Genomic DNA, 113,076 nt, shown 5'->3' with positions numbered 1-113,076 from the left:
CGGTGACGACGGTCGCAGAGGCCTACGGCGCCGACGACACGGACTTCGTCGTGCTCCCGACGATCATCATCGTCGAGACGGGTGACGACGAGGATTCTCGCGTCGCGATCCGCTCGGCGACCAACGCGTCGTTCCGGTTCGACCAGATCGCCGCTCTGTACGAGCTCTTAGCGCAGGCGCGCACGGCGTCGGTGTCGCCCCTCGACGGCATCCGCCGCCTGAACGAGATCGGAGCCATGCGACCTCGCCTTGGTTGGGTCACCCGCACGTTCGGGCACGCCGTTCTCACGACCGGCCTCGCCCTGCTGCTCGCTCCGACCTGGCAGGGAGCGATCGTCGCGTTCGCCCTGGGGGCGGGCATCGGTCTGCTCAAGCTCGTGCGCTCTCCCACTCTGCAGCTGATCATGCCGATCGCGGCGGCGTTCGTCTGCGCGGCCGCGGTGTTCCTGCTCGCCGAGATCATCGAGATCGGCGATCCGATCCGTCTGCTCATCGCACCGTTGGTCACGTTCCTTCCCGGGGGCGTGCTCACCACGGCGACCGTGGAGCTCGCGTCGGGGCAGATGATCTCCGGCGCCTCCCGCCTGGTCTACGGCTTCGTGCAGCTGGCGCTGCTCGCCTTCGGCATCCTCGCGGCCGGCACCGTCGTGGGTGTCGAGTCCCGCACATACGAGCCGCTGGAAGTGGCGTCCTCGCTGCCGTGGTGGGTCGCGTTGATCGGCATCCTGGTCTTCGCGCTCGGCAACTACCTGCATTTCTCCGCGCCCGCCTCGACGTTCGGCTGGGTGCTGCTCGCGCTCATCGTCGCCTATGCCGGACAGTGGGTGGGGGCGGCGTTGCTGGGCCCCCTCGTGGGCGGCTTCGTCGGCGCCGTCGCGATGGCTGTCGTGGTGTTCTGGATCGGTTCACTGCGGCACGGCACACCGGTGCAGATCACCTTCCTGCCGGCGTTCTGGCTGCTGGTTCCGGGGGCTGCGGGGCTGGTCGGGCTCACCGAGGCCGTCGCCACCGACGGCGGACTCGCCGACTTCATGGAGGCGCTCGTCTCGGTCATGTCGATCGCGCTCGGCGTTCTGATCGGCACCGCGCTCTACCGCGTCGTGCACCATGGCGCGGAGGAGATCGTGCAGTTCGCGGTCGCGGTGCCGACGGCGGTGACGGATGCCGTGCAGCCGCGCCTGTGGGAGCGACTCCTGCCGTGGCGACGGAGAAGGGCCAACTCTCCCTAGCGACGCACCCGCCGGGCAACCCGCGGCACGATCGCCGCCGCGGCGAGCGCGAGTGCCACGCCGACGAGTGTCATTCCGACGCGTTCCACGAACCAGTGGGCCGGTGTGCCGCTGTCTTCGAGCAGCAGCAACGACAGCACGATGAATGTCGAGAACAGCGGGAAGACGTACCACCGACTGCCTGCCGTGCCGGTGCCGAGTGTCAGGATCACGACGAGGAGTATCGCCGAGACCGCGGGGAGCGGATGCAGGGCCGCGACGGCGATCGCGAGCAGAGCTCCGACGACGACCGCCACGGGCCTGCCCCATCCGCGTGTGATCAGCATCGCGTGATTCGGCCGACTCACTATGAGCGCCGCGGTGCACGCCCATCCGGGGTGGTCGACGCCCAGCGCGAAGCCGATCGCGGCGCCGATCGCCCCCGCGAGACCGATCTGGATGCCGTAGACGAGCATGGCCGAGCGCGTCGTCGGGGGTGGCGAGGGGCGCGGGCCGGATGACGAGTCAGGCCAGACCAGCGACACGAGGAACGCGTACAGCGACCCCGCGAGGATGAGCCCCGCACCGGCGAGCCCGGTCGCAACCGACGAGAACGAGAGCCCGACGCCGAGCAGCGGCACCCCGAGCACGAGCACCGGTGTCGCGAGGTGCCGTGAACGATCGGCGGCCAGCACGGCGACGACCACGCACAGCGCGAACACCACGAGCACCGCCAGCGCGGGGGTGCGCGTCACCGCCGACCCGAGCAGAACCGAGATCGCCGCGATGCCGCCGACGACGAGACTCATCGCCCGCTGCCTGCGAGTGCTCGACACCCCGAGCCCCGCCGCGGGGAGCGCGCCGACCGCGAGCGCCAGCCCGGTCTGCGGGTCGCTTAGCGTCGCGATGCCCGCTGGCAGACCGATCACCGCCCCATGCAGGGCGTTCCTCCACGACCAGGCCAGTGCCGCCATGTGCTCACTCTGGAGTCTCCCGCCCCGGAAGTACAGAACCACGCGCGGCGTGATGCGCACGCGACCACCGGGACCCACACGAGAAAGATCAGTATTCGGTGTTGCTAAGTACCGGTACTCAGTGTTACTTTGTACTGGTACCCAGCAACACTGAGTACCGACCAACGAGAGGAGGCCTTCATGGGCAAGCAGATGACCGAGATGCTCAAGGGCACCTTGGAGGGCATCGTTCTGGCCCTCCTCGCCGAGCAGCCGGCATACGGATACGAGATCACCACCCGCGTGCGTGACCACGGATTCACAGACATCGCCGAGGGCACGATCTACGCCCTGCTCGTGCGCGTCGAGCAGAAGAAGCTCGTCGACGTCGAGAAGGTGCCGAGCGAGAAGGGGCCGCCCCGCAAGGTGTACTCCCTCAACACGGCGGGCACGCAGGAACTCGAGGAGTTCTGGAAGACCTGGAGCTTCCTCACACAGCGCATCGACAGCCTGCGCACCGCAGTTGCGAACACCGAAGACACACACACCGACACGAACACCGACACGACCAACAAGGAGAACTGACATGGCCGCGAAATGGATCGAAGCGCTCACCGGATCGCTCGAGCAGAAGAAGCAGTACCGCGATGCGAAGAAGCGCATCGACGCCCTCCCCGAGCCCTACCGCACGGTCGCCAACGCCCAGCACCGCTACACGATGTACTACGGCGGCATCACCGACGGCGACATCCTCGTGCAGATCTTCCTCGACCTCGCCGACCTGTGGGAGCGCGCCGCCATCGACGGCACCCCGATCGACGACATCGTCGGAGACGACCCCGTCGCCTTCGCCGAGACCTACGCCGAGGCGTACGGCGGAACCCAGTGGGTCGACAAGGAACGCGCCCGCCTGACCAAGGCGGTCGATGACGCGAAGAAGAAGGAGACACGATCATGACCAGCCCCGCCATCGCCATTCGCGGCCTCGAGAAGTCCTACAAGGACCTCCACGTGCTGCGCGGCGTCGACTTCGAGGTCGAGAAGGGATCGATCTTCGCCCTGCTCGGCTCGAACGGCGCAGGCAAGACGACCGTGGTGCGCATCCTCTCGACGCTGCTGAAGTCGGATGCCGGCACGGCCGTCGTTCAGGGAGTCGACGTCGCCGCCGACCCGCTCGCGGTGCGGCAGAAGATCAGCCTCACCGGTCAGTTCGCCGCGGTCGACGAGATCCTGACCGGACGCGAGAATCTCATGCTCGTCGCGAAGCTGCGGCACCTGCCCGACGCCGCGAAGGTGGCAGACGATCTGCTCACGACGTTCCGCCTGACGGATGCCGGAGCTCGCAAGGTCGGCACCTACTCGGGCGGCATGCGCCGTCGCCTCGACATCGCCATGAGCCTGGTCGGCCACCCCGAGGTCATCTACCTCGATGAGCCGACGACCGGGCTCGACCCCGAGTCCCGCATCGAGGTGTGGGACGTCATCACAGAGCTCGCGAACACCGGCACCACGGTGCTGCTCACGACTCAGTACCTCGACGAGGCCGAGCATCTGGCCGACCGCATCGCGATCCTCCACGAGGGTCGGATCATCGCCAACGGCACCCTGGCAGACCTGAAGCGCCTGCTGCCGGCGGCCACGGTCGAGTACGTCGAGAAGCAGCCCACCCTCGAGGAGATCTTCCTCACCCTCGTCGGCCCGAAGTCGGGCTCCGCAACCGGAAAGGAGAACGCAGCATGAGCACGCACTTCGTCGCAGACACCGCGACGCTCACCGGCCGCTCGATGCGGCACATCTTCCGCAGTCCAGACACCATCATCACCACGGCGGTCACGCCGATCGCGCTGATGCTGCTGTTCGTGTACGTCTTCGGAGGCGCGCTCCGCGAGAGCACCGGCGCCGAGAACTACGTGAACTACCTGCTCCCCGGCATCCTGCTCATCGCCATCGCGTCCGGCATCGCCTACACGGCCTTCCGGCTCTTCAACGATCTGCAGAGCGGCATCTTCGAGCGGTTCCACTCCATGCCGATCGCGCGATCGAGCGTGCTCTGGGCGCACGTCCTCACCTCGCTCACCGCCAACGGCATCACGCTGGCGATCATCTTCGGCGTCGGATTCCTGATGGGGTTCCGCACCGGAGCCGGTCCGCTCGCGTGGCTCGCCGTCATCGGCATCCTGTTCCTCTTCACCCTCGCCCTCACCTGGCTGGCCATCATCGCCGGCCTGAGCGCCAAGACGGTCGACGGGGCGAGCGCCTTCTCGTATCCGCTGATCTTCCTGCCGTTCATCAGCTCTGCGTTCGTGCCGACCGAGACCATGCCCGGTCCGGTGCAGTGGTTCGCCGAGAATCAGCCGGTCACCTCGATCGTCGACACCATCCAGGCGCTGTTCGCCGAGAAGCCGGTCGGCACCGACATCTGGGTCGCCCTCGCCTGGTGCGTCGGCATCCTGATCGTCGCCTACGTGTTCGCGATCATCGCGTACCGCAAGAAGGTCAGTTGAACGTCTGCAGTGAGACGGAACGCTCCGTCCGGGCCCCGCGCCCGGCCGGGGCGTTTCGCCGCGCTCGGCGTCGGAGTTCGTGGCGCTCGCCGTGGCCATGTGACGCCCTTCGGGGAGGAGATCTGCCCTTCGGGAGGACGGATCAGCGCGAAACCTCCTCCCGAAGAGCAGTCCTCCTCCCGAAGAGGTGAGGGCGAGGGGGAGGTGGAGGCGGGGGAGGGGTGAGGGTGAGGGTGAGGGTGAGGGAGGGGCGAGGGAGGGGCGAGGGCAGGCACGGATGCCGAACAGAGGAGAGGCTGCCACCCGCCCTACCGCAACCCGAGGGGGCCGAGCACGATCCGCTGGCGCGTGCGCACCCAGACCACACCGTCGGCGCGCCGTTCGGCTCGGGTGGCGAAGCGGTAGCGATACGACACCGCTCGCACCCACCGAGGCTGCTCGCCGTCGAACGGGTCGGAGCGCAGCAGCGCGAGGGTCGGAGCATCCGCTTCGAGGAGTCGCAGCAGGAACACCGTGAACCAGTCGTCGAGTGAGCGCCCGAGCGGCAGGAACCACATCAACCAGTCGAGCCGCAGGTGGTACGGCGCGAACTGCCGAGGGATGCGACGCACGTCGCCCGGCTTGCCTTTGAACTCGTATTCGCGCCACAGCAGTCCATCGTCATCGACCGACCCCTCGACGACGATCTCGATGCGCTCCTTTGTCACGGTGCCGAAGGCGCCGTAGGCGTTGCCGATCTGCCACCTGTTGAAGCTCGCGTTCATCAGCTGGCGACGCGCGAACAGGTTGCGCAGGGCCGGCCAGCTCAGGGCCACGACGAGGACCCCGGCGGCCGTGGTGATCACGAACCAGTACAGGGGGATGCCGGGCCACAGCGACTCGTCCGAGTCCGATCGCTCGGCGACCGGAGCACCCACCCCCGGCATCCCGATCGCCGAGAACGCGATCACGATCGTCACCCAGTTCAGCCAGGCGAAGTTGCCCGTCGCGACGAGCCACACCTGCGTCGCGATCACGGTCACGGCGGCCACGGCCCCGACGATCTGCGGCACCGGCCCGGGAACCCACACCGACAGCAGCGGCGCGAACACGAAGAAGGGCACCACGAGCTGCGCGAAGTGGTTGCCGACGACCTCACCGCGATGGAACCACCGGGGCAGCAGGTGCGCCTGACGGCTGAGCGGCCCCGGCATCGGCTGCGTCTCGTGGTGATAGGTCAGCGCGGTGAGGTCTCGCCACTCCTGCCCACCGCGGATCTTGATCATGCCGGCGCCGAACTCGACCCGGAACAGCAGCCACCAGAACAGCACCATCACGACGGTCGGCGCCGGCTGGTCGTTCGACCCGAGGAACGCGGCCAGGAACCCCGCCTCGAGCAGCAGCATCTCCCAGCCGAACGAGTAGAAGGTCTGCCCGATGCTGACCACCGACATGTATCCGAGCCACAGCCCGAGGAAGCACAGCATCGGCACCCACGGCGGACCCCACTGCGGAACGCCGATGACGAGCAGCGCCGACACGACGACCCCTGCCCCGCACAGCAGTGCGAGTCGTCGATCGGAGTACCGGATGCGGACGAAGAGGGTCGGATGCAGCATCCGCCGCCGCTCTCGCTTCTCGCCGATCCAGTCGAGCAGCACCGGCGCAGGCAGCAGTCCGTTGTCGCCGAGGAGCGCCCGGAACTGGTTCAGAGTCGAGACGAACGCGACGAGGTACAGCGCCGCGATGCCCCGCTGAAGGACTTCACGGGCGAAACCGAAGTCGACCGCCGCGAACCCGTCCACGGCCACAGGCTACGCCCCGACCGCACAGCGCAGGAGGGGGTTGCGGACAGCCGGCACCGCCACCCGCTCCGGCGGTCGTCGAGCGAGCCCGGCGAAGCCGAGCGAGACGAAACGCGGTACCGATGCGCTATCGGCTCGCCACGTTTCGTCTCAGTCGACTCCGTCGTCTTCGCTCGACGACCGGCGGGATGTCGACGGTCGACAGGCGGGTCAGATCAGCTGACGACCCAGTCGAAGTCGTCGCCGTGCTCTTCGAGCCATGCGTCGACGGCATCCGCTTCCTTGCCCTCGCCGTACTCGTTGACGACGAGGTCTTCGAGCGAGCCGTACTGCGCGTCGTCGAGCTTGATCTGCTCGATCAGCTCAGCGGCCTCGGGGTACTCCTCGGCGAAGCCCTTCGTGCCGAGGAAGTGCAGGGCCTCGGCCTCGCCCATGGCACCCTTGGGGTCTTCGAGGTCCTTCACGGGGAAGGCGTCGTTGGCCCAGAACGGACGCCACAGCGTCACGACGATGTCCTCCTGCTTGTCGGTCGCAGACTTCAGCTCGGTGAGCATCGCCGCGGTCGACGAGGTGACGAGCTCGTACTCGCTGTCAAGACCGTACTCGGGCATCATCTTCTGGGTCTGCGCCGTGAGGCCGGCCCCAGGCTCGATGCCGAAGATCTTGCCGTCGAGCTCTGCGCCCTTGCCGGTGAGATCCTCGATCGAGTTCAGGTCGGAGTACTCGGGAACCGCGAGCGTCAGCTTGGCGTTCTCGTAGTACGCACCGAGATCCTCGATGTCATCGCCGTAGGTGTTCATGTACTCGGCGTGCGTAAGCTCGGGCCAGGCCGACGGGTAGATGTCGACGTCACCCTGCGCAAGACCCGTATACAGGGGACCGGCCTCGGTCAGCGTCTTCATCTCGACGGTGTAGCCGATCTTCTCGAGCTGGTCCTGCAGCAGATACGCGGTGCTCAGGCCGTCGGTCCACGAGGGCAGGAAGCCCAGGGTGATCGTGCCCTTGTCGCCCGAGCCGGACTCGCTGCCGCCGGTGTCGCCGCCGGTTCCGCCCATGCCGTCGCCGCTGCAGCCGGCGAGGGTGAGGGTCGCTGCGGCGCCGATGGCCGCGATCGTCAGGATCTTCTTCTTCATGTGTATCTCTCTCGTTCCGTATATATGTGCTGTGTTGCTGTGTACTGCGGTGTTGCGTGTTCTCTTGCGGGAGGGATGAGTCAGTGCACGCCGCCGCCGACGGGGGCGCGGCGCGGGGAGGCCTTCATGCGCTCGGCCTCGTCTTCGGCATCTTTCGCAGCGGCTGCCTCGGCCGATGCGGGGGCCGATGCTGTCGCCGGCACCTCGGCGGGTGCCGCGGCGAGGCGCTTCTGTGTGCGACGGCGAGCGAGCAGGCCGAGCAGCGACGAGCGGTTGCTGCCCAGGTCGCCGAGCGCTGCCGTGACGCGGTCGAGGAAGACGGCGATGAGCACCACGCCCAGTCCCGCCTCGACGCCCTTGGCGATGTTGATGGTCGAGATCGCCTCGACGACGATCTTTCCGAGGCCGTCAGCACCGGCCATGCCGGCGATGACCGCCATCGACAGCGCGAGCATGATGACCTGGTTGACGCCGGCGAGGATCGTCGGCATCGCGAGCGGAAGCTGGATGCCGCGAAGGATCTGACCCGGCTTGGCACCGAACGCCTGGCCGGCCTCGACGGTCTCGGAGTCGACTCCGCGGATGCCGAGCTCGGTCAGTCGCACACCGGGAGGCAGAGCGAAGATCACGGTGGCGACGAGTCCGGGGACGACGCCGATGCTGAAGAACACGATCGCCGGGATCAGGTAGACGAAAGCCGGCATGGTCTGCATGAAGTCGAGCACGGGCTTCAGCACCGCACGCACGGTGGCGTTGCGGGCAGACCAGATGCCCAGGGGCACCGCGATGAGCACCGCGATCACCGCCGCGACGAGAACCAGGGCGAGCGTCTGCATCGCCGGCACCCAGAGACCCATGGCCACGATCAGCCCGAAGGAGATGACCGTGCCGATCGCCAGCTGCCACGAGCGGACGAGCCACGCGATGAACGCGGCGATCACGATGATGACGACGAAATGCGGGCTCAGGAGCGCGCGGGTGAGTCCGTCGACCAGGAAGCTGACGACGAACGAGATGATGTCGAGCAGACCGTCGAGGTTCGTCTTGATCCAGTCGACTCCGGTCGCGACCCAGCTGCCGAGGGGAATGCGGAAACCATCCATCAGCGCACCTCCTCTGTCTTCACGGCGTCCGCCGGGTCGGCGGTCCACCCGTCATCGAGCACTGCATCGATCTCGGCCTGCGGCATCGGAAGAAGCGGCAGGGTGAGCTCGCCGGTCGCTCCGGGGCCGGGGCCCAGGGCGGCGAGCAGGGTGATGCGCGGAATCACGCCGGTCAGGCGTCCCGTGGCATCCACCACTGCCAGCGGCAGCGGCGACTCCACCGACGGGATGAAGAGGTTCATGAGGACCTCGTCTTCGCTGACGCTCTGTGGCACCGGCTTGATGATCGACGCGAGGGTCGACACGCCCTGGCGAACCAGCCTGACGGCGTCGCGGTCGGTGACGATGCCGAGCAGCTTGCGGTCGCGGCCCGTGACGTACGTGGCCGACATGAACGCGTCGCGCATCTGGCGCAGTGCCGTGCGGGGGCCGGCGGTCTCGGCGACGACCGGGCGCGGGCGCTCCATGACGTTCGCGGCCGTGAGCACACGAGCGCGGTCGACATCCTGCACGAACTGCTCGACGTAGTCGTTGGCGGGGTCCATGAGGATGTCTTCCGGCGTGCCGATCTGCACGATGCGGCCGTCGCGCATCACGGCGATGCGGTCGCCGAGGAACATGGCCTCGTTGAGGTCGTGGGTGATGAAGACGATCGTCTTCTGCAGCTTCTCCTGGAGTTCGAGCAGCTGCTCCTGCATCTCGCGACGGATCAGCGGGTCGAGGGCGCTGAACGCCTCGTCCATGAGCAGGATGTCGGAGTCGGCCGCGAGCGCACGGGCGATGCCCACGCGCTGCTGCATGCCTCCCGACAGCTCGGACGGCAGCTTGTCGGCCTGACCCTCGAGGCCGACCAGGGTGAGGATCTCCTCGGCCTTCTTCAGGCGCTCGTCCTTGCCGACGCCCTTCAGCTCGAGGGGGTAGGCGACGTTCGCGGCGACCGTGCGGTGCGGCAGCAGTGCGAAGTGCTGGAACACCATCGAGATGCGGTCGCGGCGGATCTCACGCAGACGCGACGACGGGATGCCGGTGATGGGGTCGCCGTTCACGACGACCGATCCGTCGGTCGCGTCGTGCAGCCCGTTGAGCATGCGAATGATGGTGGATTTGCCGGAACCCGAGAGGCCCATGATCACGAAGATCTCGCCGCGGTTCACGGTGAAACTGGCGTCGATGACGGCGGCGGTTCCTGCGTCGCCGACCTCGGATCTGCTCTCACCGGCCTTCAGTCGACGGACGGCACTGCTCGGATTCTTCCCGAACACCTTGTACAGATTGCGCGCTTCAAGAGCGATTTCGGACACGTTTCCCCTGCGGCTCGCCTTCGGGTGGCTGAGCCTGCTTCGGTTACGCCCGGGTGATCCTCCCGGCCGTTTCGACATGGTGCTGTGGCGGCGCGGACGGCGGATTTCGGATCCACCGCGATAGAGCATCGACCGTACGTCCACGCCTCTTCGCAGCACAGCACATTCGAAAGAAGGACGTGATCGCGGACTGGTCTTCGGGCCGTCAGGCCCACCAACCAACGTAACGAAATGGCCGGTCAGGGGCAAATCCGCCATTTCTATCGACGTTCAGTTTCGTCTGCTGACCGGGGGATTGCGCGGGTTTCGGACGCGCGTGCGAGGTCGGGCGTGGCGGGGGTGCGACACGGGTCAGCGGGCGCGCCGCGAGGCCGTGGCGTGCGCTTCCGACGTCCCTGTGCACCTGCGAAGTCCGGATGCCGGGAAGTCGGACTCGCGAGGCGCTTTCGGACTCGCGAGGCGCACGCGGTCAGCGACGGATGCTGCGCGTCACGGTGAACTTCGGAGTGCGATGCACCTGCTCGGTGGCGCCGACGAGGCGGGTGAGCTCGGCGCGGTAGCCGAGCGACGAGTTGTAGACCGTGAACAGCTCTCCGCCGGGCCGGAGGATGCGGGCCGCGGCCTCGAACAGACGGGTCGCTGCCCCGGTGTGCACGCTGCTGCCGAGATGGAAAGGCGGGTTGAGAAGCACGACATCGGCGCTGGCATCCGCGAGCTCGGAGCCCGCGTCGTCGTGCATGACGGTGACGCGGTCTGCGACGCCGTTCGCGGCGACCGTTGCGCGGGCGGAGGCCACTGCCGCTGCCGATCTGTCGGTCGCGATCACGTGGGATTCGGGGTGCGCGAGAGCGTACGAGACGGCGAGCGCGCCGGTTCCGCAGCCCAGGTCGACGACGACCGGGGACGGGCTCGGCTCTTCGGCGTTCACAACGCAGCATGAATCGGCCGCATCGGCCGGTTCCGGGGTGTTTTCAGTCCGTGCCGGCTCATCCGTGCTGAATTGTGAACCATCGAGGCCGAGCACCTCGAGCAGCACACGCGTGCCGATATCGAGGCGAGCCCCCGCGAAGGCACCGCCGTGCGCGACGAGGGTCAGGCCGCCGTGCCGCGCTGTCACGGGGAACGGCGGCTCTGACCGCACCGGTCGCGGCCCGGATGCGACGACCAGCCGTGACTTGCGCTCCGCCCGCTCGGCCTGCACATGCGCGAAGCTGCGCCCCAGCACCTCGTTCTGCGCGATGGTCATGTGCTTCACGCGGCCGCCGGCGACGAGCACGACGTCCGGGGCGGCCCAGCGAGCCACGGCATCCGCGATCTCTTCGAGCTCTGCCAGCGCCTTCGGCAGCTGCAGCAGCACGAGTCGGGCGCTGCTGAGCAGAGAGGTATCGAGCTCGTGCGACGAGAAGCCCGAGAGGCCCAGCTCGTCGGCGTTGCGAGCCAGCGCACGCCGACCGGTCGCGAGGTCCTGGTGCACGCGGATGCCGTCGAGACCGGCATCCGTCAGCGCGAGGGTGATCGCGCCGTATTCGTCGCCGATCACCGCGATCTCCGACCCGGCGACCCCGAGCGCGAGAGCCCGCTCGACCAGCAGCAGATCGGTCGCGTCGTGGGCCTGCAGGTTGTCGGCCTCGACGTCGGGCCAACGGCGCAGTCGATTGAAGGGGAAGTCCACCCCTTCAGCCTAGGAGCGCCCTCTCTTGACACCGACTGAACACGTGTTTAGTCTGCTGTACATGCGTTCAGTCTCCGACGACATCACGGCTCGCGCCCGCATCCGCGACACCGCCATCGCCGCTTTCGCCCGCGACGGCTACGACGCTGCGAGCCTGCGCGCGATCGCCAGGGAGGCCGGTGTCAGCCCGGCTCTGATCGTGCACCACTTCGGCGACAAGAACGCCCTCCGCAGCGAGTGCGACGACTACGTGGTCGGCGTCTTCATCGACGAGGAGCACGACCTCATCGTCGCGCCGACCCGCGACCGCATCCGCACCGCCCTCAACGACCTCGAGCGATACGGCCCCTACATCGACTACCTCGCGAGGATGCTCGTCGACGGTTCGGCTGCTTCCGATCGACTGTTCGACAGCTTCCTCTCCAACACCCGCGCCGTGCTCGCCGAACAGCGCGACGCCGGGATGCTCGAGCCGATGAGCGACCCCGAGATGACGACTCTGCTGCTGACCCTGATCGGCCTCGGACCCGTCGTGATGCGCGCCCAGATCGCCCGCACCCTCGGAATGGACCAGCTGAGTCCCGCTGGGCTCCTGCGCACCACGCTGCCGACGCTGGAGCTGCTCACCCACGGCATCTATTCGACGACCGCACTGCTCGACGGTGCGCGAGACGCACTCGCGGCTGAGGGGAACACCTCGGGAGGAGACGCATCATGACCGACACGATCGAGATCGACCGTCTGCAGAAGCGCTACGGCAGTCGCATCGCGCTGCACGAGCTCGACCTGCACGTGCGACCAGGCACCGTCTTCGGACTCGTCGGCCCCAACGGCGCCGGCAAGACGACGACGCTGCGCACACTCGTCGACGTCATCCGCCCGTCATCAGGCTCGGTGCGCGTGCTCGGTGAAGACCCCCGCCACGGCGGCGCCGCGCTGCGACGGCGCATCGGCTACGTTCCGGGCGAGCTGCACCTCGAAGGGCGATCGAGCGGACACCGGATGCTGTCGTTCTACGCCCAGGTATCCGGATCCCGCGATGCAACCGCGACTCTCCGCACCGGCCGCGAGCTGGCCGACCGACTCGGGGTCGACCTGTCGCGACCCGTGCGCACCCTGTCGAAGGGCAACAAGCAGAAGGTCGGGCTGATCCAGGCGTTCATGCACCGGCCCGAGCTGCTCATCCTCGACGAGCCCACCAGCGGCCTCGATCCACTGGTGCAGCGCGAGTTCCTGCAGATGGTCCTCGAGGCGAAGAGCGCCGGGCAGACCGTGCTGCTGAGTTCGCACGTGCTCAGCGAGATCCAGCAGACTGCAGACGAGGTCGCCGTGCTCGCGAACGGGCGGGTCGTCGCCGACGGCGATGTCGCCTCGCTGCGCCTGGGGTCGATCCGCCGCGTGCGAGCCGAGCTCTCGACGACGGATGCCGCGGCCGCCCGCGCCGACTTCGATCGCGTGCCCGGTCTCGGCGGAGTCGAGGTGCACGACTCCGACGGCATCCTGAGCATCTCCGGCACCGTGGACGGCGCGATCGATCCGTTCATCAAGGTGCTCGCCCGCTTCGAGGTGCGCGACCTGACCGTGGAGGAACCAGACCTCGAGGAGTCCGTGCTGCGGCTCTACGGCGCCTCTGCCGCGAACGCCGGCGCTGCCACGAGCGAGGCGGCCCCCACGAACGAGCCGCCGACGAGACGCGCCCGCCGCGGCAGGGAGGGCCGGCGATGAACGGCATCCTGCCGGTGTTCCGGCGCAACCTGCGCGAGTCGTGGCGCAGCCTCCTCGGGTGGACCATCGGCATCGCCGCCGTGCTGTTCCTCTATCTGCCGCTGTACTCGAGTCTCGGCGGCGACGGTCAGCTCGAGGCGATGATCTCGTCGCTGCCGAAGGAGCTCGTCGACACGCTCGGATATGACCAGATCTCGACGGGTGCCGGATACGCGCAGAGCACGTTCTTCGACCTGATCGGCTTTCTGCTGCTGACGATCGCGGCGGTGATCTGGGGATCCGCGGCCATCGCCGGCGCCGAAGAGAGCGGACGAGCAGAGCTCGATCTCGCGCACGGCATCGGCCGCGGTCAGTATGCACTCGAGTCCGCTCTGGCCGTGCTCGTCAGGCTGCTGTGGCTCGGCGCCTTCGCGGGCCTCGTCGTCGGGGCGCTGAACGGCCCCTCCGAACTCGGCATCGACGACCGCAACATCGTGGGAGCGAGCGCTGCGCTCACGGGTCTCGCGTTCCTCACGGCATCCGCCGCCCTGCTCGCCGGCGCCGCGACCGGTCGCCGCATCTGGGCGACCGGGGTCGGCGCGGGCATCGCCGTGCTGGGCTACATCCTGCAGGCGCTGGCGAAGCAGTCGAAGGACCTCGAGTGGCTGAACGCCCTCTCCCCCTACGCGTGGGTCTACCAGCGACCGCCGCTCTCCGAGGGCGTCGACCTCGGCGGGCTGGCTCTGACCTGGGGGTTGGCGCTCGCATTCGTCGTCGCCTCGATCTTCGCGTTGCGCGCTCGCGACCTCCGCGGCTGACCCCGTTCGCGTCTACTGCCCCGCGCGACCTCCCCGCCCCCACCCACTGCCCCTGGCGTGGTCAAAAACGCACCCGAATCGGCGACTTCGGGTGCTTTTCTGACCACGGGCGCGCCGCAGGTGGAAGAGACCGTTGACACGATTGAGGTTCAGTGGTTACCTAGTCGAGTAACTAACCAATTAACCACAGCGGAGGACTCGTGATCGAAGAAGGCAAGCCGCTCTTCCTCCAGATCGCCGAGCAGATCGAGGACTCGATCCTCGACGGCTCACTCTCGGAGGAATCGCAGGCGCCCTCGACCAACGAGCTCGCCGGCTTCTACCGGATCAACCCCGCGACAGCAGCCAAGGGAGTCGCCATGCTCACCGACAAGGGAGTGCTGTACAAGCGCCGCGGCATCGGCATGTTCGTCGCCGCCGGAGCGAAGGATCTGCTCCTCGGCGAGCGCCGCGCCGCATTCGCCGACCGCTACATCGACCCGCTCCTCGCCGAGGCCCGCACGCTGGGGCTCGGCGCCGAAGACCTCGCCGCCCTGCTCCGCGAGCGGGCAGCGCAGGCAGCCCAGACATCGCAGACACCCCAGACAGAAGGGAAGACCCCCGCATGACCGCCGTCATCGAGGTGGAGAACCTCACGAAGCGCTACAAGGAGAAGAACGCACTCGACAACGTGTCGCTCACCCTCGAGGGCGGCGCGATCTATGGACTGCTCGGCCGCAACGGGGCGGGCAAGACCACGCTCATGTCGATCCTGACCGCGCAGAACTTCGAGTCGTCGGGCACCGTGCGCGTCTTCGGCGAGCACCCCTACGAGAACACGCACGTCCTCAACCGCATCTGCTTCGTGCGCGAGAGCCAGAAGTACCCCGACGACGCATACCCGCGTCACGCGTTCAAGGCTGCGAGCCTGTTCTTCCGCAACTGGAGCCAGGAACTCGCCGACGAGCTCATCGAGCAGTTCCAGCTGCCGATGAAGCAGACGATCAAGAAGCTCTCGCGCGGCCAGCTCTCGGCCGTCGGGGTCATCATCGGTCTCGCCTCGCGCGCCGAGCTGACCTTCTTCGACGAGCCCTACCTGGGTCTCGACGCGGTCGCCAGACAGATCTTCTACGACCGTCTGCTCGAGGACTACGCCGAGCACCCACGAACCATCGTCCTCTCGTCGCACCTGATCGACGAGGTGTCGAACCTCATCGAGAAGGTCATCGTGATCGACAACGGGCAGATCCTGCTCGACGAAGACACGGATGCCGTGCGCGACCGCGCCGTCACCGTGGTCGGCGACGCCGCCAAGGTCGACGCCTGGGCATCCGGCCGCGAGGTTCTGCACCGGGAGGCCCTCGGCCGAGTCGCCTCCGTCACCGTGCTCGGGGCGCTGTCCGCCGCCGACCGCGCCGAGGTCACGGCATCCGGTCTCGATCTCGCTCCGGTGTCGCTGCAGCAGCTGATCGTGCGTCTCACCCAGAAGGCCGAGGCGGGCACTGCCACCAGAGCCTCAGCCGCGAAAGAGGAGGTCCGCTGATGCGACGCACACTCAACGTCATCCGCCTGCAGCTGATCAACCGCCAGACGTTCATCTGGGTGCCGCTGATCATCCTCGGCTCCGCGGTGGTCATCTCGATACTCATCTACGCGATGATCCCGACCGAGGGCCCGAAGTACGGCGGCGGCGGCCAGGCTCCGCTCTGGTACTTCTTCGCCATCGGCCTCTCGGCGATGACACTGACCTTCCCGTTCTCGCAGGCGATGAGCATCACCCGGCGCGACTTCTTCTTCGGGACCATGCTCACGGCGATCCTGGGCAGCGCGTTCCTGGGGATCGTGTTCCTGATCGGCGGGGGCGTCGAGACACTGACGAACGGATACGGCATCAACGGCTACGTGTTCTACCTGCCGTGGCTGTGGGAGGCGGGTCCGCTGGGGGCGTTCACCGTGTACTTCACCCTCGCCCTCTTCCTGTTCGTCGTCGGGTTCACCGGGGCGACGATCTACAAGAGCTGGGGCCCCACCGTTCTCACCATCGCGGGCGTCGGTCTGGGCCTCATCCTCGTGGGACTCGCCTTCCTCGCGACGAGACTCGAGCTGTGGGATGAGGTGTGGCGGGGGATCCTCGACGCCGGCGCGCTCGGACTCGCGCTGTGGGGCCTCGTCGCGACCGCGGTGCTCGCGGGCATATCGTTCCTCGCCTTCCGCAGGGCCATCCCCTGATCACCCGGTGATCACTCGACGCCGGTCGCTCCTCACGGGGCGGCCGGCGTCGTCGCGTTCCGACCGCTACCCGCCCTCACCGCCAGATGCAACCAGGTGCGAGGACGGATGCCGAACGGCTAGCGTCATCCGTTCGGGGAGGATGACGAGAGGATGCCGTGACGAACATCAGAACACGAGTGCGCGCGCGCCGCCCTGGCATCGTGCGCTCGCTGCGCGAGGCGGTCGACCCCGCCCGGCTGCTGCTCGTCGCCAAGACCGCACTGGCGGTCGGACTCGCGTGGCTGATCGCCCCTCACACGCCCGGAGTCACGGACGAGTACCCGTACTACGCGCCGCTCGGCGCGCTGGTCAGCATGTATCCGACGCTGATGGGATCGGTGCGATCGGGCCTGCAGACCCTGCTCGGACTCGCCACCGGCATCGGACTCGCCGCGATCGTCGTGTTGACCGTAGGGCCGACGTGGTGGTCGATCCCGGCCGTGGTCGGCGTCGGCGTGCTGGTCTCGGGCACCGGCTGGTTCGGCGTCGGCCGAGAGTACGTGCCGATGGCCGCGCTGTTCGTGCTGATCGTCGGCGGCCAGAACGCCGACGAGTACTCGCTCGGCTACCTCGTGCAGATGGGGGTCGGAGTGGTCGTCGGCCTCATCGTGAACCTGGTGATCGCCCCCGCGCCGCTCACTCTCGCCGCCGCGGCCAAGGTCGACGCCTTCCGCACGCAGCTGAGCGAGCACCTGCACGACATCGGATCGGCCGTCTCGGAATCCTGGCCCCCGGAGCACGAGAAGTGGGCCGACGATGCCTCATCGCTCGCCGACACGACGTCAGAGCTTCGCACCGCGCTGTCTGACGCCGACGACAGCCGGCGAGGCAACCCACGTGCGTTCGGGCGCCGCGGAGAGACGCAGCACATCCACGCCGAACTCGCGCGACTCGATCGCATCGCCCACCTGATCCGCGACATCTCCGACGAGGTCGCCGACACCATCTGGGATCGCCCTGGCGCGCTCGAACTGGATGCGGCGCTCCCCGAACCGCTCTCGGCCGCGTGCCACGCCGTCGCCGAGGTCATCGTGCAGCAGGATCCGCTCACGCCCGCAGATCACCGCGCTCGCGGAGAGGCTGCCCGTGCGATCAGGCTGCTGCTCGCGACCGTCGACGACCGCACGATCGATGTGCGGCGCTCGATGGGCCCCGGCGTGCTCGCGGCCATGCAGCTGCGCCGCATCCTCATCCTCAGCGGCCATCGGGAGCCGGAAGAGACAGCGGAGGACGAGGCCGCGACGGAGCCGGAGGGCGCGTAGCGGTCAGATCGTGTCGTCGGCGGCGACGAGATCGATCTGCCAGAAGCGGCCTTCAGGATCGTCATCGTCATGCGCCGCTTCAGCCTCGGCCACCGCCTTGTCGAAGATCTCCATGACCGCCGTGAACTCGGCCTCGGTGAGCCGGGTGGTCCGCTGCTGGAACACGGCATGGATGCCCGAGGCTCGACCTCCGTAGTACTCGGGCGACCACGCGATCACACGCTGGAGAAGGTCCTGGTGCTCGGCGGCCACGGCTCGCACGACGGCGTCGCCGAGCTCCTCGTCGGCCACCGGGTGGTCGGGGTCGCCCACGCTCATCGCACCCTTCACCGGCGCCCAGACGCGGTCTCGACGATCTCGCGCGTGCTCCGGAGCCTCGACGATGAGGCCCGCATCAGCGAGGGTGCGCAGGTGGAAGCTGACGCTGTTCGCGGCGACGTCGAGCTCGGCGGCGATGTCGGCGGCGCGCATGTGGTGGCGTCGGGCGAGCAGGCGAAGGATCTTTCGCCGCAGTGGGTGCGTGTAGGCCTTGAGCATGGCCGTCGTCATCCATACGGGATCTTCGCCGTGAATGCCGTCGCCCATGCTCAGATCCTACTCGCACGAGTCATTGCGCAAGAGTAGTTGCGCAAGTCTTCTTGCGGAACTACTCTCTAGAGCATGACGACGACCGTGACCGCACCACACCGGCTCTGGCGTAACGCCCGGTATCTGACCTGGCTCGTGAGCGACACGAGCAAGGGTCTCGCGGCGACGCTGTTCGCCTTCGCGATCCCCCTGCTCGCCCTGGTGGTCACCGATGACCCCGCTCAAGCGGGCATCATCGGCGGTGCGGGCATGGTCGCGCGCCTGATCCTCACGCTCGCCGGCGGCATCCTGGCCGATCGGCACCGGCGCATCGTCCTCATGCTCATCGGCTCGCTGATCGGCATCCTGCTGGCGGGGGCCTTCACGCTGCTGGCTCTCGCCGATGCTCTCACCTTCGGCACACTGCTCGCGGCGAACGTGCTGCTGGCCGCGCGCAGCGGCCTCTTCGACGTCGCCGGTGAGAGCGCGATCAAGGAGATCGTGCCCGACGACGCGATGGGCAGGGCTCAGGCGGCGAACCAGGGGCGGGATGCCGCGCTGCAGCTGGCCGGCGGCCCTCTGGGCGGACTGCTTCTCGGCGTGGGCGGCTGGCTGGTCGGCGCCGTCATGACTCTCTGCCACGCCGTCGCCGCGGTGACGGCATGGATGCTGCAGCGAGCGGCGCGCCGCGCCGGAATCACCGACACGGGGGCGGAGGCCGATGCAGATGCCGAGCCGCCGTCCGGAGAGCATCCGAACAGCAACGGGCGTATCGCCGCGGGGCTCGCCGTGGATCCGGCAGACGGCCTGGGCCTCCCCCCAGACACCGCATCGGATGCCGGTGCGCGAGGCAAGACCAGCGCATGGGCAGAGCTCCGCGAGGGCTTCGCCTGGTTGTTCTCCCGACCAGACCTGGGCGGCGTGCTCCTCATCATCACGATCATCAACCTCGGCTTCAACGCCGCGATCACGACTGTCATGTACGCACTCCAGCAGGCCGGCTACTCCGAGCTCCTGATCGGCTCGCTGGGCGCTGGCGTGGGTGCGGTCATGCTCGTCGGGGCGATCGTGGCCCCGATGCTCGTGCCGCGCATCCGCACGGGAGTCCTCGCCATCGCGGGTCTCTCCGGGGGCGCGATCGGCTCGATCCTGCTCTCGACGGTCACCGAACCGTGGGCGATCGTCGTCGTGCTCGGCGCCTCGGTGCTGCTGCTTCCCGCTCTCAACGCGGGGATGATGGGCTACTTCATGGTCGCGACGCCGACACAGCTGCTCGGACGGGCGAACAGTGCCGCGGGCGTTCTCGGCATGGGCGCGCTGCCGCTCGCGCCGCTGATCGCGGGCTTCGGCCTCACGTGGATCGGCCGCGAATGGACGATCCTCGTGTGCGCGGCGCTCTGCATCGTCGCCGTCGCCCTCGCGCTCGGCAACCGCGCGCTGCGCGCCCTGCCGGTCGAGGCGCGCTGGGCCGAGCACGCGAAGCAGTACGAGAACGCCTGAGTTGCTCCGGACGCCGGGCCAGCCGCGTGGGCGGCGGCCGTCGCGGTGTGTCACTTCGATCGAGTACTCGCGGCGAGTCTCGCGACACGGTAAGAGAGGAACAGCGACAGACTCCCGAGCAGAACCTGGGCGAGAATCACCGCGGCATCGATGCTGAAGAAGGTGAGGACGTCTTGGCTGAAGGTGAGCACGTACCAGAATCGGGCGATCAGCGCCGCCACGATGATCGCGGGAGCAAAGCGCCACAGGCCGGGCAGAGTTCCTCTCCATGCGATGACGATGACGGAGACGATCAGGAACGCGGGGCCCAGGACCGCCGCCACGATCAAGCCGTACGCAGGTGGCTCGGTGAGTTGGATCCCGAGAAGATCGAACCAACCGGCGTATGCCTGGCAGACGCCGAAGCCGATCAGGGCGATCCTGCCCACGATGCTCTCGCCCACCACGCTGCCGCCGCCTCGTACCCCCACCGCGAACACGATCAGAGCCGCAAGAAGAAGCGTCGGTATGAGCGCACCGGGAAGATAGGCGACTCGATACTGCCAGGTCATGGCGGGGCGAAACACCGAATAGGCTGCCTGACTCAGTGCCGCAACGAGCAGCGCCGCTGCTCCCCACAGCAGCGTCCGATTGGGCAACGCGCCGAGGCGCGCTCCAGATTCCGGTTGTTCCGCCCCGTTCGCACTCGTCGCACTTCGCATCGGCCCCCCAGGCTCCATCGCGGGGCCGACGCCCACGGCGTCCTCACTTTACGTTCACAGACCCTGATGCGCCAGGCCGGAGGTTCCTCCGCACTCCTCGAAACGGCGGTGGGCTGCTCCAGCTCCCGCGGAGTCACGCGCGGTGGATGACCGGGACGGTGACGGATGTCGGTGTCCGCGCGTAGGATCGGCGGCACGCACCCACGACTTGAGGAGACGATGATGTCAGCTCTGGAGATCACCGAAAAGCCCCTCCCGTTCGTCCGACTCGCGTCGCTGACCGAGACGGTGGCATCGCAACCCGAGGTCGCGGCCATCGTGGGCCCTCTGTTCGACCAGGTCGCCGACGCCCTGAGTGATGCGGGGGCGACGCCGGGGCTCCCGATCGCCGAGTACGACATGAACAAGCACGGCGTGCGCATCACGGTCGGTTTCGTCTACGACGGCCCCGCCGTCGACGGTCTCGTCATCATCGAGCTGCCGGCCGTCGAGTCCGCGTTCACCGCCACGCACCTCGGCACCATGGCGACCATCGACGACAGCTGGCATGCGCTGAACGAGGCGATCAGCAACGGCGGCGTCACCGCCGTCGGTGCGTGCCGAGAGGTCTATCTGCGGTCGGAATCCGAAGATCAGGCCGACTGGATCACCGAGCTCCAGCAGCCGGTCACCCGCTCCTGACCGCCTTCGGGCTGACCAGGGCGCTGACCCTCAGAGCGCTCCGGCGAGCCCCGCGATGCCGACGATCACCGAGATCAGTGCGAGCGTCAGGGCGATCGCGATCAGCACGGCATGCACCTTCAAGAACGTCGTCGCCTTGCCGTCGGCATCCCGAGCCCGGGGGTCCGTCGCGACGCGCTTGTAGAAACGGGGCCACACCAGCACGTTGAAGGCGGCGTTGAGGAACAGGACGACAGCGAGAGCGATCACCTCCCCACGCTAACGCCTCGGAAAAAATACCGAGTCCATGTATCAGCAGGCTCTTGCCGTGCTCCTGACTGGTGTGATCACAATGGGACTCATGATCGACGGGGCACCCGACGGCGCCGGCCCCGATCCTGCACCGGACGACGGTGCGGCTCGCTGGAGGCGAGCCGCCGAGTTCTTCGACGCTTGGCGAGACGGCGACAGCCGCGCGATGGACGACCTCGTGCGGCTGATGACTCCTGTGCTCTGGCATGTCGTGCGGGCCTACGGACTCGAGCGCACCCTCGCCGAAGACGTCATCCAGACGACGTGGCTGCAACTGGTTCGGGGTCACCGCGCCATCAGCGATCCGAAGGCGGTCTCAGCCTGGCTCACCACCACCGCACGCCGCGAGGCCTGGCGGGCCGGCAAAGCGCACAACAGGGTCGACACCACGGAGTCGGATGCTCTCGACGCGCTGCTTCCTGAGCAGCAGTCGGCCGAGCATCACGCCACCGTCGGAGAGGAGAATCGCCGGCTGTGGGCTGCGGTGCATCGCCTCGCCGACCGGTGCCAGCGCCTGCTGAGGGTGATCGCCTTCGAGGACCGACCCGACTACGCCCGCCTCGCCGCCGACCTCGCGATGCCGGTCGGCAGCATCGGCCCCACCCGCCAGCGTTGCCTTGCGAAGCTGCGCGACCTGCTCGATGCACCGACACCACGAACGGAGGGCGGCCCATGAGCGAGAACGATGGCGCCAACGGCGGCGACAACCACGAAGATGCCGAGCTGTTCGCGCAGCTGCGTTCACTCTGGCGCGACGTCGACCCGATGCCCGCCGCCCTGATCGATCGCATGATCGCGGCCGTCGCGGCCGAGGGCCTGTCGGAGGAGTACGCGCTGCTCACCCTCGTCGACGAACCGCTCGGTGCCGTGCGCGGCGACGCCGACGCTTTGACCCTGCAGTTCAGCGACGGCACCACCAGCATCCTGCTCCACGTCACCCGCACCGCGACCGGCGCACACCGCGTCGACGGCTGGGTCGACTCGACATCGGGTGGGATCGAACTCGCGCAGGGCGAGCGCATCCGCACGACGACGGCCAACGACACAGGTCGCTTCGTGTTCGACGATGTCCCGGACGGACTGACTCTCGTGCGTCTCAGCACCACGGTCGGCGATCAGGAACGAATCGTGTCGACCCCGCAGTTCGAGTTGTGATCCACCGCGGGGCGACCCGCGCACGATGCGGGGTGACCCGCGCAGACCACCGCTGGGCGACTCCCGCACCTCGCAGGATCCTCCTCACGGGACGCGGGGCATCCCGCACACACTGCGGGTGATCCCGCACACGACGCGGGTCCGCCCGCACAGGACGCGGGTCCGCCCGCGAGGAGAGGACCGACGATGGAGCAGCCCAAGGGGTGGAGCTGGCAGGACAGAGCTGAGGGGTCGATCAGGCGGGGCACGGCACTCGATCCGTCGGTCGAGCCCGTCGACGGCGTCAGGGCGTTTCCCACGGCCTACCTGCAGGAGCGTCTGCTGATCACGCAGGATCAGGAGAACGGCCAGGAGGAATACGACCAGGAGATCCACGAGCTGCGCGAGGCGGCCGGCTCGTTCGGCTGGAACCTCGAGATCGAATCGCCGGATGCTGTCCGCGCCGCCGGTCCGCTGGTTCCCGGGGTGCCCGGCTTCGTCCGCGCCCGCCTCACCACCCCCGACGAGCCGACCCGCGGCGAGTCTCCGGTGCCGCCCGACGCCTGGCGCGTCCTGCAGCGCGCCCGCCGCAGCTCCGGCACGCCGATGCCGAGGACCAGCCTCGAGCACGTGCTGTCGATCGACCCTGTCGGCCTCAATCCGTTCAGCCGCACGAATCCCTTCAGCCGCACCAACCCGTTCAGCCGCACCAACCCGGTGCGCGGCGCGGGCGGAGGCGCCGGCGGCAGCGACGACTACCTCGAGCCGGGGCGCGGCGCGCGCCAACCGGTGACCTGGCTCGGGCCGGCACCGCGACGCACCGCCACCCCGAAACGCGGCCGCCGCCCCGTGGTGGCGGTGCTCGACACCGGATGCGGAGTGCACGACTGGCTGCCGGACGACATCGTCACCCGGCACATCGAGATCGACGGCGTGCCGATCGGCCTCACCGACGATGCCGACCCCGAGCGCTATCCCGACCTCTACGGGCAGCTCGACGGCGAGATCGACGCGGTCGCCGGGCACGGCACGTTCATCGCGGGAATCATCCGCCAGACGGCACCGGATGCCGACATCCTCTCGATCCGCATGGCCGGCGCGCTCGGCGTGATCGACGAGAGCACCTTCCTGACCACGGTCGCCCAGGTCGTCGAACTGCTGCGGCGACACCGCGAGGACCCCTCGACGGGGCATCCGATCGACGTCCTCAACCTGTCTCTCGGGTATTACCACGAGACGCCGACGGATGCCCTCTTCAGCAGGACGCTGCACGCCCTGTTGACGAAGGCGCGGGAGCTCGGGTGCGTGGTGGTCTGCTCGGCGGGCAACGACGCCATCGACCGGCCGTCGTTCCCGGCATCCCTCTGGCCGTGGCCCGGAGCCGACAACGGCATCCGTCGCGATGATGACGCGCCCCATGTGTCGGTCGGAGCCCTCAACCCGTCGGGCAGGTCTGTCGCGCTGTTCTCGAACGTCGGCCCGTGGGTGCAGGTGTACGCGCCCGGGGCCGCTGTGGTCAGCACGTCACCCGCCTTCGTCGGTGGCGAGCAGGCGACCACCAGGGCGGATGTCGACGGCCTGCGCCGAGAGACGATCGACCCCGACGACTACCGCGGGGGCTTCTCGATCTGGAGCGGCACGTCGTTCGCGGCGCCGTACGTCGCAGGGCGCATCGCCGCTCAGCTGGGTTCGGTGCCCGCACAGGGCGTCACTGCGGATGCCGCGGCCAAGGCCGTAGCCGCGGTGCTGAAGACGCTGCCGTCGCCGGTGACGGGCGGGTAGCCGGGCCGTTCGGCTGAGGATCCCCCGGATGGCTGCCCGCACAGGGCCGGTTCGGCGGCCATCCGCCCAGGCCAGCCATCCGGACTCAGAAAGCCGGATGCGGCCGCAAGCCTTCCCTGAGACGCGACATACCGCCATTCTGGTGAAGTGCCACTGTCTGCTGCCGAGCTGCATCAGCGCGGCGTCGACGCAGCCAACTCCCGACGGTTCGCGCAGGCGCGGCGTGCGCTGACGACCGCGTCCGCGCGCACCGACGACGCCGATCTGCGCGCGCGCATCGACGGGACCATGGCCTACGTCCTCGCTCAGACGGGGCAGCCCGCGGAGGCCGAGCGCCTGTCGCGCGCAGCGCTGTCTCGACCGGGGCTGAGCGAAGAGACTGTCGCCCTCGCGAACGGGCAGTTGGGCACCCTGCTCATGCACGGCGGACGCCTCGATGAGGCCGACCTCTTTCTCACGAAGGCGATCGACGGCCTCGACGAGGGCTCGATCGAGAGCGCGAACTGCCTGATGAGCCGGTCGATCGTCAGCATGCAGCGGCACCGACTCGACGACTGCTCGGCCGACCTGCAGCGAGCCATCGCCGCCTATGAGGCCCACGGGGCAGACGCACCGCTCGCCGAAGCCCGCCACAACCTCGGCTACGCCGCGCTGCTCGGAGGCGACCTCGTCACAGCGCTCGGGCTGATGACCCGATCGCGGCCGATCCTCGCCGCCACGAGCGACCTCGCCGCAGCGATCAGCGACCTCGACCGCGCCGAGGTGCTGCGCGACGCCGGTCTCACCACAGAGGCCGAGGAACTGCTCGGCACGGTCGCGGTGCGGTTCGGAGCACAGCGGATGCGACAGGCCCGCGGCGAGGCAGAGTTCCACCTCGCCCGGTCGCTGCTGCGGCACGACGCCGCCTCTGCCGAGCGTGCCGCCGCGACCGCATCCCGCCGCTTCGCCGCGCTGGGAAGCGAGAGCTGGGCAGCGCGTGCCGAGGCGGTGCGACTGGAAGCCCGACTGCTCGCCCACCCGAAGGCCACGCCGAACGGCGAGGACTTCGCGCGCACCGCCGCAGCGCTCGCCCGCGGAGGATTCCGCACCGAGGCCACTGCCCTGTCTCTCACGGCACGCCTCGCTGACGGAGGGCGACTGCCACGGCTCACCCGCGATGCCCCGACTCCCCTGCGCCTGCGCGAGCACGAGGTCCGTGCGGTGCGCGCGGCGTCTGCAGGCAAGGATGCCGATGCCCGCCGTGCCGCCGCCGCCGGCCTCGATCTGCTCACCGCGTGGCAGCAGTCGTTCGGCGCGCTCGACCTGCAGGCGTCCGTCGCGATGCACGGCACCGAGCTGATGTTCACCGGACTCGCCGCTGCCGCACGATCACGCGACCCCGAGGTGCTGTTCGAGTGGTCGGAGCGCGCCAGGCATCTGAGCCAGCAGGTCGCTCCCGTTCGCCCACCGCACGACGAGGAGCTGTCGGCCGACCTGGCCGAACTGCGCATGCTGCGCGCCGATCTCGCGGGGTCGGACTGGACGACCGATGCCCGGGTGCGCGAGCTGCGGGATCGGGTTCGCGACCGGCAGTGGTCGTCGACCGGAGTCGGCGGAAGCCACGAACGCCTCGGGCTGCGCGAGACCAGGGCCCGGCTCGACGATGACACGGCGATCCTCGCGTACGTCTTCACGCGTGACGAACTGCTCTGCGTCGTGGTGACGGCATCCGCGTCGTCGATCGTCGAGCTGTCGCTGCCGCGCATCGAGGCTGCGCTCGACGGTCTCCGCGCCGACCTCGACGTCGCAGCGCTCACCCATGGCGGGCCGATGGCGCCGGTCGTTCAGCGGTCTCTCGACGAGAGGCTGCGCCGACTCGACGAGGCCCTCCTCGCGCCTGCCCGCGCGGCGGCGGGAGGGGCCGCCCGTCTCACGCTGACGGTTCCCGGCATCCTCGGCGGCATCCCCTGGGCGATGCTCCCCGGCATGCGCGGAACGCCGTTCACGATCGCGACCTCGGTGTCGCGCTGGCTCGGCGAGTCGCCTCGACGTCCCGATTCCACGTCGACATCTCGCCTGGCGGGCGCCTCGCAGATGGCGCCTTCACGCACGGACGGGTCCTCCACACCGGCCCCGACGGCAGGGTTCGCGACCGGCCCTCGGGTCGCGCGGGCCGAAGAAGAGGTGCGCCAGGCTGCCGAGGCGTGGCCCGACGCCCGGATGCTGACCGGTGAGCACGCGCGGGTGTCGGCCGTCACCGAGCTCGCCGAGCAGGTCGACGTGCTGCACATCGCCGCCCACGGTCGTCACGCGGTCGACAACCCGCTGTTCTCGGGGTTCGAGCTCCACGACGGCACACTGTTCGGCTACGACGTCGACCTGATCTCGCGGGCGCCGGCCACCGTGGTGCTCTCGGCCTGCGAGCTGGGCCGCTCGTCGGTGCGCTGGGGCGAGGAGGCATTGGGCATGACGAGGGTCTGGCTGCACGCCGGCACCGGCTGCGTCATCGCCGCACCGGTGGTGGTGGCAGACGACATCGCCTGCGAGCTGCTCGGCGCCGTGCACGTCGAGTTGGCGGCCGGTGCGCCCCCGGCCGTCGCGCTGGCGGCCGCAGCCGAATCCACCGGACTCCGTGCACCGTTCCAGTGCCACGGAAGCGGTCTCTGAATCTTTTCTCCACTCGATGTATCAGAACATCGGTGGCCCGCTCCTTATCTCCAGAAGGTGCCGGCGAAGGGCTTCGGAAACGAAGCGCGAGGGAGGCGCAGTCGAACTGGGGAAACCCTCGTGCACTGGGGAGTGTGAGGGAACGACAGGACACCATCTACTCCGGGGGTGCCGCGAGAGGGGTCGCGGCACCCCCACCAGGAGTCCGCACGGTTCTCGGCTTGTCAGGCTCGTGTCCGCGTGCCAACGTCGCGGGCAGTCGGCAGGTCAGGCCGTCACGACCTCGTAGCCCGCATCGCGGAACGCGGCGAGCGCCGCGGCATCCGCCCCGTCGTCGGTCAGGAGAACGGGGAACAGCTCCGAGCCGCCGACGGCCGCGAACGCCACCGTGCCGATCTTGCTGCTGTCGGTGACGACCACAGCGCGGCGGGCTCGCTCGGCCATCATGCGGTTCACCGCGGCTTCGCGTTCGTCCTGCGTGGTGGCTCCGGCCGCCGCATCCATGCCGTTGACTCCAATGAAGGCGATGTCGAGCCGCACCCCCCTCAGCAGCTGCTCGACGAACGGGCCCACCAGCTCATAGCTGCGCGAGTGGATCACCCCGCCGGTGACGACGACCTTGATGTCAGGCCGGGTCGCGAGCTGGGCGGCGATGTTCACGGCATTGGTGACGACCGTGATGCCCGGCCCTGCCGCGAGATCGTCGCGAGCGGCGAGCGCTGCGGCGATGGCCGTGGTCGTGGTTCCGCCCGACAGGCCGACGACCATGCCCGGTGCGACGAGCGCGGCGGCCGCCAGGGCGATGCTCTCCTTCTCGTGCGCGCGCTGGTGGCTCTTGTAGCGGATCGGCAGCTCGTAGGCGACCGAGTGCGCGACAGCCCCGCCGTGCGTGCGGGTGAGCAGACGCTGCTCGGCGAGCGAGTCGAGATCGCGGCGGGTGGTGGCGGCCGAGGCGCCGAAGCGCTCGACGAGCTCGTCGACGTTCACCTCGCCGTCCTCGGCCAGCAGGTCGAGGATCGCATTCAGGCGGGCGGCGCGCTTCATGTCACCATCCTGCCCGCATTCACGCTGGTCGCCCCGCAACTCCGGCGGACTCGAGCGCGAACAGCCGCAGCATCCGCGCGGCTTCGCCTGCGAGCGCCTCGCGCGCCGGCGAGAGGTACTTGCGCGAGTCGACGAGCTTCTCATCGGCGTCGAGCGTCGAGCGGATCGCCCGGGTGAAGAAGCCGTTCAGATGCGTCGAGACGTTGATCTTGGTCATGCCCGCGCGCACGGCGTCGGCGATCACGGCGTCCGCGACGCCCGAGGATCCGTGCAGCACGAGGGGCACGGCCTGCTCGTCACGACCGCTGCGCTCGAGCGCCTCGCGCAGTCGTCCGATCAGCTCGAGGTCGAGGGATGCCGTGCGATCGGTCATCGCATGCGACGAACCGACCGCCACGGCGAGCGCGTCGACGCCGGTCGCCGCCACGAATGCGCGGGCCTCATCGGGGTCGGTGCGCACACCGGGTGCGTGGGCTCCGTCCTTGCCGCCGACCTCGCCCAGCTCGCCCTCGATGTAGACGCCTGCCGCATGCGCCCGCTCGGCGACGGCCGCGGTGATGGCCACGTTGTCGTCGTAGGGCAGCGCTCCACCGTCGAACATGACCGAGCCGAATCCGAGGGCGATCGCCTCATCGACGAGCTCGGGGCGCTCGGCGTGATCGAGGTGCACCGCGACCGGCGTCTGCGCGCGTCTCGCCACCGCGAGAGTCGCCAGCGCGATCGGCTCGAGACCCCCGTGATAGTCGGCGCAGTTCTGCGAGATCTGCAGGATCACGGGCAGGCGCGCTGCCTCGGAGGCGCGCACGAGTCCCTCGGCCGTCTCGAGGTGGATCACATTGAACGCGCCGATGCCGGTGCCGCGTGCCGCGGCATCCGTCACCAGTTCGCGGGCGGAGACCAGGGTCACAGAGGGTCCTCTCGAACGATGGGGTCATAGGGGGCGACGACCAGGCGCTGCTCGAGCGCCGGCCAGTCGTCGGAGATCTCGCCGGCGAGCGGCATGAGCACGGCGGCAGCCGACCAGGCGGTCGCGCGACGCAGGATCGTCTCCGGATCACGGATGCCGTCGGCATAGAGCACCGCGCATGCGGCCACTCCGGCATCACCGGCGCCGGTGGGGTTGCCCGCGAGCGGAGCGTCGAGACGAGCGTGCAGCACCTCGGATGCCGTGACCGTGAGCATTCCGTCGGCGCCGAGCGACAGCAGCACGAGGTCGACACCGCGCTCGATCAGCGAGCGAGCCCCCTCGACCGGGTCGGTGATGCCGGTCGCCTCGATGAGCTCGGCGGCGTTGGGCTTGAGGACGGATGCTCCGGCATCCGCCGCGTGCAGAAGAGCCGGACCCGAGGTGTCGACGATCACCGACACACCGGCGTCTCGCGCCGTGCCGATGAGCAGCGGAAGGAGCGTCTCAGGTGCCCCGGGCGGAAGGCTGCCCGAGATGACCAGCACCTGTGCGCCGGGGAGGGCGTCGACGACCTCGCCGAGCAGCGCCGCCCACTCGGGATCGGACGGGTTCACGCCCCGTTCGTTGACGATCGTCGTGTCTCCGAGCGCCTCGTCGACCAGGGCGATGCTCTGCCGAGTCGGTCCCACCACAGGCACGAGCCGGTGGCGCACCCCACTCGCACCGAGCTCGGCGGCGAGCTCGACGCCGCTGCGACCTCCGGCCGTCGACACCGCGAGCACCGAGGCGCCCTGCGCGTGCGCGACCCTGGCGACGTTGAGGCCCTTGCCGCCGGCGCGCACGGCACCGGCATCGGCTCTGTGCGTCTCGCCGAGGGTCAGTCGGTCGACGTGCCAGGTGAGGTCGAGGGCCGGGTTCGGAGTGACGGTGAGGATCATGCGAGCTCCCTCGCGCGCAGTGCCGCGCCCAGGATGCCGGCGTTGCCCGACAGCTCGGCCGGAACGAGCTCGGGAAGTCGATGGAAGCTCAGGCGTTCGGCGAGCCGGGCACGCAGCTCGTCGAAGAGCGCCCCACCGGCGCGCGAGAGCCCGCCGCCGATCACGATGGCCTCGGGGGCGACGACGGCGGTGAGCTGGGCGAGCGACAGGGTGAGGGCGTCGAGCGCCGAGTTCCAGATCTCGGATGCGACGCGGTCGCCGGCCGCGGCACGGGCGATCACGTCCTTCGCGCCATCGGGGTTGATGCCGGTCGCATCGCGGTAGCGACGAGCGATGGCACCTGCCGACGCGACCGCCTCGAGGCAGCCCCTCGCACCGCACGCGCACACCGGACCGTCGGCGATCGGCGAGTGGCCGATCTCACCCGCATAGCCGCCCGCGGTGTAGGGCTCTCCGCCCACGAGCAGTGCACCCGCGATGCCGGTGCCGATCACGAGCACCACCGAGTTCGAGTACGCACGCGCTCCACCGAGACGATGCTCGGCCCAGCTCGCCGCCCGCACGTCGTGATCGAAGGCGACGGGCAGGCCGAGCTTCGCCGAGGCGAGATCGCGCAGCGGAGAATCGTGCCAGCCGAGGTTGCTCGCGAAGACGCCGAGCCCGGCCTCCGCGTCGACGATCCCCGGCACCACGAGCCCTGCGGCCTGCGGAACGACGTCAGGGCGGTCTGCCCGCAGCTCGGCGGCGAGCACCCCGAGCCGCTCGATCAGCACCTCGGTGCGGTCGCCGTCGGCCACAGGGGTCGGCGTGCGACGAAGGCCGAGCGCCGTGCCGTCTGCGTCGAACAGCGCCGATTTGATGTCGGTGCCGCCCACGTCGAAGGCCAGCACCGGAGCGCCGCTGCCCAGGGGACGCGCGGCGGCGAGCTTCTCGCCGGACGCGTCGCTCACGACGTCGGCGATGCTCGCGGCATCCTCAGGGCTGGTCATCGAACTCTCCGCGGGTGGATCGGGTCATGCATCCAGGATGACGGATCGCGTGAGGTTGCGAGGCTGATCGGGGTCGAGACCCTTGGCGACAGCGCGGTCGAGGGCGACGCGGTGCAGGCGCACGAGGTCGGCGAGCGGGTCGATCGGATGCTGCACGAAACGCGCCCCCGTGGCCTCGACCTGCGCGGCCAGACCCTCGGGCGCCTCGCCGAACTGCCAGGTCACGCGGCCGGGTGCGGCGATCGCGATCGGACCGTGGCGGTACTCCATCGACGGGTAGGACTCGGTCCACGACTGCGACGACTCGCGCATCTTCAGAGCGGCCTCGTGTGCGAGACCGACGGTCCACCCGCGGCCGAGGAACGAGTACTGCTCGGCATCGCGCAGCTCGTCGTCGTCCTCTGCCGCGAGCACGGCGGCGGCATCGTCGATCGCACCCGTGAGGTCTTCACCGAGCGAGGCGCGGAACAGCGCCAGAGCGGTGGTCGCGAAGCGCGTCTGCACGACCGACTTCTCGTCGGCGAACGGCAGCAGCACCGCATCGTCGACCAGCGATACGAGCGGCGAGGTCTCGTCGCCGATCACGCCGATCGTGGGCACTCGGCCCTTGATGCGCTCGACCAGTTCGAGTACCTCGGTAGTGGTGCCCGAGCGCGTCAGCGCGACGACGGCGTCGTAGCCGCGGTCGACGAACGACTCGGAGGCCGCGAACGCGTCGGTCTCGCCCTGCCCTGCGGTCTCGCGCAGGAACGCATATGACTGCGCCATGAACCACGACGTTCCGCAGCCGACGACCGCGATGCGGGCTCCGGATGCCGGCAGCAGCGCCTGCATGTCGCGGAGTTCGACCGCGCGGGCCCACGTCTCGGGCTGCGAGTTCAGTTCTTCGCGCATGTGTGCGCCGGGCAGAAGTTCGGTCATGTCGGGCCCTCCGGACCAGATGTTGCAAGTTTGTGATCGTTTAAGTGCTGATTCGATCATAGTATTTCGACACGAGGAAATCCTGCAAGGTTCCTCTTGATTTGTTTATTCTCCTGACAAATAATCGAACAAGTTCCACCGCCCCTCCGCAGATCCGGTCCACGGAGGGTTCCTCGAGCCGACCCGGCTTGAACCGATCGCCCAGCCACCGGCGAAGGCGATCACACGCACCGTCGCGTGAGTTGTGCTTGCGACTGTGCACCACCTACACAGTGAGGAATGCAATACACATGAAGAAGTCACTGCGATTCGGTGCCGTCGCCCTGGCGGCGACCGCCACGCTCACGCTCGCTTCGTGCGGGTTCGGCGGCTCGACAGGAGGCGGCGGAGACGCCGAGGGCGAGACGACGCTCAACCTTCTGGTGCCCAGCTACTCCGACGCCACCAAGGGTCTGTGGGAAGACGTGATCGACGGGTTCGAGAAGGAGAACCCCGACATCAAGGTCGACCTCGAGGTGCAGTCGTGGGACAACCTCGAGAAGGTCGTCTCCACCAAGATCCAGGCCGGCGAGGCGCCCGACATCTACAACGGCGGACCCTTCGCCGGATTCGTCGGCGACGAGCTGCTCTACCCGGTCGAGGACGTGGTCTCGGAGGAGACCTACTCCGACTTCCAGGACGCGTTCCTCGCGAACGCCGAGGTCGACGGCACCGCCTACGCCCTGCCGCTGATCGCATCGGCCCGCGCCCTGTTCGTCAACAACGCGCTGCTCGAGCAGGCGGGCGTCGAGGCTCCGACCACCTGGGACGAGCTGCTCGATGCCGCGACCAAGGTGTCGGCACTCGGCGGCGGCGTGGCCGGTTACGGCATGCCGCTCGGTTCCGAAGAGGCCCAGGCCGAAGCGGCCGTGTGGCTGTGGGGCGGCGGCGGATCGTTCGGCGACGCTTCTGAGATCACGATCGACACCCCCGAGAACCTCGCAGGTGCCGAGCAGATCAAGAAGATGATCGACGCGGGCGCCACTCAGGCAGACCCCGGTTCGACCCAGCGCTCGCCCCTGATGGACATCTTCATCCAGGGCAAGATCGGCATGCAGGTCGGCCTGCCGCCGACAGTGGGCCAGATCGAAGAGGGCAACCCCGAGCTCGACTACTCGATCGTCCCGATCCCGACCGAAGACGGCTCGCCGTTCACGCTCGGCGTCATGGACCAGCTGATGGCGTTCCAGAACGACGGCGACAAGCAGGAGGCGATCACCGCCTTCTTCGACTACTACTACTCGGCCGATGTCTACGTGCCGTGGGTGCAGGCCGAGGGCTTCCTGCCCGTCACCAAGTCGGGTGCCGAGCAGCTCGCCGGCGAGGAGGCGCTCAAGCCCTTCCTCGACGTGCTGCCCGACGCGCAGTTCTACCCGTCGACGAACCCGAAGTGGTCGGCGACCGACGGAGCCTTCAAGGCGCTGTTCGGCCAGCTGCAGTCGAAGCCGGCCCAGGACGTCCTGGCCGAGATCCAGGCGCAGGTCGACGCGGGCTGAGTCCCGCTGACCCTGCCCACATCAAGCGACGGAGAGGTTCGGGAATTCCCATGAGCCAGACGAAAGAATCCTCGAACCTCGCGGGGGCGGCCACCGGCCGCCCCCGCACCCCGGGACGCCGCACGGGCGCGACCCGCGGCCGGCCGGGCGGCAAGGACCTGCTCCAGGCGCTGCCGTGGATCGCCCCGGCCCTGCTGCTCATCTTCGGCGTGGTGCTGTTCCCCGCCGGGGTGATGTTCTTCAACTCCACCCGCGACATCTCGCTGTCGGGCCTCGACAAGGGCTCGGTCGGCTTCGACAACTTCGTGACGGTGTTCACGTTCGCCGAGTTCTGGCCGATCATCTTCCGCACCATCATCTGGGTCGTGGCGGTCGTGACCTTCACGGTGATGATCTCGCTCGGACTCGCCCAGATCCTCAACAAAGCCTTCCCGGGTCGGCAGATCGTGCGCATGGCCGTCATCGTGCCGTGGGCGGCATCCGTCGTGATGACGACGATGGTGTTCTACTACAGCCTCGAGCCGTACTTCGGGGTCTTCAACAAGTTCCTCTACGACATCGGGCTGTCTGACGACGCGGTCGGCTACGGCTGGACCAAGAACCCGGCCACCGCGTTCGCGTGGTCGATCGTGATCGCGATCTTCGTGTCCCTGCCGTTCACGACCTACACGATCCTCGCCGGACTCCAGACGGTTCCGGCCGACACCCTCGAGGCCGCGAAGATGGACGGCGCCGGTCCCACGCGCACCTACTGGACGGTCGTCGTCCCGCAGCTGCGCAGCGCCCTCGCGGTCGCGATCCTCATCAACATCATCAACGTCTTCAACTCGCTGCCGATCCTCAAGGTGATGACCGGGTCGATCCCGGGCTACGGGGCAGACACGATCATGACGATGATCTTCAAGTACATCGAGCTGCAGAAGAAGGTCGACGTCGCCAGCGCGCTGTCGGTCGTCGCCTTCCTCATCGTGATCGTGATCGTCGCGATCTACGTCAAGGCCGTCAAGCCCATGAAGGAGGTCTGATCATGACTCTGACCGAGACCGCCCTCGTCACGACCGCAGGCGACGACGCCGCACCCCGCATCCCCGGGCGCAAGCGCCGGTACACCGAAGACCAGGTCACGCTGCCTCGGGTCATCCTGCGCATGGCCGCCGGCATCCTGGTGCTCGCGATCTTCGTGCTGCCGTACCTGATCATGTTCTTCGGCTCGGTCAAGACGAAGTCGCAGATCCGCTCGGTCGATCCGACGTACCTGCCGATCGAGTGGCACTGGGAGAACTACATCTCGATGTGGTCGACCCCCGAGACGCCGCTGCCCTACAACCTGATCTCGACGATCATCATCGCCGTCTTCGCAACGCTGCTGGTGCTGCTGGTGTCGCTGCCGGCCGCGTACTACACGGCACGGTTCAAGTTCCCCGGGCGCATGGTCTTCCTGTTCCTGGTGATCGTGACGCAGATGCTGCAGCCGGCCGTGCTCACCTCCGGCCTATTCCGCCAGTTCACGGTGCTCGGACTCGGCGACACGTGGGCCGCGATGATCTTCATCAACGCCGCGTTCAACCTGTCGTTCGCGGTGTGGATCATGCACTCGTTCTTCGCCGGCATCCCGAAGGAGATCGACGAGGCCGCTCAGATCGACGGCGCCGGACGCTTCACCGTGCTGTTCAAGATCAACCTGCCGCTGGTCTGGCCCGGAATCGTGACCGCGATCGTCTTCACGTTCGTCGCCTGCTGGAACGAGTTCGCGGCATCGCTCGTGATCCTCTCGACCGACAAGAACCAGCCGCTGTCCGTCGCGCTCACCAAGTTCGTCGGTCAGTACGAGACCAGCTGGCAGTACGTGTTCGGCGTCTCGATCGTCGCGATCCTGCCGGTCGTCATCCTGTTCATGCTCATCGAGAAGCGCCTCGTCGGCGGCCTCACCGCCGGCAGCGTCAAGTAGAACCAGCAACGGAGGGGATGCGGGGCGCCACCGGGTGGCGCCCCGCATCCTCGTCTCACCGGAAGTCAGGCGGGAGCGGTCGGGCGAGCAGAGGCGAGCCTGCCTCGAGCACTTTCTGCACACGCTCGTAGGTCTTCGGGGAGAGGTCCTCCCCCGGGAAGAACTCGTTCAGCAGATCCTCGGCATCGTCTGCGGTCTCGATTCCGGTGACCGCCAACAGCACTGCGACATCGTCGATATCGCGCAAGCCGCGGCGCTCGACCGCGCGAAGCTTCATGGCCAGGAGCATCGCCGGAGATCCTGCCTGAACGAGGATCCCGTCCCGGTCGTACAGCGTGACCCACTCTGCGCTGCGTCCGACACCTTCCGGGAGGAAGATCTTCGCCCTGTCGTTCATCCAGTCGACCGGCCAGCCGCGTTCTGCCGCGATTCGAGCGGCCACGGCTTCCACGGCCTGGATGGGGACGATGGCACCATCGACGTCGACCGTCGCCGGCCGGTCGCCGTCGATCGTCAAGGCGATGGCCGCGCCTCCGACAATCCGGAGCGTCGCCCTGGTGCCGGAATCGCGTAGCAGCGTGATGACCTCGCCGACACCGTCGATGATGTCATCGCGAGTGAGGATGCCGGACATGATTCTCCCCTTGAGCTGGCCGAGATCGCATCATGCGCTCGCCAACTCGCCTTGCTCGATGGCGACACCTCTGCGGAGGAACTCCGTAGGCACCTGAGTGCGGTCAGCCCACATCGGCAACGCCCGCGCGCTGCGCTGCGGCTCCCAGATTGTTTCGGGAAGACCGGCACGTTCTGTCACCCACGAAGGGACCGGCGCGGACGCCTCGTGCAATCGCACCTCGATCAGCGCCGCGATGGCGTCCAACCATCGAGAAGTCGAATCATCCGGCCTCTCAGCGGCGAGGAGCACGCGTGTCACCGGGTCTGCAGAAGCGAGGTCGTCCGAAAGCTGGATGAATCGCCGGTAAGCCTGGGCGAACTGCCCGCGAGCTTCGGCGTCGATGATGTCCTCTGCGGCCTGCGCGGCGGGAGAACGACCCTGGGCCGAGAAAGGGATCCAATCGATGCCGATGGCGGAGGCGAGTCGGTCCACCGTCGATGTGGTGGGGTCGCGGTGCCCGTTCTCAATGGCGCTGAGGTTGCCTGCACCCACACCCGCGCGAGACGCGATGCTTCTCAGGCTCGCGCCAGAGTGCTTCCGGGCACGTCGCAGAGAGTTCGTGATGCTCATGCCCTCACCCCCTGTTCTCTAATACGATAACATCTGACACAGGGGGGCAACATGACATGGCAGGATGCTGGACGAGTTGATCGACGACCGTCAGGCGACGCGCACCCGGGGTGGGGGTGGGGCGTGGTGCTCGTTCCGGCAGCGGTCGGACTCGCAGCGCTCGGGCTGTTCTTCATCCGATCGCTCGACCCCGGGATGGGCACCCTGATCGGCGTCGCCCTCATCGCCTGGGCGGTGTCCCTCGCGATGCCCTTCTTCGTGATCGCCTGGTACGCGGCGCAGGCAGCGTGGAAGGCGCCTCGCGAGCAGCGCGGACAGAGCTTCACTGCACCTTCGCACGCGCTGCGGCGCATCGGGTTCGGCATGCGCTGGAGCTTCCGCGCGCGCGGCTCGCTCTTCAACCCGGCGTCGTACGACGGACCGGACCTCCCGATGCTCGTCATCGGCAAGATCGTCCACTACCTCGCGATCGCGATCCTGGTGATGGCCGGGCTGGTGGCCGCACTGGTCGGGATCGCTTCGCCGCGCTGAGCGGGCATCGCGTCCGCAGCGGCCGCAGGAGAGTGCGCTGAGGTTCAGTCGCGAACAGCGGATGCTGCGCGCAGCTGCGCCGGACTCCAGCGCACGCCCAAAGCGCTCGAGAGTGCCACCTGTGCGACACCCGTCGAGATCGACGCGTCCGAGTCGGCGTATCGCACCGGCACGTTCGTGGTGCCGGTCGCCGTGTAGTCGACGTCCGCCTGCACGAGTGGCAGGAACCGGTCGCCCAACGCTCGCGCGGGCCCGCCGATCACGACCTCGGCCGCATCGAGCACCGCGGCGATGAGCTTGATGGTGCGGGCGAGCGCCCGTGCTCCTTCAGCCAGGCGCTCGTCGTCGGCGGCCGCGGCGAGCGCCGCGATGGCCTCGTCGTCCATGGCGTCATCGAAGTCATCACCGAGCATCGCCGTCATCGACGACGCCGACTCCAGGCACCCCTGCCGTCCGCATCGGCACGTCCGCGCCTCTTCGCCGAACTCCACCTGGACGTGCCCGATCTCGCCCGCACGGTCGCGAGGACCGGGAGCGAGCTCTCCGTCGAGAGTCACCGCCGCACCGATACCGGTGCCGATGTGGATGAACAGTCGATACCCCGACGACTCGTCCTCCCTGGCGGCTTCGGCGATCGCCTCGGCATCCACGTCGTTGACGAGCAGCACGGGAATCCCGAGCACTGCTTCGAAGCGCTCGGCGAGCGGCACATCCGTCCATCCCAGCTGCACGCTCTCGAACACGCGCCGTCCGTCGGTCGTGCCAGGCAGCTGCACTCCCGCCACGAGCAGCCGACCGGAGTACTCGGCCGCGACGTCGGATACGGCGTCGTCCAGCATCCGATCACGCGACTCGTCGGAGAACGCGACCCTGCGCGTCTCGACCTCGGTGCCGTCGAGCGCGACCAGCGCGATGCGCGCATCGGTCGGCCTGATCACCAGAACGAGGATGACGTGATGCTCGGCTGCGATGCTCAGGGTCGTCGCCCGCTTGCCGCCCGTGCTGGCGGCCTGCTCGCCGTCGACGATCAGCTGCAGATCGATGAGCTCCGCCACCAGAGACGAGGCGGTTGCGGCGGTGAGTCCGGTGGCGCGGGCGATCCCTGCCCTCGTCTCCGAGCCGGGGTTGCGGAACACGAGCTGCAGCGCACGACGCAGATTCGCGCGGCGAACCGACGCCTGCGTATCCAGTGCGTCGTCGCCGTTCAGCATGGTGCCGGTCCCGTTGTCGGAATTGGTTGACAGACCTGGTGGTTCTGCGTACCCTCGGTCATAGTTTATTCAATAAACTTAGTTCGGTCCCCGGGCGGGTGAGTGCTGCACACACTGTCACTCGCCCGGAAGGCCGGATCATCGCCCCTCGGCGGCTTCGGTGTGATGGCGGATGACTTCGGCCACCACGAAGTTGAACCACTTCTCGGCGAACTCCGGGTCGAGATGCGCGTCCTCGGCCAGTGCCTTGAGACGGGCGACCTGCTGCTCCTCGCGCCCCGGATCCGATGCCGGCATCTCGTGCTCGGCTTTGAGCTGCCCGACCTGCTGCGTGGCGCGGAAGCGCTCGGCGAGCATGAAGATGAGTGCGGCATCGATGTTGTCGATGCTGGAGCGCAGTCGGAGGAGTTCAGCCCGGGGGTCTTCGGCGGCGGTCATGCCCCCTACTCTACGGAAACACGGGGCTGGACGACCCTTCGTGACCATGCGGATGCTGCCGGGTCTGGCACCGATCGGACGCTATCGTGAGCACATGAGCCGAGAAGAGCACGAACCGTCCTCGAAGGGGTCCGCTGCCGCATCCGACCCGTCCGCGGACTCCGCGCGGGCGTCCGCGCGCGAGGCCTCGACGACCGACGCATCCGCCGACGCCTCTGCGTCCACGAGCTCAGCCGTGGCGGGGGCCACCGCCGTCGCCGCCACCGCCCCGCACGACCCGACGACATCGCCCGCTCCTCGTCACGGGGCCGTCGAGCCGATGACGCCGAGCCGGTCGTTCTGGACGCGCATCGACCGCCCCTTCGTGTTCGGGTTCCTGGTGACGCTCGGCGCCCTCGGTGCCATCGTGCTCGGCCTGGCAGTCGCGAACCTGTCGACCGTGCTCATCTACATCGCACTCGCCATGTTCGCCGCGCTCGGACTCGACCCCACGGTGCGGTTCCTTGAGCGACGGGGGCTGTCGCGGGCGATCTCGGTGGTCGTCGCGATCCTCGGGCTCATCGTCGTGGCCGGCCTCGTCGTGTGGATGGTGCTGCCGGTCGTGATCGACCAGATCGCGAGCTTCGTAGGATCCGTGCCGGGGATGATCCAGGAATTCACCCGCAGCGACATCTATGCGGCGCTCGATGAGCAGTTCGGCGATCAGTTCCAGGATCTCGTCGCCGACGTGCAGTCGTTCCTCACCAATCCAGGCAACATCGCTGCGATCGGCGGCGGAGCCCTGAAGGTCGGCGCCTCGATCGCCAACGCCATCTCGGGCATCATCGTCGTGCTGGTGCTCACGCTCTACTTCGTCGCGACACTGCCCGCGATCAAGACGGGAATGCTCCGACTCGCTCCCGCCCGTGACCGTGCTCGCGTCAGCGACATCACCGACCAGATCACCGACTCGGTCGGCGCCTACGTCATGGGGATGGTCGTGCTCGCGTTCTGCAACGCCGTGCTCGCATTCCTGCTGTATCTGTTCCTCGGACTGCCGTTCCCACCGCTCATGGCGACCGTCGCGTTCTGCATCACCCTGATCCCGCTCGTCGGATCGGTGATCTTCTGGATCATCGGCACGGGTCTCGCCCTGTTCACCAATCCGATCGCAGCGCTGGTGTTCGCTCTCATCTACCTCGTCTACATGCAGATCGAGGCGTACGTGATCACCCCCCGCGTGATGAACCGCGCCGTCTCGGTGCCCGGCGCGCTCGTGGTGATCGGCGCACTCGCGGGCGGCACGCTGCTGGGTCTGCTCGGAGCGCTCGTGGCGGTGCCGGTCGCGGCATCCATCCTCATCATCATCAAACAGGTGCTGATCCCACGGCAGGACGCCCGGATCTAGCGCCCAGGTCTCGCGGGCGCACGCCGCATCACACCGCGACACCGCGAACCGCGCGTGCAGCCTCCGTCCCGCGCAGGGGTCTCGCGCAGGAACCGCGGCCTCACCGCCCCGCACACGCAGAAGTGCCCGGCCCCCCTGAAGGACCGGGCACTTGTGTGTGAAGACGACTCGGCGTCAGACGAGGTCGTTGTCCTCGAGCCACTTCTTCGCGATGTCAGCCGACGACTGCTGGTCGACCGTGCTCAGGACGTTGAGGGAGACGAGCTCCTCGGCCGTGAGCTTCGCGCTGATCGCGTTGAGAACATCGGAGACGTCATCGGCGATGTCGCTCGAGACGATCGGCACGACGTTCGACGAGATGATCAGGTTCTCGGGGTCTTCGAGAGCGACGATCTCCTCGGTCTCGAAAGCCGGGTCGGCGGTGTAGATGTCCGCGACCTGGATCTGGCCGGCGAGCAGCGACTCGAGCGTGGTCGGGCCGGTGGCCGAGAACGCCAGGTCGACGCCGTAGACCTCCTTGGCCGCGGCCGGGCTGTAAGGCCGCTGCTCGAACTCGGGAGCCGCACCGATCGTGACCTGCGAGGTCACCTTCGAGAGGTCGCCGATCGTGGTCAGGCCGTTCTCCTCCGCGAAGCTCTTCAGCACCGTGTAGGAGTCCTGGTCGGTCGCCTCGGCGAAGTCGAGGGCCGTGAGGCTCTCGGGCAGGGCGTCCTGCAGTGCGGCGTAGACGTCGTCGGGGCTGGTGACGTCGATGTCGTCGTCCGAGATGTACTCGAGCAGGCTGCCCGTGTACTCGGGGAAGACGTCGATGTCGCCGGACTCGACGTCGGGCATGTACGCGTCGCGCTGACCGATGCTGAGCTGCTTCTCGACGTCGAAGCCGGCTGCCTCGAGCGCCTGGGCGTAGATCTCGGCGATGATCTCGTTGGAGTAGTACGCCTGCGAGCCGACGACGATCGTGTCGCCGCTGCCCGAGCTCTCGCCCGAGTCGGCGGGCTCGCCGAGCGACTCGCTCGAGCCGCAGGCGGACAGTGCGAGTGCGGCCGCGGCGACAAGGCCGACGGCGAAGACAGAGCGCTTGCCTCGTGCTGTGAACATGGACTTCCTCTTCTCTGGGGGACTGCTGGAACTGCTGTGCTGTGGATTCAGGAGGTGGCGGGCTGGGTCACGACCGACGTCCCGGACTCGGCGGCGGACGGGTCGGTGGTGGAGGTCTCGGTGGTGGAGGGCTCGGCGGCCGGCGTGAGCGAACGCGAGCGTCGACGCGAGGGCCGCCCACCGGTGCGCAGCCCACGCGGAACCGCCAGGTGCTGGGCTGCGGCCAGCAGCAGGTCGACGATCAGCGCCAGCGTGGCGACGAGGATCGCTCCCGCGAGCACCTGGTCGAAGCGCTGCAGAGGGATGCCCTGGATGATCGGGTACCCGAGCCCGCCCAGGCCGACGTATGCGGCGATCGTGACGGTCGCGATGACCTGGAGCAACGCCGAGCGGATGCCGCCCACGAGCAGCGGGAGACCGAGCGGCACCTCGACCTTCCAGAAGATCTGCCAGCCCGTCATTCCCATGGCCTTCGCCGAGTCGATCACCCGTCGGTCGATGGCCTCGAGCCCGGTGTACGCACCGGCGAGCAGGGAGGGGATCGCAAGCAGCACGAACGTCGTGACCGCGGCCTGGGGAACACGGAGCACGCCGAGCAGGAGCACGAGGAGGATCATGAGACCGAAGGCCGGGATCGCGCGCGCCGCACCCGATACGGCCACAGCGATCTCCCGGCCCTTGCCCGTGTGACCGATGAGCCACCCGAGCGGCACGGCGATGGCGGCCGCGATGACCACCGAGATCGCTGTGAGCGTCAGGTGCTCGCCGAGGAGTTTCGGCAGGGCGTAGTTGCCGGTCCACTGGGCCGGGGCCAGCATCCAGGCGAATGCTTCGAGGAAGAGGTTCATGCGGGCGCCCCCACCACGACGGGCCGCGCCGTGCTCGTCTTCGTCGCCGCACGCGTCCACGGCATGAGAGCCCGACCCGCGAGCAGAAGCAGCAGGTCGATCACCAGGGCGATGACGACGACGGCGATGATGCCGGCGAACACCTCGGCGATGATGCGGCGATCGAGGCCGTTGGTGAAGAGGTAACCGAGGTTCGTGATGCCGATCAGGATGCCGACGGTCGCGAGCGAGATGGTGCTGACCGCGGTGACCCGCAGACTCGCCAGGATCACCGGGCCGGCGAGCGGGAACTCGACCGCCCAGAAGCGCCGGAAGGACCCGAATCCGGTGGCCGTCGCCGCCTGGCGGATGTCGTCGTCGACGGAGTCGAGGCCGTCGGAGACTCCCCGCACGAGGATGGCGATGGCGTAGATCGTCAACGCGATGATGAGGTTGGTCTCACTGCGGGCCGAGTATCCCGCGACCGACGGCAGCAGGATCAGCAGCGCCAGCGAGGGGATCGTATAGAGCAGCCCCGTGAGCACGATGATCGGCCCGCGCACGAGCTTGAATCTCCACGCGACCCAGCCGAGGGGCAGCGAGAGCACGAAACCGAGCACGATCGGGATGATGCTCTGGCGCAGGTGCACCAGAGTGAGCTCGAGGATCAGGTCGAGGTTGTCGACGACCCAGTTCACGTGAGCCCACTCTGCACGGCGCCCAGGGCGGCGGCATCCGGCCCTGCGAGCGGACCGTCGGACTTCTCGACCTCAGCCACGATCGCGCCCTGCGTGCGACCCTCGGAGTCGACCACGACGGTGCCGTGGGGCGTCTCCTTCAGGTGCAGCGCGCGGCGGCCTCGGTCGGCTCCGATGAAGGAGGCGACGAAATCGTCTGCCGGGTTCTCGATGATCTCGCTCGGGCTGCCCACCTGGACGATGCGAGCACCCTTGTCGAGGATCACGACCTGATCGCCGAGCAGGAAGGCCTCGTCGATGTCGTGCGTGACGAACACCACGGTCTTGTCGAGCTCGTGCTGCAGCCGAAGGGTCTCCTGCTGCAGGTCGGCGCGCACGATCGGGTCGACCGCGCCGAACGGCTCGTCCATCAGGAGGATGTTCGGATCCGCTGCGAGGCCACGGGCCACACCGACGCGCTGCTGCTGACCGCCCGAGAGCTGGCTCGGATACCGCTCGGCCAGCGACTGGTCGAGGCCGACGGTCTTCAGCAGCTCCCGCGCGCGCTCGTGCGCCGGTGCCTTCTTCACACCTGTGAGACGAAGCACGGTGGCCACGTTGTCGATCACCGTGAAGTGCGGCATCAGACCCGAGTTCTGCATGACGTATCCGATGCGGCGACGCAGCGCGACGGGGTCGCCGCCGAGCACGCTCTCGCCGTCGATCTCGACCTCACCCGAGGTCGGCTCGACCATGCGGTTGATCATGCGCAGCAGTGTGGTCTTGCCGCATCCCGAGGATCCGACGAACACCGTCGTCTTGCGTGACGGCAGCACCAGGCTGAAGTCCTTGACGGCGGTCGTGCCGTCGGGGAACTGCTTGGTGACGTTGCGGAACTCGATCACGATTATTCTCCGGTCGGTCGATCTACGAGGCGGGCGTCAGCGCCCCGGCTGCGGCATACAGAGGTCATGCGGAGACTTCGACCCGGGGGTCGAACGCGACGAAGCCCGAGAAATCCTTGCCGACGCGGTCGAAGGCACTGGGGAACGGAGTGGGGTACGACCATGCGTAGTCGGTGTGCAGCTCGCCGCCCGCCTGCACGGAGTAGTACTGCGCATCGCCCTTCCAGGGGCACGTGTACTGGGTCGGGCTCTCGACGAGCGCTCCCTCGGTGATCGATGCGGGCGGGAAGTACCAGTTGCCCTCGATGCGGGCGAGATCGCTCTCGTCCGCTTCGGCGATGACGGTTCCTGCGAGTACAGCCTTCATGGTCCTGCCTCCTCGGATGTGGGTTCGAGCGTATAAGAGATGTGCGACATTCGGCCGGGGGTTGCGCCCGGGGCCGTCAATATGGGAAACAATCCTGCTCCGGGCGCGCCGATCGCGCCAGGTCTCTCACCGGCTGTTCGGAGCGGATGCCGCAGCGGATGGCGCAGCGGATGGCGCCGCGCGGCATCCGCTCTTCGCATCCGCCCGACACGATCATGCCGAGTCCCGCCCGTAGGTCTCGAGCAGTCGCAGCCAGATCTCACTGATGGTGGGGTAGGCCGGAACCGCGTGCCAGAGCCGGGCGATCGGCACCTCGCCGACGATCGCCACGGTGGCCGTCTGCACGAGCTCGGCGACCTCAGGGCCCACGAACGTCGCACCGACGATGACATCGCGTTCCTTGTCGATGACGAGTCGCGCCTGGCCCTCGAACCCGTCTTCGTAGAGGCTCGCGCCGGCGACCGAGCCGAGGTCGTAGTCGATCACCGCGACGTCGGTGCCCGCCTTGCGGGCGTCCGCCTCAGTCAGACCGACGGACGCGACCTCGGGGAACGAGAAAGTGACCTGCGGAGCCCCCGCGCTGTCTGCGGTCGCCACGTGCTTGCCCCAGGGAGCGTCGTCGACATCCTCACCCTTGGCGCGTGCGGCGATCACGTCTCCGGCAGCGCGGGCCTGATACTTGCCCTGGTGCGTGAGCAGAACCCGGCCGTTGACGTCGCCGACCGCATAGAGCCAGTCCGACCCGGGCACCCGCAGTGTGTCGTCGACGGTGATCCAGCGCCCGGCCTCGAGGCCGACGACGTCGAGGCCGATGTCGCCGCTGCGCGGAGAGCGCCCCGTGGCCACGAGTACCTCGGTCGCCGTGACCGTCGATCCGTCGTCGAGCACGATCGACACGCCGTCGTCGCCGCGCGTGACGCTCGTGGTGCCGGTGTCTGTGCGCACGTCGACGCCGAGCTCCTTCAGCCCTGCCGCGACCCGCTCGCCCGCGAAGGGCTCCATCGACCCCAGCAGACCGCTGCGGGCGATGATCGTGACCGTGGATCCGAGCGCCGCATATGCCGTCGCCATCTCGACGGCGACCACTCCGCCACCGATCACCGCGAGCGACTCCGGAAGCTCCTCGGCGCTGGTCGCCTCGCGGCTGGTCCAGGGAGCGGACTCCTGCAACCCCTCGATCGGCGGGATCACGGCATCCGACCCCGTGCTGATCGCGACCGCGTGGCGGGCGTGGAGCACACGGGTGCCGCCATCGGCATCCGTCACCGTCACCTCGCGCTCGCCCGTGAGGCGACCGTGTCCGCGGGCGAGGTCGATGCCGGCCGAGTCGAGCCACTTCACCTGCCCGTCGTCAGACCAGTTGCTCGTGAACGAGTCGCGACGGTCGAACACCGCGCGCACATCGAGCCTTCCCGTCACGGCCTCGGCCGAGCCCTTGACCTTCTGCGCCGCGCGCAGCGCCTGGGCCGGACGCAGCAGGGCCTTCGACGGCATGCAGGCCCAGTACGAGCACTCACCGCCGACCAGCTCGCTCTCCACGATGATCGCGGTCAAGCCGTTCTGCACGGCGCGGTCGGCGACGTTCTCGCCCACCGGTCCGCCGCCCAGGACGATCAGGTCGTATTCGTCTGTCTTCTCAGCAGTCATGAGATGCACCTCTCCGTCGCCCAGTCTTGCTCAAGAGCAACGTCGAGTCACGGGCCGGTTGTTCCGTGGACGCGTCGCCGGGCGCGTCGCCGGTCTCCCCGCGCGCCTCGTCGGGGCTCGATCCGGGGCTCGACCCGAGAGATCCGATCCGTCTGCAGGGCCGATCCGATCCGTCTGCAGGGCCGATCCGATCCGTCTGCAGGACCGAGGCACGTTCGCAGGACCAGATCCGCCCTTTCGTCCTGCATCCGTGCCGCTGTCCTGCACACGGACGAGCCCGCCGCTCCAACACCCCACCACGCAACCCAGCACCCAGCACCCGGCACCCGGCACCCGGCACCCGGCACCCGGCACCCGTCCTCCGGTCATGGCTCGCCGCCGTGAACGATTCAGCACGAACCGGCCGAATCGCCCCCGATGCCACCCGTTTCGGCCGGATCAACGCCATCCATGCTGAGTTGTGAACGGCCGACTCACGACTCCCTGGGCGCGACGCGCACGGCGAGCACCGCCGCGGCGAGCGCGATGATCGCGGCGAAGGCGAACACCGCGATGAACGGATCTCCCGCCGCGGCCAGCCCGGTGAACAGCACGCCGGTGATCACGAGGGCCAGCGCACTGCCGAAGGAGTCGGCCACGGTCATGGCGGAGCTGTTGAAGCCCTGGTTCTCGGGCGCCGACATCTCGAGCGTCAGGGCGCTGGTCCTCGGGCTCATCAGGCCCATGCCGGCGCCCGCGACGATCCACGCGACGATGATGACGACCACGGGTGCAGCGAGCACGGTGGCGACCAGGGCGAGAACCACGCCCACGACCACCAGCACCGTTCCGATGCGCACGGCCAGCACACTCGAGAGCCTGGCTCCCATGCGTCCCTGCACGGTGGCGGCCGCCGACCAGGCGAGTGCGCCGCCCGTGAGCGAGAGCCCGGCGACGGTCGGCGAGACCTCGTAGCGCTCGGTCAGCAGGTAGGGGATGTAGACCTGAGCACCGAAGAACCCCGCGGCGGCGAGACCGCGCACGAGCAGCACCGACGGCAGACCCCGTTGCGCCCGCAGAGTGCCCTTCGGCAGCAGCGCACGAACGGCGACGAGTGCCACGACCACGGCTGCGGCCGCGAGCACAGGCCCGGCTCCCGGCAGATCGCCGACGAGATTCAGTGCGAGCACGGCGACCGCGGCGAGCACCGACCAGCCCAGCCGCCCGAATGCCCACGGCGTGGTGGCGTCGCCTGCGCCCGAGAGCCCTCGGAGAGCAGGGACGACCATGAGCAGCGCGGGCACGACCAGGAACACGACGCCGAGGAACACCCAGTGCCAGCTCCAGATCTCGGTGACGGCCCCGGCGACGGTGGGCCCGACCAGCGAGGGAACGACCCAGGCCGCCGCGAAGCCCGCGAAGATCGCCGGATGCAGGTCACGCGGGTAGACGCGGGCGACGACCACGTAGAGCGCCACCATCAGCCCGCCGTTGCCGAGACCCTGCGCGAAGCGCCCTGCCACGAGGACTTCCATGCTCGGCGCGAGTCCGGCGACGATCAGCCCGATCACGAACAGGCCCACCGAGGCGTAGAGCGGAGCCACGGGCCCGCGGCGATCCGCCCAGTTGCCCGCCACGGCCATGCCGATGACTCCGGTGGCCAGGGGCCCCGCGAACGCGAGGGCGTACAGCCGTTCGCCGTCGAGGTCGGCGCTCACCGCAGGCATCACCGTGGTGACGGCGAGGGACTCGAACGCCCCCAGGAACACGAGCGCGCAGGCGCCGACGGTGATCCAGAGGTAGGCGCCGCTCAGGATGCCGGTGGCGGGCTTCGCGGTCGGAACCGCGTCGGTGTCTATGGTCATAGGCTCGACCGTAGAACCTCAACAAAGGTTGAGGTCAAGCTGCGGCCGGCGACCGCCTCAGCGCACCGGCAGGATGTGCGTGGGCGCCGGAGCCTGCGCGACGTGCCGGATGTCGAGCGGTGCCCCCGTGCGCTCGTCGAGGTCGATCAGTGCGACGGTGTCGGAGCGCTGCCCCGCGACGAGCAGCTTGCCCTCGTGCACGAGGTGATGGCGCGGCCAGTCGACCCCCGAGTCGGCGAGCGCGATCGCCTCGAGCGCTTCGCCTCCGCCGCGCACGCGCAGCGCGGCGATGGTGTTGCTGCCGCGCAGGGCCGTGTAGAGGAACTGAGCGTCGCGGGTGCGGGCGAGCTCCGCGGGGAAGTCCACGCCGATCTCGGCGACGGGGCTCGCGAGCACCGACGACACGACCGCCCACGTGCCGTCGCGTCCTGCGGCGAGCGTGAACACCTCGCACGAGTACTCGGTGACCACGTGCAGGTGGCCGCTGGGGTGCGCGACCATGTGACGCGGACCGGTGCCGACGGGCAGCACGACCTCGTGATCGAGCACGAGGCCTCCGGCGATCGGACGCCAGATGCGCACGAGGTCGAAGCCGAGGTCGGTCGTCGCGATGCGCCCGTCCGCGAGGAAGGCCGCGGAGTGCGCATGCGAGGAGCGCGCATCGCCGGTGGCGGTCAGTTCTCCGGAGTACGGATCGGATGCCGCGGCGGCCACGCCGGCCGGCGCCGTCTCCTCGAGCTGTTCGCCGAGGAGTGCCGCGCGCAGCTCGGCGGCCTTGTTCACGGCATCCGGCACCAGCTGTCCCTGCGCGTCGATGCCGATGCGCACGACTCGCCCGTCGCCGTAGCAGCTCGCGATGAGGAACGATCCGCTCGACGACACCGCCACGTGGCACACGCCGTCGCCCGCGGCGACCGGCTCGCCGAGCGGCCGCAGAGCCGACTCGCCGGTGCGGGCGAACGCCTGCACACCGGCATCCCCCTCGAGCGCCGCATAGACGACATCGAGCGACGGATGCTGTGCCAGCCACGACGGCGAGGAGGTGCGGGTGACCGCACCGCGGTACTCGAGCGCTGTCGGCGCGCTCTCGTCACCGGCGAGCAGGCCGATGCCCTCGGCGGAGCCGTCCATCGCGGGGCCGTACCCGCCGAGCCAGAAGCGTGTCACGGGGCGCTCAGTCGAGCAGGTCGTGGCGCACGATGACCTGGTCGCGCTCGGGGCCCACGCCGATGACCGAGATGCGCGTGTTGCTCATGCCCTCGAGTGCGATCACGTAGTCCTGCGCGTTCTTCGGCAGGTCGTCGAAGGTGCGCGCGGTCGAGATGTCCTCGCTCCAGCCGGGGAAGTACTCGAGCACGGGCGTCGCGTGGTGGAAGTCGGTCTGGTTGACCGGCACCTCGTCGAAGCGCCGACCGTCGACGTCGTAGGCGACGCACACCGGGATCTGCTCGAGTCCGGTCAGGATGTCGAGCTTGGTGAGCACGAGATCGGTGATGCCGTTGACCCGGGTCGCGTAGCGCGTGATCGGGGCGTCGTACCAGCCGACGCGGCGCGGCCGGCCGGTGGTGGTGCCGAACTCGAAGCCGCGCGAGCGCAGCCATTCGCCCTGCTCGTCGAAAAGCTCGGTCGGGAACGGGCCCGAGCCGACGCGGGTCGTGTAGGCCTTGACGATGCCGACGATGCGGTCGAGAGCGCCGGGTCCGATGCCCGAGCCGGTCGATGCTCCACCGGCGGTGGCCGACGACGACGTGACGAACGGATAGGTGCCGTGGTCGACGTCGAGCATCGTGGCCTGGCCGCCCTCGAACACGACGACCTCGCCGCGGCGCAGAGCCTCGTCGAGCAGGTATCCGGTGTCGGCGACCATGGGCCGCAGGCGCTCGGCATACGACAGCAGGTCTTCGACGATCTCGTCCGCAGTGATCGCTCGACGGTTGAAGATCTTCACCAGCAGGTGATTCTTCTGGTCGAGGGCGCCCTCGACCTTCTGACGCAGGATGTTCTCGTCGAAGAGGTCCTGCACGCGGATTCCGACGCGGTTGATCTTGTCGGCGTAGGCCGGACCGATACCGCGGCCGGTCGTGCCGATCATGCGCTTGCCGAGGAACCGCTCGGTGACCTTGTCGAGCGTGCGGTGGTACTGGGTGATCAGGTGCGCGTTGGCGCTCACCTTGAGGCGCGAGACGTCGATGCCGCGGCCGCCGAGCGCCTCGAGCTCGCTGAAGAGCACCTCGAGGTCGATCACGACGCCGTTTCCGATCACCGGGGTCACCCCTGGCGACAGGATGCCCGAGGGCAGCAGGTGCAGCGCGTACTTCTCGTTGCCGACCACGACGGTGTGGCCCGCGTTGTTGCCGCCGTTGAACTTGACGACCCAGTCGGTGCGCTCGCCGAGCAGGTCGGTGGCCTTGCCCTTGCCTTCATCGCCCCACTGGACGCCGACGATAACGATTCCTGGCATGGGTATCCCCCTTGCTTTCGCCGGGTTTGCACCGGCTGATGAGCTGGCCCTCTTCGGGCGGCTCCATCCTATCGAAGGTCGTTCGCCGACCCCCCGGGCTGCGGAACGGCGACCGTCGCTGCCGGCGGATCCCGTCCTCGGCCGTGCATCTGCAGGAGCGATCCACGGATGCAGGACGAGAGCCCGGACGTCGTCCTGCACTCGTGCTCTCATCCGGCAGACGCACGGTCGAAGCGGCACCGGAGGACTCGACGGAGGACTGGCGGAAAAGCAACGGATGCTGTCGCTCGCGCGCATCGCCGATGTCGGTGGCCGGTGCCAGGATCGAAGGATGCCGAAGACCGGTCGCGCGATCCGCGACGACAGCCTGACCACAGCGAAGCCTCGAACCCAGGGCCCGCTCGTGCTCGTCGCCGCTCTGGTGACGGTGGTGCTGTGGGCGTCGGCGTTCATCGGCATCCGCGGCGCAGGGCCGCACTTCGATCCCGGCGCGCTGGCGCTGCTGCGCATGGCCGTAGGCACCGCGGTGCTCGCGATCATCGCGGTGCGCCACGGCATCCGTCTGCCCGAACGCCGGCACTGGTGGCTCGTCGCAGTGTGGGGTGTCGGCTGGTTCTGCGTCTACAACCTGGCCCTGAACGCCGCCGAGCGCACGCTCGACGCGGGCACCGCGGCGATGGTGGTCAACCTCGCGCCGCTCATGGTCGTGGTCTTCAGCGGGCTCTTCCTGCGGGAAGGTTTTCCCAAGCCCCTCATCATCGGAGCGCCGATCGCGTTCCTCGGGGTCGTGCTGATCGGCATGAACTCGTCGACGAGCGAGGGGCCCGACATCACCGGCCTGTTGCTCGCGCTGCTCGCCGCCGTGATGTACGCGGGATGCACCCTGCTGCAGAAGCGCCTGCTCAGCGCGGGCACCGACGCGACCACGTTGACGTTCCTCGGCGCCGCCGCCGGCACCGTCGCGCTGCTCCCCTGGGTGGGCAGCCTGATCGGCGCGCTGCAGACGGCTCCGCTCGGCTCGACGCTGTGGGTCGTGTATCTCGGCATCTTCCCGACAGCGATCGCCTTCACGACCTGGGCGTACGTGCTGCAGCGCAGCACCGCGGGCCAGACCTCCGCGACCACCTACGTCGTGCCGGCGATCGCGATCCTCCTGTCGTGGGCGATCCTCGGCGAGGTGCCGACCCTGCTCATGTTCGTCGGCGGCGCGCTGTGCCTGCTCGGAGTGCTCGTGACCCGGATGCGGTGGGGCCGTCGCTCCTGACGATCGCGACTCTCCCGTCGAGCCACCTCCCGTCGAGCCCCAGGCAGTCCCCTCATCGGCGGCCTCGCATTTCGGTATTTCGGTCTAGCGATCAGACGCATCGCGACCGATAAAGTGTGCGCGGAGGCGAACATGACGACCTGGTGGCCCTTTGCACGACTCGCAGCAGCCGTACTCGGACTCGCGGCGATCGTCGCGCAGCTCTCCCGCAGCATCGAGAACGCGCTCAACGCCACCACCGAGTGGGGCCAGCACATCCCGACCGTCGCCGCGAACTTCCTGAGCTTCTTCACGATCCTGTCGAACGTGCTCGCCGTGATCATTCTGACGATCGGCGCGATCTGGGCACTGCGCCACCGACACGGCACCGAGCCCGAGCCGACGTGGTTCGCGGTCCTGCTGGCCTGCGTGAGCACCTACATGATCGTCACCGGCATCGTCTACAACACTCTGTTGAGAGGCGTCGAGCTGCCCCAGGGGGTGACCGTGCCGTGGTCGAACGAGGTGCTGCACGTCGTGATCCCTCTGTTCCTGCTCGCGGATCTGCTGTTCGCCCCGCGTCGACGCGCGCTGCCCTGGAGCGCCGTCGCGATCGTCACGATCTTCCCGATCGTCTGGGTCGTCTACACGATGATCCGCGCGAACCTCATCATCGCTCCCGCGACCGGCGATCCGTGGTGGTACCCGTATCCGTTTCTCAACCCACACGTCGTGCCCGGCGGCTACCTCGGCGTCGCGGGCTACATCGTCGGCATCGCGATCGCCATCATCGGCGTCGCGTGCGTGGTGGTCTGGGTCGGCCGCCGGCGCGGCAGCGCGACGGACTCGGCTAGCGGATCGCGCCCTCGGGGCTGAACACCGAGAGCACCGGAGCACTCACATGCTGCGGGGTCGTGGCGACGGCCGCCCGCGGATCGAGAAGTCGGATCGGAACCCGGTCTCCGCGAAGCTCCTCCCGGGTCGACGGCTCCAGTCGATAGAGGCGGAGCGCGAGCCACAGCAGCGTCCCGTCCACCCCGAGCGCCGCGGGGTCGACGTCGATCACGCCGCGCCTGCGTGAGAACGGATGACGCCACCGCTCCCGATAGCTGACGGCCCCGGGACGCACGGCGACCTTGAGCACGATCGAGTTGTTCATCCCGACGCCGACGTCGATGCTCAGGATGTCGTCCCAGTGCACTTCGGCATCGAGGTGGAAGGTCGCGGATCCGAGACCGCGCGGATGCAGGAACAGTCGCCGAGACTGCCGCAGCGAGATCAGGTGACTGACGATCGGACCGAGCAGCAGAACCGCGAACACCGCCCACACGACACTCCACGCACCACTGACGGTCACCGCGGCGACCGCGAAGGTCGACGCAGCGGCGAGCGCCGCGACGAGGATCATCGCGGGCACGAGCTTCGATCCGGGAAGGAGGATCCCCCCGGGGACGCTCGCGCTCGCCCGGCTGATGTCCTCCGCACTGACGCGTCGGCGAGTCAGGGTCGTGAGCCACAGCGTCACCGCGATCACCCACCAGAGCGCGGGGACGGCGATGAGCACACCCAGGATCGGGCGCATGGATGCGGTGTCGTGCAGATACACCCAGACGCACAGCACAGTGGCGACGGCCGCGAGGATCAGGTTCAGCACGACCACGGCCACCCACAGCGGTCGTCCGATCGCGTACTCGAGCGCACTGCGCGGCATCGTTCTGGGTTGCTTCATCGTTCCCGCATCATCCGAAGATCGAAAGTTCAGCTAACCACGGGGTCATCGCACCTGCCGATATACGCGTCGGCTCGCACCAGGGTCGACGACGTCGAGCCACCGGATGGTGCATCCGTGATCTCGACCTGCATCCGTGCCCGGGCCGAAGCGGCGAGATCGGATGCGGTTACGCTGGTCGACGGGGGGTCGTCTACGCGTCCCCCGTGGGAACGAGGAGACATACCGATGAACGAGCCCTACGCGCCCGGCCCCTCTGCAGGTTCGACGCCGCCGCCGCCCCCGGCGCCCTCCACCCAGGCCGCCCCGCCTGCCCCTCCCGCTCCTGCGACCCGCGCCGAGGCATCCGCAGCGTCCGCTCCTGCGGCGTCGACGTCTGCGAGCAAGAAGTCCGAGGCTCCTTCCGAGGCTGAGCTTCGGCGCGCAAGTGCCGTGCTCAAGACCGTGTCAGACGCGTACTCGGCCAAGATGGTCGGCCAGGAGCGCCTGCGCATGAGCCTGCTGATCTCGCTGATCGCCGGTGGGCACATCCTGCTCGAGAGCGTGCCCGGCCTCGCGAAGACGACCGCGGCGAGCACGCTCGCCGACACGGTCAGAGCGCAGTTCAAGCGCATCCAGTGCACCCCCGACCTGCTGCCCAGCGACATCACCGGCAACCAGATCTACGACGCCGCGACGGGCTCGTTCCGCACCGTGCTCGGCCCGGTGCACGCGAACTTCGTGCTGCTCGACGAGATCAACCGGTCGAGCGCCAAGACCCAGAGCGCCATGCTCGAGGCGATGCAGGAGCACCAGACCACGATCGGCGGCGAGGTGCATCACCTGCCCAAGCCGTTCCTCGTGATCGCGACGCAGAACCCGATCGAGCAGGAGGGCACCTACGAGCTGCCCGAGGCGCAGATGGACCGCTTCCTGCTGAAGGAGATCGTGGAGTACCCGAGCCCGGCCGAGGAGTTCGAGATCCTCGGGCGCATCGACTCGGGGGTGCTCGACCCCGACCGCCATGTCTCGAGCGCGATCAGCCTCGACGACGTGCACATGCTGCAGGACGTGGCGAGTCGCATCTACGTCGACCCGGCCATCCGCAACTACATCGTCTCGATCGCGTACGTGACCCGAAACCCCGCGCCGTACATCGGCGAAGAGCGCGCCCGCTTCATCAAGTACGGCGCGAGCCCTCGTGCGAGCATCGCGTTCCTGCAGGCCTCCCGAGCGCTGGCGCTGCTGAACGGACGCGGCCACGTGATCCCGGAAGACATCCGCTCGCTGCGCCATCTCGTGCTGCGCCACCGCGTGCTGCTGACCTTCGAGGCCGACGCAGACGGCATCCGCAGCGAGGAGATCATCGACCAGATCTTCGCCGCAGTGCCCACCCCCTGACCTCGCCATGGCCAGCCTGATCGCCCAGGTGAAGAGCAAGCTCTTCATCCACTCGTCGCGCAAGTCGCTGCACGCACTCGACGGCGCCTACGCGTCGCTGCTGCACGGCCGCAGCCTCGACTTCGAGGACCTGCGCAAGTACGAGTACGGCGATCAGGTGCGCGACATCGACTGGCGCGCCACGGCACGATTGGGCACCCCGCTGGTCAAGCGACACCGCGCGATGCGGATGCACACGATCCTGTTCGTGGTCGACACCGGACGTTCGATGGCCGCACTCGCGCACGACGAGAGGTCGAAGAAGGACCTCGCGATCCTCGCCACCGGCGTGCTCGGCGTGCTCGCTCTTCGGCACGGAGACGACTTCTCGCTCGTCTACGGCGATTCCGACCGCATCCGCCGTCGCGCTCCGGGTCGCAGCGAGGGCGCGCTCGAGCATGCCCTGCGCACGATCGATCAGTCGATCGACTCGAGCACGGCGTCGAGCGACCGAGACGCGCTCCTGTCTTACGTGACCCGCACGGTCTCACGGCGCATGATCGTCGTCGTCATCACCGACGAGGCGCCGGTCACGACGGAGACGGAGCGGATGCTGCGCCGACTGCGCGTGCAGCACGACGTGCTGTGGCTGACCGTGAGCGACGCCGACCCGGTGCTCGACCACGCGACGGGCACCATCCGCAGCGATGTCGACAGCATGTGGGAGGTTCCCGACTTCGTGCAGGGCGACCCCGACATCATCCGCGAGCTCGCGGCGCAGACCGAGGCCGACGCCGCGCGTCTGGCTGAGCTGCTCAAGCGCATGGAGATCAGTCACAGCGTTCTGGCAGGTCAGGACGACGCCGTCTCGCAGCTGCTGCAGCTGCTGAATCGGAGGTCGAATGCCCGGCTCTGATGAGCTCTACCCGCCGTTCCAATACGGCTGGGGATGGCTCCTGCTCGCCTTCGGAATCCTCCTGCTGCTGATCGCGGCGGCGTGGCTGATCGTCGCCCTGACGCGTCCGCGGCGTGACCTCACGCTGACGCGCGACGCCCAGGGACCGACCCTGCTCACGACCGACGTGCTCTCGCAGCTGAGGGTCGAGTACTTCGACCGCATCCAGCGCATCGAAGACGACTACCGCGCACGCACGCTCTCGGCCCGCAACGCGAACCTCGAGCTCAGCCGGGTGGTGCGCACGTTCGTGAACGAATACAGCGGCCTCGAGGCGCCTGTGCTCGCCCTCGACGATCTCGTCGCTCGCGGAGTGCACCCCGCCCTGGTCGATGCCATGGGCCGTCATTACTATCCGAGCATCTTCCGACCGGGCCCTGCGATCGATCCGATCGCCGGCGCCGAGGCGGCCAGAACGGTGGTGCGCACATGGCACTAGCGAACGGGTGGCTCATCCTCGTCGCCGTCGGCGTCGTCGTGATCGCGATCGCGCTCGGCATCGTGATCGGTCTGCGCAGCACTGCGAAGACCGAGGCGCACGAGCGCGCTCGTGTCGCCCGAGCCGAGCGGCTGCGCGCGCTTCCGACCTTCCGGCAGGCGCTGAACCGACGAGTGCTGGCGCTGTCGAGCATCCTGCTGATCGGCGTGGTCGCGACCCTGGCCGCCGGAGTCGTCTCGGCGCGCCCGATGGCGTCGCAGACCATCCAGCCCGTCAACACGAGCCGCGACATCATGCTGTGCCTCGACGTCTCAGGGTCGATGAGCGAGGTCGACGTCGAGGTGCTCACGGTCTTCGAGGAGCTGCTCGAGGATTTCGAGGGCGAGCGCATCGGCCTCACGATCTTCAACAGCTCGCCCGTGCAGATCTTCCCCCTGACCGATGACTACGAGTTCATCCGCGACCACCTGCAGAGCATCCGAGAGAGCTTCGAGTTCACCGAGTCGATCCCCGAGCACTGGGTCGGCACGCTCAACGGCAACGGCGCGTCGCTGATCGGCGACGGCCTTGCCGCGTGCGCGATGGCGTTCGACCACCCCGATGACGAGCGGTCGCGATCGATCATCTTCGCGACCGACAACGAGGTCAACGGCGCCTCGATCGTGACTCTCGACGAGGCGGCGGCGTACGCCGATTCGAACGGGGTGCGGGTGTTCGCGCTCAACCCGGTTCAGGGCAAAGACGCCGACGTCAGCGCGGAGCTCGCGAAGGCCGCCGAAGCCACAGGTGGCGCCGCCTACGGTCTGCGCGACACGACCACCGTGAGCGACATCGTCGCGCAGGTGCAGGAGCAGGAGGCGGCCGCGCTGCAGGGTCAGGCGCAGGTCGTCTGGACCGACGCCCCGAACCTCTGGATCGTCGTGCTGATGATCTCGATGCTCTCGTTCATCGTCGTGCTCTGGAGGGTGAGACTGTGATCTTCCAGCCCGTGCTCAACGTCTTCCTCCTGGCGCTTCTCTGCGCGCCGGTGGCCGCTCTCGCCGTGATCGCGCTGACCAAGGCCAAAGGACGCGACAGGGCGCTGTGGGCCATGCGGCTGGTCATGCTGCTCGCGTGCTTCGTCATGTTCCTGCGCCCGGGGATCCCCGGGGGTGCGACAGAGACCCTCGCCACCGACACCGACATCGTGCTCGTCGTCGACACGACCGCGAGCATCGTCGCCGAGGACTGGAACGGCGACGAGCCGCGCCTGGACGGCGTCCGCGCCGACGTGCAGGCCATCGTCGACGAGTACCCGGGCGCCCGCTTCGCCCTGATCACCTTCGACGCCTCGGCGGATCTGCGCATGCCGCTCACCACCGATACGACCGCGCTCGTCTCATCGCTCGAGGTGCTCCGCCCCGAGGTGACGAGCCAGTCGCGCGGCAGCTCGATCGGCATCGCCAACCAGCTGCTCACCGACACGCTGTCGAACGCGGCCGAGGCCTCACCCGACCGCTCGCGCATGGTGTTCTACTTCGGCGACGGCGAGCAGACGGTGACGTCGCCGCCCGAGCCGTTCGACGGCAGCGAGAAGCTCACGGACGCCGGCGCCGTGCTCGGCTACGGCACCGCCGAAGGCGGGCCGATGAGGCTCACCACCGGCGGCGTCGACGGCTCGTCGAGCGAGTACATCGAATATCAGGGGGCGAACGCGCTGTCGGTGATCGACGAGGCGAACCTCGAGGCGATCGCCGCGGATCTCGGCGTCGAGTACCAGCACCGCACGGCGGACGCCGAGCTGACACTGCCCGACGCCCCGTCGACCACCACCAGCTACGCCGAGTCGGGTTCGGTCGGCACCGTGACCGAGCTGTACTGGATCGCCGCCCTCGTCGTCGTGGCGCTGCTCGGGGTGGAGCTCGCGAGGGCGAGCATCTCGTCGCCCGGCTGCGTCTGCTGCGAGCGCCGTCGGCGTCGCCGCGCCGGAAGACACCGACCGACGGAGGTGCCGCATGACCGATCTGTCGACCCAGGCGGGCGCGACGCCACCCGTCAGCCCCGACGACCTGAGGGCGTCGGCCGCCGCTGCGCTGCTCGCCTCGAATCGCCGGCGGCGCAGCATCCGACGGTGGATCGCGATCGGCACCCTGCCCCTCGCGCTGGCGGCGCTGCTGTTCGTCGGCAAGATCCTCAGCATGTACGCGTTCGCGCACCAGTCGATCACCGCCTATGTGGCCGACGACTACTCGGGTTCCGAGGCATCGGCCCGAGGCCAGGAGTTCCTCAACTGGTTCGAGCCCTACAAGGCGCCGTTCAACGTGGGCACCGCTCTCGCCGGCGCCGAGAAGCTGCCGGAGGCGCGGGGGAAACTCGAGGAGTCGCTCGACCTCGCGACCGGTCTCGAGGTGTGCACGGTGCGCATCAACCTGGGACTGGTGCTCGAGCGCATGGGAGACGCGGCTCGGGCCGACGGCGACGGTGCAGCAGCCGCAGAGTTCTACGGCGAAGCACTCACCCTGACGACCGAGACGCCCGAGGAATGCAACAGCGAAGAGGCCCAGGAGCAGTCGTCCGACCCTGACCGCGACATGCAGCAGAGCAAGGAAGACCTCGAAGACCGTCTGAAGCAGAAGCAGCAGAACGAGCAGCAGCCACCCCCGGAGGAGCAGCAGGAGCAGGAGCCGCAGCCCTCGGAGGAGAAGCTCGAAGAGCTCGAGAAGAAGCTCGAGCAGGGCACGCAGGAGCGCGATCAGCAGCAGGGCGACGACGGCGGCGGCTCGGGGACGGACAAGCCATGGTGATGGATCACGAGAAGCAGCGGGCGCGCTACGTCGCCGGCTCCGAGGGTGCGCCACCCGTGCCGCCGCCCGGCGGCTATCGCAATGCACGCCGTCAGGCCGGCCCCGTCGTGCAGCATCCGGGTGCCCCGGCCATGTCGGGCACGGCGACCGCAGCCGAGGGCGCGTCGGGGGAGAAGAAGCCGGCGAACGCATTCGGCTGGGTCGCGCTCGTCGTCGGCATCCTGTTCGCTCTGATCCTGCTGATCACGCTGGCCGTCGGCGCCACCGACGCGCTCTACGGCGTGACGATGCTGGCCCTGCAGCTGGTGGTCGTCGCCGTCATCATCGGCGCGCTGTTCACCGCCCGTGGACGCACCCTGGGAGCCGTCGCCCTCGCGATCACCCTGATCTTCAACGTCGCCACGGTGGGCGGCATCGGCGCACTGCAGACCTCGGCCTCCGGCAGCTACGACGGCATGAAGACCGACGAGCAGAAGCACGAAGAGGCCTACCCGGGCATCAAGGGCACGGACCCGCAGGATGCGCTGCGGCAGCAGTCGCTCGAAGAGGTGCAGGCCGAGGCGGACAGCCTGTTCGCCGACATCCGCGAGCGCGTCACCGCCGAATACGGGTACGACTGGGTGCAGGTCGGCGACGAGGATCTGCGCCCCGAGCGCAACGGCTACGGCGGAGAGTCGATGCTCATCGAATACACCTCCGTCGGCTGGGCGACGACCGAGCCGATCCAGGACTACAGCCTCAAGCTCGAGGTCATGGCCACGATCGACGAGGTGGTCGCCGAGCACGGTCTGCCGTCGCTGTACTCGTTCAACGGCGAGTACTCGGGAATCGACCCGTCGATGATCGCGAAGCTCTACGGCAGCGAAGACCCCCGTGAACAGCACACGTGGGAGTACTACACCGAGAACTACCCCGATCCGATGCGCTTCTACGCGAACATCTTCGACCTCTCGAACGACCCGTCCGGCGACTTCCTGAAGACCCGGGAGGCGCAGAACGCCCGCACCGGAGAACCGCTCGAGGGGCTGCAGATGGTCGTCATCGCGAGCGCAGTGCTCAGCGAGGCCGACCGCGCCGAGTTCGAGGAGAAGCTGCAGGAGTACCCCGGGTTCTGAGTCCCGGTGAGCAGGTCGCGCGTCCGACCCGCCCTTCAGCCGGAGAGCGAGAACAGCATGCGCGCCAGCACGTAGCGGGCGTGCCCGCGCGACGACCTCGGGTCGTAGCCGAGGACGCCGATCAGCGCGGTGAGGCGGTCCTGCACGCTGGAGTGGTGGCGCCCCAGGCGCACGGCTGCGGCACGCACGCTCAGCTCGTCGACCACGGCGTCGAGCAGTTCCCGACTGCGGGCGTCGAGGCGCGCGAGCGCAGCAGCATCCGGATGCATGTCGCCAGACTCCGCGGCGGTGGCGATCAGGAGCAGGGCACCCAGGTCGTCTGCGGCCACCACGGGTTCGGAGGCGGTGCTCAGACGCGCGGCGATCAGTGCCTCCGCCCACGACTCGGGGAGGTGCTCTCCGGGCCCCGCGGTTCCGACGCCCAGACGCAGGCCTGTCGCGTCCGTCCACACCCGATCCACGGGCGCTCCCTCGACGACGATCGTCGCCCTCGTCAAGCCGTGTCTGGTCGCGACCACGACGGAGGGATGCTGCGGCAGCGGCGCGGGGTCGGGCGGCGAGGCCACGACCGCCACCGGAAGGACCGGAATCCTGAGCCTCGCCAGTGCCGAGACGCGCTCCCCCTCGCTCGCGAACTCGCTGATCGCCAGTTCCACGGCGCTCCCCGCGTCGCCTGCGCGGCGGGCACGGAGGATGCCGAGCGCCAGCGTGAGGCGCTCGAGGATCATCGCGTCATTCGTGTGCGGGTCCCCCTCGCGCTCGATCCAGGCGACGGCCTCCGGGCCGCTCTCACGCAGCATCCACCTGTCACCGGGGTCGATCGGATCGATGCGCACCCCGTCGGCGCGCACCCGGATGATCTGTCGGGCGTCGCGCTGCCCCACGGTGGCACCGCTCAGCACGGCGGCCCCGCGCAGCATGCTCTCGATGCCGACTGCACGGGCGATGAGCGTGTCGAAGTAGGAGACGACCTTGAGGGTCTCGCTCGCATCCGGGTCGAGGGCGGTGAGCCGCCCCAGCAGATCTTGCATGTCGGGCTCCATCGCGCGGGGCTTCCACCCTACGGGTTCATCGACCGAGCCCGTAGGGTGCCGAAGGTCACCCGAGCAGCCGGTTCACCCAGTCGTCGCGGGCGGCCAGCATCGCCTGCGCGACGGCCGTGTGCGGAGCGAACATGTCGAAGCCGTGGAACCCGCCGGCCCATACGTGCAGCTCGGCCTGCACGCCGGCCGCCCACAGCCTGGTCGCGTAGTCGACGTCCTCGTCGCGGAACACCTCGGCGCTTCCGCAGTCGATGAAGGCGGGCGGAAGACCGGTCAGGTCCGTGGCGCGCGCCGGAGCCGCATAGATCGAGACGTCGTCGGTGCCCTTGCGTCCGCCGAGAAGGGCGGTCCACCCGGTGATGTTCGACCCGCGGTCCCACACGCCGATCCCGTCGATCTGCCTGGTCGAGACACTTTCATCGCGGTCGTCGAGCATGGGGTAGATCAGCAGCTGACCGATGAGCCCGGGGCCGCGGCGGTCCCGCGCGAGCAGGGTCGTTCCCGCGGCCAGGCCGCCACCGGCACTGCCCCCACCGATCAGGATGCGGTTCGGATCGATGCCCAGCTCTGCAGCGTTCTCGGCCGTCCACACCAGACCCGCGTAGCAGTCCTCGACCGGGTACGGATCGGGGAACTCCGGAGCAAGCCGGTACTCGACTGTCACGATCACGCCGTTGAAGCGCTCCGCCCAGTCGAGGAAGCCCACGACGCCGAGCCAGCGGTTGCCGATGATCATGCCGCCGCCGTGCGTGTGGAAGAAGCCAGGACCCGTGCCGGTGCGCCCCGCCTTCTCGACCACCGAGACGACGATCTCGTCGCCCTCGTGACCCGCGATGGTCACGTCGCGGCGCGTGAAGCCCCGCTCGTCGAGCACGGCGAAGATCTCGTCCTCGCCGCTCACGGGAGACTGGCGCAGCAGGGGAATCATCTCGGCAGTCAGGGTCGACGGCAGCGTGTCTGCGACCAGCGCGAGTGCGGCCTCCAGTTCGGGGTCGAACGGAGGGCGAAGGGTTGTTTCGGTCATCAGAACTCCTTTGTTCTCGGCCGCGGTCATGTCGGCGTCCCGCCAGCCTCCCGGAGGTCGCACCCGAGCGTAACCCGCCAGACAGGGCCGTTCTGCGGCCGGGAGGCCGCCGGATGGCGGGCGGCCGCACCGGCAGCGGCAGCCTTGACCCGCTCTCAGCTCGCGAGCGACAGCCCGGCGGCGAGCGCGAAGCCGAGCACGGTCGCGAGCCCCGTCACCTGCTTGGCCTTCTGCTGAGCGTCGGGAACCATCGAGTCGACGAGCATCACGAGCAGTGCACCGGCCGCGAAGCCGCTCGCGCCCGCACGGAACTCATCGCCGGTCGCGCTCGCGAGCCCGAAGCCCGCGACGGTCGCGAGGGCGCAGATCACCGAGATGCCGGCCCAGAGCAGCAGCACGCGCGACTTGGCCATACCGCCCTTCAGCAAGTCGGCGGCCGAGCCGATCGACTCTGGCAGGTTCGAGACCACGATCGCCACGACGAGCGCGATGCTCACCGGCTCGCCCGATGCCAGGCCGATGCCGAGCACGAGCTGCTCGGGGATGCCGTCGAGCAGCGCGCCCAGCGCGAGTGGGACACCCGCGCCGCTGTCCTTCGACTTCGCCGCTCGCGCATCGAGGATCCGGTCGGCGATGAAGTACGCGAGGGCTCCCGCGACGACGCCGACGATCAGGGGGATGGGGCCCGCGAGATCGAGCCCCTCCTCCCACAGCTCGAACGCGATGGACGCCATGAGGGCGCCCGCGCCGAAGCCGAGCACGATGCCCAGCCACCGCGGTGGCCAGGTGCGCAGCAGGGCGAGGATCGCGCCGACGATGAGGGGCGACGCGGCGACCGCGCCCCACAGGATCGCTCCGCCCATGCCGTCCTCCTTCACGGACACTCTGCCACCACCGTCGCGGAATGTGCAGAGGAGGGGGCTCACACGCGCGCGCGTCGGATCGCTCCTCCGCTCACTCGACCGTCACGCGATGGATGCCGAGGTCGGTGCGACCGGGGAGCAGATCCGCTCGGAGGGCTCGGGTGCCGTGATAGTCGCCGTCGCGCAGCCGGCGGTAGGGATGGCTCGGTGATTCGTCGCCGAGCCCCGAGAGCCGTTCGACCAGGCGCGCGCTCTCGTGATCGATGCCCGCCGCGTCGATTCCGTCCGCATCGTGGACGACATGCAGGTCGAGCGGCTCGATGCCCGTGTACCAGAGGGTTCCGTGGGTGAGCGGGAACATCAGCGAGTCCAGATCGCCGCTGATCCCCCGTTCCCCGATGGACCGGTCGTCCTCCCCTGCCGTGACGATCACCAGGGCCCGGCGCCCCGCGAGAAGCCCCTCGCCGTACCGCAGCGGAAGACCGGTCTGCTCGTCGACCGGTCCGTACGCGAACCCGTTGGTGAGCACGCGGTCGAACCACCCCTTCAGGATCGCCGGCGGGCCGTACCACCACAGCGGGAACTGGAGCACGACGAGATCTGCGGCCCTGAGCTTGCGCTGCTCCTCGGTCACATCCGCCGGCAGCTGCCCCGCGGCGAACGCCTCGCCCATGAGATCGACGATGTTGCCCTCCCTGCCGTGGGGCTCGCCGAGGTCCTGGGCGGCGAGGACGGGGTCGAACCGCTGAGCATACAGATCGGTGATCTCGACGTCGTGGTCGCGCGAGAGGGCTTCGACTCCGTCGCGGAACAGTCGGGCGTTGAAGGAGTTCTCCTGCGGGTGGGCATAGATCCAGTGGACGGTCGGGCGTGATGCGGACACGGATGGCCTTTCTTCAGTGGGAGACGGGGTGGCGAGCCGTGCGCCGCCACAGCGGCAGGAGTGCGGCGGCGACGACCGCCCCGGCTGCGATGAGGAGGGCGACGACGAATCCGAGAGATCCGGCCATCACGGCGATCGTGCCGAGCACCGCGATGCCGAGACCGCCGCCGAGGGCGAAGCCGACCTCCTGGATCGCCCCCACCTGACCGGCGTCGTCTTCGGTCGTCACGTCGAAGAGCGTGGTCGCGGCGAGCGTCGCCGCGACCCCGAATCCCCCTCCGATCAGCACGAGCGGGATCGCGACGAGATCGACCCCGGTCGACAGCCAGATGAGCCCCGCGCCCTGCACGACGAGAGCGAGCACCGTGAGCGTGGGTGAGCTCAGCCACCGCAGGAACAGAGGGGCCAGCACCCCGCCGAGCGCGATCGCCACAGCCTGCGGGAGAATCGCGATTCCGGCCTCGGCCGCGCTGAAGCCCCTGGCATCCTGCAGGTGCAGGCTCACCAGGAGAACGGATGCCGTCGACACACCGCCGCTCGCCACGATGCGCACGATGGCGGGGCTGAAACCGGGTACTCGGAAGAGCCGCATGTCGATGAGCGGTTCGGCGAGGGTGCGCTGCCGGCGGATGAAGAACACGAGCGTGCCGACCGCGACCACTCCGGCGATGCCCGCGGCGAGGGGAGCGGCGAGCACCTCGTGCAGGGCGAAGACGAGGGCGCCGAGCGCGACGATCGACGACAGGATGCTGAGGATGTCCCACGACGGCCGTCGCGAGCTGCGGGAGTCGGGCACGAGCCAGATCGCGAGCACACCGGCGACGACCGCGAGCGGCACACTCCCCAGCAGCAGCCATCGCCACCCCGGACCCTCCGTGACGAGGCCCCCGAGCACGGGGCCGAGTGCGCTGCCCGCGCCGAACGTCGCGGTCCACATGCCATAGGCCAGCACTCGCTGTCGCGCGTGATAGTGCGCGCCGATCGTGGCGACGACGCCGGCCACGACGAAGGCCTCGGCGACGCCGAGGAGCGCGCGGACGACGATCAGCAGCATCCCGTCCTGGGCGAACCCGCCCACCAGGTTGAGCACGGCGAAGCCCGCGAGGCCTGCGAGCACGATGCGCTTGCGCCCGAACGCATCGCCGATCCGGGCGGCGATGATCAGGGTCGCCGCCAACGAGAGCGCGTAGACGTCGACGAGCCACAGGGCACCGCTGTCGCTGAGGGTGAGGTCGCCGCGGATCGCGGGCAGCGCGGTCGACATGCTGCTGATCGCGAGCGCCCCGATCAGGATGCCGAGAAGCAGCGGGATCATGGCGAGCCACGGATGCATGGCCGTGCGCGGACGAGCGGATGCCGCAGGGATCGAGAAGGTCACCGCCTCAGTCTCGTGGGCGAGTACACTTCAGGCAAGTACGGTCATTCAGGGTACATAGTGACCGTTTGGATACCATGGCGCGAACGGAAGGCGGATCCCATGAGGGAGAAGACGGAGCGCATCGTCCGCGAGTGGGGCGACGCGTGCGACGCGGAGGTCTCGATCGCGGTGCTCGGCGGGGCCTGGAAGCCCAGCATCCTGAGCCTGCTCGGCGAGCATGAGGTGCTGCGATTCGGCGAGCTCAGCAGGTTGCTCGACGAGCCGACCGCTCGCGTGCTCACCCGTCAGCTGCGTGAGCTCGAAGACGACGGGCTGCTCATCCGCACGGTGTACCGCCAGGTGCCACCCAAGGTCGAATACCGGCTGAGCGACCTCGGTCGGGGGTCGATGCCCCTCGTCGACGCGCTCACCGACTGGGGCGGTCGGTATGCGGCTCACCAGCGAGGCGAGCTCGAACGGCTCGCCGCCGAACCCGAGACGCTCGACGCCGCCGTCGCGCGCTGACTCTCCTTCCCGTCCGAAACAGCCGACACGCCGCCGATAGACTGGGAAGCATGTCCAAGGTCCTCCAGTCACTTCCCGTCGGCGAGCGCGTCGGCATCGCCTTCTCCGGAGGACTCGACACCTCCGTCGCCGTCGCCTGGATGCGCGACAAGGGTGCCGTCCCCTACACGTACACCGGCGACCTCGGGCAGTACGACGAAGACGACATCGAGTCGATCCCCGGTCGCGCTCTCGAATACGGCGCCGAGGCCTCGCGTCTGGTCGACTGCAAGACCGCCCTGGTCGAAGAGGGTCTCGTCGCACTGTCATGCGGCGCCTTCCACATCCGCTCGGGCGGACGCACCTACTTCAACACGACGCCCCTCGGCCGCGCCGTCACGGGCACGCTGCTCGTGCGCGCCATGAAGGAAGACGGCGTCGACATCTGGGGAGACGGCTCGACCTACAAGGGCAACGACATCGAGCGGTTCTACCGCTACGGCCTGCTGGCCAACCCGCGCCTGCGCGTGTACAAGCCCTGGCTCGACGCCGACTTCGTCACCGAGCTCGGCGGCCGCAAGGAGATGAGCGAATGGCTCGTCGCCCATGACTTCCCCTACCGCGACTCGGTCGAGAAGGCGTACTCGACCGACGCCAACATCTGGGGTGCCACGCACGAGGCCAAGACCCTCGAGCACCTGGACGTCTCGCTCGAGACGGTAGACCCGATCATGGGTGTGAAGTTCTGGGACCCTTCCGTCGCGATCGAGACCGAAGACGTCTCCGTCACGTTCGAGGCCGGACGCCCGGTCGCCATCAACGGCGTCGAGTACACCGACCCGGTGGCCCTCGTCATGGAGGCCAACACCATCGGCGGACGCCACGGCCTCGGCATGAGCGACCAGATCGAGAACCGCATCATCGAGGCGAAGTCGCGCGGCATCTACGAGGCTCCGGCCATGGCGCTGCTCTTCATCGCCTACGAGCGCCTCGTCAACGGCATCCTGAACGAAGACACCCTCGCGACCTACCACGAGCAGGGTCGCCGTCTCGGTCGCCTCATGTACGAGGGACGCTGGCTCGAGCCGCAGTCGCTCATGCTCCGCGAGTCGATCCAGCGCTGGGTCGGCCTCACGATCTCGGGCACCGTCACGATCCGCCTGCGCCGCGGAGACGACTGGACGATCCTCGACACCACGTCGCCCAACCTGTCGTATGGCCCCGAGAAGCTCTCGATGGAGCGCGTCGGCGACGCCGCGTTCGGCCCGGTCGACCGCATCGGACAGCTCACGATGCGCAACCTCGACATCGCCGACTCGCGCTCGCGCCTCGAGCAGTATGCGGGCCTCGGCCTCATCGGCGGCGCGACCGGCGAGCTCGTCGGACGCGTCACGGCCGGCGAATCGGGCGAGATCACGGGTTCCGTCGAGGAGGTCGACGAGAACCTCGCCGATGCGGTCGACAACGCATCCGAGGGTGCGGCGTTCGACTCCGGACTCGACTGATCTGACGGTTTCAGAGAGGGGGCGGATGCTGCGGCATCCGCCCCCTCTCTGCGTGTGCTCGGCGGTTCGGCGTTCACAACTCAGCATGAACGTCGGGCTTCGACGCTGGATCGTGCGGGTAGAGGCTCTGAGCGGCGATCCGTGCTGAGTTGTGAACGGCCACTGTTCAGACCCTGTGAGTCCTCCGAGTTATCTTGCACACTGCTGTGCACAATACGTAGAATGGGCGCATGACCACCCGTGCTCCCCGCCGTGACTCCGTCGAGAATCGCGCCGGAATCCTCGATGCGGCCCGAGCGACCCTCGCGACCGACCCGCGCGCATCGATCGATGTCATCGCCCGCAGCGCCGGCCTGTCGCGCCGCACCCTCTACGGCCACTTCGACGACCGAGAGGCCCTGATCCGCGAGCTGATCTCGGTCGGAGCGCAGCGCTTCAACGCGATCGCCGAGTCCGTCACCGACACCGACTCGCGCATCGCGCTGGCCCGCCTCGCCGCACGACTCTGGCAGGAGGCCGCGCACGTGCAGGTCGCCGCGGCGCTCGCGCTCGACGAAGCCCACGTGCAGCACACCGCCGACGCGCTCGCCCCTCTGCGCCGCACCGTCGCCGCCCTCGCACGGCGCGGGCAGGAAGACGGCAGCTTCCGCACCGACCTCCCCGCCCCGACCCTCGCCCGTCTCATCGAAGAGGTCGCGCGCACGGTCGTCTCGCGCACGGATGCCCACAGCGCCGGCGCGGCCGGGCTCGCCGTGCGCACGCTGCTCAGCATCGCCGGGCTCTCGTGGCGCGAGGCCGACGAACTGCTGGCAGCACACCCGGACATCGTCGAATCGCAGGAGGTCAGCGCATGAGAGTCACTCTGCACGAGGTGAGCAAAGGGCGCGGCGGGCAGTCGCTGCCGACGACGAGCCTCGAGTTCCACAGCGGTGCCGTGCGCTTCGCCCTCGCCGAGACCGAGCAGCGACCGACCGTTCTCGGCCTGATCGCCAGCGGACGGATGCGGCCCGACACCGGACGCGTGACGATCGACGGCGACTCGAACAACAAGGCGCTGCGCCGCACGATCGCTTTGGTCGACGCCCCCGACGTCAGCGACCCGCATCCCGACATCACCCTCGCCGGCGTGGTGGGCGAAGAGCTCATGTTCGCCGGGGTCGGCGCGACCCCGCTGCACGCTCGTCGGTGGCTGAATCAGCTCGGATTCGGGGAGCTCTCCGGTGTGCCGATCGGCAACGTCGACCCGGCCGCGCGGGTGCGCATCCTGTGCGAACTCGCGATCCTCCGCGAGGGCACCGAAGGCATCGTGCTCGTCTCGCCCGACCGTCACGGCGGCAGCCCGGACGGCTGGTGGCGCATCGCGTCGGAGTTCGCCGACCGCGGCTACGCCATGCTCGTCGTCATCGGCGGATCCGCTGCAGTCGCCCTCGAACGGATGCACGAACTCGAGGCGATCAACGCCTCCGGTCCGATCCAGCCCCTCGTGCTCGACCGCCCGGGCGACGCGGCATCCGCGTCCGAGTCCGCATCCGCGTCCGCATCCGCATCCGCATCCGCATCCGCATCCGACGAGCACTCGACCACCGACGCGGGGCCGGAGAGCCCAGACGGCCTGCCCGCGGTGCCGCCTTTCGATGACGAATACGCCGAGGATGCCTCCGACGCCCAGGATTACCCCGCGGGTGCCGACCCCGGCTCGGTGAGCGAGAACGCCGAAGCGGAACACCGCGAAACGCCCGGCACAGACACAGACACAGACACAGACCCAGACGCAGACACAGAAGAGAACGGAGGCGAGCGATGAAGGTTCCCGCCATGATCGCCGCCGAGCTGCGGCGGCTCACCGCGAGCAAGATGGGCATCATCGCCCTGATCGCGCTCGTGTGCGTGCCGATCCTCTACGGCGGCCTGTACCTCTGGGCCAACCAGGACCCGTATGCGAAGTTCCCCGAGGTGCCTGTGGCACTTGTCGTCGACGATGCCGGGGCCCCTGCCCCCACCACGGGAACGGAGGCCGAGACCGGCGAGACCGTCAACTACGGCGAGGACGTCGCGGAGAACCTCATCGACGGCAACGCCTTCGACTGGCAGCGCATGTCCGCCGACGAGGCCGCAGACGCGTTGCGCGAGGGCACGGTCGACTTCACCGTGACGATCCCTGACGATTTCTCTTCGGCGTTGACCTCGGCCGCGGGCGACGACCCGCACCAGGCGCGCATCGAACTCGAGACCAACGACGCGAACAACTACCTCGCGTCGAGCATGGGCACTCAGGCGGTCGAGAAGATCCGCAGCTCGGTGGCCGAGATGGTCGGCAGCGAGGCGGCAGAGCGCCTGCTCACCGGACTCAGCGACGTGCGAGACAACCTCGTCACCGCCGCCGACGGGGCGAGCCAGCTCACCGACGGTGCCAACACCGCGGCGACCGGCAGCGCCACACTCGCCGACGGCACGTCTCAGCTCGCCGACGGCACGTCTCAGCTCGCGGGTGGCGCGTCTGAGCTCGCCGGTGGCGCGTCTCAGCTCGCCGGCGGAGCGGCGACTCTCGCCTCGGGTGCTCAGCAGGTCAGCGACGGCAACCGGCAACTGGCCGACGTCGCAGACCGCGCCGGGTCTGCCGTGCAGCAGGCGACGGATGCCCTGCCGCAGGCACGCCAGGACATCGCGACGGTGCTCACAGATCAGGGCCTGACGCAGGAGGAGATCGATCGGGTGCTGTCCACCCTCGATCCGCTCGGCACCCGCCTCGAAGAGGGCAACGCCACCGTGCAGAACGCGGTCGACAAGGTCGACCAGCTCGCCGCCGGAGCCGAGTCGGTGGCATCCGGTGCCTCGCAGCTCGCCAGCGGCACGCAGACGCTCGCCAGTGGTGCCCAGACCCTCGCCGGCGGCGCGCAGACCGTCGCCACGGGCGCGGCGGCGGCGAGGGACGGCGCGGCCCAGCTGCGCGACGGACTCGGCACCCTCGCGTCGGGCACGGCCGAGCTGCGCGACGGGCTGTCCGACGGGGTGGAGCAGATCCCCGCATCGACTCCCGACCTGCGCGCGCTGCAGGCCGACACGATCGCGGATCCCGTCAAGGTCTCGAGCGACAAGGTGGCGTCGGCCGAGGACTACGGCGCGGGCCTCGCCCCGTTCTTCGCCGCGCTGTCGGCCTGGATCGGCATCTACGCGCTGTTCCTCATCGTCAAGCCGATCTCCCGCCGCGCCGTGACCGCGCTGCACTCCCCCATCCGGGTGACTCTGGCCGGATGGCTGACACCGGCGATGCTGGGCGCGGTGCAGATGGTCGGGCTCATGGGCATCCTCGCGATCACCCTGGGCTTCACGTTCAACAACCCCATCGGCACTCTGGGCGTGATGATCTTCGCGTCAGCGACGTTCGCGGCGATCATCCTCACGCTGAACGTCTGGCTGGGCTCGGTCGGCCAGTTCCTGGGTCTCGTGCTCATGGTGCTGCAGCTCGTCACCGCCGGCGGCACCTTCCCCTGGCAGACGCTGCCCGCTCCACTGGCCGCGCTGCACCACGTGCTGCCGCTCGGCTACGTCGTCGATGCCATGCGACAGCTCATGTACGGGGGCAATCTCGGCAGAGCCGGATGGGATCTGGTGGTGCTGGGGATCTGGCTGGTCGGCGCCCTGCTGCTCGCCGCCATCGGGGTGACGCGCATGACGCACCGGCGCACGCTGCGCGATCTGCAGCCGAGCCTCATCGGCTGACGCCGCGTGGCGGGGCGAGAAGTTCCCCCGCCACGCGTCGTCGTTGTGGGTAGTATTCCCAGAGTGCGTCGGTGAGACGCCCTCTGGGACTCTCTGGGACTGAGTCCCGCAATGCCACCCGAAAGAGTTCTCGATGATGACAACCGATTCGCCTGAGATCGCCGTGCCCTCACGCCCGTCACTGGGTGCGCGCATCGGCCGCATCGCCTTCCTCGTCGTGGCGGCGATCATCGTCGTCGCGGTCGCCGTCGCCTTCTTCGTGACCTGGACCATCCAGCGGTCCTTCCCGCAGACCGAGGGCACCCTGCCGCTCGAGGGTCTGCAGTCCGAGGTGACGGTGCAGCGCGACGACCGCGGCATCCCGACCATCACGGCCGACTCATCCCACGATCTGTTCTACGCAGAGGGGTTCGTGCACGCGCAGGACCGCTTCTTCGAGATGGATTTCCGACGTCACGTGACGGCCGGTCGCGTGGCTGAGATGTTCGGCGAGTCGCAGGCCGGAACGGATGCCTTCCTGCGCACCCTCGGCTGGCGCAAGGTCGCCGAGGCCGAGGTCGAGGCGATGGACGACGTGACGCGCGGGTACTACGAGGCCTACGCCGACGGGGTCAACGCCTATCTCTCGTCACGCTCGGGTGCCGAGCTGTCGCTCGAATATGCCGTGCTCGGAATGCAGAACCCCGAGTACGAGCCCGAGCCCTGGGAGCCCGCCGATTCGGTCGCCTGGCTGAAGGCCATGGCCTGGGATCTCCGCGGCAACATCGAGGATGAGGCCGAGCGTGCGCTGCTGACCGCGCAGCTCTCAGACGGCTCAGACGGCTCCGACGCGACCGACATCACCGCGACGCTCGATGAGCTGTACCCCGCGTATCCGTTCGACGAGCACCCGGTGATCGTGCCCGAGATCTCCACGGTGCCCACTCTCGAGACCGGCGCCGAGCCCGCCGCGTTCACGACCGACGCGAACGACGATGAGATGCAGCAGGCCGCGACGACGATCGAGTGGCAGGAGGCCTCCGACGTGATCGAGGCCGCGAGCCTGCTCGTGGGCGATGTCGGCGAGGGCATCGGCTCGAACTCCTGGGTGGTGTCGGGAGACCTGACCGAGACCGGCATGCCGCTGCTCGCCAACGACCCGCACCTGGGCGCATCGCTGCCATCGGTCTGGTACCAGGTGCAGCTGCGCTGCACCGAGGTCACAGAAGAATGCCCGTTCGACGTGGGGGGCTTCTCGTTCTCCGGACTCCCCGGCATCGTGATCGGCCACAACCAGCAGATCGCGTGGGGCTTCACCAATCTGACGACCGATGTCACCGACCTCTACATCGAGCGGATCGAGGGCGACCAGTACTGGCGCGACGGAGCGCTGGTGCCGATCGAGGAGACCACCGAGACGATCAAGGTCGCGGGCGGCGACGACATCGACCTGACGATCCGATCGACCGCGCACGGCCCCATCATCTCGGGGCTCACCGATGACTTCACGGCGATCGCCGACGACCCGGAGCCTGGGCTCACGGCCGGAGGGGCGACGGGCACCGCGCCCACCGGCGAGGCCTCCGAGTATGCGGTCAGTCTGCGCTGGACGGCTCTCGACCCCGGCACGGCCGCCACGGCGATCTTCGCGCTGTCGACCGCCCAGGACTTCGAGGAGTTCCGCTCGGCGGCCGCCCTGTTCGATGTGCCGGCGCAGAACCTCATCTACGCCGACGTCGAGGGCAACATCGGCTATCAGACTCCCGGACGCCTGCCCGTGCGAGGAGCCGGCGACGGATGGATGCCGCAGCCCGGGTGGGACAGCAGCTACGACTGGACGGGGTTCATTCCCTTCGACGAGCTGCCGGTGTCGTACAACCCGGCATCCGGCTACATCGTGACCGCGAACAACGCCATCGTCACCGACGACTACCCCTACTTCCTCTCGCGGGACTGGGACTACGGGTACCGCGCGGATCGCATCGCGCACCTGATCGAACGACGCGTGGCAGCCGCACCGCTCACGGCGCAGGACATGCGCGAGATCCAGATGGACAGCGAGATGTGGATCGGCAAACGTCTGGCATCCGCGATGGACGATGTCGAGGTGAAGGGCGCAGGCACCGAGGATGCCGTGGCCCTGCTGCGCTCGTGGGATGCGCAGAACGACGCGGGGTCGGCAGCGGCCGCTTACGCGAACGTGCTCTGGTCGAACCTCGTGCAGAACCTGTTCGCCGAACGCGACCAGCCGCTGCCGATCGACGGCCAGGGCCGCCTCTTCACGGTCGTCGCGGATCTGCTCGACGACCCCTCCGACCCGCTCTGGACGAATCCGAGCATCGACGTGACGAGCATGGAAGAAATGCTCGCGCTGTCTGCCGAAGAGGCATACGAGGAGCTCTCCACCCTGCAGGGCGACGCCGTCATCGGGTGGCGATGGGGAGACCTGCACGCGATCACCCTCACGAGCGACACCCTCGGCTCGTCGGGCATCGCCCCGATCGAGATGCTCTTCAACCGCGGCCCGTATGCGGTCGGCGGCGGCGCATCGGTGGTCAACGCGACCGGGTGGGATCTCGGCACCTCCTACGCCACGACCACTGTGCCGTCGATGCGGATGGTGGTCGACCTCTCCGACCTCGACGCCTCGACCTGGATCCACCTCACCGGGGCATCCGGTCATGCGTTCGATGAGCACTACGTCGATCAGACCGCAGACTGGGCGGCCGGCGCGCAGAAGCCGTGGGCGTTCTCCGAGAAGGCGGTCGATGCGGCGACGCAGAACACCCTGGTGCTGACCCCCGCCGGGTAGCTCTCCTCGGCCCGCCTCAGGCGGATGCGGGCCCGCGCCTCAGGCGGATGCGGGCTCGGCGGATGCGGCCGCGTGGCGTGCGATCGCCCAGATGCCGACTGCAGCGGCGAGGAAGATCGCCGCCAGCATCGCCCAGCCTGCGAAGCCGAACGTGATCGCCGTGGCATTCACGACGATCGGCGACGCGAGGGCTCCGAGCGAGAAGCCCATTCCGAACACGCCCTGATAGGCGCCCGCCCGCACCGGGTCGGCGAGCTCGAAGCTGAGCCCCCAGGCTCCGGCCTGCGACAGGATCTCGGCGAACGTGTGCGTGATCATTCCGACGACGAGGATGACGATCGCAGCCCACGTCGGAAGACCGGCGGCGAGCGCGTAGATCAGGCAGGCGGCGACCATGAGCCACCCCGCGATCATGGTCACGCGTCCCGCGACCCGGATGTCATGCGTGCCGCGCGAGGCTCGCACCTGGAACAGCACGACCAGCGCTGTGTTGACGATCAGGAGCACGGCGAACGTGGCGTCCGGCGCCTTCGTGTATTCGCTGATCCACAGGGGCACCCCGAGTTCCGCCACTCCGAACTGCATGCCGAAGATCGCCGAGAGCCCGCTCAGCAGCAGGTACCGCGGGTCGCGCCACGGCGAGCGACGGTTCCACTCCCTGCGCTCAGCGGATGCCGCAGCCGTCGCCTGCGTGTCGATGGATCCCGTCTCGGTGAGCTGAGTCGCGACACGACCGCGTGCGGGGGCGTCGACCGCCGACGTGAGCCGGAGGAGCGAGAGCGACCCGAGTGCGCAGACGGCACCCGCACCGGCGATCGCGACCCGATAGGCCTCGGGTGTGCCCAGCGCCAGAGCGATCGCGCCGAAGCCCGAGCCCGCGGCGATCGCGAGGTTCGTGACCGTGCGCAGCACGGCGCGGGCATGCACCCGCCTGTCGGGGGCGAATCCTCGCGCGATGATGGCCGACCGCGCCGAGTATCCGAGAGAGTCGAAGAAGCCCGAGAGGCTGGCGAGCAGAAGCGCCGAGACGAAATCTCCGACGAACGCATAGGCGGCGAGCAGCACGCCGCCGGTCATCTCGAAGCCGAATGCGATGCGTCGTGCGCTCCACCGATCGGCGAGCCACCCGCCGAGGAGCGACCCGACGACACCGCATCCGCTCGACACCGCGAGCACCACCGCGGCCTGCACGGGAGAGAGACCGATGATCTGCGTGAAGAACAGCACCGTGACCGCGAGGAACACCCCGCGGCCGATGCGCGACACGGCGGTCGCGGCGACGAGCGCCCGCAGCACCGGATCGCTCAACCCGTCTGCGATGCGTGCGATGAAGCCCTTCGACGGACGTGCGGTCTCGACCCCCGTCTCGATCTGATCGGGATCGGGGCTGGGCGAAGACACCCTTCATCCTCGCATGGCGCGCACGCGCGTCTTGCCGCACACCGGCATACGGCGCACGCTGCATCCGGTTAGCCGCAAGGCCCCCACTCGGTTAGCGTGGGTGCGTGGTCTCCAGCTATCTCGCCCCGAAGGGCACCCCCGTCACCCTGCTCGAGTTCGAGCATGCAGGGGCGACGCTCATCGCGGAGACCTTCGGCGAGGGCCCTCGCACGTTCCTGCTGCTGCACGGCATCGGCATGGGTCGCAGCGTCTACCTCGATGTCGTGCAGCGACTGCGCGGAAGGGTCATCGCGCTCGACCTGCCGGGTTTCGGCGAAGCGCCCGAACCCGCACGCACCTTCACCATGGAGCGCCATGCCGATCTCGTCGCGGCCTATCTCCGGCACGCCGGCGAGGGTCCTGTCGTCGTGATCGGGCACTCGATGGGCAGTCAGATCGCCGCCGAGCTCGCCGCCCGGCATCCGTCGCTCGTCGAAGGCGTCGTGCTCGCCGGCCCCACCGTCAACAAGGCAGCGCGCAACATCGCCTCACAGGCGAGGTACCTCCTCACCGACCTGATCGGCGAGCGACCGCTGGTGATCTGGCGCGGCGCCAGGGAGTACCTCCGTGGTGGCCCGCATCTCATCCGCAAGATCCGAGCGACCATCGTGCACCAGCCCGAGAAGGCGTTCGCCCGCATCGATCAGCCGGTGCTGGTGCTGCGCGGAGAAGACGACCCGCTCGCGCCGATGAGCTGGTGCCGGGAGATCATCGACGAGATCCCCGGCGCCGATCTGCGGGTCATCCCCGACCACGGTCACGGCACGCTGATCAGCGACTCCGAGCCGGCGGCCCGCCTGATCCAGGCCTTCGCCGACGATCTCTGACCCGTACTCTCTTCGCCGCGTAGTTCACAACTCAGCACGAGCGGCTCCGCGCGGGCGCGCGGCGAGTCCGCCTCAGCGCAGCGGCGGGGGTGTGGTCGGAAGGAGCATCGCGTTGCGTCGCGCCCTGGTCAGCAGCAGGACGAACGCCCCCAGACCACCGAAGAGCACCGCGAAGATGATGCCGAACACGATCATGAACCCGGTGACGAGACCCTGCTCCATGATGCTTCCCGCTACCGCGACGACCAGACCGATCACCGCGATGCCGGCCACGCACCAGCCGACGATCATCGAGGTGAGATAGCCGCGCGGCCCGGCATGCCCGGGGCGCGGGCCGAATCTCGTGCCGAGGTACCAGGTCCAGCGGGAACCGGTCCACCAGCGGCTGGCCTGCCCCGTCACCGCATACCACCCGGCATGCGGTCCATCGACCTCTCCGGGCAGAGGCTGCACGGAGGCGTCGACGACCGCCGCCGACTGCGGGGCGGGGAGCCTGCGCACGGCGCGGGTGTGCGCGGCGCCGAGGATCCAGATCACGGCGATGGACATCAGGACCACGGGAAGGGCGAAGTTGCCGGGGCTCTGCGTGATGACCGCCGCCAACAGCTGCAGCATCGCGAGGATGAAGAACACGATGCCGAGCACCAGCCCCACCGCCGGCGGCTCGACCGCCAGGGCGTCGGGCCGCGGCTTGCCCTTGCGCACGCGGTACGGCGTCCAGATGACTCCGTCCCACCAGCGGACGTCTGCGGTCCCCGGCACCTGGTACCACCCCATCGACGGGGCGGTCGGCGGCGCCGTGCGCTCATGTGCGGTCCACTCCACGCCATCCCACCAGCGCTGCCGGCCCGGCGTGCCCGCGTCATACCATCCCTGGGGTGCTGACATCCGTCTTCCTTCTGGTCAGCCGGCGCCCGGCGGAGTCTGCTTCGACTCGGCGAGCTCGTCGACCACAAGGCTGCGCTCGTCGGTCGTGCCGTTGCGGTAGGCCTGCCGGCCGACGATATGGGCCGACAGCGGGGCCGTGGCGAACTGCATCAGCACGATCGGGGCGACGAGCGCGAGCCCGATGAGGATTCCGCCGACGGTGCGCTGCGACAGGGCGATCGCGAGGCAGATGAGGATGAGGCCGAGCACCTGGGGCTTCGTCGCGGCGTGCAGTCGCGAGGGCACGTCACGGAAGCGCAGCAGACCGACGGCGGCCGACAGGCACAGAACCGCGCCGAGCAGGATGAGCACGAGGATGGCGACGTCGATGACGGCGTCGGGAATGGCGAGACCGAACACGTTCATGGGGTCGTGTTGTCCCTTCTGGCCACGAACCGGGCGACCGAGATCGAACCGAAGACACCCACGGCGGCGATGATCAGCAGCACCGGGATGTTGCGGGTGTGACCGTTGATCGCCATCTCGGCGCCGAGCACGCACATGACCTCGGTGAGCAGCACGTCGGATGCCACGGCTCGGTCGAGGATCGAGGGGCCGCGCACGATGCGGATGATCGTCAGGATGGCGGCCACCCCGAAGACGACCATGATCGCCAGCATCAGCACGTTCATCGGGCACCTCCCCTGGTCAGCCCGCCGGCACCACCGGCACGCGCCGCGCGTTCGTCGGCCTTGAGGGCACGGTACTGCGCGGGGGCCCCGAGCGCACGCACGACCCGTCGCTCCCACCGCAGCACGCCCTCGCGCTGCTTCTCGACGTCGGCCATGCTGCGAACCCCGATCACGTGCAGGTAGAGCACCTGCCTGTCGCGGTCGGCCTCGACGATCAGCGATCCGGGGACCAGCGACGAGACCACCGAGACGTGGGTCATGATGAGGTCGTCGGCGTATTTCAACGGCACCGCGATGATCGCCGCGCCGGGCTGACGGCGGAAGTCGAACACCTGGGCCGTGACCGAGACCGCTCCACGCAGGACGGCGAACAGGAACTGCACCACGAACAGCGCGGCGTACCAGATGTTGATCCGCCCGGACAGCTCGACGGTCGGCAGCCGGAAGACGCGCGTGACGAACACCGCGACGACGAGACCCGAGAGGAACGACAGCACCGTGAACTGGCTCCACAGCAGCATCCAGAGCACGACGAGCCATGCCAGGAACGGCAGCTGCACGCGGATGTCCCGCCAGAAGTGACGGCCGGTCTCGGTGGGGCTCATCCTTCGACCTCGTCTTCCAGCTGCACGAGGGTGACCGGGTCGAGCAGCGCCGCACCGATGCGATCGCACAGTGCGTAGAGCGGACCGGCGAAGACGGTGAGCGCGATAGTGACCCCCACCATGCCGGCGGTGGCGACCGTCATGATGCGAGGGATGCGGCGACGCTCCTGCTGCTCGTCGGCGGCCGGGGCGTTGCCGAGGTACGAGATGCGCCCCTCGGTCTCGGTCGAGTCGTCCTCCTCGCGCCAGAACGCGAGGTTCCACGCGCGCATCAGCGCATAGAGGGTGAGCAGCGAGGTGACGATCCCGCCGAAGATCAGCACGATCATGAGCGGGGTCCCCACGGATGCCGCGGCCTCGAACAGCGCGAACTTGCCGATGAACCCGGAGAAGGGCGGGAGTCCACCCAGGTTGATCGCGGGGATGAAGTAGAGCACGGCGATCACCGGCGCGACCTTGAGCAGGCCCTTCACCCGGAGGATCGAGGTGCTTCCCGCCCTGCGCTCGATGAGACCGACGGCGAGGAACAGGGTCGTCTGCACGATGATGTGGTGGACGATGTAGTACACCGTCGCGCCGATCGCCGCCGGGGTCGCTATCGCGAGACCGAAGATCATGTATCCGACGTGACTCACCAGGGTGAACGACAGGATTCGCTTGAGCTCGGCCTGCGCCACGGCGCCGAGCACTCCGACGATCATGGTCGCCAGGGCGATGATCAGCAGCACGGTGTCGATGCTGTTCTCGGCGAACAGCTGGGTCTCGGTGCGGATCAGCGCGTAGACGCCCACCTTCGTCAGCAGGCCTGCGAACACGGCGGTGACGGGCGCCGGAGCGGTCGGATACGAGTCGGGCAGCCAGAACGACACGGGGAAGATCGCGGCCTTGATGCCGAACGCGATCACGAGCATGAGGTGCAGCACCAGCTGCGTCTCCTGCGGGAGCTCGGTCATGCGCTCGGCGATCTGCGCCATGTTCACGGTGCCGAGTGCGCCGTAGATCATCGCGATCGAGGCGAGGAACAGGATCGACGAGACCAGGGAGACGACGATGTAGACCGCGCCGGTGCGGATGCGCGACTCGGTGCTGCCCAGCGTGATCAGCACGTACGACGCCACGAGCAGGATCTCGAATCCGACGTACAGGTTGAACAGGTCTCCCGCGATGAAGGCGTTGAAGATTCCCGCGGCGAGGATCAGGTACGACGGGTTGAAGATCGAGATCGGCGTCTCGTCGGTGCCGTCGGCCGCGCCCTGACCGATCGAGAAGAGCAGAACCGCGAGCAGCACGATGCTCGAGATCAGCACGAGGAGAGCCGCGAGCCTGTCGACGTAGAGCACGATGCCGAACGGCACGGGCCATCCGCCGACCGAGACCGCCAGCGGTTCTCCCGCGTCGACGACGACCAGCAGCACGGCGGCGATCACCGAGACGGTCGCGAGCGTCGCGACCGTGACGAACGCCTGCAGGCGCGGGTTGCGGCCGAAGATCAGGGTCGCCGCGGCGCCGAGCAGCGGCAGGGCGACGAGCAGGGGGACGAGGGCGCTCATCGGCGGTCCTCCCCGTCGTCGGTGTGCTCAGGTGCGCTGTCATCGGATGCCGTGTCGGTGGCCGTGTCATGCGCGGCGTCGGCCGCATCGGTCTCGTGAGCGTCTGACGCGTGCGTGTCGGCATCCGTCCGGAAGTCATCGGAGCGCGGGGAGTCGTCCGCGTCATCGTCGGGCGGCGCCGATTCTCCGTCCAGGACGGACGCCCCAGGACCGGCATCCACGTCCGGATCCCCCGCCGAACCCCCATCCGCATCCGCGGATGGGGTCCGGGGCGCGGTGGGCCGGTCGGTCGGAGCGTCGTCGTGGATCGACGGATGGTCGCGCATGTGCAGCACGGTGATCGGCGACGTCTGCACGCCGACGAAGTCGGTGGTCGCCTCGTCGTCGGCGGCGTCGGCCTCGTCGTCCATGAGGTCTTCGTCGGCGTCGGTGCGCTCGCGGAGCGCGATGTCGGCCTCGTCGTCCTCGACGGTGTCGGCCTGGCCCAGCTGCCACGAGCGGTAGATGAGCGCGAGCAGGAAGGCCGAGACGGCGAAGGTGATGACGATGGCCGTCAGGGTGAGCGCCTGCGGCAGCGGGTCGCTGACCTCCCCTTCAGCGCCGTAGAACGGTGCGCTCCCCGGCACACCCATCACGATGAGCAGCAGCAGGTTCGTGGCGTTGCCGAGCAGCAGGAATCCGATCAGCACGCGGGTGAGGCTGCGCTCGAGCATCGCGTAGACGCCGCAGGCGAACAGCACGGCCATGATCACGATCAGGGTCAGTGAGACATCCATCAGCGGGTCACCCCCCGCTCGCGGAACTCCTGCGCCTGGCGGTCGACCTCGGCACCGAGGCTGCGCAGCACATCGAGCACGAGTCCGATCACGACGAGGTACACGCCGACGTCGAAGATCGTCGAGGTGACGAACTCCATGTGGCCGATGCCGGGGATCTCCCATTCCCAGAAGTTGCTGGTGAGCGGGGCGAGACCGAAGAACAGCGGCACCACGGCAGTGCCGACCGCGAGGATCAGACCGGCGCCGAGCAGTCGACCGGCATCCGTGGGCGCGGCCGCGCCGAGCTCCCAGCGTCCGCCGGCGACGTAGCGCATGACGAGTGCCATGCCCGCGACGAGTCCGCCCGCGAAGCCGCCGCCCGGAAGGTTGTGGCCGGAGAAGAGCAGGAAGATCGACACGACGATGATCGTGTGGAAGAGGATGCGGACGATCACCTCGAGCAGGATCGACCGGTTCTCCGGGTGCATCTTCGGTCCGCCGACGAGCCAGGCGCGGGGGCTGCTCTCGTTCTCGTCGGTCTGGAAGCGCACGCCCTCGGTCGTCTCGACCAGGGGACGGCTGAGGGTTCGACGGCGCCGCGCCTTGGGCAGCGTCTTGGTCGCCGACAGCATGTCGGCCCGGTGAGTGACGAACACGAGCGAGGCGACGCCGGTGGCGGCCAGCACGAGCACCGAGAGCTCGCCCATCGTGTCCCAGCCACGCAGGTCGACCAGCGCGACGTTGACGACGTTCTTGCCGTGACCGATCTCGTACGCGAGCTTCGGGAAGGCCGCCGAGATCGGGTCCGCGATACGCGACTGGGTCGCCACGACCGCGACGAGGGCCATGGTGAGTCCGACTCCGACACCCAGCAGCGCCCGCGGAATGCGACCGACGGAGGCGTTGTGCTCGCCCATTCGCGCAGGCAGGCGACGCAGCACGAGCGCGAAGGTGACCATCGTCACGGTCTCGACGAGGATCTGCGTCAGCGCCAGGTCGGGGGCGCCGCTGGTCGCGAACAGCACGACCATGCCGAGACCCGTGATCGAGACGAGCACGACCCCGGTGTACCTCTTCTGCGCCCGCACGGCCATGACGCCGGCGGCGGCCATCATCGGCGCGACAACCAGCTGCGCGGGGGTGTGCCAGGCCGAGAGCTGGAAGCGGTCGATGTCGCTGGCGACGAGAGCCGTGATCTCGGCGGCGACGAAGACCACGAAGATCGTGCCGACGTAGACCGGAAGCGAGCCTCGCTGGGTGAGGGTCGTGCTCAGCACCGAGAGCCGGTCGACGCCGCGCATGACCAGGTAGTAGACGTCTGCCGCGGTGAAGCGGATCAGCCGTGCCTTGCGATCCCACCCCGTGCGCAGGGTCAGGAGGAAGACCGCGGCACCGAGCAGGATCGACAGGATCGAGATGCCGAGAGCGGGCTCGAGACCGTGCCAGAGGGCGAGGTGCCCTGGTCCCTCGGCGGCGACGCCCTCGGCGTCGAGGCCGGGCGTGGCCGTGAGGGCGTATCCCTGGAGCGCGACGTCGAGAGCAGGGGCTCCGATGCCGGTTGCCAGCGTGAAGCCGGCGAGGATGATCGGCGCCGAGAGGAATCCGACGGGCGGGTCCGGCCACGCGGTGTCGGGAAGACGATCGCCTGCTGCGTCGCGCTTGGTCCAGAACGCGCCCCAGAGGAAGCGGATGCCATATGCCGCAGTGAGAATGGATCCGACGCTGACGCCGATGATGGCGACGAGTCCCCATGGCGATCCGTGCAGCGCGTCGTCGAGGAGGGCTGTGAGGGTGGACTCCTTCGCGACGAATCCGAGGGTCGGCGCGATGCCGGCCATCGAGGCGATGGAGATGAATGCCGCAGTCGCCATGACCGGCGCCTGCCGGCCCACACCGCTCAGCTCGGTGATGTCACGCGTCGACAGCTGGCGGTCGATCACACCGACGATCAGGAACAGCGCCGACTTGAACAGCGCGTGCGCGATCACGAGTGCAAGGCCCGCCAGTGCGCTCGCCTGCGTGCCGTAGCCGATCACGATCGAGAAGAACCCGAGCTGGCTGACGGTGCCGAAGGCGAGGATGCGCTTGAGGTCGGTCTCTCGCAGCGCCTGGATGCCGCCGAGCAGCATCGTCACGATCCCCAGCGAGATGATGATCGGCCGCCAGGGTCCGGTGAACGCGAAGATCGGAGCGAAGCGTGCGATCAGGTAGATGCCCGCCTTCACCATCGCCGCAGCGTGCAGGTAGGCGCTCACGGGGGTGGGCGCGGCCATCGCGCCGGGGAGCCAGAAGTGGAACGGGAAGATCGCGGACTTGCTGATGGCACCGACGAGCAGCATCACCACGGCGGCATCGACGATCGCCCCGGTGGGAGCGATCTCGAGGATCTCGCGGATGCTCGAGGTGCCGGCATCGACGACCAGCAGCACGACTCCGACGAACATCACGAGCCCGCCGAGGGTGGTGACCAGGAGCGCCTGCAGAGCGGCTCGTCGGCTGGCCGCACGCCGACGGTAGTGGCCGATGAGGAGGTACGAGAGGATGCTCGTCACCTCCCAGAACATGACGAGCATGACCAGGTCGTCGGTCAGGACGAGGCCGTACATCGCACCCGCGAATCCGAGCAGCACACCGGCGAACTGGCCGATCCCCGCGGAGTCGTCGTGGAAATACCAGCGGCAGTACAGCAGCACGAGCGCGCCGACACCCGTGACGATGAGGGTCAGCACCCAGCCGAGAACATCCATGTTCATCGACAGGTTCAACCCGAGCTGCGGAATCCACGCGACCGAGACGAAGGGCGTCGGGCCGTCGAGCACCTGGGGGGTGAGCACCAGAGCGTGGATGAATGCCGCGGCGGGAATGAGAGCCGCGATGGCGAATGCCTGGGATCCCAGCCAGCGCACCAGAACGGGCATCAGGATCGACCCGAGAAGGAACACGGCGAGGAGCGTCAGCATATACGCGGCTCCTCAAAGCTCGTCGGCCGGGGGTGCGGCGCAGGCGGGCGGGCGGGTGTCGATATCGAGTTTACCTTGATTCTTCGCTGTTCCGGGTCGATCATGTCGGCGTCGGACCGCGCAAATGGCCGGTTTTGCCCGGGATTTCGGGCACTTTGCGCGATGTCGATCGCGAAATCAGATCATTCGGATGCGTTCTCGGCCCGTCGAGCGATCGCGGGGCCGAGCCTGTCGTACGACTTCGCGATGTGGGTGCGCATCGCCTCTGCTGCGGCCTCGGGATCGCGTCGGCGAAGCGCCGCCAGGATGCTCTCGTGCTCGCTGAGGGTGTCGTCTTCGAAGTCGTGACGGAAGTTCAGGCGGTAGAGGTGCATGTGCGACCGCAGCCGCACGATGGCCTCCGAGAGCAGCGGGCTCTGCGCCTGCTCGGCGATCAGGTGATGGAAGTGCAGGTCCTCGTCGATGAACCGGCGGTAGTTGCGGAAGCTCTCCTCCGCGTCGGGCGCCGACGCTGCACGCATCTGAACGACGGACTCCGCGAGCTCGCTCTCGATGTCGGCGTCGAGATGGGTCGATGCGCGACGCGCGGCCTCGGGCTCGAGCAGTTCGCGCATGTCGTACAGGTCACGGAGCCCCGCAGCGTCGAGCAGAGGAGCCGCGACGTAGCCCTTGAGTGCACGCTTCGCGACGAGGCCCTCGGCCTCGAGGCGCGTGAGCGCCTCGCGCACCGGAGTGGGCGACACGTCGAGATCGCGAGCGACCGCGTCGATGTTCACGCGGGCACCGGGCTCGATCACGCGGTCCATGAGAAGGCCGAGCACGGCGTCGTACACATCGTCGACGAGGGCGCGCCGCGCCGGGAGCGGCCGCGGTCCGCGTGCTTCGTCGTCGCCGAACATGTGTCTCATCGTACGGGGTGCCTTTCTCGGCTGATCAGCCCGTGTTCTCGAAGCTCGTCCCACACCTCGGCGGCGACCGGGCGCGCGACGAGGCGGCTGTTCCTCGAGACCTGCTCGGCGCTCGCGCCGCCCATCACCACCGCCGCCACTGCAGGGTGGGTCAACGGGTACTGTGCGGCGAGCTCGGGAAGCGAGCTGCCGTGCCGCCGGGCGATGCGCGCGATCGATCGGGCTCGCTCGACGACCGGGAGCTCGGCGGGCCCGTAGTCGAAGAGCGCATCCTGCGAGGGCGCATCCGTCGCGAGGATGCCCGAGTTGAAGACCGCCGCGGCGAGCACCGTCACGTCGTGCTCGTGTGCGAGCGGGAGCAGGTCATCGGCGGCCGACTGGTCGAGGAGGGTCCAGCGCCCGGCGACCATCATCACGTCGGCGTCGGTCTCGCGCACGAACCGCGCGAGCATCGCACTCTGGTTCATCCCCGCCCCGAACGAGGTGATGACCCCCTGATCGCGCAGCTCGCTGAGCGCGGGGAACGCACCCTCGAGGGCTTCGTGCTCGTGCGCGTCGGGGTCGTGCACCAGTGCGATGTCGATGCGATCGAGACCGAGCCGTTCGAGTGACTGCTCGATCGAGCGCAGCACGCCGTCTCGCGAGTAGTCCTGCACGCGGCGATGGTCGGCGGGTACGTCGAACAGGTTGTCGATGTCGGTGCGACCGGCGGCATCCTGCGGCACGAGCAGGCGCCCGACCTTGGTCGAGACGATGTACTCGTCGCGCGGCAGCTGCCGCAGGCTCTCGCCGAGTCGACGTTCGGCGAGACCGAGCCCGTAGTGCGGAGCCACGTCGAAATACCGGATGCCTCCTGCCCACGCCGCAGGCACGATGCCCGGCCACTCGTCGTCGCCCAGCGCCTGATAGAGGTTGCCGAGCGCCGCGGCGCCGTACCCGACGGGTGGAGCGGCGAGCCCGCCGCGTCCGATCGCGACCGACCGCGCGACGGGCTGCGCGACTCCGGAGACGACACTGCTCATGCGACGACCAGCCGCCCGAGCGCGTCGTCGTTCCAGGAGATCCCGAGCCCTGCCTCGTTCGGCGCCCAGGCCCGCCCGTTCTCGATGCGCAGCTCGCCCCTCGTCACGGCACGCAGCTGTGGGATGTGCTCGAGATACAGCGCATTGGGGATCGCGCACACGAGCGAGACGTGCAGCTCCATGAGGAAGTGCGGCGCCACGGGGGCGTTGAACGACTCGGCGAGGTGCGCGATCTTCAGCCATGGCGTGATGCCGCCCACCCGCGCCACGTCGGCCTGGACGATCGATGCACCACCGCGCTGCAGATGCTCGCGGAAGTGCCCGAGCGAGTACATGCTCTCGCCGACCGCGATGGGCACCGATGTCGAGCGGGCGAGCTGCCGGTGACCCTCGATGTCCTCGGCCGGCAGGGGCTCCTCGAACCAGAAGACGTCGACCTCTTCGAAGAGACGGGCGCGCCTGATCGCCTCCGCCACCGAGAACGACTGGTTCGCATCGACCATGATGTCCATGCCGGGCCCGACCGCGTCCCGCACGGCCCGCAGTCGCTCCAGGTCCTGGTGGCCCCGCGGCATCCCCACCTTGATCTTGACCCCGCCCATGCCTCGTTCCTTCGCATCGACGGCGTGCGCCACGAGCTCATCGGTGCCGAAGTGCATCCATCCGCCCTCGGTGTCGTACACCGGGACGGAGGGCGAGGCGCCGCCGGCGGCGACCCACAGCGGCAGCCCGGATCGCCGCGTCTTCGCATCCCACACGGCGGTGTCGACCGCGGCGAGCGCGAGCGCGGTGATCGGTCCCACGGTGGTCGCGCGGGTGATGCCGAACAGGGCCAGCCATACGGCCTCCGGACGCTCTGCTTCGAGGCCGATCAGCGCCGGCAGCAGTGTCTCGCGCAGCAGGCTGAGCACTGCACCGCCGCCTGTGCCGATCGTGTAGCTGTAGCCGATGCCCTCGGTGCCGTCGGCGGTGCGCAGTCGCACGAGGATCGTCTCCTGCTTCACGAACGTCTGCAGCGCATCCGTCCGCTCCGTCTCGACCGGAAGGTCGCACAGCTGCGCCTCGACGTGCACGATGCGGCTTCCTGCCGTCGCATCCGCCCTGACCTCGAGCAGTCTCGCGGCGGTGTCTTGTGTCGTGTGCATCAGCGTCCTCCGAGTCCGCCCAGGGTGACCCCCTTGATGAGCTGCCGCTGCAGCAGCAGCACCAGGATCAGCGAGGGGATGACGGCCAGCGTCGACGCCGCCATGAGCAGAGCCCACTGCGTGCCGAACTGACCGGTGAACATGCCGAGCCCGAGGGGCACGGTGGCCATGTCCTGTGTGTTGATGATGATCAGCGGCCACAGGTACGAGTTCCAGTAGCCGATGAACGAGAAGACCGCGAGCACGCTCAGCGGCGCGACCAGCTGCGGCAGCAGCACCGACCAGAGAGTGCGCAGGCGCGAGGCTCCGTCGATCAGCGCCGCTTCCTCGTACTCCATCGGGATGGTGAGGAAGAACTGCCGCATGAGGAAGGTGCCGAACGCGGTGAAGGCGAACGGGATGATGAGCGCCGCGAAGCTGTCGTTCCATCCCCAGCTGTTGATCATGATGAACAGGGGCACGACCAGCACCTCCTGAGGCAGCACGAGCGTGAGCACGAACAGCAGGAACAGCTTGTCGCGGTACTTGAAGCGCAGCCGCGAGAACGCGTAGGCCGAGAGCACGGCGACGATCACCGAGAGCAGGGCGCCGAGGATCGCGACGATCAGGCCGTTGAGGATGAAGCGGCCGAACGGCACGACCGTCCAGGCCTCGACGAAGTTCGCCCAGCGGATCTCCGATCCGAAGATCTGAGGTGTCGCGGTGAACACCTCGTTCTCGGGCTTGAGCGCCGTGAGGAACATCCAGATGAAGGGGAACGCGAAGATCAGCGCCACCGCGGCGATGGCTGCGGTGTTCAGCCATTCCTTGAGGGAGTCCCGGCGCTGACGCGCGCGGCGGGGAAGGCTCACGACGTCACTCATAGTTCACCCACCTGCGCTGGCCGACGAACTGCAGGGCGGTGATGAGCATCACGACGAGGAAGAGGATCCACGCGAGGGCGGATGCGTAGCCGAGCCGATCGAAGACGAATCCGTTGCGATACAGGTAGAGCACGAACGTGTTGGTGCTCTCGCCCGGCCCGCCCTGCGTGAGGAACAGCGGCTGCACGAACACCTGGAACGCGCCGATCATCGTCATGGTCGAGCAGAAGAACAGCGACGGCGACAGCAGCGGCAGGATGATGAACCGCAGCCGCTGCCAGGCCGAGGTACCGTCGATGCGGGAGGCCTCGAGCAGCTCCTTCGGGATCGCGCTGAGGCCGGCCGACAGGACGATCACGTTGTAGCCGAACGACTGCCACACCGACATCGCGATCACCGAGGGCAGCGCCCACGCCGAGTCGGACAGCCAGTTGGGGCCGTCGATGCCGACGGTCGCGAGCATCGAGTTGACGAGTCCGTCCTGCGAGAGGAGCAGCCGCCACACGAGCGCGTTCGCCACCATCGGGGTGATCACGGGAAGGAAGAAGATGACCCGCCACGCACCAGCGGCCTTCATGCGGGTGTTCAGCCACAGCGAGATGGTGAGGGCGACGAACAGGTTCAGCGCCGTGTAGACGACCGCGAAGATGAGCGTGTTGCCGAGCACGGTGTAGAACGTCGGGTCGCGGAACAGCTTGACGTAGTTCTCGAACCCGATGAAGTCGGGGCTGCCGAACAGCTTCCAGTCGAACAGGCTGATGAAGGCCGATCCGAACAGCGGAGTGAGGATGAACAGGACGAACCCGATCAACCCCGGGGCGAGGAAGGCCACAGCGACCCAGCCGTCGCCGCGCCGATGTCGCAGACGTGGAGCCCGCGGGGCGGGGGCACCGATCGGCACCCCCGCCACGCCGGGCATCGCAGAGGAGGCCGTCGCCTCACTCCGGTCGCTCATGATCGCCATCCGCTCAGCCCGCGACCGAGTTCTGGATCGTCTCCATGATCTCCGCAGCCGTCAGCTCACCCCGGTAGCCCTGCACTCCGTACTGGGTCATCAGGGTCTCGACCTGGTTCCAGGTCGAGGTGGTGCGCTGCGGCGTCGCGTCTGCGAGGAGTGCCTCGACGACGTCGGCGGCACCCTCGGTCTTGCCCTCGGCCCAGGCCGGAAGCGCCTCGATGCGAGAGGGGACGATGCCACGAGCCTCGGCCTGCTTCTCCTGCACCGACACCGAGGTCAGCGCCTCGATCGCGGCGAAGGCCTCATCGGGGCGGTCGCAGTTCGCAGCGATGCCGAATCCCGAGCCTGCGGTCATCGCGGCTGCCGTCCCGCTCGTCGACGGGACGATCGTGACGCCCAGGGTGAAGTCGGCGGCGTCGGCGAAGCTGCCGTACATCCAGGGGCCTTCGATGAGCATCGGCACCTCGCCCGAGGTGAACGCCTGCTGCGACACTTCGGAGCCGTCGGCGGCTTCGGGAGCCTTCGCGACCTGCTCGACCGAGACGAGGTCGAAGAAGCTCTGGATCTGGTCGACGAAATCGGAGTTCGTGAGGTCGAGCTCGCCGTCTTCGGTGACGGCGGGCACGCCGTCGGCGAGCGACCAGGCGTTGGGGATGAAGATGCCCGGCGCGAGCGCGAGACCCTTCTTCTCTCCGTCGGTGAGCGCCTTGGCGTCCGAGATGAACTGGTCGCGCGTGTACTCGGTGCCGGGCAGCTCGAGCCCTGCCGCCTGGAACGCCTCGACGTTGTAGAAGAGCACGATCGGCTCGGCGTCATAGGGGATCGCGCGGATCGTCCCGTCGACCGTCATGCCGCTGAGCATCGAGGCGTCGATGCTGTCGATGTCGAAACCGCTCTTCTCGATCAGATCGTCGAGAGGCATGAGCAGGTCGCCCAGCTCCTGTGCGCGCGCGGCCTGGGTCGTGAGCAGGCAGGGCGGGTTCGATCCGCTGAGGCGGGTCTTCACCTTGGTCCAGTAGTCCGAGAAGCTCGGGCCCTCGACGGAGATGTCGAGGTCGGGATCCTCGACCTGCGCGCCTTCGATGAAGTCGGCCCACTGCGCCTGGTCGCCCTCGCTGGCGGCCCAGGTGTAGAGCACGAGCGGACCGCCGGATCCGCCGGCGCCTCCGGCGGAGGCCCCGGCACAACCGGCGAGGGCGACCACGGTGAGGCCCGCGGCCCCGGTCAGGACGAGACGCTTCGCGCGTCGGGATGAGAGTGCATTCATTCTGTCTGCCTCCTTCATTGGATGCTGATTCGATGCGATGGGTGAGGGGGTGTCGCTCGGGTGGTGCGGTTACTCGGAGAAGTCGATGGCGATGACGTCGATCAGCGCGCCGCTGGGTGCGGGTGCCACGATTCGCAGCTCGCCCAGGTCGTCGCCCGCGATGGACGCCTCGTGCACCTCGAAGCTGGCGTCATGCTGCAGCTCGAGATCGTCGGCGAGGCGATGCACTCGGGTGATCGAACGCACCGGCAGCCCGCGCACGATGATCTCCTCGACCGGCAGCGCGGTCAGGTGCAGGTAGAGACGGCCGGCACGGGCGGTGGTCGGGCCGTGGAAGTCGATGCCCACGGTGGGCTCGACGCCGATCACGGCCTCGGCGTGCGACTGCATCCACTCGGCGAACTCCTGCAGACGCTCCTGCTCGACCGCGGGCAGCGTGCCGTCGGGGCCGGGGCCGACGTTCAGCAGCAGGTTGCCTCCGCGGGCGACGACGTCGATCAGGGTGACGAGCAGCGACCGCGCGGACTTCTCGTTGTCGGGCCCCCTGCGCCATGCCCAGTGATCGCCGATCGTCAGGCACAGCTCCCATGGACCGGTCGGCGGGGTGAGCGGGAATCCCTGCTCCGGCGTGCGGTAGTCGCCCTGACCGGGAAGACGATCGTTGATGACGACGTGCGGCTGCAGTTCCTTGATCAGACGACGCAGGCCGGGAGAGGTCCACTCCACCGCCGAGCGCTCCCAGTCTCCGTCGAACCACAGCAGGTCGATCTGTCCGTAGTTCGTGAGCAGCTCGGTGAGCTGCGCGCGGACGTACTCGAGATAGCGCGACCACTCCTCCGGCGACGAGCGACGATGGCGATCGGTGGCATCCGGGGTGTCGGCGAACTCGGCCAGCCCCGCGGCGGGCCAGTGCTCGAGCTTGTACGGCAGGTCCTCGTCGCGGAACGCCGGGTAGTCCGGGTGGTTCCAGTCGGGAAGGCTGTAGTAGATGCCGACCTTCAGCCCCTCGGCCCGCACGGCGTCGACGAACTCGCGTGTGATGTCGCGGCCGAAGGGGCCGTGCTCGACGCCGAAGTCGGACTGCTCGGTGAAGAACATGTTGTAGCCGGCGTGGTGGCGTGCGGTGAAGACGACATAGGTCGCTCCCGCGTCGCGCACGCGGCGGGCGAGATCGGCGGCATCCCACTCCGTCGGGTCGAACGTCGGCGCCGTCGCCTGATACTCGGCGACTGTCACCGCATCTTCGACGGCGTCCTCGCCGGGGATGATCGAGCGGCCGACAAGCGGCCAGGAGATCTCGATCCCCTGCTGCGAGGCCTGATCCCAGTGCACGAAGATGCCGAAGCCCGCGTCGCTGAACCACTCACCGCCGGGGATGCGGTCGGTGGGGCGGCGGAAACCTGCGTCAGTCATCGAAGCTCTCCCTTGAGTTCAAGATTTCCTATAGGATACGTGATAGACGAAACGGTTCACAAGGGTGTGATGAAAGGTGTTTTCCGATGGCGATGTTCGAGACCGACCCCGTTCGCCCCGAGGCCTACCGAGAGTTCGAACGGCCCCTGCCCGAGTGGTTCCGCGGTGCGGCGCTCGGGATATTCGTGCACTGGGGCCCCTACTCCGTGCCCGCGTGGGCCGAGCCGACCGGCGAACTCGGGGCAGTGCCGCGAGAGCAGTGGTACGCCCACAATCCCTACGCCGAGTGGTACGCGAACACGATCCGCATCGAAGGCTCCCCCGCACGCACGCATCAGCAGGAGGTGCACGGCGAAGCCCCCTATGACGACTTCCTCGACCAGTGGAAGGCCGAGGCGTTCGACGCCGACGAGGTGCTCGCGGTCGTCGCGGCGACGGGAGCCGGCTACTTCATCCCGACCACCAAGCACCACGACGGAGTCACCCTGTGGGACGCACCGGGCACCGACGGACGCAACACCGTCGCACGCGGGCCTCAGCAGGACCTGATCGGCGCCTTCGCCGAGGCCACCCGCGCCGCGGGACTCCGCTTCGGCGTCTACTACTCGGGCGGGCTCGACTGGCACTTCTCCGACCTTCCGCCGATCGAGCACGACGGCGACCCCGCCCCCGATGACCTCGCCTACGCCGAGTATGCGCACGACCACGTCGTCGACCTGATCGACCGATACCGACCCGACATCCTGTGGGGCGACATCCGCTGGCCGGATGCCGGCATCGCACCCGGACCCAAGAGTCTCGCGCACGCATTCGAGACCTTCTACGCACGAGTGCCCGAGGGCGTCGTGAACGACCGCTGGGGTGAATCGCACTGGGACTTCCGCACCAGCGAGTATGTGCACGGCACGGCGGTCGAGGTGGGCGAGGCGTGGGAGAACACCCGGGGCATCGGCCTCTCCTTCGGGCACAACCGCAACGAGACGAGCGAGCACCTGCTGTCGGCAGATGAGGCGGTGCGCCTGCTCGTCGACGTCGTCTCGAGAGGCGGCAATCTGCTGCTGAACATCGGGCTCGAGGCATCCGGGCGCATCCCCGAGCTCCAGCGGCAGACCCTCGAGGGCCTCGGCGAGTGGAACAGCCGTCACGGTCACGCGGTGTTCGGCGCGCGACCGGAGGAGCGACTGCGGGCGTCCGACGAACCCTGGCTGCGCTGGACGCGCACCGACGACGCGGTGCATGCGGTCATCGATCAGAACGGGAGCGTCCGCCTGCCCGATCCCGATGGCCTCCTCGACGAGCAGACGGCCCGTATCGGTGACACCGGGGTTTCCGCGGAGCGCGTCGACGGTGCCATCCTGGTCGATGTGGCGGATGCCGCGACCCCCGTCGCGATCTCGTTCCGCCCCCTGGCTTGAAAGGCACACCCATGCGCATCGCCCTGCACTCCGAGATCCGCGACGGCGCGATCGACGATTACCGCACGAACCACGCGCGCATCCCCGATGCCCTCGCTGAGACCTTCTCGCGGATCGGCATCCACGACTGGACCATCTGGCGATCCGGCCACCGCCTCTTCCACCTGGTCGAGTGCGACGACTGGGACGCTGCGGTCGCCGCGCTCGAGGATGACCCGGCCGATCACGCCTGGCAGGCCGACATCGGGCGTTTCGTCGAGGTCTTCCGCGATGCGGATGGCGCCGAGGGAACCGCTCCTCTCGAAGAGGTCTGGGATCTGAGGTCGCAGATCGCCTGATCGGCTGATCGGCAGATCGCGTGACCGGCGGACCGGCGAAGACCGAGTCTTCTCGGCGGTCGTGGCAGAGTAGCCCCGTGACGCGGGCGTGGGTGCGGGAGCTGGCTGGTTGGCTGGGCGCTGCCGCTGTGTCGCTCGTCACCGCCGGCGCGGTCGCGTCGTCGGCCCGAGCAGATCTGCTCTTCCGCGACGGCGACTCGATGGTCGTCGCGATGCTCGCCCGCTCGCTGCTCTCCGGCGAACCGCTCGACTGGGCGATGTCGAGCGTGCTGTTCCTGCCCGAGTCCGCAGCGTTCACCGCCCTCGACGCAGCGGTGCCCGTCGATGCGAGCGGTCTCTTCGCGATCAGCGCGGTCGTCAACCTGCTCGCCCTCTACGGCGCCATCCGCCTGACTGCCGGCCGCGCCCGTGCCGGCATGGCCCCCGTTGCCTGGTCCGTGCTCGCACTCGCGGTATTCGGGGTGCTCGCGACGAGCGATGTCTCGGCGTCGCGCGAGGCGCTCGACCTCGCGTCGCTGCAGCTGACGACCACCTATTACTCCGCGACCGTCGTCGCCGCCGTCCTGACGATCGGCATCGTGCGGCGCATGATCGACAGCCGTGCGCTCATGGCATGGCCGTCGATCGGACTCGGCGTCGTCGCCCTCGTGTCGACCCTCTCGAACCCGCTCTACGCGGCGTGGGCGACGATTCCGCTCGTGATGTTGCTGGCGATCGCGTCGGTCTCCCCAGGGCTGCGCTCGCGTGCGCCGGTCATCATCGCCGTGCTGCTCGCGGGCACCACGCTCGGATTCCTGTCACGTATTCCGCTCGCGGCATGGATCACGAAGACCGGCATCGATTACATACAGCCCGGGCAGTGGCACGAATCGATCGACTACTACGGCCGGCTCGTCGGCGAACGGATGCAGAACCTCCACGGCGTGATCGGGCTGCTGATCGCTGCCGCACTCATCGTCGCAGCCGTCGTGCGCACCGTGCGGGCGGGCGACCCCGGCTCACGGCTGGTCGCGGCGATGGCGTGGGTCTCGCCGGTCATGGTCGTGGTCGGTGCCGTCATGCTGGGAACCCACGCGGCACGCTATCTGCAGCCGTTCGCCTTCGCACCGGTGCTCGCACTCGTCGCCGCTCCGCACGCCCTGCGAGTCGGCGACCGTGTGCGGCGACCCGCAGCGGTGATGGTCGGTGTCCTGCTGCTCGTCGCCGGGGGGCTCAGCATCCCTCGACTCGCGGATGCGGCAACCCGGCCCGATGCCGATCTCACCTGCGTCACCGACTGGGTCGACGCCTCCGGTCGCACCGGTGCCGGGCAGTTCTGGACAGTGCGCCTGCCCAAGCTACACCTGGCCGATCCCTCACAGCTCGTGCAGGTCGATCATCAGCTCAACGCGTATGCCTGGCTGGTCGACCGCACGGACTTCGCAGTCGGCGAGGTGTCGTTCCTCGTCGAGGATTCGCAGACGGTGCCGTGGGACCCGCCGCGAGCGGTTCTCCCCGAGAGGGTCGTCGACTGCGGTCGGTACTCGATCCTCGATCTGGGCACCGAGACGCTGCCGTTGGGTCCGCAGCGCTCCTGACCCCCGAGGTCCCTCGCTCCTGAAGTGGCGCGAACCCGTCTCGCCCCACCCACACGTCCGCCGCCTGCTCAGCGGGCGGGCGGCGCCGTGGTCGTGCCCTCGCGGAACCGGCAGGTGAGGTGCAGGGTGAGGCCCGGCTCTCCCTGCAGCATCCGTGCGACCTGCTCACCCGCGGCACGCCCCTTCTCGACCGCCGGCTGCACGCTGGTCGTGAGCACGAGGTCGCCGAGCCCGTCGGCGGCGATGCCGTCGAAGCCGGCGACCGACAGGTCTTCGGGCACCCGTAGCCCCAGCTCCTCCGCCGCACGGATGACGCCCACCGCGATGAGGTCGCTCTGGGCGAGGATCGCCGTCGGCCTGGTCTCGGCATCCGCCAGCAGCGTCCGCCCCGCAAGGAGTCCCTCGTCGATGAAGCTGCCTCCCGCCGAGATCGCCGGTGCATCCGGGAAGATCTCGCGCATGCCGGCGAGGCGGTCGATCGTCACATCCACCGTCGCCGCATCGATGCGCTCCTGCGTGACGGGGCCCCGCTCGCGGCCCGTGTCGAGCGGCAGTGTGACGAGCGCCACGTCGCGGTGGCCGAGATCGCGCAGGTGCCGGGCGACGTCCGCGGCAGCGGCGGCGTTGTCGAGGGTGATCCTCGGGATGCCCTCTCCGGCGTCGCCCTCGATCACGACCACGGGAAGTCCACGGCTGCGGACGATGTCGAGCGATGCCTTGGCGCGCCCCGAGCATCCGATGAGCACGACCGCGTCGACCGGCGCGCTCGAGAGCGATGATCCGTCATCGCCCGGCTCGTCGCGCATCAGCAGGATGCCGGCGCTCAGGTCGGCCATCCCGTCGGTGAGGCCGTCCATCATGGCGGTCGTCACCGGGTCGAGGAAGGCGGCCCGCAGATGCCCCTCGAGCACCACGGCCACGATGCCGCTGCGTCCCCGGCGCAGCGAGGCGGCGCGCGGATCGGGCCCGGCGTAGCCGAGTTCGGCCGCGGCGGCGAGCACCCGCTCGCGCGTTGCCGGTGCGACGTTGGTCTTGCCGCTGAAGACGACGGAGGCGGTCGACGTCGCGACTCCCGCCGCGCGGGCGACATCGGCGATCGTCGCTCGGCGCGTGGTCTCGTGACTCGTCATACTCCGAGGATAGCTCCCCCGGTTCCCGTCCATCGAATCGATTCGATATGCTGTGCACCATGGACACGGCTCTCTCTCGATCGCAGTACGTGCGCTGGCGCACGGCGATCTTCGCGATCTTCCTCGCCAGCGGTCTGTCGATCGCCACCTGGGCATCGCGTGTCCCCGACATCAAGCTCGCGCTCGAGGTCGACAAGGCACAGGTCGGCATGCTGCTGCTCGGCGCGGGAATCGCGTCGATCATCGGAATCTCGACCAGCCCCGCGATCATGGCGCGCACCGGCGCGCGCCTGGGCATGATGGTGTCGATCTTCACGTTCGCCTCCGGCGTCGCCCTGATCGGCATCGGTGCCAACGTGCTGGGCTCGTACCCGGTGGTGCTGATCGGTCTCGTGCTGTTCGGCCTGGGCAACGGCTGCGTCGACGTCATGATGAACGTCGAGGCCACCGCGATCGAACAGCACTCGGGCAAGACGATCCTTCCGCTCTTCCACGCCTTCTTCAGCTTCGGCACCGTGATCGGCGCCGGCCTCGGCGCCCTGGCCGCCCAGCTGCAGATCAACGTCTTCACGCACACGCTCGTCGTCGCGGTGGCGATCGCCACCATCGGCGTCATCAGCATCGCCAGCGTCCCACGCCGCGCCGAAGCGCTCGACCCGACGACGGAAGACGGCGAGAAGGTGCACTGGCGCGAGCGCATGCACGTCGCCCTGTCGGCCTGGCGCGAGCCGCGTACCTACGCGATCGGCGTGGTGATGCTCGGCATGTCGTTCGCCGAGGGCGGCGCCAACGACTGGCTGGCTCTCGGTGTCGCGGAGGACCACGGCGGCGGAACAGCACTGGGCGCCGCGGCCCTCGCGACGTTCTCGGTCGCGATGACCGTCGTCCGCGTGTTCGGCGGCCCGCTCGTCGACCGGTTCGGACGCGTCGCGGTGCTGCGCATCCTCTCGGTCGCCGCGGCATCCGGCATCCTGCTGTTCATCCTGGCGCCCAGCCTCGCGCTGGTCTTCGTGGGTGCGGCCCTGTGGGGCGTCGGCGCATCGCTCGGTTTCCCGCTCGGAATGTCGGCCGCAGCAGACGACCCCGCCAAGGCCGCCGCGCGCGTGAGCGCCGCGGCGACGATCGGCTACATCTCCTTCCTCGGCGGCCCTCCGGTGCTCGGCTTCATCAGCGAGCACATCGGCCTGCTCAACACGCTCTACATCCTGGTCGGGCTGGTCGTGCTGTCCGGCCTCTTCTCGGGTGCCGCCCGTCCGCTGCGCACAGACGAGATGTCGAGTCAGCCCGCCGCCGCAGAACGAGTGCGCCCGACGAAGTAGGCTCGTCGGGTGCGTCTCGTCATCGCCCGTTGCTCCGTGGACTACACGGGCCGGCTCAATGCCCACCTTCCGCTTGCCACGCGTCTGCTCGTGCACAAGGGAGACGGGAGTCTGCTCGTGCACTCCGACGGCGGCAGCTACAAGCCGCTGAACTGGATGAGCCCGCCCTGCTCGCTCGCCTCCGAGGAGCCGGGCGAGGAGGAGTCGATCGCCGGCGTCACCGAGGTCTGGCGTGTCACGCACAAGAAGACCGGCGACGCGCTTCGCGTGCAGATCTACGAGATCCTGCACGACACGAACCACGACCTGGGCGTCGACCCCGGGCTGCAGAAAGACGGCGTCGAAGCCGACCTGCAGCGCCTCCTGGCCGAGCAGGTCGACCGCATCTCGGACGGTGCGACGCTGGTGCGCCGCGAATACCCGACGGCCATCGGCCCCGTCGATCTCCTCGTGCGGGATGCCGACGGCGCGGCCATCGCAGTCGAGATCAAGCGCCGCGGCGACATCGACGGCGTCGAGCAGCTCACCCGCTACCTCGAGCTGCTGGGCCGCGATCCGCACCTCGCCCCCGTGCAGGGCGTCTTCGCCGCGCAGGAGATCAAGCCGCAGGCGCGTGTGCTGGCCGAGGACCGCGGCATCCGCTGCCTCGTGCTCGACTACGACGACATGAAGGGCATCGAGTCGGGCATCCCCCGCCTCTTCTGAGGCGAGCTGCACAGATGTTCACGGCGTTCGGTCGCTTCGCGCACTGCCCATAGGCTGGAAGACGTGGCTTCTTCCCCTTACTCGTGCGTGCTCTGGGACGTCGACGGCACCATCGCCGACGCGTCGGTCGGCATCCTCCGCCGCCTGAACGTCGCCCTCACGCACTTCGGTCACCCTGCTCCCACGCGCGAGCAGCTGGTGCACTGGATCGGGCCGCCGATGTTCCAGTCGTTCCAGGCGCAGGCGGGCATGACCCCCGAGCAGTCCGCCGAGGCCGTGAGCTTCTACCGCACGCTCGGCAAGGCCGACGGCTACACGACCGATGTCAGAACGTACCCCGGCGTGCCCGAGATCATCCGCGACCTGCACGACGCCGGCATCCCGCAGGCGACCGCGAGCTCGAAGCCCGAGATCCAGGTCGACGCGATCATCGACTTCTTCGAACTTCGCCCGTACTTCGTCACGACCGTCGGCGCGACACCCGACGAATCGACCCTCGCGTCGAAGACCGACATCGTCGCCGAGGCGCTGCGCCGACTGGCCGACCGAGGCGCCGACGTCTCGCGTCCGGTGCTGATCGGCGACCGTCACCACGATGTCGAGGGCGGCAACGCGAACGGCGTCCCGGTGATCTTCGTCGAGTGGGGCTTCAGCGACACGCATGAAGGCGACGAGGCGGCCTTCCGCGCCGCATCGCCCGACGAGCTGCGCGCGCTTCTGCTGAACTGACCGGCGGGCCTGCCGCCTCCGGAGGAGAACTCTCCCTGGGGAGGAGCCTCAGCCCGCAGATCTCCTCCTGAGAGGCAGATCTCCTCCTGAGAGGCAGATCTCCTCCCGAGAGGGTCTCCGGGCACGTCCGTCGAGCGAGCGTGAGCCCGCGAGATCAGCCCACAAAGCACAGAACTCCCCGCCGGAGGGTCGCAACGGGTGCGGGCCTCCGGTCGGGGAGTTCTATGACGTCCGCTCTCAGAGCGGACGGATGTTCTCAGCCTGCAGGCCCTTGGGGCCCTGCGCCACGTCGAACTCGACTCGCTGGTTCTCTTCAAGAGAGCGGTAGCCGGATGACTCGATGGCGGAGTAGTGCGCGAAAACGTCAGCGCCGCCGTCGTCGGGGGAGATGAAGCCGAAGCCCTTCTCCGAGTTGAACCACTTAACCGTGCCCTGGGTGCTCATGTACTGCCTGTTCTGCTGGAAAGAAGCCGACGCAGGATGCCCCGACGTGCTCCACGCTAGTGGAGCACGCGCTGAGCGGAAGTCCCGAGGTCAGCCCGTAACCCAAATGTTGCATGAGCGGTCATCCGCGGTCACACGAGGGGGCACACGAACGCGCCCAGAAAATGGTGTGGCCCTCACCGCGGGGGGAGCGATGAGGGCCGAAGACGACCGGAGGGTGCGTCAGATTCCAGCCTAACCCCTCCGGCACGCGTTTGTCCCCCATTTGGGGGACAAATCCGAAAACTTGTGAGAAGAAGACAAACGATAGCGGCCCTCTCGAGCAATCCGTTGGGGACAGAACTACTCGAGAGGGCCCAATCGCATGCACGAATCGCCTTTGCCTCTGGGGAAGGCAGCTCGTCTCTGGGGAAGACGAAGACGATCAATCCCCTGTGCATGCAGCTTCACCCTAGGGGAGGCGATCGGATCCCGCCAAGGGGGGTTGACGATCGCGGTCATCAGTGGGTCGGATGCAGCAGAGTCCGCGAGTAGCCTGGTGCGGTGACCATGCTGAACAAGGACATGACCCTGTGCATCTCGCTGTCTGCACGCCCGAGCAACAACGGCACGCGATTCCACAACTTCCTCTACGAAGAGCTCGGCCTCAATTGGATCTACAAAGCGTTCGCACCGACCGACCTCGGCCAGGCGATCGCCGGCGTACGGGGTCTCGGCATCCGCGGCTGCGCGATCTCGATGCCCTACAAAGAGGACGTCATCGCGCTCGTCGACCGTATGGATCCCTCTGCGACCGCCATCGACTCGGTGAACACGATCGTGAACGACGACGGGGTGCTCACGGCCTACAACACCGACTACAGCGCGATCGCCCAGCTGATCGAGCGCAACTCGCTCGACTCCGCGGCATCCGTGCTGCTGCGCGGCTCGGGCGGAATGGCGAAGGCCACGGCCGCCGCCTTCCGTGACGCAGGCTTCGCTCGTGTGACCATCGCCGCCCGCAACGAAGCGCGCGGTCGGGGGCTCGCCGACCTCTACGGGTTCGCCTGGACGGCCGATGCGGATGCTGCGACCGCCGACATCATCGTGAACATCACACCGATCGGCATGGCGGGTGGGGCGGACGAGCATGCGCTGTCGTTCACCGAGGGGCAGATCGCTGCGGCATCCGTCGTGTTCGACGTCGTCGCCCTGCCTGCCGAGACGCCGTTGATCGCGGCGGGGCGCGAGGCCGGGAAGACCGTCATCACCGGCGCCGAGGTGGCGACGCTGCAGGCGCTCGAGCAGTTCGTGCTCTACACGGGCATCCGCCCGACCGCCGAGCAGGTCGCGGCGGCCGAGGAGTTCATGCGGGCGCAGTGACCACCGCGCCCGCATGACCCGGCGGTGGCGTCAGCCGTTGAACTCGGCGGGGTGCGGGCCGGTGCGTCCGTCGCGCTCGAGGAGATCGACGGCCGCGAGCTCGTCGGCGCTGAGCTCGAAACCGAACACGTCGAGGTTCTCCGCGATGCGGGCGGGGGTCACCGACTTGGGGATCACGACTCGCCCCTGCTGCAGATGCCACCGCAGCACGATCTGCGCAGGGGTCTTGCCGTGGCGATCGGCGATCTCGATGACCGAGCCGTCGCCGAGAACGGCGCCCTGTGCGAGCGGGCTCCACGCCTCGGTGATGATCCCCCGCTGAGCATTCGCCGCCGCAACCGCACGGTTCTGCAGCGCCGGGTGCAGCTCGACCTGGTTGACCGCGGGCACGACGCCGCCCTCGGAAGCGAGCCGTTCGAGGTGCCCCGGCTCGAAGTTCGAGACCCCGATCGCCCGCACCCGTCCGTCAGCGTAGAGACGCTCGAGCGCGCGCCAGGTCTCGGGATACGTCGCCAGAGCCGGCGTCGGCCAATGGATCAGATACAGGTCGAGGCTTTCGAGCCCCAGGCGCTCGAGCGATGCATCGTAGGCGCGCAGCGTGGCATCGAATCCGTGATCGGAGATCCACACCTTCGACGTGATGAACAGCTCGTCGCGCGCGATGCCCGAGTCGGCGATCGCGCGCCCGACGCCCGCCTCATTGCCGTAGACCGCTGCGGTGTCGATGCTGCGGTATCCGGCGTCGAGGGCCGCGGCCACGGCATCCGTCGTCTCGGCATCCGGCACCTGGAAGACGCCGTAGCCGAGCTGAGGCATCTCGATCCCGTTGTTCAGGGTGACTGTGGGGATTGCGGGGGTGTTCACTGCTGATTCCTTCTCGTTCTGTCTGCGGGTGTGTGCGGTCATGCGGCGACGGTCTGGAGGGTGCCGGTCGCTGCGGGCGAGGGCCGCCGGGCCGCGACGACGGCGATCACCATGACGACCAGAGCGGATGCCGTGATCGCGGCGCCGATCCAGATGGGCGAGGTGTATCCGAGCCCCGCCGAGATGCCGAGGCCGCCGGCCCAGGCGCCGAGGGCGTTGCCGACGTTGAACGCGCCGATGTTGGCGCCGGAGGCGAGAGTCGGTGCTCCACCGGCGTAGTGCATGATGCGGCTCTGCAGCGCGGGCACCGTGCCGAATCCGAACGCGCCCATCAGCACGAGGATCGCCGTCGTCACGGGCTGCGACCAGGCGAAGAACCCGAACAGCACGAGCACGACCACCAGGGCCGAGATGAAGATCAGGAGGGTGCGGTCGATCGAGCGGTCGGCCAGGCGTCCGCCGATCCCGTTGCCCGCCACGAGCCCGACGCCGAACAGCACGAGCAGCCACGGCACGGCGGTGTCGGCGAATCCGGTGACGTCGGTGAGTGTGTAGGCGATGTACGTGAAGGCGCCGAACATGCCGCCGAACGCGAGGGCTGTGACGATGAGCGAGAGCCACACCTGACCCGATCGGAAGGCACGGAGTTCGCTGCGCAGACTCACCTGCGCACCGGCCGACCTCGGGGCGGTGACGAGCAGCGCGATGCCGGCGAAGGCGACGACGCCGATGACCGAGATCACCCAGAACGTCGAGCGCCAGCCGAACTGCTGTCCGAGGAACGTGCCGAAGGGAACGCCGAACACGTTGGCCGCCGTGAGGCCGGTGAACATGATCGCGATCGCCCTGGCCTTCTTCTCGGGGGCGACGAGCTCGGCCGCGACGACCGATCCGATGCCGAAGAACGCGCCGTGGCACAGGGCGGCGATGATGCGGCCGATCATGGCCACCGAGTAGTCAGGGGCGAGGGCCGTGATCGCATTGCCCACGATGAACAGCACGACGAGGCCGAGCAGCACGGGTTTGCGCGGCAGGCGCGTGGTGGCGGCGGTGAGGCCGAGGGCGCCGACGACGACGCTCAGCGCGTAACCCGAGATCAGCCAGCCGGCCGTGGCCTCGGTGACGCCGAAGTCGGTCGCGACCTCGGGGAGCAGGCCCATGATCACGAACTCCGTGAGTCCGATCCCGAAGGCGCCGATGGCGAGTGCGATGAGTCCGAGTGGCATGGGTGTGCTCCGTGGTCCTCTGCTAAAGTAGTTGCAGACGCGGGATATTGCGTCCGACGGATAATCATTGCACACGCAACTATCCAGCGCAAGCAACTACTTGGGAGGTCACTGTGGGCATCTCAGACGACGCTGTCGAGATCCGCGCGCGCGGCTGGCGCACGCTCGCCGCACTGCACGGCATCATCGAGGCCGATCTCGAGAAGGCGCTCGGCGCCTCGGTCGGCCTCTCGGTCGTCGAGTACACGGTGCTCGACGCCCTCAGCAGGCAGGACGGCTGGCACATGCGGATGCAGCAGCTCGCCCGCGCGACGGCGCTGAGCCCGAGCGCCACGACCAGACTCGTGACCCGCCTCGAAGACCGCGGGCTGCTCACCCGCATCCTCTGCGCCGATGACCGCCGCGGCATCTACACCGAGCTCACCGCCGCCGGCCAGGCGCTCTACGAACAGGCGCATCCGATCCACGACGAAACCCTCGAACGCGCTCTCGGAGACGCGGTCGCACAGCCGGAGCTCGCGCCCGTCGTGCATGCTCTGCAGGCAGTGACCGTCGACGCCTGAGCGCCTGCTCGCCGTCGTCAGTCGGTGGTCGAGAGTCGAACGGAGGGCATGGCACCCTCCCAGTCGAGAGGCAGGGCGGCGATACCCCGGTAGATGAAGAGGTCGTCCCATCCGTGGAAGACGAGCACATCACCGTCGGGTGTGGAGACGACGTCCTGACCCCCCGGACCGATGTAACGGTCGTCGGCGGACGAGGTGGAGAGGACGGGGTCCGGCAGCTTCTCGTAGGGTCCGAGCAGCGACGGGGACGTCGCCGCGCCGATCGCGTAGTCCTCGGAGCCGTAGTCGTTCGCCGAGTAGAGCAGGACGTAGGTGCCGTCGCGCTCGACCAGCACCGGCGCCTCCACCAGATGCCCTTCCCAGGCCTCGGTCTGCATGACCAATCGGGTCGCCGGTCCCGCCAGCTGGGTGCCGTCGGCGGAGACGGGCGCGATCTGGATCCACGTGTCGAGCTCGCAGCAGTTGCCGTCGTTCTTCCACAGGAGGAACCGCGACCCGTCGTCGTCGACGAAGGCGGCGGGGTCGATCGCGCCGCCCTCTTCGAGCGGGCAGATCATCGGCTCCGCGCCGACAGCGACGTAGGGACCCGTGAGCGAGTCGGAGGTGGCGGATCCGATGCACTGCCTCCCGGAGTCGGCGTGCTCGGCCGAGAAGTACATCACGAAGCTCCCGTCGGCTCGCTCCGAGACGTCCGGCGCCCAGGTCCGCCCCGCGCTGGCCCATGCCGGAAGGACCGGCAGCGCGTCATCGGTCGAGACGTCCCATGTGACCAGGTCGGTCGAGGTGGCGAACTGCACGTTCGCGCCCTGATTCTCGGTGGCGAAGGCGACGTACCCGTCGTCGCCGTGGACGACGTCGGGATCGGCGAAGTCCTGATCGATGAGGAACGGCGCCCGCTCCACGGTCGCCTCGGGTTCGGCCTCGCCGGAGCATCCCACGACACCGACGCCCAGAGCGAGGATGATGCTCGCAGCGACCGTGGACGCGAGCTTCTTCGCGACCTGGGTCACCCCTTGACCGCCGATCCGGCGACGGATTCGACGATCTGCCGCTGCGCGATCGCGAAGAGGATCAGGACGGGGACGGAGGCGATCACCGCTCCTGCCATGACGATCGCGAAGTGCGTCGAGTAGGCGCCCTGCAACTGGCTGAGTCCCGGCTGCAACGTGAGGTTCTCGGGGCTCAGCAGCACATACACCGGCCAGAGGAAGTCGTTCCAGTTGCCGAGGAACGACAGCACCGCCAGAGTCGCCAGCGCGGGTCGAGCGAGCGGAAGCACCACCTGCACGAAGATCCGGATGTCGCCGGCACCGTCGATGCGGGCGGCCTCCTCGATCTCGGGCGGCAGCCCGACGAAGAACTGTCGCAGGAAGAAGATGCCGAAGGCACCGGCGGCGCCGGGCACCGTGATGGCCCAGATCGTGTCGAGCCAGCCGAGGTTCTGCACGATCAGGTAGTTCGGGATGAGGAAGACCACCGGAGGAACGAGAAGCGTCGCGATGATGACGCCGAAGATGATCCTCTTGCCTGCGAACTCGAGCCGAGCCAGTGCATACGCCCCCATCGACGCCGTCACGAGGATCAGGACGGTCTGCAGGGTCGCGGCGGCGAAGCTGTTCCAGAGCCAGAGGAAGATCGGCTGCTCTCCCGAGCCGAGCAGGCTCTGGTAGGCCTCGATCGAGAACGGGTCCGGCAGCGAGAACGGCGATCTGATCGCATCGGCATCGGTCTTGAACGACGTGATCAGCATCCACAGAAGCGGAAGGACGATCACGAGAGCCAGTGCGACGAGCGCGGCATAGAGGGCGACGCGCCCCCACGTGCGGCGGGCGGACGGGCGACGGGTCAGTGCTGTGGTCATGATGCCTTCTCGACTCGTTCGCGCTGCAGCCGGAAGTTGATCACGCTGACGATCGCGAGCGCGAGGAACAGGATGTAGCTCATGGCGGCAGCCGGTGCCATGTTGTTCTGCGAGAGACCCTGGTCGGCGATGTACATGATCACCGTCCGCGTCTCGGTGCCCGGGCCGCCCTTCGTGAGGAGGTAGGACTGGCCGAACATGTTCGCCGACGCGAGGATCGTGGTCGTGGTGATGAAGGTCATCACCGGGCGGAGTCCTGGAAGGGTGACGCTCGAGAACTTCCGCATCGCTCCGGCGCCGTCGAGCGCGGCCGCTTCATAGAGGTCGCCGTTGATGCCCTTGAGGCCGGCCAGGAAGATGATCGTGTTGAGACCCATGGTCCACCAGACGGTGACGCCGACGATGGAGACCCAGACCCAGGGGACGTCGACCGTCCACGGGACGTCCGAGGGGAGCCCGATCACGCCGAGCAGGTGGTTGAGGATGCCGGACTGCGTGTCGAAGATGTAGCCCCAGATCACGCCGATGACCGCGACGCCGAGCACATACGGCGCGAAGAAGATCGTGCGGAACGTCGTGGCCGCGCGGATGCGCTGGTTCAGCAGGATCGCCACGAGAAGCGGGATGACGACGAGGAACGGCACGCTGATCACGATGAAGATCCCGGTGACGCTCATCGACTTCCAGAAGTCGCTGGAGAGCACGTTGCCCGGGGTGAACAGATCGATGTAGTTCTGGAATCCGACGAACTCCTGCACGTCGCGGAACGGGCTCCAGTTGGTGAGGCTCATCCAGATGCCGAAGATCCCCGGGCCGGCGACGAAAGTCAGGAAGAGCACGAGGAACGGAGCGAGGAACAGATACGCGGTGAGCGTCTTGCGCCGGGAGGATGCGGAGCCCGCAGGTCTGCGCGGGTGTCGCCCCCCAGCGCTGCTGCGCTGGGGGGCGACGAGGGTGGCTGTCTCAGTCACCGTACTTGGCCCGGTTCTGCTCGAGGATCTGATCGGCCTTGGCCGCAGCGTCGTCGAGCGCGGTCTTCGGATCCTTCTTGCCGGTGAGTGCCTCGTTCAGCGCGAGGGTGATCTGCGCGTTGACCTCGGAGATCCCCGGCGAGACCGTCTCGTAGTGGGCGTACTCCAGCTGCTCCATGAAGGGGGCGAGGTTGGGGTAGGTCGACAGCAGCTCCGGGTCTTCGCGCACCGAGTTCGCGGCAGGCAGCTCGCCGGTCTCGGCCCATCCGAGGGAGTTGTCGTTCATCCACTTCACGAAGACCGATGCGGCGGCCGTCTCGTTCGCGTCCTGGCCCTTGTTGGCGGGGAAGACCCAGTGGGTCGAGCTCGACCAGACGGCCTTCTCGTCGCCGATCTGCGGCACGGGTGCCGGTGCCCAGTCGAGATCGTCGAAGGCGGTGTTCGTCGTCTGCCAGACGCCGTTCCAGTTGAATGCGGTGTCGCCGGCGATGAGCGCCTTGATGTTGCCGTCCTGTGCGACGTTCGCGGGGCTGTACCCCTTGTCGACCATGTCGGTCATCCAGGTGAGGGCCTTCACGCCCGCCTCTGAATTGAATGTGGCCTCGGTGACGTCGTCGTTGTAGAGGTCTCCACCGAACTGCCAGATCAGGCTCTGGAACTCGAACGTGCCGGTGAAGACGTAGCCGTCGACCCACTCGCCCTGGACTCCCGCACCCTTCAGCGCGTCGAGTGCGGCCAGATACGACGCCTCGTCGGTGGGGATCTCGCTGATGCCGGCCTTCGCGAGCACCGACTTGTTGGTGAACAGGCCCAGCGGCGTCACGCTCCACGGCACCGCGTACTGGGTGTCCTGGTAGTTGCCCTTGTCGAAGACGGTGGGCGGGAAGTCCTCCGCCGCATATCCGAGCCCGTCGATGATCTCCCCGGAGTCGAGCAGCAGGTTCTGCGCCGCATACGTGGCCAGGTCGTCTCCGTGCAGCACGGCGACGTCCGGCCCCTTGCCCGCCTTGATGGCGAGCGGCATCTTCGCCGTGATGTCCGCCCACTCCTGCGGGACGGCCTTCACCGTGATGTTGTCGTGCTCCGCGTTGAACTCCTTGATGAGCTCGGGGACGATCTTGGGGGCTGCTCCACCCGTCCAGCCGTGCCAGAAGGTGATCTCGACATCGGGGCCGGTGTACTCCCCATCGCCGGAGACGCCGCCCCCACCGGTGCCGGCCGACGCCGCGCACCCTGATGCCGTGATGCCGATGGCGAGTGCGATGCCTGCACCTATCGCTCGGCGAGCCCATGGACTGTTCATGTGATTGCTCTCCTTTGAGTGACTCCGGCGCACCGGAGCGGGATGACCGGATACCCCAGCCGTGTTCGCAATTTACAGCGCTGGAATTTTGTTGTCAAGGTAGTATCGCGGGTGACGACGTAGCGACCAATTGGAGACCGCATGGGTGTGCGCTTGCAGGATGTCGCGGAGCTCGCCGGCGTCTCGATGAAGACCGTGTCGAATGTGGTGCGCGGATACGAGCACGTGAGCGCATCGACGCGCGAACGCGTGCAGCGCGCGATCGACGAGCTGGACTACCGGCCCAACCTCATGGGCAGACGCCTCGCGACCGGCCGGACGGGTCTTCTCGCCCTCGCCTTCGCGAACGTCGCCCTTCCGTACTTCGCCGAGCTCTCCCGCGCCGTCTCGGCGGCGGCCGGCGAGGCAGGCTATCGGGTGCTGCTCGAGGAGACCGACGGAACGTTGGAGGGCGAGCGCGCCGTGCTCACCAGCTCCGAGTCCGGGATGGTCGACGGCATCCTGTTCCAGCCGTCCGCGATGTCGTCGGCCGAGATCTCGCGCCACCGCAGCGACCTGCCGATGGTGATCCTCGGAGAAGGGGCAGCACCCCTCCCCGTGGATCGCGTCATGATCGACAACTTCGAAGCCGCTCGCACCGCCACGGCGCACCTGGTGTCGCTGGGGAGACGGCGGATCGGCTTCGCCGGCCACGAGACGCAGGAGATGTCGTCGACCTCCCTGCAGCGCATCGCTGGCTATCAGCAGGCCCTGGAGGATGCGGGCCTTCGGCCCGACCCCCTCCTCCTCTTCCCCAGCCGAGAGATCTCGCCGTCCGGAGCGGTCGAGGGCGTCGGGGGCGCGCTCGACGCCGGAGCCGACTTCGACGGGCTCGTCTGCCGCGACGACCTCGCCGCGATCGGCGCCCTGCGCGCGCTGCACGAGCGCGGCCGCCGCATTCCCGACGACGTCGCCGTCACCGGCTGGGACGACATCGAGCTGAGCCGGGTGACCTTCCCGAGCCTCACCACCATCGCTCCCGATCTGCACGAGCTCGCCCGTCGCGCCGTCGAGATGCTCATCGAGCGGATCTCCGGGTTCTCCGAGGCCGGACGCCACGAGCTGGTCGGCTACCGGCTGGCCGTCCGCGAGAGCGCGCCGTCCCCTCGGTGATCGGGATGCGTGTCGGACGCGGACTCGGATTCCGCGTGGTTTACAGCGCTGCATAAATCATGCATGCTGGACTGCATGCTGAGAATCGATCCGCCACTCCCGCCCATCGCGAGCCAGGGGGACGGAACCTACCCGCGCCCTCAGCTGGTCCGGAGCGAGTGGAGCGACCTGACCGGCCGCTGGGGCTTCGCCGTCGACGACGACGACCGCGGCATTCGAGAGCAGTGGTTCGCCAATCCCTCCTTCGACGCGTCGATCGTGGTGCCCTTCCCGCCCGAGTCGTCGGCGTCGGGAATCGGTGACCCCCGTCCGCACACGGCGCTGTGGTACCACCGCGCCCTCACGCACGACGAGGTGCTGGCCGCCGGCCATCGTGACGGGCGCCGACTGATCCTCCGCTTCGGGGCAGTCGACTACCGCGCCATCGTCTGGGTCGACGGGCAGCGAGTCGGCTCACACGAGGGCGGGCACACGCCGTTCGCGGTCGACATCACCGACGCTCTCGAGCGAGACGGCGGGGGCCATGTCGTGGTGCGGGTCGAGGACCGGGCGACGGATGTCGCCCAGCCCCGCGGCAAGCAGGACTGGCGTGACGAGCCCCATGCGATCTGGTACCACCGGACGAGCGGAATCTGGCAGCCCGTCTGGCTCGAATCCGTACCCGCCGGCCCGGCGATCGAGTGGATCCACTGGCGCGCGGATCTGCCGTCAGGACGCGTGCACGCGCGCATCGGTCTGACCACCACGCCGGCATCCGAGTGCGTGGTCGACGTCGAACTGCGTCATGGTGACACCCTGCTGGCACGCGCCTCGACTCTCGCTCGCGAATCCGAGATCGAGATCGACATCCCGATTCCGAGCCAGGCGAACGGACAAGCGTACGAAGAGCTGGTGTGGTCGCCGGAGAACCCGCGGCTCATCGACGCCGTCATCCGGACATCGGATGACGGGGCACCCCTGGACACCGTGTCGTCGTACCTCGGGCTTCGTTCGACGAGCGTCGATCGGCGCTGCTTCCTGCTCAACGACAAGCCGCGGTTCGTCCGTTCCGTCCTCGGCCAGGGATATTGGCCGGACACCCATCTCGCCGCCCCCTCGGCGCACGCCCTGCGCCAAGAGGTCGAGCTCATCAAGGAACTCGGGTTCAACGCCGCCCGGGTGCACCAGAAGTTCGAGGATCCGCGGTTCCTCTTCTGGGCCGACCGGCTCGGGCTCATGATCTGGGCAGAGGCGCCCGCCGTCTTCTCCTTCACACCGACGGCCGTCGAGCGCACGGTGCGCGAGTGGCTGGAGGTCGTCCACCGCGACGTCTCGCATCCCTCCATCGTCACCTGGGTGCCGCTGAACGAGAGCTGGGGCGTGCAGCACATCGCGCACGACAGCCGCATGCTGCACCACGCTCTGGCGCTCGTGCACCTGACGAAAGCCCTCGACCCGACTCGCCCTGTCGTGTCGAACGACGGCTGGGAGCAGGCCGAGACCGACATCGTGGCCATCCACGACTACGAGGGCGACGGCGAGGTGATGGGCGCCCGATACAAGGACCGCGCCGCCGTCGACGAGATGATCACCGGCGTCGGGCCCGCGGGCAGACGACTCGTGCTCACAGGCGACGTCGACGATGCGCCGGTGATGCTCACGGAGTTCGGCGGCATCTCGTTCGACGTGCACCGCACCGACCATGCCTGGGGCTACACGAGCGCCAGCTCCGACAGCGACTTCCGTGACCGACTGAGCTCGCTGATGGCCGGCATCCACGACAGCACCGCCCTCGCCGGGTACTGCTACACGCAGCTCACCGACACCCTGCAGGAGACCAACGGACTCGTGGGCGCCGACCGGGTCCCCAAGCTCCCCGTGGACGAGCTGCGCGCGATCATGGTCGGTCCGAGAGGATCTCAGCCATGGGAGTGAGCGTCCGGGGGCGGGCCGGCGGTGCCGAGCACCGCCCCGTGCATCCCGGCTACTTCGCCGACCCCTTCGTGCTGCGTCTGCCCGACGACACCTACGCGGCGTACGGGACGAACCCGACGGCGACGTCGACCGAGGGGGTCTTCGAGGTCCTGCTCTCGCACGATCTCGAGACGTGGCGGAGTGCCGGTCTGGCACTGATGGGGCTCGACTCCGAGATGGGAGACGAGTACTGGGCGCCGGAGGTCTGCTTCCGCGACGGCTCGTGGTGGATGTACTACTCCGTCGGGCACGGAATCAGCGGTCATCACCTGCGTGTCGCCCGCGCCGCCGAGCCGACGGGTCCATTCCACGATCTGGGTGTCGATCTCACCCCTCACGAGACCTTCGCGATCGATCCGCACCCGTTCCAAGACACGGACGGGGAGTGGTACCTGTACTTCGCGCGTGACGTGCTCGATGCGGAGCGACCCGGCACGCATCTCGCTGTCGCCCGCCTGCCCGCGCCGGCGCAGCTCGCCGACGCGCAGGCCGTGCTCGAGCCCTACGCCGATTGGCAGATCTACGAAAGAGAACGCCCGATGTACGGCGGGACGTTCGACTGGCACACGCTCGAAGGACCCGCGGTGGTGCGCAGGCAGGGCAGGTACTGGATGACGTTCTCCGGCGGCGCATGGACGGGCCCCGGCTACGCGGTGTCCTGGGCGTCGTCAGCGAGTCCGCTCGGCCCCTGGGTCGCCGCACCGCCGACGGCGCCTCCCCTCCTCTCGTCGGGTGCCTCGCTGATCGGCCCTGGTCACAACTCGCTCGTCGTCGGGCCCGACGGGGGCGACCGCATCGCGTTCCACGCATGGAATGCGGATCACTCCGAGCGACAGATGCACGTCGCGTCGATCGACTTCAGGTCCGAGGAGCCGGCGCTGCTCGCGACCACCCCCGACAGCGGCGCCTGACCCACGGCGGGATTCACCGGACCGGGATCAGCCCGCGGCGAGCGCGGTCACGAACCGGTGCGCGAGACCGTCACCTGGATGCTCTTCATCAGCGGCTGGTCGCTCTGCACGCTGAAGTCCTTGCGTCCGATCAGCACGTTCATCTCGGGCATGTAGCCGGCGGCGCTGCCGCGCGGCAGGTCGTAGGGCACGGCACGGAACGCGGTCAGCATCCGCGTCGATCCGTCTTTCGAGGTCGACACGATGTCGACGAGGTCGCCCTCGACGAGACCGCGGTCGCGCATGTCGTCCTCATGCAGGAACACGAGCTCTCGCAGGTTCTTCACGCCCCGGTAGCGGTCGTCGTTCGAGTAGATCGTGGTGTTCCACTGATCATGCGAGCGCATGGTCTGCAGCACCAGGGTCTCGGACGACTCGGGGATGACGTTCGGCAGCGGCGCGTGCGAGAACTCGGCACGACCCGACGGGGTCTCGAACACCCGCTCCCGCGCCGGCTGGGGGATCCGGAATCCGTGCCTGTCGCGGATCAGCTCGTTGAAACCCTCGAACCCGGGCAGCACCTTCGCCATCACATCGCGGATGTTGTCGTAGTCGCCGACATACCAATCCCAGGGCGTGGCCGTGTGGGGCAGCGTCGCCTTGGCCATCCCGGCGATGATCGCCGGCTCCGACCTCAGATACGCGGATGCCGGCTGCTTGCGCCCCATCGAGAGGTGCACCATGCTCATCGCATCCTCGACCGTGACGCCCTGCGGGCCCTGAGCCTGCTGGTCGCGCTCGGTGCGACCGAGGCAGGGCAGGATCAGCGCCTTCTCGCCGTGCACGAGGTGACTGCGGTTGAGCTTGGTGCTCACCTGCACCGTCAGGCGGCACTTCTCGAGCCCCTGCGCCGTGAACGGGGTGTCGGGAGCCGCGAGCACGAAGTTGCCGCCCATGCCGACGAACACCTTCACGCGTCCGTCATGCATGGCCTCGATCGTCCGCACGGTGTCGAGTCCCGGATGCCGCGGCGGATCGATGCGGCAGGCGTCGGCGAGACGGTCGAGCCAGGCGTCCGTGGGGTGGTGGTCGATCCCGCAGGTGCGGTTGCCCTGCACGTTGCTGTGCCCGCGGATGGGTGAGGGACCGGCGCCTTTGCGCCCGATGCTGCCGCGCAGAAGCAGCAGGTTGACGATCTCGCGCACGGTGTCGACGCCGTGCTCGTGCTGGCTCACGCCGAGGCACCAGCTGATGATCGTGCGCTCCGACGCCAGGTAGATCGCGGCCGCCTCTCGGATCTGCTCCTCACTGAGGCCCGACTGCGCGACCAGGTCGTCCCACGAGGTGGCGTCGACCAGCGCGCGGTACGCCTCGACCCCGTTCGTGAGGGTGCTGAGGAACCCGGTGTCGAGCACCGACGGGTCGGTGGCGGCGGCCTCGAAGACGACCTTCGACATGCCCCTGATGAGAGCGAGGTCGCCTCCAGGGCGCACCTGCAGGTTCATGGTGCTCGTGCCCGTGGCCTTGAACCGCGCCATGTCGACGAAGTCGTGCGGCACGATGGTGCGGGTGGCGGCAGCCTCGACGAGCGGGTTGACGTGCACGACCTGGGCACCGCGCGTCACGGCATCCGCCAGCGCGGTGAGCATGCGCGGAGCATTGGAGGCCGCGTTCACGCCGAGCACGAAGAGCGCGTCGCAGTCGTCCCAGTCGTGAAGGTCGACCGTGCCCTTGCCGGTGGCGATCGACGCTTTGAGCGCGCGACCGGAGGCCTCGTGGCACATGTTCGAGCAGTCGGGCAGGTTGTTCGTGCCGTACTCGCGCACCATCAGCTGGTAGAGGAACGTGGCCTCGTTGCTGAGCCGCCCGGAGGTGTAGAACGACGCCTCATCGGGGCTGTCCAGCGCCTGCAGCTCGTCGCCGACGAGCGCGAACGCGTCGTCCCACGAGATCGGCACGTAGTGATCAGTCGCCGCGTCGTAGACCATCGGCTCGGTCAGGCGCCCCTGGTCTTCGAGATCGAAGTCGGGCCAGGTCGCGAGCTCCGTGACGGTGTGCTCGGCGAAGAACCGACGATCGACCCGCTTGCGCGTCATCTCCCAGGTGACGTGCTTGATGCCGTTCTCGCAGATGTCGAGCTTCAGATTGCCGGGGTCGTCCGGCCACGCGCATCCGGGGCAGTCGTAGCCCGAGACCGGGTGGTTCATCTGCAGCATCGCGAGGGGACCGGCGATCGGCTCGCTCTCCCTCAGCACGACTCGACCCACCGACACCGCCGCGCCCCAGCCGGCGGCGGGGTGACCGTACGGCTTGCGCGACCAGGGCCGATCGGTGCGCGGACCGTAGCCGCCCTGACGCGGCTCGGCGGGCATCAGCCCGAAGGCCGTTCCGGCGGTTCCCGCGGTTCCGGCTGTTCCCCGGTCATCGAGCATGCTGTGCCCCTTCTTCGGCGTAAGCAGACGACGCGTGGCCGTCGACGCGCACCCGATGCGCGTGCGAGTAGATGTTCATCGATCGTCCGCGGACGAATCCGGCGAGCGTCACCCCTGACTCCTCGGCGAGCTCCGCTGCCAGAGACGAGGGCGCCGACACAGCACTGAGCACAGGGACTCCGGCCATCGCGGCCTTCTGCACGAGCTCGAAGCTGGCCCGACCGGAGACCTGGAGGATCTGCCGGCGCAGTGGCAGCCGGTCGTTCAGCAGCGCCCAGCCGACGACCTTGTCGACCGCGTTGTGACGCCCGACGTCTTCGCGCAGCACGAGCAGTTCAC

General features: G+C 68.6%; 107 protein-coding genes and 2 pseudogenes (2 of these 109 cut by a window edge). 50 read left to right on the top strand and 59 right to left on the bottom strand.

Annotated features, from left to right (window positions below; translation table 11 throughout):
- On the top strand, positions 1-1,229 hold the 3' portion of the coding sequence (locus tag MRBLMI13_RS09055; protein WP_367821936.1) for a threonine/serine ThrE exporter family protein. Its footprint begins 100 nt before the window's first position; 1,229 of the gene's 1,329 nt are visible here — the last part of the coding sequence; its start codon lies off the left edge, out of view; the stop codon is at positions 1,227-1,229.
- Here the strand turns inward: MRBLMI13_RS09055 and MRBLMI13_RS09050 are convergent.
- Complete coding sequence (locus MRBLMI13_RS09050; protein ID WP_367821934.1) at positions 1,226-2,182, bottom strand: FUSC family protein; 957 nt, start codon at positions 2,180-2,182, stop codon at positions 1,226-1,228. The two genes, MRBLMI13_RS09055 and MRBLMI13_RS09050, sit on opposite strands and share 4 nt — an antisense overlap.
- A gap of 180 nt (positions 2,183-2,362) precedes the next feature.
- Between MRBLMI13_RS09050 and MRBLMI13_RS09045 the strand changes: the two genes are divergently transcribed.
- From MRBLMI13_RS09045 to MRBLMI13_RS09030, 4 genes are read left to right on the top strand one after another with little or no spacing between them, the layout of a single operon-like run.
- Entirely contained in the window at positions 2,363-2,746 is a 384-nt protein-coding gene (locus tag MRBLMI13_RS09045) for a PadR family transcriptional regulator (RefSeq protein WP_367821932.1), read from the top strand.
- A 1-nt stretch (position 2,747) separates the two neighbouring features.
- Positions 2,748-3,119 carry a DUF1048 domain-containing protein gene (locus MRBLMI13_RS09040; protein WP_367821930.1) on the top strand — a complete coding sequence of 124 codons (372 nt, stop codon included), beginning with the start codon at positions 2,748-2,750 and terminating at the stop codon, positions 3,117-3,119.
- Positions 3,116-3,901, top strand: coding sequence for an ABC transporter ATP-binding protein (locus MRBLMI13_RS09035; protein ID WP_367821928.1), 786 nt, complete (start codon positions 3,116-3,118; stop codon positions 3,899-3,901). The genes MRBLMI13_RS09040 and MRBLMI13_RS09035 overlap by 4 nt, the downstream gene beginning before the upstream one ends.
- Positions 3,898-4,665 carry an ABC transporter permease gene (locus MRBLMI13_RS09030; protein ID WP_309692818.1) on the top strand — a complete coding sequence of 256 codons (768 nt, stop codon included), beginning with the start codon at positions 3,898-3,900 and terminating at the stop codon, positions 4,663-4,665. Before MRBLMI13_RS09035 ends, MRBLMI13_RS09030 begins: the two co-directional genes overlap by 4 nt.
- A gap of 308 nt (positions 4,666-4,973) precedes the next feature.
- Here MRBLMI13_RS09030 and MRBLMI13_RS09025 read toward each other — a convergent pair whose 3' ends face one another.
- The 5 genes from MRBLMI13_RS09025 to MRBLMI13_RS09005 all read right to left on the bottom strand — a co-directional run bounded on the left by MRBLMI13_RS09025 (position 4,974) and on the right by MRBLMI13_RS09005 (position 11,658).
- Positions 4,974-6,449 (bottom strand): lipase maturation factor family protein, encoded by a 1,476-nt coding sequence (locus MRBLMI13_RS09025; protein WP_367821925.1) that lies wholly within the window; start codon positions 6,447-6,449, stop codon positions 4,974-4,976.
- A gap of 215 nt (positions 6,450-6,664) precedes the next feature.
- Positions 6,665-7,582, bottom strand: coding sequence for a glycine betaine ABC transporter substrate-binding protein (locus tag MRBLMI13_RS09020; protein WP_367821923.1), 918 nt, complete (start codon positions 7,580-7,582; stop codon positions 6,665-6,667).
- Positions 7,583-7,662: 80 nt separating this feature from the next.
- Positions 7,663-8,685, bottom strand: coding sequence for an ABC transporter permease (locus MRBLMI13_RS09015; protein ID WP_367821921.1), 1,023 nt, complete (start codon positions 8,683-8,685; stop codon positions 7,663-7,665).
- Positions 8,685-9,986, bottom strand: coding sequence for a quaternary amine ABC transporter ATP-binding protein (locus tag MRBLMI13_RS09010; protein WP_042541227.1), 1,302 nt, complete (start codon positions 9,984-9,986; stop codon positions 8,685-8,687). The genes MRBLMI13_RS09015 and MRBLMI13_RS09010 overlap by 1 nt, the downstream gene beginning before the upstream one ends.
- Before the next feature lie 469 nt (positions 9,987-10,455).
- A complete protein-coding gene (locus MRBLMI13_RS09005; protein ID WP_367821919.1) occupies positions 10,456-11,658 on the bottom strand; it encodes a class I SAM-dependent methyltransferase in 1,203 nt (400 codons plus the stop codon).
- 61 nt (positions 11,659-11,719) lie between these two features.
- Here MRBLMI13_RS09005 and MRBLMI13_RS09000 point away from each other — a divergent pair, with 61 nt between their 5' ends.
- The 7 genes from MRBLMI13_RS09000 (at position 11,720) to MRBLMI13_RS08970 (ending at position 17,692) form a co-directional block, all read left to right on the top strand.
- A complete protein-coding gene (locus MRBLMI13_RS09000; protein WP_367821917.1) occupies positions 11,720-12,376 on the top strand; it encodes a TetR/AcrR family transcriptional regulator in 657 nt (218 codons plus the stop codon).
- A complete protein-coding gene (locus MRBLMI13_RS08995) occupies positions 12,373-13,383 on the top strand; it encodes an ABC transporter ATP-binding protein (RefSeq protein ID WP_367821915.1) in 1,011 nt (336 codons plus the stop codon). Before MRBLMI13_RS09000 ends, MRBLMI13_RS08995 begins: the two co-directional genes overlap by 4 nt.
- Positions 13,380-14,180, top strand: a complete 801-nt coding sequence (locus MRBLMI13_RS08990; protein WP_367821913.1) for an ABC transporter permease subunit — start codon at positions 13,380-13,382, stop codon at positions 14,178-14,180. The genes MRBLMI13_RS08995 and MRBLMI13_RS08990 overlap by 4 nt, the downstream gene beginning before the upstream one ends.
- 200 nt (positions 14,181-14,380) lie before the next feature.
- Positions 14,381-14,788 carry a GntR family transcriptional regulator gene (locus tag MRBLMI13_RS08985; protein WP_042541223.1) on the top strand — a complete coding sequence of 136 codons (408 nt, stop codon included), beginning with the start codon at positions 14,381-14,383 and terminating at the stop codon, positions 14,786-14,788.
- Positions 14,785-15,702: an ABC transporter ATP-binding protein gene (locus MRBLMI13_RS08980; RefSeq protein ID WP_367821911.1), complete on the top strand. Its 918-nt coding sequence runs from the start codon at positions 14,785-14,787 to the stop codon at positions 15,700-15,702. Before MRBLMI13_RS08985 ends, MRBLMI13_RS08980 begins: the two co-directional genes overlap by 4 nt.
- Entirely contained in the window at positions 15,702-16,388 is a 687-nt protein-coding gene (locus MRBLMI13_RS08975; protein WP_367821909.1) for a hypothetical protein, read from the top strand. Before MRBLMI13_RS08980 ends, MRBLMI13_RS08975 begins: the two co-directional genes overlap by 1 nt.
- Positions 16,389-16,546: 158 nt before the next feature.
- Positions 16,547-17,692 (top strand): FUSC family protein, encoded by a 1,146-nt coding sequence (locus MRBLMI13_RS08970; RefSeq protein ID WP_367821908.1) that lies wholly within the window; start codon positions 16,547-16,549, stop codon positions 17,690-17,692.
- A gap of 3 nt (positions 17,693-17,695) precedes the next feature.
- On the opposite strand, the gene MRBLMI13_RS08965 is transcribed toward MRBLMI13_RS08970, so the two are convergent.
- Positions 17,696-18,277, bottom strand: a complete 582-nt coding sequence (locus MRBLMI13_RS08965; protein WP_367821906.1) for a helix-turn-helix domain-containing protein — start codon at positions 18,275-18,277, stop codon at positions 17,696-17,698.
- Positions 18,278-18,352: 75 nt separating this feature from the next.
- On the opposite strand from MRBLMI13_RS08965, the gene MRBLMI13_RS08960 reads away from it, so the two are divergent.
- The gene (locus tag MRBLMI13_RS08960; RefSeq protein ID WP_367821904.1) at positions 18,353-19,759 is read left to right on the top strand and encodes an MFS transporter; all 1,407 of its coding nucleotides are present in this window, start codon (positions 18,353-18,355) and stop codon (positions 19,757-19,759) included.
- Positions 19,760-19,809: 50 nt separating this feature from the next.
- On the opposite strand, the gene MRBLMI13_RS08955 is transcribed toward MRBLMI13_RS08960, so the two are convergent.
- Positions 19,810-20,310 carry a hypothetical protein gene (locus MRBLMI13_RS08955; RefSeq protein WP_367821902.1) on the bottom strand — a complete coding sequence of 167 codons (501 nt, stop codon included), beginning with the start codon at positions 20,308-20,310 and terminating at the stop codon, positions 19,810-19,812.
- A 372-nt stretch (positions 20,311-20,682) separates the two neighbouring features.
- On the opposite strand from MRBLMI13_RS08955, the gene MRBLMI13_RS08950 reads away from it, so the two are divergent.
- Positions 20,683-21,141, top strand: coding sequence for a hypothetical protein (locus MRBLMI13_RS08950; protein WP_367821900.1), 459 nt, complete (start codon positions 20,683-20,685; stop codon positions 21,139-21,141).
- A 30-nt stretch (positions 21,142-21,171) separates the two neighbouring features.
- Here MRBLMI13_RS08950 and MRBLMI13_RS08945 read toward each other — a convergent pair whose 3' ends face one another.
- Positions 21,172-21,390, bottom strand: a complete 219-nt coding sequence (locus MRBLMI13_RS08945) for an SCO4848 family membrane protein (protein ID WP_367821898.1) — start codon at positions 21,388-21,390, stop codon at positions 21,172-21,174.
- Positions 21,391-21,481: 91 nt separating this feature from the next.
- On the opposite strand from MRBLMI13_RS08945, the gene MRBLMI13_RS08940 reads away from it, so the two are divergent.
- The 4 genes from MRBLMI13_RS08940 (at position 21,482) to MRBLMI13_RS08925 (ending at position 26,994) form a co-directional block, all read left to right on the top strand.
- Entirely contained in the window at positions 21,482-22,108 is a 627-nt protein-coding gene (locus MRBLMI13_RS08940) for an RNA polymerase sigma factor (RefSeq protein ID WP_367821896.1), read from the top strand.
- Positions 22,105-22,587 carry a hypothetical protein gene (locus MRBLMI13_RS08935; protein ID WP_042541211.1) on the top strand — a complete coding sequence of 161 codons (483 nt, stop codon included), beginning with the start codon at positions 22,105-22,107 and terminating at the stop codon, positions 22,585-22,587. Before MRBLMI13_RS08940 ends, MRBLMI13_RS08935 begins: the two co-directional genes overlap by 4 nt.
- A 186-nt stretch (positions 22,588-22,773) precedes the next feature.
- Positions 22,774-24,348 (top strand): S8 family peptidase, encoded by a 1,575-nt coding sequence (locus tag MRBLMI13_RS08930; RefSeq protein WP_367821894.1) that lies wholly within the window; start codon positions 22,774-22,776, stop codon positions 24,346-24,348.
- Positions 24,349-24,495: 147 nt separating this feature from the next.
- On the top strand, positions 24,496-26,994 hold the full coding sequence (locus tag MRBLMI13_RS08925) for a CHAT domain-containing protein (RefSeq protein ID WP_367821892.1): 2,499 nt from the start codon (positions 24,496-24,498) through the stop codon (positions 26,992-26,994).
- A gap of 267 nt (positions 26,995-27,261) precedes the next feature.
- On the opposite strand, the gene MRBLMI13_RS08920 is transcribed toward MRBLMI13_RS08925, so the two are convergent.
- The 5 genes from MRBLMI13_RS08920 to MRBLMI13_RS08900 are packed head-to-tail and all read right to left on the bottom strand — an operon-like array spanning position 27,262 to position 31,793.
- Entirely contained in the window at positions 27,262-28,038 is a 777-nt protein-coding gene (locus tag MRBLMI13_RS08920; RefSeq protein ID WP_367821890.1) for a DeoR/GlpR family DNA-binding transcription regulator, read from the bottom strand.
- 19 nt (positions 28,039-28,057) lie between these two features.
- Positions 28,058-28,945 (bottom strand): class II fructose-bisphosphate aldolase, encoded by an 888-nt coding sequence (locus MRBLMI13_RS08915; RefSeq protein ID WP_367821888.1) that lies wholly within the window; start codon positions 28,943-28,945, stop codon positions 28,058-28,060.
- Positions 28,942-29,883, bottom strand: coding sequence for a 1-phosphofructokinase family hexose kinase (locus tag MRBLMI13_RS08910; RefSeq protein ID WP_367821886.1), 942 nt, complete (start codon positions 29,881-29,883; stop codon positions 28,942-28,944). Before MRBLMI13_RS08910 ends, MRBLMI13_RS08915 begins: the two co-directional genes overlap by 4 nt.
- On the bottom strand, positions 29,880-30,872 hold the full coding sequence (locus MRBLMI13_RS08905) for an ROK family protein (RefSeq protein WP_367821884.1): 993 nt from the start codon (positions 30,870-30,872) through the stop codon (positions 29,880-29,882). Before MRBLMI13_RS08905 ends, MRBLMI13_RS08910 begins: the two co-directional genes overlap by 4 nt.
- Before the next feature lie 24 nt (positions 30,873-30,896).
- A complete protein-coding gene (locus tag MRBLMI13_RS08900; protein ID WP_309692764.1) occupies positions 30,897-31,793 on the bottom strand; it encodes an SIS domain-containing protein in 897 nt (298 codons plus the stop codon).
- Positions 31,794-32,083: 290 nt separating this feature from the next.
- On the opposite strand from MRBLMI13_RS08900, the gene MRBLMI13_RS08895 reads away from it, so the two are divergent.
- The 3 genes from MRBLMI13_RS08895 to MRBLMI13_RS08885 are packed head-to-tail and all read left to right on the top strand — an operon-like array spanning position 32,084 to position 35,276.
- Positions 32,084-33,328, top strand: a complete 1,245-nt coding sequence (locus MRBLMI13_RS08895) for an extracellular solute-binding protein (protein WP_042541200.1) — start codon at positions 32,084-32,086, stop codon at positions 33,326-33,328.
- Positions 33,329-33,378: 50 nt separating this feature from the next.
- Positions 33,379-34,353: a carbohydrate ABC transporter permease gene (locus tag MRBLMI13_RS08890; protein WP_079111944.1), complete on the top strand. Its 975-nt coding sequence runs from the start codon at positions 33,379-33,381 to the stop codon at positions 34,351-34,353.
- Positions 34,354-34,355: 2 nt separating this feature from the next.
- The gene (locus MRBLMI13_RS08885; RefSeq protein WP_194285985.1) at positions 34,356-35,276 is read left to right on the top strand and encodes a carbohydrate ABC transporter permease; all 921 of its coding nucleotides are present in this window, start codon (positions 34,356-34,358) and stop codon (positions 35,274-35,276) included.
- A 55-nt stretch (positions 35,277-35,331) separates the two neighbouring features.
- Here the strand turns inward: MRBLMI13_RS08885 and MRBLMI13_RS08880 are convergent, their stop codons facing one another.
- Complete coding sequence (locus tag MRBLMI13_RS08880) at positions 35,332-35,910, bottom strand: hypothetical protein (RefSeq protein WP_367821880.1); 579 nt, start codon at positions 35,908-35,910, stop codon at positions 35,332-35,334.
- 30 nt (positions 35,911-35,940) lie between these two features.
- Entirely contained in the window at positions 35,941-36,522 is a 582-nt protein-coding gene (locus tag MRBLMI13_RS08875) for a helix-turn-helix domain-containing protein (RefSeq protein ID WP_367821878.1), read from the bottom strand.
- A gap of 51 nt (positions 36,523-36,573) precedes the next feature.
- On the opposite strand from MRBLMI13_RS08875, the gene MRBLMI13_RS08870 reads away from it, so the two are divergent.
- Entirely contained in the window at positions 36,574-37,053 is a 480-nt protein-coding gene (locus MRBLMI13_RS08870; RefSeq protein ID WP_367821876.1) for a hypothetical protein, read from the top strand.
- A gap of 44 nt (positions 37,054-37,097) precedes the next feature.
- Here the strand turns inward: MRBLMI13_RS08870 and MRBLMI13_RS08865 are convergent, their stop codons facing one another.
- Both MRBLMI13_RS08865 and MRBLMI13_RS08860 read right to left on the bottom strand, forming a co-directional pair.
- Positions 37,098-38,264, bottom strand: a complete 1,167-nt coding sequence (locus MRBLMI13_RS08865; RefSeq protein WP_367821874.1) for an ROK family protein — start codon at positions 38,262-38,264, stop codon at positions 37,098-37,100.
- 138 nt (positions 38,265-38,402) lie between these two features.
- Positions 38,403-38,702 carry a chorismate mutase gene (locus tag MRBLMI13_RS08860; RefSeq protein ID WP_042541193.1) on the bottom strand — a complete coding sequence of 100 codons (300 nt, stop codon included), beginning with the start codon at positions 38,700-38,702 and terminating at the stop codon, positions 38,403-38,405.
- 94 nt (positions 38,703-38,796) lie between these two features.
- Between MRBLMI13_RS08860 and MRBLMI13_RS08855 the strand changes: the two genes are divergently transcribed.
- Positions 38,797-40,089, top strand: coding sequence for an AI-2E family transporter (locus MRBLMI13_RS08855; RefSeq protein ID WP_367821871.1), 1,293 nt, complete (start codon positions 38,797-38,799; stop codon positions 40,087-40,089).
- A 174-nt stretch (positions 40,090-40,263) separates the two neighbouring features.
- Here the strand turns inward: MRBLMI13_RS08855 and MRBLMI13_RS08850 are convergent, their stop codons facing one another.
- The 9 genes from MRBLMI13_RS08850 to MRBLMI13_RS08810 form a co-directional block, all read right to left on the bottom strand.
- Positions 40,264-41,187 (bottom strand): ABC transporter substrate-binding protein, encoded by a 924-nt coding sequence (locus tag MRBLMI13_RS08850; RefSeq protein ID WP_042541660.1) that lies wholly within the window; start codon positions 41,185-41,187, stop codon positions 40,264-40,266.
- Between the two features lie 47 nt (positions 41,188-41,234).
- Positions 41,235-42,035, bottom strand: coding sequence for an ABC transporter permease (locus MRBLMI13_RS08845; protein ID WP_367821869.1), 801 nt, complete (start codon positions 42,033-42,035; stop codon positions 41,235-41,237).
- Entirely contained in the window at positions 42,032-42,712 is a 681-nt protein-coding gene (locus MRBLMI13_RS08840) for an ABC transporter permease (protein ID WP_042540393.1), read from the bottom strand. The genes MRBLMI13_RS08845 and MRBLMI13_RS08840 overlap by 4 nt, the downstream gene beginning before the upstream one ends.
- Complete coding sequence (locus MRBLMI13_RS08835; protein ID WP_079111940.1) at positions 42,709-43,596, bottom strand: ABC transporter ATP-binding protein; 888 nt, start codon at positions 43,594-43,596, stop codon at positions 42,709-42,711. Before MRBLMI13_RS08835 ends, MRBLMI13_RS08840 begins: the two co-directional genes overlap by 4 nt.
- 64 nt (positions 43,597-43,660) lie before the next feature.
- Positions 43,661-43,963 carry a DUF427 domain-containing protein gene (locus tag MRBLMI13_RS08830; RefSeq protein ID WP_042540391.1) on the bottom strand — a complete coding sequence of 101 codons (303 nt, stop codon included), beginning with the start codon at positions 43,961-43,963 and terminating at the stop codon, positions 43,661-43,663.
- Positions 43,964-44,176: 213 nt separating this feature from the next.
- On the bottom strand, positions 44,177-45,610 hold the full coding sequence (locus MRBLMI13_RS08825) for a dihydrolipoyl dehydrogenase family protein (protein WP_309692727.1): 1,434 nt from the start codon (positions 45,608-45,610) through the stop codon (positions 44,177-44,179).
- A 473-nt stretch (positions 45,611-46,083) separates the two neighbouring features.
- A complete protein-coding gene (locus tag MRBLMI13_RS08820) occupies positions 46,084-47,454 on the bottom strand; it encodes an MFS transporter (RefSeq protein WP_367821866.1) in 1,371 nt (456 codons plus the stop codon).
- Between the two features lie 57 nt (positions 47,455-47,511).
- On the bottom strand, positions 47,512-48,621 hold the full coding sequence (locus MRBLMI13_RS08815; protein ID WP_367821864.1) for a lactonase family protein: 1,110 nt from the start codon (positions 48,619-48,621) through the stop codon (positions 47,512-47,514).
- Positions 48,622-48,628: 7 nt separating this feature from the next.
- Entirely contained in the window at positions 48,629-49,915 is a 1,287-nt protein-coding gene (locus MRBLMI13_RS08810; protein ID WP_042540385.1) for an adenylosuccinate synthase, read from the bottom strand.
- Between the two features lie 331 nt (positions 49,916-50,246).
- Here MRBLMI13_RS08810 and MRBLMI13_RS08805 point away from each other — a divergent pair, with 331 nt between their 5' ends.
- Complete coding sequence (locus MRBLMI13_RS08805; RefSeq protein ID WP_052492938.1) at positions 50,247-51,179, top strand: DMT family transporter; 933 nt, start codon at positions 50,247-50,249, stop codon at positions 51,177-51,179.
- Between the two features lie 132 nt (positions 51,180-51,311).
- Positions 51,312-52,034 carry a Pr6Pr family membrane protein gene (locus MRBLMI13_RS08800; protein ID WP_367821861.1) on the top strand — a complete coding sequence of 241 codons (723 nt, stop codon included), beginning with the start codon at positions 51,312-51,314 and terminating at the stop codon, positions 52,032-52,034.
- Here MRBLMI13_RS08800 and MRBLMI13_RS08795 read toward each other — a convergent pair.
- Complete coding sequence (locus tag MRBLMI13_RS08795; protein WP_367821859.1) at positions 52,009-52,887, bottom strand: hypothetical protein; 879 nt, start codon at positions 52,885-52,887, stop codon at positions 52,009-52,011. The genes MRBLMI13_RS08800 and MRBLMI13_RS08795 overlap by 26 nt on opposite strands.
- Positions 52,888-53,115: 228 nt before the next feature.
- Between MRBLMI13_RS08795 and MRBLMI13_RS08790 the strand changes: the two genes are divergently transcribed.
- The 5 genes and pseudogenes from MRBLMI13_RS08790 to MRBLMI13_RS08770 all read left to right on the top strand — a co-directional run.
- On the top strand, positions 53,116-54,267 hold the full coding sequence (locus MRBLMI13_RS08790) for an AAA family ATPase (RefSeq protein WP_367821857.1): 1,152 nt from the start codon (positions 53,116-53,118) through the stop codon (positions 54,265-54,267).
- A 7-nt stretch (positions 54,268-54,274) separates the two neighbouring features.
- On the top strand, positions 54,275-55,162 hold the full coding sequence (locus tag MRBLMI13_RS08785) for a DUF58 domain-containing protein (protein ID WP_042540377.1): 888 nt from the start codon (positions 54,275-54,277) through the stop codon (positions 55,160-55,162).
- Complete coding sequence (locus MRBLMI13_RS08780) at positions 55,149-55,640, top strand: hypothetical protein (protein ID WP_056375135.1); 492 nt, start codon at positions 55,149-55,151, stop codon at positions 55,638-55,640. Before MRBLMI13_RS08785 ends, MRBLMI13_RS08780 begins: the two co-directional genes overlap by 14 nt.
- On the top strand, positions 55,631-56,617 hold the full coding sequence (locus tag MRBLMI13_RS08775; protein WP_309692701.1) for a vWA domain-containing protein: 987 nt from the start codon (positions 55,631-55,633) through the stop codon (positions 56,615-56,617). Before MRBLMI13_RS08780 ends, MRBLMI13_RS08775 begins: the two co-directional genes overlap by 10 nt.
- A 113-nt stretch (positions 56,618-56,730) precedes the next feature.
- Positions 56,731-57,111, top strand: a pseudogene (locus tag MRBLMI13_RS08770) (VWA domain-containing protein); the annotation flags it as partial.
- 15 nt (positions 57,112-57,126) lie between these two features.
- Here the strand turns inward: MRBLMI13_RS08770 and MRBLMI13_RS08765 are convergent.
- Positions 57,127-57,636, bottom strand: a complete 510-nt coding sequence (locus tag MRBLMI13_RS08765) for a hypothetical protein (protein ID WP_367821854.1) — start codon at positions 57,634-57,636, stop codon at positions 57,127-57,129.
- Between MRBLMI13_RS08765 and MRBLMI13_RS08760 the strand changes: the two genes are divergently transcribed.
- Positions 57,635-58,423 carry a hypothetical protein gene (locus MRBLMI13_RS08760; RefSeq protein ID WP_367821852.1) on the top strand — a complete coding sequence of 263 codons (789 nt, stop codon included), beginning with the start codon at positions 57,635-57,637 and terminating at the stop codon, positions 58,421-58,423. The two genes, MRBLMI13_RS08765 and MRBLMI13_RS08760, sit on opposite strands and share 2 nt — an antisense overlap.
- Positions 58,417-59,538, top strand: coding sequence for a hypothetical protein (locus tag MRBLMI13_RS08755; RefSeq protein WP_367821850.1), 1,122 nt, complete (start codon positions 58,417-58,419; stop codon positions 59,536-59,538). The genes MRBLMI13_RS08760 and MRBLMI13_RS08755 overlap by 7 nt, the downstream gene beginning before the upstream one ends.
- Positions 59,539-59,573: 35 nt before the next feature.
- Here MRBLMI13_RS08755 and MRBLMI13_RS08750 read toward each other — a convergent pair whose 3' ends face one another.
- The 5 genes from MRBLMI13_RS08750 to MRBLMI13_RS08730 form a co-directional block, all read right to left on the bottom strand.
- On the bottom strand, positions 59,574-60,569 hold the full coding sequence (locus tag MRBLMI13_RS08750) for a hypothetical protein (RefSeq protein WP_367821848.1): 996 nt from the start codon (positions 60,567-60,569) through the stop codon (positions 59,574-59,576).
- A gap of 67 nt (positions 60,570-60,636) precedes the next feature.
- On the bottom strand, positions 60,637-61,605 hold the full coding sequence (locus MRBLMI13_RS08745) for an alpha/beta hydrolase (RefSeq protein WP_367821846.1): 969 nt from the start codon (positions 61,603-61,605) through the stop codon (positions 60,637-60,639).
- A gap of 155 nt (positions 61,606-61,760) precedes the next feature.
- On the bottom strand, positions 61,761-62,468 hold the full coding sequence (locus tag MRBLMI13_RS08740) for a ZIP family metal transporter (protein WP_367821844.1): 708 nt from the start codon (positions 62,466-62,468) through the stop codon (positions 61,761-61,763).
- Between the two features lie 91 nt (positions 62,469-62,559).
- Positions 62,560-63,351, bottom strand: coding sequence for an NAD(P)H-dependent oxidoreductase (locus MRBLMI13_RS08735; protein ID WP_367821842.1), 792 nt, complete (start codon positions 63,349-63,351; stop codon positions 62,560-62,562).
- A gap of 13 nt (positions 63,352-63,364) precedes the next feature.
- Positions 63,365-64,729, bottom strand: a complete 1,365-nt coding sequence (locus MRBLMI13_RS08730; protein ID WP_367821840.1) for an MFS transporter — start codon at positions 64,727-64,729, stop codon at positions 63,365-63,367.
- Between the two features lie 99 nt (positions 64,730-64,828).
- Between MRBLMI13_RS08730 and MRBLMI13_RS08725 the strand changes: the two genes are divergently transcribed.
- The 6 genes from MRBLMI13_RS08725 (at position 64,829) to MRBLMI13_RS08700 (ending at position 73,228) form a co-directional block, all read left to right on the top strand.
- Complete coding sequence (locus tag MRBLMI13_RS08725; protein ID WP_042540359.1) at positions 64,829-65,233, top strand: winged helix-turn-helix transcriptional regulator; 405 nt, start codon at positions 64,829-64,831, stop codon at positions 65,231-65,233.
- Positions 65,234-65,283: 50 nt separating this feature from the next.
- Positions 65,284-66,717, top strand: coding sequence for an argininosuccinate synthase (gene argG, locus MRBLMI13_RS08720; protein ID WP_042540357.1), 1,434 nt, complete (start codon positions 65,284-65,286; stop codon positions 66,715-66,717).
- Positions 66,718-66,947: 230 nt separating this feature from the next.
- A complete protein-coding gene (locus tag MRBLMI13_RS08715; RefSeq protein WP_042540355.1) occupies positions 66,948-67,571 on the top strand; it encodes a TetR/AcrR family transcriptional regulator in 624 nt (207 codons plus the stop codon).
- Positions 67,568-68,521: a hypothetical protein gene (locus MRBLMI13_RS08710; protein ID WP_367821837.1), complete on the top strand. Its 954-nt coding sequence runs from the start codon at positions 67,568-67,570 to the stop codon at positions 68,519-68,521. The genes MRBLMI13_RS08715 and MRBLMI13_RS08710 overlap by 4 nt, the downstream gene beginning before the upstream one ends.
- The gene (locus MRBLMI13_RS08705; RefSeq protein ID WP_367821835.1) at positions 68,518-70,437 is read left to right on the top strand and encodes a YhgE/Pip family protein; all 1,920 of its coding nucleotides are present in this window, start codon (positions 68,518-68,520) and stop codon (positions 70,435-70,437) included. Before MRBLMI13_RS08710 ends, MRBLMI13_RS08705 begins: the two co-directional genes overlap by 4 nt.
- 136 nt (positions 70,438-70,573) lie before the next feature.
- On the top strand, positions 70,574-73,228 hold the full coding sequence (locus MRBLMI13_RS08700) for a penicillin acylase family protein (protein ID WP_414685965.1): 2,655 nt from the start codon (positions 70,574-70,576) through the stop codon (positions 73,226-73,228).
- A gap of 39 nt (positions 73,229-73,267) precedes the next feature.
- Here the strand turns inward: MRBLMI13_RS08700 and MRBLMI13_RS08695 are convergent, their stop codons facing one another.
- On the bottom strand, positions 73,268-74,629 hold the full coding sequence (locus MRBLMI13_RS08695) for an MFS transporter (RefSeq protein WP_367821831.1): 1,362 nt from the start codon (positions 74,627-74,629) through the stop codon (positions 73,268-73,270).
- A gap of 104 nt (positions 74,630-74,733) precedes the next feature.
- Here MRBLMI13_RS08695 and MRBLMI13_RS08690 point away from each other — a divergent pair, with 104 nt between their 5' ends.
- Entirely contained in the window at positions 74,734-75,495 is a 762-nt protein-coding gene (locus MRBLMI13_RS08690) for an alpha/beta fold hydrolase (protein WP_309692665.1), read from the top strand.
- Positions 75,496-75,567: 72 nt separating this feature from the next.
- Here MRBLMI13_RS08690 and MRBLMI13_RS08685 read toward each other — a convergent pair whose 3' ends face one another.
- The 14 genes and pseudogenes from MRBLMI13_RS08685 to MRBLMI13_RS08620 form a co-directional block, all read right to left on the bottom strand.
- The gene (locus MRBLMI13_RS08685) at positions 75,568-76,383 is read right to left on the bottom strand and encodes a DUF2510 domain-containing protein (RefSeq protein ID WP_367821829.1); all 816 of its coding nucleotides are present in this window, start codon (positions 76,381-76,383) and stop codon (positions 75,568-75,570) included.
- A gap of 15 nt (positions 76,384-76,398) precedes the next feature.
- Positions 76,399-76,788 (bottom strand): monovalent cation/H(+) antiporter subunit G, encoded by a 390-nt coding sequence (gene mnhG, locus MRBLMI13_RS08680; RefSeq protein WP_042540347.1) that lies wholly within the window; start codon positions 76,786-76,788, stop codon positions 76,399-76,401.
- Entirely contained in the window at positions 76,785-77,054 is a 270-nt protein-coding gene (locus MRBLMI13_RS08675) for a monovalent cation/H+ antiporter complex subunit F (RefSeq protein ID WP_042540345.1), read from the bottom strand. The genes mnhG and MRBLMI13_RS08675 overlap by 4 nt, the downstream gene beginning before the upstream one ends.
- Positions 77,051-77,659 (bottom strand): Na+/H+ antiporter subunit E, encoded by a 609-nt coding sequence (locus MRBLMI13_RS08670; protein WP_056375103.1) that lies wholly within the window; start codon positions 77,657-77,659, stop codon positions 77,051-77,053. The genes MRBLMI13_RS08675 and MRBLMI13_RS08670 overlap by 4 nt, the downstream gene beginning before the upstream one ends.
- Positions 77,656-79,209, bottom strand: a complete 1,554-nt coding sequence (locus MRBLMI13_RS08665) for a Na+/H+ antiporter subunit D (protein WP_056375101.1) — start codon at positions 79,207-79,209, stop codon at positions 77,656-77,658. The genes MRBLMI13_RS08670 and MRBLMI13_RS08665 overlap by 4 nt, the downstream gene beginning before the upstream one ends.
- 248 nt (positions 79,210-79,457) lie before the next feature.
- Positions 79,458-79,985 (bottom strand): annotated as a pseudogene (locus MRBLMI13_RS08660) (Na(+)/H(+) antiporter subunit C); the annotation flags it as partial.
- A complete protein-coding gene (locus MRBLMI13_RS08655; RefSeq protein WP_367821825.1) occupies positions 79,985-82,927 on the bottom strand; it encodes a Na+/H+ antiporter subunit A in 2,943 nt (980 codons plus the stop codon). The gene MRBLMI13_RS08655 and the pseudogene MRBLMI13_RS08660, both read right to left, overlap by 1 nt.
- A 182-nt stretch (positions 82,928-83,109) precedes the next feature.
- Complete coding sequence (locus MRBLMI13_RS08650; protein WP_052492962.1) at positions 83,110-83,826, bottom strand: GntR family transcriptional regulator; 717 nt, start codon at positions 83,824-83,826, stop codon at positions 83,110-83,112.
- A 5-nt stretch (positions 83,827-83,831) separates the two neighbouring features.
- Complete coding sequence (locus MRBLMI13_RS08645; RefSeq protein ID WP_367821823.1) at positions 83,832-84,857, bottom strand: aldo/keto reductase; 1,026 nt, start codon at positions 84,855-84,857, stop codon at positions 83,832-83,834.
- Positions 84,854-86,002 carry a mandelate racemase/muconate lactonizing enzyme family protein gene (locus MRBLMI13_RS08640; RefSeq protein WP_082041117.1) on the bottom strand — a complete coding sequence of 383 codons (1,149 nt, stop codon included), beginning with the start codon at positions 86,000-86,002 and terminating at the stop codon, positions 84,854-84,856. Before MRBLMI13_RS08640 ends, MRBLMI13_RS08645 begins: the two co-directional genes overlap by 4 nt.
- Positions 86,002-86,865: a carbohydrate ABC transporter permease gene (locus MRBLMI13_RS08635; RefSeq protein WP_079111921.1), complete on the bottom strand. Its 864-nt coding sequence runs from the start codon at positions 86,863-86,865 to the stop codon at positions 86,002-86,004. Before MRBLMI13_RS08635 ends, MRBLMI13_RS08640 begins: the two co-directional genes overlap by 1 nt.
- A complete protein-coding gene (locus MRBLMI13_RS08630; protein WP_079113854.1) occupies positions 86,858-87,820 on the bottom strand; it encodes a carbohydrate ABC transporter permease in 963 nt (320 codons plus the stop codon). The genes MRBLMI13_RS08635 and MRBLMI13_RS08630 overlap by 8 nt, the downstream gene beginning before the upstream one ends.
- A 13-nt stretch (positions 87,821-87,833) precedes the next feature.
- Positions 87,834-89,090 (bottom strand): ABC transporter substrate-binding protein, encoded by a 1,257-nt coding sequence (locus MRBLMI13_RS08625; RefSeq protein WP_228385613.1) that lies wholly within the window; start codon positions 89,088-89,090, stop codon positions 87,834-87,836.
- A 69-nt stretch (positions 89,091-89,159) separates the two neighbouring features.
- Positions 89,160-90,503 carry an alpha-L-fucosidase gene (locus tag MRBLMI13_RS08620; RefSeq protein ID WP_367821819.1) on the bottom strand — a complete coding sequence of 448 codons (1,344 nt, stop codon included), beginning with the start codon at positions 90,501-90,503 and terminating at the stop codon, positions 89,160-89,162.
- Positions 90,504-90,589: 86 nt separating this feature from the next.
- On the opposite strand from MRBLMI13_RS08620, the gene MRBLMI13_RS08615 reads away from it, so the two are divergent.
- The 3 genes from MRBLMI13_RS08615 (at position 90,590) to MRBLMI13_RS08605 (ending at position 93,833) form a co-directional block, all read left to right on the top strand.
- Positions 90,590-91,918, top strand: coding sequence for an alpha-L-fucosidase (locus MRBLMI13_RS08615; protein ID WP_367821817.1), 1,329 nt, complete (start codon positions 90,590-90,592; stop codon positions 91,916-91,918).
- Between the two features lie 11 nt (positions 91,919-91,929).
- Positions 91,930-92,256 carry an L-rhamnose mutarotase gene (locus tag MRBLMI13_RS08610; protein WP_309692635.1) on the top strand — a complete coding sequence of 109 codons (327 nt, stop codon included), beginning with the start codon at positions 91,930-91,932 and terminating at the stop codon, positions 92,254-92,256.
- 77 nt (positions 92,257-92,333) lie between these two features.
- Positions 92,334-93,833, top strand: coding sequence for a hypothetical protein (locus MRBLMI13_RS08605; protein ID WP_367821815.1), 1,500 nt, complete (start codon positions 92,334-92,336; stop codon positions 93,831-93,833).
- A gap of 68 nt (positions 93,834-93,901) precedes the next feature.
- On the opposite strand, the gene MRBLMI13_RS08600 is transcribed toward MRBLMI13_RS08605, so the two are convergent.
- Positions 93,902-94,963 (bottom strand): LacI family DNA-binding transcriptional regulator, encoded by a 1,062-nt coding sequence (locus MRBLMI13_RS08600; protein WP_367821813.1) that lies wholly within the window; start codon positions 94,961-94,963, stop codon positions 93,902-93,904.
- Positions 94,964-95,022: 59 nt separating this feature from the next.
- Here MRBLMI13_RS08600 and MRBLMI13_RS08595 point away from each other — a divergent pair, with 59 nt between their 5' ends.
- The 3 genes from MRBLMI13_RS08595 (at position 95,023) to MRBLMI13_RS08585 (ending at position 97,716) form a co-directional block, all read left to right on the top strand.
- Complete coding sequence (locus tag MRBLMI13_RS08595) at positions 95,023-96,282, top strand: MFS transporter (RefSeq protein WP_367821811.1); 1,260 nt, start codon at positions 95,023-95,025, stop codon at positions 96,280-96,282.
- A gap of 9 nt (positions 96,283-96,291) precedes the next feature.
- The gene (gene nucS, locus MRBLMI13_RS08590) at positions 96,292-96,987 is read left to right on the top strand and encodes an endonuclease NucS (RefSeq protein WP_042540943.1); all 696 of its coding nucleotides are present in this window, start codon (positions 96,292-96,294) and stop codon (positions 96,985-96,987) included.
- Positions 96,988-97,050: 63 nt separating this feature from the next.
- Positions 97,051-97,716 carry an HAD hydrolase-like protein gene (locus MRBLMI13_RS08585; RefSeq protein ID WP_056375075.1) on the top strand — a complete coding sequence of 222 codons (666 nt, stop codon included), beginning with the start codon at positions 97,051-97,053 and terminating at the stop codon, positions 97,714-97,716.
- A 237-nt stretch (positions 97,717-97,953) separates the two neighbouring features.
- Here the strand turns inward: MRBLMI13_RS08585 and MRBLMI13_RS08580 are convergent, their stop codons facing one another.
- Complete coding sequence (locus MRBLMI13_RS08580; RefSeq protein ID WP_042540947.1) at positions 97,954-98,160, bottom strand: cold-shock protein; 207 nt, start codon at positions 98,158-98,160, stop codon at positions 97,954-97,956.
- Positions 98,161-98,703: 543 nt separating this feature from the next.
- Between MRBLMI13_RS08580 and MRBLMI13_RS08575 the strand changes: the two genes are divergently transcribed.
- Positions 98,704-99,522: a shikimate 5-dehydrogenase gene (locus MRBLMI13_RS08575; protein WP_197066051.1), complete on the top strand. Its 819-nt coding sequence runs from the start codon at positions 98,704-98,706 to the stop codon at positions 99,520-99,522.
- 30 nt (positions 99,523-99,552) lie between these two features.
- On the opposite strand, the gene MRBLMI13_RS08570 is transcribed toward MRBLMI13_RS08575, so the two are convergent.
- Both MRBLMI13_RS08570 and MRBLMI13_RS08565 read right to left on the bottom strand, forming a co-directional pair.
- On the bottom strand, positions 99,553-100,428 hold the full coding sequence (locus MRBLMI13_RS08570) for an aldo/keto reductase (RefSeq protein WP_414685954.1): 876 nt from the start codon (positions 100,426-100,428) through the stop codon (positions 99,553-99,555).
- Positions 100,425-101,612, bottom strand: coding sequence for an MFS transporter (locus MRBLMI13_RS08565; RefSeq protein WP_309692609.1), 1,188 nt, complete (start codon positions 101,610-101,612; stop codon positions 100,425-100,427). The genes MRBLMI13_RS08570 and MRBLMI13_RS08565 overlap by 4 nt, the downstream gene beginning before the upstream one ends.
- Positions 101,613-101,725: 113 nt before the next feature.
- On the opposite strand from MRBLMI13_RS08565, the gene MRBLMI13_RS08560 reads away from it, so the two are divergent.
- Complete coding sequence (locus MRBLMI13_RS08560) at positions 101,726-102,175, top strand: MarR family winged helix-turn-helix transcriptional regulator (protein WP_042540951.1); 450 nt, start codon at positions 101,726-101,728, stop codon at positions 102,173-102,175.
- A gap of 17 nt (positions 102,176-102,192) precedes the next feature.
- Here the strand turns inward: MRBLMI13_RS08560 and MRBLMI13_RS08555 are convergent, their stop codons facing one another.
- From MRBLMI13_RS08555 to MRBLMI13_RS08540, 4 genes are read right to left on the bottom strand one after another with little or no spacing between them, the layout of a single operon-like run.
- Positions 102,193-103,185, bottom strand: a complete 993-nt coding sequence (locus MRBLMI13_RS08555; protein WP_367821806.1) for a glycoside hydrolase family 43 protein — start codon at positions 103,183-103,185, stop codon at positions 102,193-102,195.
- The gene (locus tag MRBLMI13_RS08550) at positions 103,182-104,036 is read right to left on the bottom strand and encodes a carbohydrate ABC transporter permease (RefSeq protein ID WP_042540955.1); all 855 of its coding nucleotides are present in this window, start codon (positions 104,034-104,036) and stop codon (positions 103,182-103,184) included. Before MRBLMI13_RS08550 ends, MRBLMI13_RS08555 begins: the two co-directional genes overlap by 4 nt.
- Positions 104,033-105,007, bottom strand: a complete 975-nt coding sequence (locus tag MRBLMI13_RS08545) for a carbohydrate ABC transporter permease (RefSeq protein WP_042540957.1) — start codon at positions 105,005-105,007, stop codon at positions 104,033-104,035. The genes MRBLMI13_RS08550 and MRBLMI13_RS08545 overlap by 4 nt, the downstream gene beginning before the upstream one ends.
- Positions 105,000-106,310, bottom strand: coding sequence for an ABC transporter substrate-binding protein (locus MRBLMI13_RS08540; protein WP_042540959.1), 1,311 nt, complete (start codon positions 106,308-106,310; stop codon positions 105,000-105,002). Before MRBLMI13_RS08540 ends, MRBLMI13_RS08545 begins: the two co-directional genes overlap by 8 nt.
- A 141-nt stretch (positions 106,311-106,451) precedes the next feature.
- On the opposite strand from MRBLMI13_RS08540, the gene MRBLMI13_RS08535 reads away from it, so the two are divergent.
- From MRBLMI13_RS08535 to MRBLMI13_RS08525, 3 genes are all read left to right on the top strand, one after another.
- Positions 106,452-107,462, top strand: a complete 1,011-nt coding sequence (locus MRBLMI13_RS08535) for a LacI family DNA-binding transcriptional regulator (RefSeq protein ID WP_367821803.1) — start codon at positions 106,452-106,454, stop codon at positions 107,460-107,462.
- 75 nt (positions 107,463-107,537) lie between these two features.
- Entirely contained in the window at positions 107,538-109,376 is a 1,839-nt protein-coding gene (locus tag MRBLMI13_RS08530; protein WP_367821801.1) for a glycoside hydrolase family 2 protein, read from the top strand.
- A complete protein-coding gene (locus MRBLMI13_RS08525) occupies positions 109,367-110,326 on the top strand; it encodes a glycoside hydrolase family 43 protein (protein ID WP_367821799.1) in 960 nt (319 codons plus the stop codon). Before MRBLMI13_RS08530 ends, MRBLMI13_RS08525 begins: the two co-directional genes overlap by 10 nt.
- 47 nt (positions 110,327-110,373) lie before the next feature.
- Here the strand turns inward: MRBLMI13_RS08525 and MRBLMI13_RS08520 are convergent, their stop codons facing one another.
- The gene (locus tag MRBLMI13_RS08520) at positions 110,374-112,737 is read right to left on the bottom strand and encodes an FdhF/YdeP family oxidoreductase (RefSeq protein ID WP_367821797.1); all 2,364 of its coding nucleotides are present in this window, start codon (positions 112,735-112,737) and stop codon (positions 110,374-110,376) included.
- Positions 112,727-113,076: the 3' end of a formate dehydrogenase accessory sulfurtransferase FdhD gene (fdhD, locus tag MRBLMI13_RS08515; RefSeq protein ID WP_367821795.1), read on the bottom strand. 535 nt of this gene lie beyond the right edge of the window; 350 of the gene's 885 nt are visible here — the last part of the coding sequence; the start codon falls outside the window, past its right edge; its stop codon occupies positions 112,727-112,729. Before fdhD ends, MRBLMI13_RS08520 begins: the two co-directional genes overlap by 11 nt.

Origin of the sequence: Microbacterium sp. LMI13-1-1.1 (assembly GCF_040815625.1) — a bacterium.
In the GTDB taxonomy this organism is placed as follows: Bacteria; Actinomycetota; Actinomycetes; order Actinomycetales; family Microbacteriaceae; genus Microbacterium; species Microbacterium forte.
Note: the sequence above shows the minus strand (reverse complement) of the source record. Positions and strands in the feature narration are given on the sequence as shown.

Coding starts and splice junctions, on each gene's coding strand:
- MRBLMI13_RS09040 (WP_367821930.1), top strand. CDS start 2,748: ATGGCCGCGAAATGGATCGAAGCGCTCACCGGATCGCTCGAGCAGAAG.
- MRBLMI13_RS08960 (WP_367821904.1), top strand. CDS start 18,353: ATGACGACGACCGTGACCGCACCACACCGGCTCTGGCGTAACGCCCGG.
- MRBLMI13_RS08765 (WP_367821854.1), bottom strand. CDS start 57,636: ATGCGGCACCTCCGTCGGTCGGTGTCTTCCGGCGCGGCGACGCCGACG.
- MRBLMI13_RS08700 (WP_414685965.1), top strand. CDS start 70,574: ATGACAACCGATTCGCCTGAGATCGCCGTGCCCTCACGCCCGTCACTG.
- MRBLMI13_RS09030 (WP_309692818.1), top strand. CDS start 3,898: ATGAGCACGCACTTCGTCGCAGACACCGCGACGCTCACCGGCCGCTCG.
- MRBLMI13_RS08810 (WP_042540385.1), bottom strand. CDS start 49,915: ATGCCAGGAATCGTTATCGTCGGCGTCCAGTGGGGCGATGAAGGCAAG.
- MRBLMI13_RS08675 (WP_042540345.1), bottom strand. CDS start 77,054: ATGAACGTGCTGATGCTGGCGATCATGGTCGTCTTCGGGGTGGCCGCC.
- MRBLMI13_RS08705 (WP_367821835.1), top strand. CDS start 68,518: ATGAAGGTTCCCGCCATGATCGCCGCCGAGCTGCGGCGGCTCACCGCG.
- MRBLMI13_RS08580 (WP_042540947.1), bottom strand. CDS start 98,160: ATGAGCACCCAGGGCACGGTTAAGTGGTTCAACTCGGAGAAGGGCTTC.
- MRBLMI13_RS08635 (WP_079111921.1), bottom strand. CDS start 86,865: ATGAGTGACGTCGTGAGCCTTCCCCGCCGCGCGCGTCAGCGCCGGGAC.
- MRBLMI13_RS08530 (WP_367821801.1), top strand. CDS start 107,538: ATGCTGAGAATCGATCCGCCACTCCCGCCCATCGCGAGCCAGGGGGAC.
- MRBLMI13_RS08665 (WP_056375101.1), bottom strand. CDS start 79,209: ATGAGCGCCCTCGTCCCCCTGCTCGTCGCCCTGCCGCTGCTCGGCGCC.
- MRBLMI13_RS08825 (WP_309692727.1), bottom strand. CDS start 45,610: ATGACTGCTGAGAAGACAGACGAATACGACCTGATCGTCCTGGGCGGC.
- MRBLMI13_RS08890 (WP_079111944.1), top strand. CDS start 33,379: ATGAGCCAGACGAAAGAATCCTCGAACCTCGCGGGGGCGGCCACCGGC.
- MRBLMI13_RS08625 (WP_228385613.1), bottom strand. CDS start 89,090: ATGAATGCACTCTCATCCCGACGCGCGAAGCGTCTCGTCCTGACCGGG.
- MRBLMI13_RS08880 (WP_367821880.1), bottom strand. CDS start 35,910: ATGTCCGGCATCCTCACTCGCGATGACATCATCGACGGTGTCGGCGAG.
- MRBLMI13_RS08975 (WP_367821909.1), top strand. CDS start 15,702: ATGCGACGCACACTCAACGTCATCCGCCTGCAGCTGATCAACCGCCAG.
- MRBLMI13_RS08535 (WP_367821803.1), top strand. CDS start 106,452: ATGGGTGTGCGCTTGCAGGATGTCGCGGAGCTCGCCGGCGTCTCGATG.
- MRBLMI13_RS09015 (WP_367821921.1), bottom strand. CDS start 8,685: ATGGATGGTTTCCGCATTCCCCTCGGCAGCTGGGTCGCGACCGGAGTC.
- MRBLMI13_RS08860 (WP_042541193.1), bottom strand. CDS start 38,702: ATGACCGCCGCCGAAGACCCCCGGGCTGAACTCCTCCGACTGCGCTCC.
- MRBLMI13_RS08570 (WP_414685954.1), bottom strand. CDS start 100,428: ATGACCGCACACACCCGCAGACAGAACGAGAAGGAATCAGCAGTGAAC.
- MRBLMI13_RS08725 (WP_042540359.1), top strand. CDS start 64,829: ATGAGGGAGAAGACGGAGCGCATCGTCCGCGAGTGGGGCGACGCGTGC.
- mnhG (WP_042540347.1), bottom strand. CDS start 76,788: ATGAACGTGTTCGGTCTCGCCATTCCCGACGCCGTCATCGACGTCGCC.
- MRBLMI13_RS08780 (WP_056375135.1), top strand. CDS start 55,149: ATGCCCGGCTCTGATGAGCTCTACCCGCCGTTCCAATACGGCTGGGGA.
- MRBLMI13_RS08800 (WP_367821861.1), top strand. CDS start 51,312: ATGACGACCTGGTGGCCCTTTGCACGACTCGCAGCAGCCGTACTCGGA.
- MRBLMI13_RS08565 (WP_309692609.1), bottom strand. CDS start 101,612: ATGCCACTCGGACTCATCGCACTCGCCATCGGCGCCTTCGGGATCGGA.
- MRBLMI13_RS08655 (WP_367821825.1), bottom strand. CDS start 82,927: ATGCTGACGCTCCTCGCCGTGTTCCTTCTCGGGTCGATCCTGATGCCC.
- MRBLMI13_RS08910 (WP_367821886.1), bottom strand. CDS start 29,883: ATGATCCTCACCGTCACTCCGAACCCGGCCCTCGACCTCACCTGGCAC.
- MRBLMI13_RS08950 (WP_367821900.1), top strand. CDS start 20,683: ATGTCAGCTCTGGAGATCACCGAAAAGCCCCTCCCGTTCGTCCGACTC.
- MRBLMI13_RS08965 (WP_367821906.1), bottom strand. CDS start 18,277: ATGGGCGACGGCATTCACGGCGAAGATCCCGTATGGATGACGACGGCC.
- MRBLMI13_RS08630 (WP_079113854.1), bottom strand. CDS start 87,820: ATGAGCGACCGGAGTGAGGCGACGGCCTCCTCTGCGATGCCCGGCGTG.
- MRBLMI13_RS08990 (WP_367821913.1), top strand. CDS start 13,380: ATGAACGGCATCCTGCCGGTGTTCCGGCGCAACCTGCGCGAGTCGTGG.
- MRBLMI13_RS08650 (WP_052492962.1), bottom strand. CDS start 83,826: ATGTTCGGCGACGACGAAGCACGCGGACCGCGGCCGCTCCCGGCGCGG.
- MRBLMI13_RS09035 (WP_367821928.1), top strand. CDS start 3,116: ATGACCAGCCCCGCCATCGCCATTCGCGGCCTCGAGAAGTCCTACAAG.
- MRBLMI13_RS08870 (WP_367821876.1), top strand. CDS start 36,574: ATGACATGGCAGGATGCTGGACGAGTTGATCGACGACCGTCAGGCGAC.
- MRBLMI13_RS08520 (WP_367821797.1), bottom strand. CDS start 112,737: ATGCTCGATGACCGGGGAACAGCCGGAACCGCGGGAACCGCCGGAACG.
- MRBLMI13_RS08785 (WP_042540377.1), top strand. CDS start 54,275: ATGGCCAGCCTGATCGCCCAGGTGAAGAGCAAGCTCTTCATCCACTCG.
- MRBLMI13_RS08525 (WP_367821799.1), top strand. CDS start 109,367: ATGGGAGTGAGCGTCCGGGGGCGGGCCGGCGGTGCCGAGCACCGCCCC.
- MRBLMI13_RS08790 (WP_367821857.1), top strand. CDS start 53,116: ATGAACGAGCCCTACGCGCCCGGCCCCTCTGCAGGTTCGACGCCGCCG.
- MRBLMI13_RS08670 (WP_056375103.1), bottom strand. CDS start 77,659: ATGAGCCCCACCGAGACCGGCCGTCACTTCTGGCGGGACATCCGCGTG.
- MRBLMI13_RS08745 (WP_367821846.1), bottom strand. CDS start 61,605: ATGACCGAAACAACCCTTCGCCCTCCGTTCGACCCCGAACTGGAGGCC.
- MRBLMI13_RS08715 (WP_042540355.1), top strand. CDS start 66,948: ATGACCACCCGTGCTCCCCGCCGTGACTCCGTCGAGAATCGCGCCGGA.
- MRBLMI13_RS08615 (WP_367821817.1), top strand. CDS start 90,590: ATGGCGATGTTCGAGACCGACCCCGTTCGCCCCGAGGCCTACCGAGAG.
- MRBLMI13_RS08895 (WP_042541200.1), top strand. CDS start 32,084: ATGAAGAAGTCACTGCGATTCGGTGCCGTCGCCCTGGCGGCGACCGCC.
- MRBLMI13_RS08905 (WP_367821884.1), bottom strand. CDS start 30,872: ATGACCAGCCCTGAGGATGCCGCGAGCATCGCCGACGTCGTGAGCGAC.
- MRBLMI13_RS08955 (WP_367821902.1), bottom strand. CDS start 20,310: ATGACCTGGCAGTATCGAGTCGCCTATCTTCCCGGTGCGCTCATACCG.
- MRBLMI13_RS08550 (WP_042540955.1), bottom strand. CDS start 104,036: ATGACCACAGCACTGACCCGTCGCCCGTCCGCCCGCCGCACGTGGGGG.
- MRBLMI13_RS08980 (WP_367821911.1), top strand. CDS start 14,785: ATGACCGCCGTCATCGAGGTGGAGAACCTCACGAAGCGCTACAAGGAG.
- MRBLMI13_RS08645 (WP_367821823.1), bottom strand. CDS start 84,857: ATGAGCAGTGTCGTCTCCGGAGTCGCGCAGCCCGTCGCGCGGTCGGTC.
- MRBLMI13_RS08805 (WP_052492938.1), top strand. CDS start 50,247: ATGCCGAAGACCGGTCGCGCGATCCGCGACGACAGCCTGACCACAGCG.
- MRBLMI13_RS08540 (WP_042540959.1), bottom strand. CDS start 106,310: ATGAACAGTCCATGGGCTCGCCGAGCGATAGGTGCAGGCATCGCACTC.
- argG (WP_042540357.1), top strand. CDS start 65,284: ATGTCCAAGGTCCTCCAGTCACTTCCCGTCGGCGAGCGCGTCGGCATC.
- MRBLMI13_RS08710 (WP_367821837.1), top strand. CDS start 67,568: ATGAGAGTCACTCTGCACGAGGTGAGCAAAGGGCGCGGCGGGCAGTCG.
- MRBLMI13_RS08995 (WP_367821915.1), top strand. CDS start 12,373: ATGACCGACACGATCGAGATCGACCGTCTGCAGAAGCGCTACGGCAGT.
- MRBLMI13_RS08885 (WP_194285985.1), top strand. CDS start 34,356: ATGACTCTGACCGAGACCGCCCTCGTCACGACCGCAGGCGACGACGCC.
- MRBLMI13_RS08855 (WP_367821871.1), top strand. CDS start 38,797: ATGAGCCGAGAAGAGCACGAACCGTCCTCGAAGGGGTCCGCTGCCGCA.
- MRBLMI13_RS08750 (WP_367821848.1), bottom strand. CDS start 60,569: ATGCAAGATCTGCTGGGGCGGCTCACCGCCCTCGACCCGGATGCGAGC.
- MRBLMI13_RS08620 (WP_367821819.1), bottom strand. CDS start 90,503: ATGACTGACGCAGGTTTCCGCCGCCCCACCGACCGCATCCCCGGCGGT.
- MRBLMI13_RS08920 (WP_367821890.1), bottom strand. CDS start 28,038: ATGAAGCGCGCCGCCCGCCTGAATGCGATCCTCGACCTGCTGGCCGAG.
- MRBLMI13_RS08850 (WP_042541660.1), bottom strand. CDS start 41,187: ATGTTCACAGCACGAGGCAAGCGCTCTGTCTTCGCCGTCGGCCTTGTC.
- MRBLMI13_RS08640 (WP_082041117.1), bottom strand. CDS start 86,002: ATGCACACGACACAAGACACCGCCGCGAGACTGCTCGAGGTCAGGGCG.
- MRBLMI13_RS08795 (WP_367821859.1), bottom strand. CDS start 52,887: ATGAAGCAACCCAGAACGATGCCGCGCAGTGCGCTCGAGTACGCGATC.
- MRBLMI13_RS09045 (WP_367821932.1), top strand. CDS start 2,363: ATGGGCAAGCAGATGACCGAGATGCTCAAGGGCACCTTGGAGGGCATC.
- MRBLMI13_RS08600 (WP_367821813.1), bottom strand. CDS start 94,963: ATGACGAGTCACGAGACCACGCGCCGAGCGACGATCGCCGATGTCGCC.
- MRBLMI13_RS08760 (WP_367821852.1), top strand. CDS start 57,635: ATGACCGATCTGTCGACCCAGGCGGGCGCGACGCCACCCGTCAGCCCC.
- MRBLMI13_RS08845 (WP_367821869.1), bottom strand. CDS start 42,035: ATGAACCTCTTCCTCGAAGCATTCGCCTGGATGCTGGCCCCGGCCCAG.
- MRBLMI13_RS09050 (WP_367821934.1), bottom strand. CDS start 2,182: ATGGCGGCACTGGCCTGGTCGTGGAGGAACGCCCTGCATGGGGCGGTG.
- MRBLMI13_RS08935 (WP_042541211.1), top strand. CDS start 22,105: ATGAGCGAGAACGATGGCGCCAACGGCGGCGACAACCACGAAGATGCC.
- MRBLMI13_RS08610 (WP_309692635.1), top strand. CDS start 91,930: ATGCGCATCGCCCTGCACTCCGAGATCCGCGACGGCGCGATCGACGAT.
- MRBLMI13_RS08900 (WP_309692764.1), bottom strand. CDS start 31,793: ATGACCGAACTTCTGCCCGGCGCACACATGCGCGAAGAACTGAACTCG.
- MRBLMI13_RS08820 (WP_367821866.1), bottom strand. CDS start 47,454: ATGACCATAGACACCGACGCGGTTCCGACCGCGAAGCCCGCCACCGGC.
- MRBLMI13_RS08865 (WP_367821874.1), bottom strand. CDS start 38,264: ATGCTGAACGGCGACGACGCACTGGATACGCAGGCGTCGGTTCGCCGC.
- MRBLMI13_RS08940 (WP_367821896.1), top strand. CDS start 21,482: ATGATCGACGGGGCACCCGACGGCGCCGGCCCCGATCCTGCACCGGAC.
- MRBLMI13_RS08930 (WP_367821894.1), top strand. CDS start 22,774: ATGGAGCAGCCCAAGGGGTGGAGCTGGCAGGACAGAGCTGAGGGGTCG.
- MRBLMI13_RS08875 (WP_367821878.1), bottom strand. CDS start 36,522: ATGAGCATCACGAACTCTCTGCGACGTGCCCGGAAGCACTCTGGCGCG.
- MRBLMI13_RS08830 (WP_042540391.1), bottom strand. CDS start 43,963: ATGAAGGCTGTACTCGCAGGAACCGTCATCGCCGAAGCGGACGAGAGC.
- MRBLMI13_RS08755 (WP_367821850.1), top strand. CDS start 58,417: ATGGTGATGGATCACGAGAAGCAGCGGGCGCGCTACGTCGCCGGCTCC.
- MRBLMI13_RS08685 (WP_367821829.1), bottom strand. CDS start 76,383: ATGTCAGCACCCCAGGGATGGTATGACGCGGGCACGCCGGGCCGGCAG.
- MRBLMI13_RS09020 (WP_367821923.1), bottom strand. CDS start 7,582: ATGAAGAAGAAGATCCTGACGATCGCGGCCATCGGCGCCGCAGCGACC.
- MRBLMI13_RS08775 (WP_309692701.1), top strand. CDS start 55,631: ATGGCACTAGCGAACGGGTGGCTCATCCTCGTCGCCGTCGGCGTCGTC.
- MRBLMI13_RS09000 (WP_367821917.1), top strand. CDS start 11,720: ATGCGTTCAGTCTCCGACGACATCACGGCTCGCGCCCGCATCCGCGAC.
- MRBLMI13_RS08740 (WP_367821844.1), bottom strand. CDS start 62,468: ATGGGCGGAGCGATCCTGTGGGGCGCGGTCGCCGCGTCGCCCCTCATC.
- MRBLMI13_RS08595 (WP_367821811.1), top strand. CDS start 95,023: ATGGACACGGCTCTCTCTCGATCGCAGTACGTGCGCTGGCGCACGGCG.